The 114,901-nt window shown below is 70.8% G+C and carries 102 protein-coding genes, 1 tRNA gene, 1 pseudogene and 1 riboswitch (2 of these 105 cut by a window edge); of the genes and pseudogenes, 63 read left to right on the forward strand and 41 right to left on the reverse strand.

Features of this window, described 5'->3' with window-relative positions; all coding sequences use genetic code 11:
* Together F4553_RS42340 and F4553_RS40105 are read left to right on the forward strand one after the other, a co-directional pair.
* Positions 1-1,784: the 3' portion of a helicase HerA domain-containing protein gene (locus F4553_RS42340; protein WP_221469844.1), read on the forward strand. Its footprint begins 685 nt before the window's first position; the window shows 1,784 of its 2,469 coding nt (coding positions 686-2,469); the start codon falls outside the window, past its left edge; it ends in the stop codon at positions 1,782-1,784.
* The gene (locus F4553_RS40105; RefSeq protein WP_221469845.1) at positions 1,768-2,469 is read left to right on the forward strand and encodes an ATP-binding protein; all 702 of its coding nucleotides are present in this window, start codon (positions 1,768-1,770) and stop codon (positions 2,467-2,469) included. Before F4553_RS42340 ends, F4553_RS40105 begins: the two co-directional genes overlap by 17 nt.
* 2 nt (positions 2,470-2,471) lie before the next feature.
* Here the strand turns inward: F4553_RS40105 and F4553_RS10345 are convergent, their stop codons facing one another.
* The 3 genes from F4553_RS10345 to F4553_RS10355 form a co-directional block, all read right to left on the reverse strand.
* The gene (locus tag F4553_RS10345; protein WP_184834875.1) at positions 2,472-3,314 is read right to left on the reverse strand and encodes a hypothetical protein; all 843 of its coding nucleotides are present in this window, start codon (positions 3,312-3,314) and stop codon (positions 2,472-2,474) included.
* Positions 3,315-3,376: 62 nt separating this feature from the next.
* The gene (locus tag F4553_RS10350; RefSeq protein WP_184834877.1) at positions 3,377-4,117 is read right to left on the reverse strand and encodes a lycopene cyclase domain-containing protein; all 741 of its coding nucleotides are present in this window, start codon (positions 4,115-4,117) and stop codon (positions 3,377-3,379) included.
* Positions 4,114-5,091, reverse strand: coding sequence for a phytoene/squalene synthase family protein (locus F4553_RS10355; RefSeq protein WP_184834883.1), 978 nt, complete (start codon positions 5,089-5,091; stop codon positions 4,114-4,116). Before F4553_RS10355 ends, F4553_RS10350 begins: the two co-directional genes overlap by 4 nt.
* Positions 5,092-5,216: 125 nt before the next feature.
* Here F4553_RS10355 and F4553_RS10360 point away from each other — a divergent pair, with 125 nt between their 5' ends.
* Complete coding sequence (locus F4553_RS10360; RefSeq protein ID WP_184834885.1) at positions 5,217-6,587, forward strand: carotenoid oxygenase family protein; 1,371 nt, start codon at positions 5,217-5,219, stop codon at positions 6,585-6,587.
* Positions 6,584-7,393 carry a class I SAM-dependent methyltransferase gene (locus F4553_RS10365; RefSeq protein WP_184834887.1) on the forward strand — a complete coding sequence of 270 codons (810 nt, stop codon included), beginning with the start codon at positions 6,584-6,586 and terminating at the stop codon, positions 7,391-7,393. The genes F4553_RS10360 and F4553_RS10365 overlap by 4 nt, the downstream gene beginning before the upstream one ends.
* Here F4553_RS10365 and crtI read toward each other — a convergent pair.
* The 3 genes from crtI to F4553_RS10380 all read right to left on the reverse strand — a co-directional run bounded on the left by crtI (position 7,383) and on the right by F4553_RS10380 (position 10,437).
* Positions 7,383-8,864 carry a phytoene desaturase family protein gene (crtI, locus tag F4553_RS10370; protein ID WP_184834889.1) on the reverse strand — a complete coding sequence of 494 codons (1,482 nt, stop codon included), beginning with the start codon at positions 8,862-8,864 and terminating at the stop codon, positions 7,383-7,385. The two genes, F4553_RS10365 and crtI, sit on opposite strands and share 11 nt — an antisense overlap.
* 69 nt (positions 8,865-8,933) lie before the next feature.
* A complete protein-coding gene (locus F4553_RS10375; protein ID WP_184834891.1) occupies positions 8,934-9,725 on the reverse strand; it encodes an HAD family hydrolase in 792 nt (263 codons plus the stop codon).
* A gap of 19 nt (positions 9,726-9,744) precedes the next feature.
* The gene (locus tag F4553_RS10380; RefSeq protein ID WP_184834893.1) at positions 9,745-10,437 is read right to left on the reverse strand and encodes a B3/B4 domain-containing protein; all 693 of its coding nucleotides are present in this window, start codon (positions 10,435-10,437) and stop codon (positions 9,745-9,747) included.
* Between the two features lie 120 nt (positions 10,438-10,557).
* Between F4553_RS10380 and F4553_RS10385 the strand changes: the two genes are divergently transcribed.
* Positions 10,558-11,166, forward strand: coding sequence for a phosphoribosylanthranilate isomerase (locus F4553_RS10385; protein WP_184834894.1), 609 nt, complete (start codon positions 10,558-10,560; stop codon positions 11,164-11,166).
* Here the strand turns inward: F4553_RS10385 and trpC are convergent.
* The 7 genes from trpC to pdxR all read right to left on the reverse strand — a co-directional run bounded on the left by trpC (position 11,149) and on the right by pdxR (position 19,737).
* Positions 11,149-11,940: an indole-3-glycerol phosphate synthase TrpC gene (gene trpC, locus F4553_RS10390; RefSeq protein ID WP_184834896.1), complete on the reverse strand. Its 792-nt coding sequence runs from the start codon at positions 11,938-11,940 to the stop codon at positions 11,149-11,151. The genes F4553_RS10385 and trpC overlap by 18 nt on opposite strands.
* Positions 11,941-11,961: 21 nt before the next feature.
* Positions 11,962-12,975, reverse strand: a complete 1,014-nt coding sequence (trpD, locus tag F4553_RS10395; RefSeq protein ID WP_184834898.1) for an anthranilate phosphoribosyltransferase — start codon at positions 12,973-12,975, stop codon at positions 11,962-11,964.
* Positions 12,968-15,061: an oxidoreductase gene (locus F4553_RS10400; protein WP_312875152.1), complete on the reverse strand. Its 2,094-nt coding sequence runs from the start codon at positions 15,059-15,061 to the stop codon at positions 12,968-12,970. Before F4553_RS10400 ends, trpD begins: the two co-directional genes overlap by 8 nt.
* Positions 15,058-15,771, reverse strand: a complete 714-nt coding sequence (locus F4553_RS10405) for a YggS family pyridoxal phosphate-dependent enzyme (protein WP_184834901.1) — start codon at positions 15,769-15,771, stop codon at positions 15,058-15,060. Before F4553_RS10405 ends, F4553_RS10400 begins: the two co-directional genes overlap by 4 nt.
* 52 nt (positions 15,772-15,823) lie before the next feature.
* On the reverse strand, positions 15,824-16,414 hold the full coding sequence (gene pdxH / locus F4553_RS10410) for a pyridoxamine 5'-phosphate oxidase (RefSeq protein ID WP_184834903.1): 591 nt from the start codon (positions 16,412-16,414) through the stop codon (positions 15,824-15,826).
* A complete protein-coding gene (locus tag F4553_RS10415; RefSeq protein WP_184834905.1) occupies positions 16,411-17,694 on the reverse strand; it encodes a diaminopimelate decarboxylase in 1,284 nt (427 codons plus the stop codon). The genes pdxH and F4553_RS10415 overlap by 4 nt, the downstream gene beginning before the upstream one ends.
* Positions 17,695-18,264: 570 nt before the next feature.
* Complete coding sequence (gene pdxR / locus F4553_RS10420) at positions 18,265-19,737, reverse strand: MocR-like pyridoxine biosynthesis transcription factor PdxR (protein ID WP_184834907.1); 1,473 nt, start codon at positions 19,735-19,737, stop codon at positions 18,265-18,267.
* Between the two features lie 29 nt (positions 19,738-19,766).
* Here pdxR and F4553_RS10425 point away from each other — a divergent pair, with 29 nt between their 5' ends.
* On the forward strand, positions 19,767-20,378 hold the full coding sequence (locus F4553_RS10425) for a LysE family translocator (RefSeq protein WP_184834909.1): 612 nt from the start codon (positions 19,767-19,769) through the stop codon (positions 20,376-20,378).
* A gap of 8 nt (positions 20,379-20,386) precedes the next feature.
* Here F4553_RS10425 and F4553_RS10430 read toward each other — a convergent pair whose 3' ends face one another.
* A complete protein-coding gene (locus tag F4553_RS10430) occupies positions 20,387-23,188 on the reverse strand; it encodes an AfsR/SARP family transcriptional regulator (RefSeq protein ID WP_184834911.1) in 2,802 nt (933 codons plus the stop codon).
* A gap of 137 nt (positions 23,189-23,325) precedes the next feature.
* Here F4553_RS10430 and F4553_RS10435 point away from each other — a divergent pair, with 137 nt between their 5' ends.
* The 4 genes from F4553_RS10435 to F4553_RS10450 all read left to right on the forward strand — a co-directional run bounded on the left by F4553_RS10435 (position 23,326) and on the right by F4553_RS10450 (position 27,099).
* Positions 23,326-24,987 (forward strand): fatty acyl-AMP ligase, encoded by a 1,662-nt coding sequence (locus F4553_RS10435; RefSeq protein WP_184834913.1) that lies wholly within the window; start codon positions 23,326-23,328, stop codon positions 24,985-24,987.
* Positions 24,984-25,832, forward strand: a complete 849-nt coding sequence (locus F4553_RS10440; RefSeq protein WP_184834915.1) for a phosphopantetheine-binding protein — start codon at positions 24,984-24,986, stop codon at positions 25,830-25,832. The genes F4553_RS10435 and F4553_RS10440 overlap by 4 nt, the downstream gene beginning before the upstream one ends.
* A gap of 64 nt (positions 25,833-25,896) precedes the next feature.
* Entirely contained in the window at positions 25,897-26,514 is a 618-nt protein-coding gene (locus tag F4553_RS10445) for a hypothetical protein (RefSeq protein ID WP_184834917.1), read from the forward strand.
* A 66-nt stretch (positions 26,515-26,580) separates the two neighbouring features.
* Positions 26,581-27,099 carry a DUF4352 domain-containing protein gene (locus tag F4553_RS10450; protein WP_184834919.1) on the forward strand — a complete coding sequence of 173 codons (519 nt, stop codon included), beginning with the start codon at positions 26,581-26,583 and terminating at the stop codon, positions 27,097-27,099.
* A 24-nt stretch (positions 27,100-27,123) separates the two neighbouring features.
* On the opposite strand, the gene F4553_RS10455 is transcribed toward F4553_RS10450, so the two are convergent.
* Both F4553_RS10455 and F4553_RS10460 read right to left on the reverse strand, forming a co-directional pair.
* Positions 27,124-27,669: a response regulator gene (locus F4553_RS10455; protein ID WP_312875376.1), complete on the reverse strand. Its 546-nt coding sequence runs from the start codon at positions 27,667-27,669 to the stop codon at positions 27,124-27,126.
* Between the two features lie 5 nt (positions 27,670-27,674).
* Positions 27,675-32,063 (reverse strand): HAMP domain-containing protein, encoded by a 4,389-nt coding sequence (locus F4553_RS10460; RefSeq protein WP_184834921.1) that lies wholly within the window; start codon positions 32,061-32,063, stop codon positions 27,675-27,677.
* A gap of 138 nt (positions 32,064-32,201) precedes the next feature.
* On the opposite strand from F4553_RS10460, the gene F4553_RS42350 reads away from it, so the two are divergent.
* The 5 genes from F4553_RS42350 (at position 32,202) to F4553_RS10485 (ending at position 35,664) form a co-directional block, all read left to right on the forward strand.
* Complete coding sequence (locus F4553_RS42350) at positions 32,202-33,764, forward strand: PP2C family protein-serine/threonine phosphatase (protein ID WP_184834923.1); 1,563 nt, start codon at positions 32,202-32,204, stop codon at positions 33,762-33,764.
* 96 nt (positions 33,765-33,860) lie between these two features.
* Positions 33,861-34,190, forward strand: a complete 330-nt coding sequence (locus F4553_RS10470; protein WP_184834925.1) for an STAS domain-containing protein — start codon at positions 33,861-33,863, stop codon at positions 34,188-34,190.
* Between the two features lie 158 nt (positions 34,191-34,348).
* The gene (locus F4553_RS10475; RefSeq protein ID WP_184834927.1) at positions 34,349-34,753 is read left to right on the forward strand and encodes an ATP-binding protein; all 405 of its coding nucleotides are present in this window, start codon (positions 34,349-34,351) and stop codon (positions 34,751-34,753) included.
* A gap of 131 nt (positions 34,754-34,884) precedes the next feature.
* Positions 34,885-35,409, forward strand: a complete 525-nt coding sequence (locus F4553_RS10480; protein ID WP_184834929.1) for a hypothetical protein — start codon at positions 34,885-34,887, stop codon at positions 35,407-35,409.
* A gap of 72 nt (positions 35,410-35,481) precedes the next feature.
* The gene (locus tag F4553_RS10485) at positions 35,482-35,664 is read left to right on the forward strand and encodes a hypothetical protein (RefSeq protein WP_184834931.1); all 183 of its coding nucleotides are present in this window, start codon (positions 35,482-35,484) and stop codon (positions 35,662-35,664) included.
* Here F4553_RS10485 and F4553_RS10490 read toward each other — a convergent pair.
* On the reverse strand, positions 35,622-38,582 hold the full coding sequence (locus tag F4553_RS10490) for an AfsR/SARP family transcriptional regulator (protein ID WP_184834933.1): 2,961 nt from the start codon (positions 38,580-38,582) through the stop codon (positions 35,622-35,624). The two genes, F4553_RS10485 and F4553_RS10490, sit on opposite strands and share 43 nt — an antisense overlap.
* 138 nt (positions 38,583-38,720) lie before the next feature.
* Here F4553_RS10490 and F4553_RS10495 point away from each other — a divergent pair, with 138 nt between their 5' ends.
* The 3 genes from F4553_RS10495 to F4553_RS10505 all read left to right on the forward strand — a co-directional run bounded on the left by F4553_RS10495 (position 38,721) and on the right by F4553_RS10505 (position 41,324).
* Complete coding sequence (locus F4553_RS10495) at positions 38,721-39,320, forward strand: hypothetical protein (RefSeq protein WP_184834935.1); 600 nt, start codon at positions 38,721-38,723, stop codon at positions 39,318-39,320.
* Between the two features lie 170 nt (positions 39,321-39,490).
* On the forward strand, positions 39,491-40,447 hold the full coding sequence (locus F4553_RS10500; RefSeq protein ID WP_184834937.1) for a C45 family autoproteolytic acyltransferase/hydrolase: 957 nt from the start codon (positions 39,491-39,493) through the stop codon (positions 40,445-40,447).
* A gap of 112 nt (positions 40,448-40,559) precedes the next feature.
* Positions 40,560-41,324, forward strand: coding sequence for a hypothetical protein (locus F4553_RS10505; protein ID WP_184834939.1), 765 nt, complete (start codon positions 40,560-40,562; stop codon positions 41,322-41,324).
* A gap of 79 nt (positions 41,325-41,403) precedes the next feature.
* Here the strand turns inward: F4553_RS10505 and F4553_RS10510 are convergent, their stop codons facing one another.
* Positions 41,404-42,390 (reverse strand): ArsR/SmtB family transcription factor, encoded by a 987-nt coding sequence (locus tag F4553_RS10510; RefSeq protein WP_184834941.1) that lies wholly within the window; start codon positions 42,388-42,390, stop codon positions 41,404-41,406.
* Between the two features lie 162 nt (positions 42,391-42,552).
* Between F4553_RS10510 and F4553_RS10515 the strand changes: the two genes are divergently transcribed.
* On the forward strand, positions 42,553-42,774 hold the full coding sequence (locus F4553_RS10515; protein ID WP_184834943.1) for a response regulator transcription factor: 222 nt from the start codon (positions 42,553-42,555) through the stop codon (positions 42,772-42,774).
* On the opposite strand, the gene F4553_RS10520 is transcribed toward F4553_RS10515, so the two are convergent.
* Positions 42,771-43,223: a hypothetical protein gene (locus F4553_RS10520; RefSeq protein ID WP_184834945.1), complete on the reverse strand. Its 453-nt coding sequence runs from the start codon at positions 43,221-43,223 to the stop codon at positions 42,771-42,773. The genes F4553_RS10515 and F4553_RS10520 overlap by 4 nt on opposite strands.
* 190 nt (positions 43,224-43,413) lie before the next feature.
* Here F4553_RS10520 and F4553_RS10525 point away from each other — a divergent pair, with 190 nt between their 5' ends.
* From F4553_RS10525 to F4553_RS10535, 3 genes are all read left to right on the forward strand, one after another.
* Positions 43,414-44,979: a S1 family peptidase gene (locus F4553_RS10525; protein ID WP_184834947.1), complete on the forward strand. Its 1,566-nt coding sequence runs from the start codon at positions 43,414-43,416 to the stop codon at positions 44,977-44,979.
* Positions 44,980-45,118: 139 nt separating this feature from the next.
* A complete protein-coding gene (locus F4553_RS10530) occupies positions 45,119-46,495 on the forward strand; it encodes an outer membrane protein assembly factor BamB family protein (RefSeq protein WP_184834949.1) in 1,377 nt (458 codons plus the stop codon).
* Positions 46,496-46,532: 37 nt separating this feature from the next.
* A complete protein-coding gene (locus tag F4553_RS10535) occupies positions 46,533-47,075 on the forward strand; it encodes a GNAT family N-acetyltransferase (protein ID WP_184834951.1) in 543 nt (180 codons plus the stop codon).
* On the opposite strand, the gene F4553_RS10540 is transcribed toward F4553_RS10535, so the two are convergent.
* Positions 47,068-47,472 carry a DUF2177 family protein gene (locus F4553_RS10540; RefSeq protein WP_184834953.1) on the reverse strand — a complete coding sequence of 135 codons (405 nt, stop codon included), beginning with the start codon at positions 47,470-47,472 and terminating at the stop codon, positions 47,068-47,070. The two genes, F4553_RS10535 and F4553_RS10540, sit on opposite strands and share 8 nt — an antisense overlap.
* 201 nt (positions 47,473-47,673) lie before the next feature.
* On the opposite strand from F4553_RS10540, the gene F4553_RS10545 reads away from it, so the two are divergent.
* The 3 genes from F4553_RS10545 (at position 47,674) to F4553_RS10555 (ending at position 51,613) form a co-directional block, all read left to right on the forward strand.
* Entirely contained in the window at positions 47,674-48,513 is an 840-nt protein-coding gene (locus tag F4553_RS10545) for a SigB/SigF/SigG family RNA polymerase sigma factor (RefSeq protein ID WP_184834955.1), read from the forward strand.
* 143 nt (positions 48,514-48,656) lie between these two features.
* Entirely contained in the window at positions 48,657-50,330 is a 1,674-nt protein-coding gene (locus F4553_RS10550; RefSeq protein WP_184834957.1) for a GDSL-type esterase/lipase family protein, read from the forward strand.
* Between the two features lie 230 nt (positions 50,331-50,560).
* Positions 50,561-51,613 (forward strand): hypothetical protein, encoded by a 1,053-nt coding sequence (locus F4553_RS10555; RefSeq protein ID WP_184834959.1) that lies wholly within the window; start codon positions 50,561-50,563, stop codon positions 51,611-51,613.
* Here the strand turns inward: F4553_RS10555 and F4553_RS10560 are convergent.
* Complete coding sequence (locus F4553_RS10560; RefSeq protein ID WP_184834961.1) at positions 51,582-54,113, reverse strand: hypothetical protein; 2,532 nt, start codon at positions 54,111-54,113, stop codon at positions 51,582-51,584. The genes F4553_RS10555 and F4553_RS10560 overlap by 32 nt on opposite strands.
* A 325-nt stretch (positions 54,114-54,438) precedes the next feature.
* On the opposite strand from F4553_RS10560, the gene F4553_RS10565 reads away from it, so the two are divergent.
* The 3 genes from F4553_RS10565 (at position 54,439) to F4553_RS10575 (ending at position 56,225) form a co-directional block, all read left to right on the forward strand.
* Positions 54,439-54,723, forward strand: coding sequence for a hypothetical protein (locus F4553_RS10565; protein ID WP_184834962.1), 285 nt, complete (start codon positions 54,439-54,441; stop codon positions 54,721-54,723).
* A gap of 17 nt (positions 54,724-54,740) precedes the next feature.
* Entirely contained in the window at positions 54,741-55,187 is a 447-nt protein-coding gene (locus F4553_RS10570) for a PA14 domain-containing protein (protein WP_184834963.1), read from the forward strand.
* Between the two features lie 204 nt (positions 55,188-55,391).
* Positions 55,392-56,225, forward strand: a complete 834-nt coding sequence (locus tag F4553_RS10575) for an SDR family NAD(P)-dependent oxidoreductase (RefSeq protein WP_376776203.1) — start codon at positions 55,392-55,394, stop codon at positions 56,223-56,225.
* Between the two features lie 151 nt (positions 56,226-56,376).
* On the opposite strand, the gene F4553_RS10580 is transcribed toward F4553_RS10575, so the two are convergent.
* Entirely contained in the window at positions 56,377-56,826 is a 450-nt protein-coding gene (locus F4553_RS10580; RefSeq protein ID WP_184840578.1) for a VOC family protein, read from the reverse strand.
* Positions 56,827-56,958: 132 nt separating this feature from the next.
* Here F4553_RS10580 and F4553_RS10585 point away from each other — a divergent pair, with 132 nt between their 5' ends.
* The 8 genes from F4553_RS10585 to F4553_RS10620 all read left to right on the forward strand — a co-directional run bounded on the left by F4553_RS10585 (position 56,959) and on the right by F4553_RS10620 (position 74,209).
* Positions 56,959-57,459 carry a SigE family RNA polymerase sigma factor gene (locus F4553_RS10585; RefSeq protein WP_184834965.1) on the forward strand — a complete coding sequence of 167 codons (501 nt, stop codon included), beginning with the start codon at positions 56,959-56,961 and terminating at the stop codon, positions 57,457-57,459.
* The gene (locus tag F4553_RS10590) at positions 57,456-58,724 is read left to right on the forward strand and encodes a WD40 repeat domain-containing protein (RefSeq protein WP_184834966.1); all 1,269 of its coding nucleotides are present in this window, start codon (positions 57,456-57,458) and stop codon (positions 58,722-58,724) included. The genes F4553_RS10585 and F4553_RS10590 overlap by 4 nt, the downstream gene beginning before the upstream one ends.
* A gap of 243 nt (positions 58,725-58,967) precedes the next feature.
* Positions 58,968-62,531: a choice-of-anchor D domain-containing protein gene (locus F4553_RS10595; protein WP_184834967.1), complete on the forward strand. Its 3,564-nt coding sequence runs from the start codon at positions 58,968-58,970 to the stop codon at positions 62,529-62,531.
* Between the two features lie 94 nt (positions 62,532-62,625).
* Positions 62,626-62,705: riboswitch (S-adenosyl-L-homocysteine riboswitch) on the forward strand.
* Between the two features lie 12 nt (positions 62,706-62,717).
* Positions 62,718-63,563: an MOSC domain-containing protein gene (locus F4553_RS10600; RefSeq protein WP_184834968.1), complete on the forward strand. Its 846-nt coding sequence runs from the start codon at positions 62,718-62,720 to the stop codon at positions 63,561-63,563.
* 434 nt (positions 63,564-63,997) lie between these two features.
* Entirely contained in the window at positions 63,998-68,536 is a 4,539-nt protein-coding gene (locus F4553_RS10605; protein ID WP_184834970.1) for a LamG-like jellyroll fold domain-containing protein, read from the forward strand.
* Positions 68,537-68,733: 197 nt separating this feature from the next.
* Complete coding sequence (locus F4553_RS10610; RefSeq protein ID WP_184834972.1) at positions 68,734-72,591, forward strand: Pls/PosA family non-ribosomal peptide synthetase; 3,858 nt, start codon at positions 68,734-68,736, stop codon at positions 72,589-72,591.
* Positions 72,588-73,916, forward strand: coding sequence for a M1 family metallopeptidase (locus tag F4553_RS10615; protein ID WP_312875153.1), 1,329 nt, complete (start codon positions 72,588-72,590; stop codon positions 73,914-73,916). The genes F4553_RS10610 and F4553_RS10615 overlap by 4 nt, the downstream gene beginning before the upstream one ends.
* 74 nt (positions 73,917-73,990) lie before the next feature.
* Positions 73,991-74,209 (forward strand): hypothetical protein, encoded by a 219-nt coding sequence (locus tag F4553_RS10620; protein ID WP_221469848.1) that lies wholly within the window; start codon positions 73,991-73,993, stop codon positions 74,207-74,209.
* A gap of 55 nt (positions 74,210-74,264) precedes the next feature.
* On the opposite strand, the gene F4553_RS10625 is transcribed toward F4553_RS10620, so the two are convergent.
* Both F4553_RS10625 and F4553_RS10630 read right to left on the reverse strand, forming a co-directional pair.
* Positions 74,265-74,948 carry a hypothetical protein gene (locus tag F4553_RS10625; protein ID WP_184834976.1) on the reverse strand — a complete coding sequence of 228 codons (684 nt, stop codon included), beginning with the start codon at positions 74,946-74,948 and terminating at the stop codon, positions 74,265-74,267.
* Positions 74,949-75,020: 72 nt separating this feature from the next.
* Positions 75,021-75,632 carry a hypothetical protein gene (locus F4553_RS10630; RefSeq protein ID WP_184834978.1) on the reverse strand — a complete coding sequence of 204 codons (612 nt, stop codon included), beginning with the start codon at positions 75,630-75,632 and terminating at the stop codon, positions 75,021-75,023.
* A gap of 316 nt (positions 75,633-75,948) precedes the next feature.
* Between F4553_RS10630 and F4553_RS40890 the strand changes: the two genes are divergently transcribed.
* Positions 75,949-76,980, forward strand: coding sequence for a helix-turn-helix transcriptional regulator (locus F4553_RS40890; RefSeq protein ID WP_184834980.1), 1,032 nt, complete (start codon positions 75,949-75,951; stop codon positions 76,978-76,980).
* A complete protein-coding gene (locus F4553_RS10640) occupies positions 76,970-77,497 on the forward strand; it encodes a hypothetical protein (RefSeq protein ID WP_184834982.1) in 528 nt (175 codons plus the stop codon). The genes F4553_RS40890 and F4553_RS10640 overlap by 11 nt, the downstream gene beginning before the upstream one ends.
* 13 nt (positions 77,498-77,510) lie before the next feature.
* Here F4553_RS10640 and F4553_RS10645 read toward each other — a convergent pair whose 3' ends face one another.
* Positions 77,511-77,729, reverse strand: coding sequence for a three-helix bundle dimerization domain-containing protein (locus F4553_RS10645; protein WP_184834984.1), 219 nt, complete (start codon positions 77,727-77,729; stop codon positions 77,511-77,513).
* Positions 77,726-78,286, reverse strand: a complete 561-nt coding sequence (locus F4553_RS10650) for an HD domain-containing protein (RefSeq protein WP_184834986.1) — start codon at positions 78,284-78,286, stop codon at positions 77,726-77,728. Before F4553_RS10650 ends, F4553_RS10645 begins: the two co-directional genes overlap by 4 nt.
* A 190-nt stretch (positions 78,287-78,476) precedes the next feature.
* On the opposite strand from F4553_RS10650, the gene ppk2 reads away from it, so the two are divergent.
* The 6 genes from ppk2 to F4553_RS10680 all read left to right on the forward strand — a co-directional run bounded on the left by ppk2 (position 78,477) and on the right by F4553_RS10680 (position 84,747).
* The gene (gene ppk2 / locus F4553_RS10655) at positions 78,477-79,433 is read left to right on the forward strand and encodes a polyphosphate kinase 2 (RefSeq protein WP_184840580.1); all 957 of its coding nucleotides are present in this window, start codon (positions 78,477-78,479) and stop codon (positions 79,431-79,433) included.
* A 55-nt stretch (positions 79,434-79,488) separates the two neighbouring features.
* A tRNA-OTHER gene (locus F4553_RS10660) sits at positions 79,489-79,561 on the forward strand.
* 36 nt (positions 79,562-79,597) lie between these two features.
* Positions 79,598-80,731 (forward strand): leucine-rich repeat domain-containing protein, encoded by a 1,134-nt coding sequence (locus F4553_RS10665; protein ID WP_184834988.1) that lies wholly within the window; start codon positions 79,598-79,600, stop codon positions 80,729-80,731.
* A complete protein-coding gene (locus F4553_RS10670; protein ID WP_184834990.1) occupies positions 80,728-82,356 on the forward strand; it encodes an ankyrin repeat domain-containing protein in 1,629 nt (542 codons plus the stop codon). The genes F4553_RS10665 and F4553_RS10670 overlap by 4 nt, the downstream gene beginning before the upstream one ends.
* Positions 82,353-83,534 (forward strand): AAA family ATPase, encoded by a 1,182-nt coding sequence (locus F4553_RS10675; RefSeq protein ID WP_184834992.1) that lies wholly within the window; start codon positions 82,353-82,355, stop codon positions 83,532-83,534. Before F4553_RS10670 ends, F4553_RS10675 begins: the two co-directional genes overlap by 4 nt.
* Positions 83,524-84,747 carry a vWA domain-containing protein gene (locus F4553_RS10680; protein WP_312875154.1) on the forward strand — a complete coding sequence of 408 codons (1,224 nt, stop codon included), beginning with the start codon at positions 83,524-83,526 and terminating at the stop codon, positions 84,745-84,747. Before F4553_RS10675 ends, F4553_RS10680 begins: the two co-directional genes overlap by 11 nt.
* Positions 84,748-85,733: 986 nt before the next feature.
* Here the strand turns inward: F4553_RS10680 and F4553_RS10685 are convergent.
* Both F4553_RS10685 and F4553_RS10690 read right to left on the reverse strand, forming a co-directional pair.
* A complete protein-coding gene (locus F4553_RS10685) occupies positions 85,734-86,540 on the reverse strand; it encodes an SAM-dependent methyltransferase (protein WP_184834994.1) in 807 nt (268 codons plus the stop codon).
* 30 nt (positions 86,541-86,570) lie between these two features.
* Entirely contained in the window at positions 86,571-87,812 is a 1,242-nt protein-coding gene (locus tag F4553_RS10690) for an MFS transporter (RefSeq protein ID WP_184834996.1), read from the reverse strand.
* 84 nt (positions 87,813-87,896) lie between these two features.
* Here F4553_RS10690 and F4553_RS10695 point away from each other — a divergent pair, with 84 nt between their 5' ends.
* From F4553_RS10695 to F4553_RS10710, 4 genes are all read left to right on the forward strand, one after another.
* Complete coding sequence (locus tag F4553_RS10695; protein WP_184834998.1) at positions 87,897-88,472, forward strand: TetR/AcrR family transcriptional regulator; 576 nt, start codon at positions 87,897-87,899, stop codon at positions 88,470-88,472.
* A 119-nt stretch (positions 88,473-88,591) separates the two neighbouring features.
* Entirely contained in the window at positions 88,592-89,089 is a 498-nt protein-coding gene (locus F4553_RS10700; protein ID WP_184835000.1) for a hypothetical protein, read from the forward strand.
* 30 nt (positions 89,090-89,119) lie between these two features.
* A complete protein-coding gene (locus F4553_RS10705; protein ID WP_184835002.1) occupies positions 89,120-90,187 on the forward strand; it encodes a winged helix DNA-binding domain-containing protein in 1,068 nt (355 codons plus the stop codon).
* Positions 90,188-90,274: 87 nt separating this feature from the next.
* Positions 90,275-91,222 carry an MBL fold metallo-hydrolase gene (locus tag F4553_RS10710; protein WP_184835004.1) on the forward strand — a complete coding sequence of 316 codons (948 nt, stop codon included), beginning with the start codon at positions 90,275-90,277 and terminating at the stop codon, positions 91,220-91,222.
* 66 nt (positions 91,223-91,288) lie between these two features.
* Here F4553_RS10710 and F4553_RS10715 read toward each other — a convergent pair whose 3' ends face one another.
* Positions 91,289-91,840, reverse strand: a complete 552-nt coding sequence (locus F4553_RS10715) for an EF-hand domain-containing protein (protein WP_184835006.1) — start codon at positions 91,838-91,840, stop codon at positions 91,289-91,291.
* Positions 91,841-91,971: 131 nt separating this feature from the next.
* Here F4553_RS10715 and F4553_RS10720 point away from each other — a divergent pair, with 131 nt between their 5' ends.
* A complete protein-coding gene (locus F4553_RS10720) occupies positions 91,972-92,598 on the forward strand; it encodes a hypothetical protein (protein WP_184835008.1) in 627 nt (208 codons plus the stop codon).
* 9 nt (positions 92,599-92,607) lie between these two features.
* On the forward strand, positions 92,608-93,774 hold the full coding sequence (locus tag F4553_RS10725) for a PrsW family intramembrane metalloprotease (RefSeq protein ID WP_184835010.1): 1,167 nt from the start codon (positions 92,608-92,610) through the stop codon (positions 93,772-93,774).
* Positions 93,775-93,792: 18 nt separating this feature from the next.
* On the opposite strand, the gene F4553_RS10730 is transcribed toward F4553_RS10725, so the two are convergent.
* A complete protein-coding gene (locus F4553_RS10730) occupies positions 93,793-93,957 on the reverse strand; it encodes a hypothetical protein (RefSeq protein ID WP_184841282.1) in 165 nt (54 codons plus the stop codon).
* Positions 93,958-94,128: 171 nt separating this feature from the next.
* Here F4553_RS10730 and F4553_RS10735 point away from each other — a divergent pair, with 171 nt between their 5' ends.
* The gene (locus F4553_RS10735; protein ID WP_184835012.1) at positions 94,129-94,746 is read left to right on the forward strand and encodes an NAD(P)H-dependent oxidoreductase; all 618 of its coding nucleotides are present in this window, start codon (positions 94,129-94,131) and stop codon (positions 94,744-94,746) included.
* Positions 94,747-94,803: 57 nt separating this feature from the next.
* On the opposite strand, the gene F4553_RS10740 is transcribed toward F4553_RS10735, so the two are convergent.
* The 8 genes and pseudogenes from F4553_RS10740 to F4553_RS10780 all read right to left on the reverse strand — a co-directional run bounded on the left by F4553_RS10740 (position 94,804) and on the right by F4553_RS10780 (position 101,976).
* Positions 94,804-95,766 (reverse strand): CU044_5270 family protein, encoded by a 963-nt coding sequence (locus F4553_RS10740; protein WP_184835014.1) that lies wholly within the window; start codon positions 95,764-95,766, stop codon positions 94,804-94,806.
* Positions 95,763-96,314 (reverse strand): RNA polymerase sigma factor, encoded by a 552-nt coding sequence (locus tag F4553_RS10745; RefSeq protein ID WP_184835016.1) that lies wholly within the window; start codon positions 96,312-96,314, stop codon positions 95,763-95,765. The genes F4553_RS10740 and F4553_RS10745 overlap by 4 nt, the downstream gene beginning before the upstream one ends.
* 114 nt (positions 96,315-96,428) lie before the next feature.
* Entirely contained in the window at positions 96,429-97,037 is a 609-nt protein-coding gene (locus tag F4553_RS10750) for a TetR/AcrR family transcriptional regulator (RefSeq protein WP_221469849.1), read from the reverse strand.
* 727 nt (positions 97,038-97,764) lie between these two features.
* Positions 97,765-97,905: a hypothetical protein gene (locus F4553_RS10755; protein WP_184835020.1), complete on the reverse strand. Its 141-nt coding sequence runs from the start codon at positions 97,903-97,905 to the stop codon at positions 97,765-97,767.
* 141 nt (positions 97,906-98,046) lie between these two features.
* Complete coding sequence (locus F4553_RS10760; protein ID WP_184835022.1) at positions 98,047-98,826, reverse strand: YcaO-like family protein; 780 nt, start codon at positions 98,824-98,826, stop codon at positions 98,047-98,049.
* 52 nt (positions 98,827-98,878) lie between these two features.
* Positions 98,879-99,301, reverse strand: a pseudogene (locus tag F4553_RS42930) (YcaO-like family protein); the annotation flags it as partial.
* Between the two features lie 63 nt (positions 99,302-99,364).
* On the reverse strand, positions 99,365-100,726 hold the full coding sequence (locus tag F4553_RS10775) for a TfuA-like protein (RefSeq protein ID WP_184835026.1): 1,362 nt from the start codon (positions 100,724-100,726) through the stop codon (positions 99,365-99,367).
* Positions 100,723-101,976, reverse strand: a complete 1,254-nt coding sequence (locus F4553_RS10780; RefSeq protein WP_184835028.1) for a YcaO-like family protein — start codon at positions 101,974-101,976, stop codon at positions 100,723-100,725. The genes F4553_RS10775 and F4553_RS10780 overlap by 4 nt, the downstream gene beginning before the upstream one ends.
* A gap of 427 nt (positions 101,977-102,403) precedes the next feature.
* On the opposite strand from F4553_RS10780, the gene F4553_RS10785 reads away from it, so the two are divergent.
* The 3 genes from F4553_RS10785 to F4553_RS10795 all read left to right on the forward strand — a co-directional run bounded on the left by F4553_RS10785 (position 102,404) and on the right by F4553_RS10795 (position 104,392).
* Entirely contained in the window at positions 102,404-103,246 is an 843-nt protein-coding gene (locus F4553_RS10785) for a phytanoyl-CoA dioxygenase family protein (protein ID WP_184835030.1), read from the forward strand.
* 102 nt (positions 103,247-103,348) lie between these two features.
* Positions 103,349-103,882, forward strand: coding sequence for a hypothetical protein (locus tag F4553_RS10790; protein WP_184835032.1), 534 nt, complete (start codon positions 103,349-103,351; stop codon positions 103,880-103,882).
* Positions 103,883-103,957: 75 nt separating this feature from the next.
* Positions 103,958-104,392 carry a hypothetical protein gene (locus F4553_RS10795; protein ID WP_221469850.1) on the forward strand — a complete coding sequence of 145 codons (435 nt, stop codon included), beginning with the start codon at positions 103,958-103,960 and terminating at the stop codon, positions 104,390-104,392.
* Here the strand turns inward: F4553_RS10795 and F4553_RS10800 are convergent.
* Positions 104,389-104,808, reverse strand: a complete 420-nt coding sequence (locus F4553_RS10800; protein ID WP_184835034.1) for an RrF2 family transcriptional regulator — start codon at positions 104,806-104,808, stop codon at positions 104,389-104,391. The genes F4553_RS10795 and F4553_RS10800 overlap by 4 nt on opposite strands.
* Before the next feature lie 485 nt (positions 104,809-105,293).
* Between F4553_RS10800 and F4553_RS10805 the strand changes: the two genes are divergently transcribed.
* The 8 genes from F4553_RS10805 (at position 105,294) to F4553_RS10840 (ending at position 112,476) form a co-directional block, all read left to right on the forward strand.
* A complete protein-coding gene (locus tag F4553_RS10805) occupies positions 105,294-106,322 on the forward strand; it encodes a sulfate ABC transporter substrate-binding protein (protein ID WP_184835036.1) in 1,029 nt (342 codons plus the stop codon).
* A complete protein-coding gene (cysT, locus tag F4553_RS10810; protein WP_184835038.1) occupies positions 106,319-107,170 on the forward strand; it encodes a sulfate ABC transporter permease subunit CysT in 852 nt (283 codons plus the stop codon). The genes F4553_RS10805 and cysT overlap by 4 nt, the downstream gene beginning before the upstream one ends.
* Positions 107,163-107,990 carry a sulfate ABC transporter permease gene (locus tag F4553_RS10815; protein ID WP_184835040.1) on the forward strand — a complete coding sequence of 276 codons (828 nt, stop codon included), beginning with the start codon at positions 107,163-107,165 and terminating at the stop codon, positions 107,988-107,990. Before cysT ends, F4553_RS10815 begins: the two co-directional genes overlap by 8 nt.
* Entirely contained in the window at positions 107,987-108,955 is a 969-nt protein-coding gene (locus F4553_RS10820; RefSeq protein ID WP_184835042.1) for a sulfate/molybdate ABC transporter ATP-binding protein, read from the forward strand. The genes F4553_RS10815 and F4553_RS10820 overlap by 4 nt, the downstream gene beginning before the upstream one ends.
* A 266-nt stretch (positions 108,956-109,221) precedes the next feature.
* Positions 109,222-110,595, forward strand: coding sequence for a hypothetical protein (locus F4553_RS10825; protein ID WP_184835044.1), 1,374 nt, complete (start codon positions 109,222-109,224; stop codon positions 110,593-110,595).
* A 47-nt stretch (positions 110,596-110,642) separates the two neighbouring features.
* Positions 110,643-110,981 (forward strand): PadR family transcriptional regulator, encoded by a 339-nt coding sequence (locus F4553_RS10830; RefSeq protein WP_184835046.1) that lies wholly within the window; start codon positions 110,643-110,645, stop codon positions 110,979-110,981.
* A gap of 83 nt (positions 110,982-111,064) precedes the next feature.
* On the forward strand, positions 111,065-111,637 hold the full coding sequence (locus F4553_RS10835; RefSeq protein ID WP_184835048.1) for a hypothetical protein: 573 nt from the start codon (positions 111,065-111,067) through the stop codon (positions 111,635-111,637).
* A gap of 44 nt (positions 111,638-111,681) precedes the next feature.
* Entirely contained in the window at positions 111,682-112,476 is a 795-nt protein-coding gene (locus F4553_RS10840; protein ID WP_312875155.1) for a class I SAM-dependent methyltransferase, read from the forward strand.
* Positions 112,477-112,553: 77 nt separating this feature from the next.
* Here F4553_RS10840 and F4553_RS10845 read toward each other — a convergent pair whose 3' ends face one another.
* A complete protein-coding gene (locus F4553_RS10845; protein WP_184835050.1) occupies positions 112,554-113,567 on the reverse strand; it encodes an LLM class flavin-dependent oxidoreductase in 1,014 nt (337 codons plus the stop codon).
* A 51-nt stretch (positions 113,568-113,618) separates the two neighbouring features.
* A complete protein-coding gene (locus F4553_RS10850) occupies positions 113,619-114,542 on the reverse strand; it encodes a CE1 family esterase (RefSeq protein ID WP_184835051.1) in 924 nt (307 codons plus the stop codon).
* A gap of 104 nt (positions 114,543-114,646) precedes the next feature.
* Between F4553_RS10850 and F4553_RS10855 the strand changes: the two genes are divergently transcribed.
* On the forward strand, positions 114,647-114,901 hold the 5' portion of the coding sequence (locus F4553_RS10855; protein ID WP_184835053.1) for a DNA polymerase domain-containing protein. It continues 696 nt past the right edge of the window; 255 of the gene's 951 nt are visible here — the first part of the coding sequence; the start codon lies at positions 114,647-114,649; its stop codon lies beyond the right edge, outside the window.

Genomic DNA, 114,901 nt, shown 5'->3' on the forward strand with positions numbered 1-114,901 from the left:
CCCAGCTCCTCACGCTAACAGGCCCGTGCGTTCTCGCCGTCGATCAGATCGACCCGGTCTTCGCGCACGCCCGCCGCTCGACCACCAGCTTTCACCTGCGTGGAGCAGGGTCCGAGTCATCCGAAAAGATTCAACTCGCCGAGGATGTCGGCAATGGACTCATGAGCGCTCGAGAATTGTTGTCGCGCACGGTCATCGTCGTGGCGTGCCTACCTACCACTTGGACCCTAATTCGCAACCATGCGTTGGAGTCGACAACGGATCGTTTCCGCCAAGAGAGCCGACTGAGCAGAATCCCCTCACCAAGTGTGGGAGAGAACCTCATCCGCACCCGCTTCGCGCCTCGGTTCGCCGCCGCCGGCTTCAAGCCGCCCTTCCCCACCTGGCCCATCGCACCAGAAGCGTTCGACGACGCGCAGGACTACACCCCGCGTCTGCTATTGCAGCGTGTCGACCGGCACATTCGCGACTGCCTCAACGCCGACAAGGTGAGCATCCTGACGGATCTCAGCGACTCGGTCATCCCGCTGGAGAAGAAGGTCGCGGTCGTCTCGACCGAGCAGGCAGCCGCGTTCGAAGCCCGCCTGAGTGACCTGAAAAAGCAAGTACAGGTCGACAGCGCACTGGTCGCAGCCTCGGAGGACCGTGATCTACCGGAGATCCTGGTCGCTGGTCTCAGCGCCTATGTTCGCGAACAGGGCGGCGACACGGACCGCTACGACGTCAAGATCAGTCCGGGCGGTAGCACGACCGTGCACGCGATGCTGAAGGAGACGATCGACGAGGCGTCCGACGACTGTGTGTTCTGGTATTTCCGAGGACTTGCCAGCACACATCACGCTGCAGTGCGGCCACGCATCGAACGGGTCCGCCGTTTCGTCAGTCTCGATCCGGCAGCTCCGCAGCGCAAAGCCATCCTATTACGCAACGGGGATTGGCCACGTGGACCGGTGACCAAGTTGCGCGTCGACGAATTCCTGGCCGAGGGTGGCGTGCACCATGGAATTTCTGTTGATGATCTCAAGACGTTCAGCGCGCTCGGGACGATGCTGAGGGAGGCCGATCCGCTGCTGGACGCGTGGCTTGCCTCGGCTCGCCCGGCGAGCCGCACCACGCTCTTCACAGATGTCTTCGGCCCGCAGTCCGGAAGTGGAGACGTGGTCACCGACCCGCCGACCGACCCCGGCGGTCCCTCATCCGGACACCCACAGGAACAACCCGGCACGGACACGCTCAGCGACGAGGAGAGTCTCGCGATCGGGTCGTCGTTCAAGGACGGCTCACAGGTCCGGGTATCCCTGCTCTCGCTGCGAAAACACGCCGTCATCTTCGCCGGATCGGGTTCGGGAAAGACCGTGCTGATCCGGCGCTTGATCGAGGAGTGCGCTCTTCGCGGCGTGTCCACCATCGCCCTCGACCCCAACAACGACCTGGCCCGCCTCGGCGATCCATGGCCGGAGGCACCGGCCTCCTGGGGCATCGGTGACGAGCAACGGGCCAAGGACTACCTCAACGGCACCGACGTCGTCGTCTGGACGCCGCGCCGAGAGTCCGGGCGGCCGCTGAGCCTGCAGCCGTTGCCGGACTTCAGCGCCGTGATGGACGATCCCGACGAGTTCGAGCTGGCGCTCGACACCGCCGTCGCCGCACTGGCGCCCCGGGGCCCGGATGGGCGGCAACACCGCGAAGATGGACCGGGGCAAAGCTGTGTTACGAGAAGCGATGTCCTACTACGCCAGGCGAGGCGGGTCTCGACTGACCGGGTTCGTGGATCTGCTCGCTGAGCTGCCTGATGACGTGACATCGCTGAGCAAAGCCGCCGAACTCGCTCATGACATGGGCCAGACTCTCACCGCAGCGATGATCAATGATCCGCTCTTCGGCGGCTCAGGCGTACCCCTTGATCCGGGGATACTGCTGACACCCTCGCCCGGCCGACGAGCCCGGATCTCTGTGATCAGCCTCGTCGGCCTTCCCACCAACGAACAGCGCCAGAGCTTCGTCAACCAGCTCCAGATGGCGCTCTTCGCCTGGATCAAGCAGCATCCCGCCGGCGACAGACCGCTCGGCGGGTTGTTCGTGATGGACGAGGCTCAGACCCTCGCTCCGTCCGGCGCGATGACCGCCTGCACCGAAAGCACGCTGGCGCTGGCGAGCCAGGCTCGCAAGTACGGCCTAGGGATGATCTTTGCAACGCAGGCGCCGCGAGGCATCCACAATCGAATCGTCGGCAATGCGGCGACCCAGTTCTACGGCTTCCTCAACAGCCAAGCACAGATCGCGGCGGCAAAGGAGATGGCCAGTGCCAAGGCCAGCAATGTGCTGGACATCTCGCGGCTGAGCGCAGGCCAGTTCTACGCCGTCGGCGAGGGCCTGGCCTTTCAGAAGCTAGCGACGCCGATGTGCCTCAGCCATCATCCCAACAGCGCGTTGACGACCGAAGAAGTGCTCGAACGGGCCCGTGCTTAAGGTCAGAGGGCCGGTGGCGCGATCTCGTCGCGGCCGCGGCCGCGCAGGGAGACGACGGCGGCGACCAGCACGAGCAGCACCAGGAGCGCCGCACCGCCGATGATCAGCCCCATGCTGAGGATGCCGGCCGAGTCGATGCCCCCACCCGTCGACAGGATGCGGTCCGGACCGCCCGCACCGCCGCCCGGCACCACGGGGAAGTCCGACTCCACGGGCCCCTCGGTCGCCGACGCCGACGCCGCAGCGGACGGCGAGGCCGAGGCGGAGGCGCTCGCGGTCGCCTTGACGGAGGCCGAGGCGGACGGCTTTGCGGACGGCGTCGAGACCGGTGGCGAGGTCCTGGTGCAGGGGATGATGCCGTCCACCGTGACGGTGAGCGGAGCCGTGTTGTTGCCGGGCTTGGACTCGTGCTTGTAGACCGCGCGGACCTTGCCCGGAGTCGTGCACGCCTGGACGGTGAAGTCGAACGTGCCCCAGATCGGTCCCGGGTCGCTGCCCGGGCCCTTGCCGTCGGGGTGCAGCTCGCCCTCGACCTTGCAGGTCATGTGCTTGTGCGCCACCGCCACCTGGCACATGCCGGTCGTCACCCGCTGCTCCAGATCCGGGCCGAAGACCGTGCCGCCGGGCGCGACGATCTCGACGGCGACCGTGTCGGACTCGGTGGTGTTGGGGCCGTAGTTGTGGATCGCCACCTCGACGACGGCGACGGCGCCCAGGGGTGCGTGCCCGGTCCGGGTCTCCGGCGACAGATCGGCGGCGTAACCGTTCGCGGCCTGGGCTGCGAGGGGGAACGACAGCGCTGCGGCCCCGGCGAGCAGGGCGATGAATCCACGAACAGACCGCACGGCCCGATCCTCACGTTTCCACCGATAGAGATCAGGACGTTAGCACCCGCGTCCGAACCCGGCTATGCCACATGGACAGTGACGGATTCCGCGTTCACCTCCGGTTCGGACGGTTGCGGGCGGGCCGTCGCGAGCAGCACGACGGCGTTGACGACGACCACGTTGACCATCAGGAAGAACAGCGCCTCCTCGATCGGCACAGCGGCGACGTGCAGGCCGGTCGTGTGCCGGGTGCTGATCCACCATGAGCCCAGGCTGAGCGCCACCTGGTCCGCGATCCAGAACCACGCCGTCGGCACCGCCACGGCGAGCAGCCGCAGCCGCCGGGCCGCGCGCAGCCGCCGCCCGCCGAAGGCGGTCTGCGCCGCGAGCGCGGGCGCGAACCAGGCGAGGATCGCGGTCGCGTAGAACATCCTCGGCTCCACCACATGCACGACCACGGCCGCGCCGGCCACGAGCAGCCACGCCACCGCACCCAGCGCGGGACTCCCGGCCTCCCCATGGGTACGCCGCCAGCGCCCCACCAGCCACAACGCCCATCCGCCGGTGGTGATCGTCATCCCGACCATGAAGAGGTACTCCTCGTAGGGGACGAGGAGGAACCGTCCCAGCACCCCGTCGGGCGGGTAGCCCCAGACCCCGTTGCGGATCAGCCAGCTGTCCCACGGCGTGGTGTAGGCGAGGGCGACGGCGATCAGCCCCGCGATCACCAGCCGCGCCCGCGACGGCGACCCGGCGACGACGATCAGCCCGCACAGGGTGGTGGGCGCGACGAACCAGCAGAGGAAGGCGGCGTAGCTCATGGCGTACCCGCCATGGGGTTGATCGCCGGGGTTGCCCGTGCCCCGGCGAGCTCGGACCGGACCGCGGCCCGGCCGGCGAGGGCTGCCCCCGCCGCCACGGTGAGCCGGCGCGGCAGCGGGACGCTGACACGCCGGTCCAGGATGTCGTAGCCGGCCGCCTCGACCCGGCCGAGGATGTCGCCGTAGAGGCGGAAGGCGGTCCGCACGCAGGGGCGCGACGACGCGGCGAGCATCGCGATGCCGGGCTCGGCGAGCCGGTAGTGCTCGCGGGCGCGGGCGATCTCGAAGCGGAGCAGCTCGGCGACGGCGGCGGGGTGGCGCCGCGCGGCGAGGTCGGCCGCCGTGAGCCCGTGGGCGCGCAGGTCCTCGCGGGGCAGGTAGACACGCCCGCGGCCGAGGTCCTCGCCGACATCGCGGATGAAGTTGGTGAGCTGGAAGGCGAAGCCGAGCTGCCGGGCCGGTTCGCGGGCGGCGGCCGGATCGGCGGCCTCCAGCACGGGCAGGGTCATCGTGCCGATCACCGCCGCCGATCCCTCCATGTAGGAGAGGAGGTCGTCGTAGGTGTCGTAGCCGTCGCGCTCGGTGTCCATCGCCATCGACGCGAAGAAGCTGTCGAAGTCGGCGCGGGGGATGCCGAACGCGTGGATCGTGTGCACCACGGCGGTGAGGATCGGGTGGTGGCAGGGCTCCCCCGCGAGCGCGGCGGCGAAGTCGGCGGCGAAGCTGGTCAGCACCCGGCGCCGCTGCGCCGCGTCGGCCGAGACCGTGACGTCGTCGACGAGTTCGTCGGCGTATCGGGTGAGGGCGTAGAGGGCGTGGATGTGCCGTCGCTTCCAGCGGGGCAGCAGCATCGTCGCCAGGTAGTAGGTGCGGCCGTGGTGCGCGTGCAGCAGGCGGCAGCGCTCGTATGCCGCCGTCAGCGTCCAGTCGCTGCCGAGGGACGCGATGCCGGACGCCTGCGGGGAGGTGGGCATCCTCGCAGCGTGCATCGGTGGCAGCCGACGGGCCACCGGCTGTGCCGCCAGGCGGAACGAGGCCTTGGCCATGCCCGCGGGCGGCCATACGGTCGGGGCACGCGGTGGCAGCCTGGGAGGTTCGCATGGACCCGATCGACCGGCCCTACCTGCACGGGGCCTTCGCACCGGTGGATCGGGAGACGACGGCGCTGGACCTGCCGGTGCACGGCACGATCCCGGCGGAGCTCGACGGGCTCTTCGTCCGCAACGGCCCCAACATGCTGCGCCGGGCCCGGCGCGGTGAGGGCAACGTGCCCGACTTCACCGGCGAGGGGATGCTGCACGGCGTACGGCTGCGCGGCGGCCGGGCCGAGTGGTACCGCAGCCGCTTCATCCGGTCCCGATCGGCCCGTCGGGCCGCCCCCGGTCCCCGCCCGCCGGGGCCGCGGCACTCGCTGCGGGACGTGGTGAACACCAACGTGGTCGCCCACGGTGACCTGCTGCTGGGCCTGGTCGAGGCGGGCTGCACCCCGGTCCGGCTGTCGTCCACGCTGGAGACCGTCGAATACACCGATCTCGGCGGGACGCTGCCGCACGGGTATTCGGCGCACCCCCGGCGCGACCCGGTCACCGGCGAGCTGCACGCCATCGCCTACTCCCCGCTGCTGCCCTTCCTGGAGTACATCGTGCTCGACGGCGACGCCCGGGCCCGGACGGTGCAGCGGATCGAGGTGACGGGCCGGCCGCTCGTGCACGACATGGCGCTGACACCCCGGTTCGTCCTGTTCCTCGACAGCCCGGTCGTCTTCCGCATCATCGGCGCGATCACCGGGCAGGCGCCCTTCGCCTGGGATCCGCGCCGGGCCAACCGGATCGGGGTGCTGCCCCGCGACGGCGGCGGCGCGGTCCGGTGGTTCGAGGTCGCGCCCGGGTTCTCGTTCCACCTGGTCAACGCCTACGAGGACGGCGAGGCGATCGTGCTGCGCACCTGCCGTTACGAGCGGCTCTTCGAACCGGGGCAGGCCCGGCCCTTCGACCGCAGTTCAGTGCTCTGGGAGTACCGCGTCGACCTGCGCAGCGGCTCGGTGGCCGAGGAGCAGCTCGACGACCGGGACGAGGATATCCCCGGCATCGACGGCCGGCTCCAGGGCAGGGACCACCGGTGGGCGTACACCCTGGCGTTTCCCGACCCCAGCGGCGTGCGCGAGCCGGGCGCGCTGCTCAAGCGCGACCTGCGCGACGGCTCCGTCAGCGAGAGCGACCTCGGCCCCGCAACCGTCCCCGGGGAGGCGGTCTTCGTCGCGTCGGGGCCCGGCGAGGACGAGGGCTGGCTGCTCAGCTTCGTCTACGACCGCACGACCGACCGCAGCGAGCTGGTCATCCTCGACGCGCCGGAGTTCACGGCACCGCCGATCGCCCGCATCCGCCTGCCGATCCGCGTCCCGGTCGGCTTCCACGGCTCCTGGGTCCCCGACGCCTCGCTCGACGCCATCGACCGCGCCCTTTCCCGATGAGAAGCAAACCCGTGCCGACCGACCGCTACAGCGGCAGCCCCCTCAGCCACGCCCACCCCAGCGAGGCGACCCGCCTGCGCTCGCTGGAGCTGATGCTGGATCCGCTCACCGTCACCGCCCTCGAAGGGCTGCGCCCGCGCCCGGACTGGCGCTGCCTGGAGATCGGCGGCGGTGGCGGCTCGATCGCCCGCTGGCTCGCCAACCGCTGCCCGGCCGGTTCGGTGCTCGCCACCGACGTCGACGTCACCCTGCTCGACACCGGCGGCGCGCCCAACATCACCACGCAGGTGCTCGACCTGCTCACCGATCCGCTGCCCGAGGCGGCCTTCGACCTGATCCACGGGCGGGCGGTGCTGGTGCACCTCGGCGATCGGGACGCGATCATCGCCCGGCTGGCCCGCGCGCTGGTCCCGGGCGGCTGGCTGGTCGTCGACGATCCCTGCGTCTTCGGGCTGGAGAACTGCCCCTACCCGGCGATGCGACGGCTGGTGCAGGCCTTCGACGACTGCACCGCCCAGGTGATGGGCTCCGACATCCGCTCGCCCCGCCGGCTGCCGCTCGCCTTCGCCGCGGCAGGCCTCGTCGAGCTCGGCCTCATCCACACCCCGCTGCTGGTCGGTGGTGGCGGCAGCACCATGGAGGTCGCGCTCGTCTCCACGCTGGAGCGGATCAGGCCGATGATGCTCGCGCACGGCACGATCACCGAGCGGGAGTACGCCGAGGGCATGGCGCTCTTCGCCGATCCTTCCTTTCTCGACACCTCCTTCGCGCACCTCGCCGTCTGGGGGCGCGCACCTAGCCGGTGATCCGCTGTGCGGCGAGCCGCCCGGAGATCAGCACCATCGGCACCCCGACCCCCGGCACCGTGCCGCACCCGGCGAGCACCAGGTTGGCCACCCCCGGCAGCAGGTTCGGCGGGCGGAACGGGCCGGTCTGGCCGAAGCTGTGCGCGAAGGAGAAGGGCGTGCCGCTCACCAACCCGTCCCGCTGCCAGTCCAGCGGGGTGATGATCCGGCTCGTCCGCACGCTCGCCCCCAGACCGGCATAGCCGCGCTCCTCCAGCGTCGCCAGCAGCCGCTCCTGGTAGGCGGGGGCGAGGGTGGACCAATCCTGGCGGCCGACGGCGAGATTGGGGACGGGAGCCAGCACGTAGAAGGTCGAGCCGCCGTCGGGGGCGAGCGCCGGATCGGTCCGGGTCGGCTGGGTGACGAGCAGGGACGGGTCGCTCATCAGCTGGCCGTCATCGATCAGCTCGGTGAAGATCTGCCGCCAGGCGGTGCCGAAGTGCAGGTTGTGGTGCGCGGTGTGGTGGGAGGTTTCGCCACGCGTACCCAGATGGAGGAGAACGCACGACGGCGCCGCGCGCAGGCGCCCGGGCCGAGCCGGTCGCAGCCGCTCGGGCAGGAGGTCGTAGGCGGCGGGGAGGTCGGCGTTGACGACCACCGCGTCGGCGGGGATCCGCTCGCCGGTGCTCGTGACGACCGCGACCACTTGGTCACCGCGCAGCTCGAGGTGCTCGGCTCCGGTGCCGAGGCGCACGTCGACGCCGTGCTTCGCCGCCGCACCGGCCATCGCGACGCCGATGGAGTGCATGCCGCCCTCGGGGAAGTAGACGCCCGCGACGGTGTCCATGTAGCTGACGATCAGGTAGAGCGCGAGCGCCTGCTGCGGCGAGAGGCCGACGTAGAGGGCCTGGAAGGAGAAGATCCGGCGCAGCCGCTCGTCGGTGAAGAACTGGCCGACCTTGGGCGCCATCCGCCGGAAGCCGCCCATCGCGACGAGCCTGACGAGGTTGAGGCGCACCAGGTCGAGCGGGGAGTCGACGTTGCGGTCGATGAAGTCGCGCATCGAGGTGCGGTAGAGCGCCTCGGTGAAGGCGGCGAAGCGCAGGTAGCCCTGCGCTTCACGGGGCCCGCAGAGGCGCTCGACCTCGGCCGCCATCCGCTGCGGCTCGCAGTGGACGTCCAGTGTGGAGCCATCGGCGTAGTGCGCGCGGTAGGCCGGGTCGAGCCGGTGCAGGGTCAGCCACTCCTCGCGGCGCTCCCCCACCGCCGCGAGCGCGTCGTCGATCAGGTGCGGCATCGTCAGCACGGTCGGGCCGGTGTCGAAGCGGAACCCGTCGAGCTCCAACCGGCCCGCCCGGCCGCCGGGCCGGTCGGCGCGTTCGAGCACGGTGACCGATCGGCCCGCGCCGCGCAGGTGCAGGGCGGCCGAGAGCCCGCCGAGCCCGGCACCGATGACCACGACGTGGTCGGTCTTCCCCGCAACTGTCCGCACCCGTCCGAGCCTGCCCCCTCGGCGGAGCTGCGGCAACGCGCCGTGCTGTGGGACGGGACACGTGCTCGCTCAGGGCGTGTTCTCCAGCATGGCGGTCAGGTAGGCCGCGACCCCGCCGTCCGGCGTGCGGGTCGTCATCTCGTCGAGCACCGCCGGATGCGCCCACGCGACCGCGACGCCCTGCCCGGCCCACCGCAGCATCGGCAGGTCGTTGGGCATGTCACCGAAGGCGATCACGTCGCCGGGCGCCACGCCCAGCCGCGCCGCGACCCAGGCCAGCCCGCTCGCCTTGGTGACGTGCGGGGCCGACAGCTCCGCCAGCCCGTAGGTTCCGGAGTAGCTGGCGTTGAGCTGCCCGGCGACGGTCGCCCCGATCAGCTCGTGGTGGTCGGCGTCGGGCTCGCCCGGCCACCGGGCGACGAGCTTCGGCACCGGCAGGGAGACGAGCTCTGCCGTCGACACCTCGCGGATCTGCCGCCGCGGACCGTGGGCCGGCGCCGGGTAGCCGGCCTCGTGCACGAACTCGGCCTCGCGCTCGGCGCCGAAGCGCAGCCCGGGCAGCCGGGCCCGGAGCCGGTCGGTCTGCTCGGCGAGGGTGGCGGGCGGGATCAGCCACTCCGCCAGGGTCCGACCGGTCACCGGGTCGATCACGAGAGCGCCGTTGCCGCAGACCACCGGTGCATCCGTGGGCACCGCCGCGAGGACCGGGGCGAGGCCGCCGAGGCACCGGCCGGTGGCGACGACCACCGGGATGCCCATCGAGCCGAGCCGGGCGAGCAGCGCCGTCGTCCGCGACGGCACCCGCCCGGTGCCGTCGGTGAGGGTGCCGTCGAAATCGGTGGCGATCAGGCGGGGCAGCACCCGGCTCGGCCCGGGCCGCTCAGAAGTCGAAACGCGGCGCGGACTGGCTCAGCACGGTGGTCTTCGGCACCACCGACCAGGCCGCGTTGAGCTCGTCGGCGACCGTGGCGATGAGCTGCTGGACGTCGGAGAAGGCCGACTCGTGCAGGGCCTCGGAGACGATCAGGGCGGACCTCGTCGTGCTCCGGATGGCGGACAGGCCGCTCTGCCGGTTGGTCCAGCGCCGGGCGTGTGCCTGGCCGGCCTCGTCGGCGAAGATCACCTCGCGGGGCTCCGGGTTCTCCACCTCGCCGGAGAAGGTCAGGTAGGTCTCCTCGCCGGTCGCGTACCGCACCTCGATGTGCCCCTTGATCGAGGAGGTGTCGAACACCGCGATCGGGATGGCGTACGCCAGCGAGATCGCGTTGCAGATGTCGATCAGCGGATGGATCGGCGGCAGCGACCCCTCCTTCTTGAACCGGCGCAGCAGCGACTCCGAGGCGCACCGGTACTGCGTGGGCTTCAGGCCCATCTTGGCGAACGTCCGGCGCCAGGCCTGGATCTCGGGCAGCTCGCTCTCCGAGGCGGTGGCGAGGCGGGACTGCGCGATCGCGTTGAACCTGGCGATCGGCTCGTCCGTGGCCGCCTCGGCGGTGATCCCCTCGACGTGCAGCACGCCGGGCACGAGCTCCGGGAAGTCGGTCCAGATCTCATTCGAATGCTGAAAATACATCGCACGACCCTGCTGTCCTAGGTGGAAATATGTCATGCCCGTCGATGTAGCGGCATGTAACCGGCGCGTTCCAAAAGGGTACCAACCACGCCATGACGACCCGGGTATTAGGGTCAGCGCATGTTCGTGAAGGTGTGTGGTGTCCGTACCGAGGGCGACGTCGCGACGGCGGTCGACGCCGGCGCCGACGCGATCGGATTCGTGCTGACCGACAGCGTCCGGCGGGTCGAGCCCGGCGAGGCACGGCTGCTGGCCGCCGCGGTCCCGCCGGAGGTGCTCACCGTGGGAGTCGTCAGTGGAATCCCGGCGGCCGAGGCCGCGCGGCTGGCACTGGCGGCCGGGGTGGCGGCCCTGCAGCTGCACGGCGACTACCCGCGCTCGGCGTTCGAGGAGCTGGCCGGGCTGCCCTTCCGGCTGATCCGGGCCACCACCCTCGGCGCCGACACGGATGTCCGTGTCGGCGCCTACGGCGAGGAGCTGCTCCTGCTCGACTCCCCGGTCGCGGGCTCCGGCGAGCGCTGGGACCTGTCCCTGCTCGGTGCGGCCCGGCCGCAGGGGCGGTGGCTGCTCGCCGGTGGCCTGCGGCCGGACAACGTCGCCGAGGCCGTCACCGCCGCCCGGCCGTGGGGAGTCGACGTCTCCAGCGGGGTCGAGTCGACCCGGGGAGTGAAGGACCACGGCCTGATCCGCCTTTTCGTCGCGACCGCCCGCTCAGCCGCCGAGCAGTGACCTGGTCGCCGCCTCGACGTCCGGCTGACGCATCAGGCTCTCGCCGACGAGGAAGGTCGAGATGCCCACCTCGCCGAGGCGCACCAGGTCCTTGGTCTCGGCGATGCCGCTCTCACCGACGATCACCCGCCCGGCCGGGACCCTCGGCGCCAGCGACTCGCTGGTGGCGAGCGTGGTCTCGAACGTCTTCAGGTTGCGGTTGTTGATGCCGATCAGCCGCGACCGCAGCCGCAGCGCCCGCTCCAGCTCCGCCTCGTCGTGGACCTCGATGATCACGTCCATGCCGTGGTCGAACGCCGTCTGCTCCAGGTCGGCGGCGGTCGCGTCGTCGATCGCGGCCAGGATGAGCAGCACGCAGTCGGCTCCCCAGGCCCTCGCCTCGACCACCTGGTAGGGGTCGAAGAGGAAGTCCTTGCGCAGCACCGGCAGCGAGCACGCCGCTCGCGCCGCCGCCAGGTCCGCGGGCCCGCCCTGGAAGGACGGCGTGTCGGTCAGCACCGACAGGCAGACCGCTCCGCCCTCCTCGTACGCCCGGGCGTGGGCCGCCGGGTCGTAGTCCGGGCGGATCAGCCCCTTCGACGGGCTGGCCTTCTTGATCTCGGCGATCAGCGCGTAGCCGCCCTGGTCGAGCCGGCGCTCGATCGCGGCGAGGAACCCGCGCGGGGGTGAGGCCGCCCGGGCGTCTTCGGCCAGCGAGGCCAGCGGGCGATCCCGCTTCGCCGCGGCGATCTCCTCCCGCTTGTACCCCTCGATCTTGCTGAGGATATCCGCCATCTCACTCTCCGTTTCGCGAGGTCACGCGTTCGACACGGTGATCAGTCTATGGAGCGCGTTCCTGGCCCCGCCGGACTCGATCGACTCGACGGCGATCTTGATGCCCTCGGAGAGATCACCGGCCCGGCCCGCGACCACGAGCGCCGCGGCGGCGTTGAAGGACGCGATGTCCCGGTAGGGACTGTGCACATTGTCCAGGACACCGAGCAGCGCGGCCGCGTTGTGCTGCGAGTCGCCGCCCCGCAGCGCAGCCGGGGCGACCCGGGGCAGGCCCACCTCCTCCGGGGTCACCTCGAACGTCCTGATCATGCCGTTGTCCAGCTCGGCGATGGTCGTCGGGCCGGTGGTGCTGATCTCGTCCAGCCCGTCGGCGCCGTGCACCACGTAGGCGCGCAGCGAGCCGAGGTTGCGCAGCACCTCGGCGATCGGCTCGACCCACTCCCGGGCGTAGACCCCGACCAGGTGCCGCCGGACCCCGGCCGGGTTGGTCAGCGGGCCGAGCAGGTTGAAGATGGTGCGCGTGCCGAGCTCCACCCGGGTCTTGGCGACGTGCATGGTCGCCGGGTGGTGGCCGGGGGCGAACATGAAGCCGATCCCGGCCTCGGCGACGCAGCGGCCCACCTGCTCGGGATCCAGATCGATCCGCACGCCGAGGGCGGTGAGCACGTCGGCCGCGCCGCACCGGGACGACAGGGCCCGGTTCCCCTGCTTGGCGACGGTCACGCCGGCACCGGCGACGATGAAGGCCGCGCAGGTGGAGATGTTGTAGGAGCCCGAGCCGTCACCCCCGGTCCCCAGGATGTCCATCGCGTCCGGCGGTGCCTGGACGCCGCGCATCTTGGCCCGCATCGCGACCACCGCGCCGGTGATCTCGTCGATCGTCTCGCCCCGGACGCGCATCGCCATCACCAGCGCGCCCATCTGCGAGGGGGTCGCCTGACCGGCCATGATGTGCTCGAAGGCGAGCGCCGCCTCCTCGCGGGTCAGCGCCGCGCCGGTCGCCACCTTGGCGATCATGGGCTTCAACTCATCCATGGGACGCTCCTTGCGGTAACGGCTGGTCCCAGTCGAGCTCGACGTTCTCGCGCCGGTACGGGGTCCAGTCGGTGAGATCGGTGTCCAGGGTGCGGGCGAACAGGTGTCCGCTGTAGACGGCGGCCGCGATGATCCCGGGTCCCAGGCAGTCGCCCACCCGGACGACCCGACGGATCCCGGCCTCGGTCAGCGCCGTCGCGCCATGGGCCTGGAGTTCGTGGTAGAGCTCGTCGCGCGGCACGGAGCCGGTGACGAGCACGATCGCGTCGGCGGCGACCTCCGTCTCGCGCCCGGTGTAGGCGCAGGCGAGGTGGGCCACTCCCGGATCCGTCCCGCGCAGCCCGGTGGAGGTGCGCACCGCCGCGCAGAGCTCGATGATTCGGCGCTGAATCCGGCGCTGCTCGGTGGTGAACTGGGTGAACGCCGAGACCAGGCTCTCCGGCGTGACGAAGGTGACCTCGCAGCCCTTCGCGACCAGCAGCTCGGTGATCACCCCGGCCATGTAGTAGTGGTCGTCGTCGAAGACCACGACCCGGCCGGACGGCAGCCGACCGGCCATGATGTCGTCGGGGGTGAAGACCGGGATCGAGTCCAGCCCGGGGATCGGCGCGCTGTGGTGGCGGCCGATGCCGTCGGATCGCCACCGGGCGCCGGTGGCGATCGCGACCAGCGACATCTCGGCCTGCAGGACGTCGTCGGCGGTGATCTCGTTGCCCGGCAGCAGCTGGACGTTGCGCATCCGTTTGAGCTGCCCGAGCCGCCAGTCGCGGACCCGCCCCCAGGTGGCGAGGCCAGGCAGCAGGCTCTCCCGCCGGACCCGGCCGCCCAGCTCGCGGTCCCGCTCGGCGAGCAGCACGCTGTAACCCCGCTGGCCGAGCGCTCGGGCCGCCTCCAGGCCGGCCGGACCGGCCCCGATGATGAAGATCGTGTCGTCGGTGTCCTTGGAAGGGATGAACTCCGGGTGCCAGCCCCGGCGCCACTCCTCGCCCATGGTCGGGTTCTGGGTGCAGCGCATCGGCACGCTGGCCTTGTCCCCGGCGACGCAGATGTTGCAGCCGATGCATTCGCGGATGTCGTCGAACCGGCCCTCCTCGATCTTGCGGGGCAGGAAGGGGTCGGCGATCGAGGGCCGGGCCGCGCCGATGAAGTCCAGCGTCCCGCCCTTGATCATGGCGACCATCGTGTCCGGCGAGGTGAACCGGCCGACTCCGACGACCGGCTTGGTGGTCGCGGACTTCACGAACTTGACGTACTGCTCCTGGTAGCCCTCCGCGCTGAACCGCGCCGTCTGGCCGTCGTTGTCGAAGTTGCTGATGTTCACGTCCCACAGGTCGGGCAGCTCCGCCAGCATCTCGACCACGTCGCGGCCCTCGTCCTCGGAGGTGATGCCGTTCGGGCCGATCAGCTCGTCGACGCCGAACCGCACCGCGACCGCGCAGGTGTCGCCGACCGCCTCCTTCGCGTCCTCGATCAGCTCCCGCAGCAGCCGGACCCGGTTCTCCAGGCTCCCGCCGTACTCGTCGGTGCGCTGGTTGTATCGCCGCGACAGGAAGTGCACCGGCAGGGTCATGTCGTGCCCGGCGTAGACGTAGACGATGTCGAACCCGGCCCGCCTGGCGTTGATCGCGGCCGTGCGGTGCCAGCGCCGGGCGGCCCGGATGTCGCTCTTGTCCATCGCCCGCGCCGTGATCGGCTGGATGCCCCTGGTGAGGGCGAGGCTCGGCGCGAGCGGGATCGCCCGGCTCTCCAGGTTGCCGGTCCGGAAGCCGTTGTGCGCGAGCTCGATCGCGGCGAGGCTGCCGTGCTCGTGGATGAGATCGGTGGCCCGGGCCAGGTAGGGCACGTCCTTGTCGTCCCAGAGCCGCAGCTCGCGGGGGTGGTTGCCGGAGTAGTGCACGTCGCACTGCTCGGTGCAGACCACCCCCCAGCCGCCCTCGGCCTTGATGCCCCGCATCGCCGCCATCGAGCTGGGGTAACCGCGCCCCATGCCGTTGCAGTGCGGCACCTGGAAGAACCGGTTTTTCGCGACGACGGGGCCGATCCGCAGCGGCTCGAAGAGGATGTCGTAGCCGGCCGGCCGGGTCACCCGGCGGCCTTGAGGGGTGGCCGGTAGCCGAAGATCCCGGTGCCGACACGGACGTGCGTGGCACCGTACTCCACCGCCCGCGCGAAGTCCGCGCTCATCCCCATCGACAGCAGGGCGAGCCCGTTGCGGGCGGCGATCTCGCCCAGCAGGGTGAAGTGCGGCTCCGGCTGCTCGTCCACCGGCGGGATGCACATCAGACCGGCGATCTCCAGCCCGTACGCCTCCCGGCACTCGGCGAGGAAGCCGTCGGCGTCGTCGGGCAGGATGCCGGCCTTCTGCGGCTCCGCCCCGGTGTTCACCTGGACGAACAGCTTCGGCCGGCGGCCCTGCTTCGCGCACTCCTTGGCCAGCGCCGCGGCGATGACGGGCCGGTCCACCGACTGGATGGCGTCGAACAGCTCGACCGCCTCGCGGACCTTGTTGGTCTGCAGCGGGCCGAGCAGGTGCAGTTCCAGATCAGGGCATCCCTCCCGGAGCGAGGGCCACTTCGCCCTCGCCTCCTGGACCCTGTTCTCGCCGAAGACCCGCTGCCCGGCCTTGAGGGCCAGCTCCAGGGTTTCGACCGGCACCGTCTTCGAGACCGCGACGAGCGTCACGGACTCGAGCTCGCGCCCGGCTCGGCCGCAGGCGTCGGCGACGGTGGCACGCACGGCCTCCAATCCCGCTGTCGAATCGGCCGGGCGCACGGCGAGGTCGGTGGTGGTCTCCATGTGACTCCTGTCTGCTGTGGACTCTGCTGTGAACGGAGGTGGTGCGACGTGCTCAGGGATGGAGGAGGCCTCGGCTCCAGTCGCCCTCGGGCTTGTCCCGCCGGTAGACCAGCCGGTCGTGCAGCCGGAACGGCATGTCCGTCCAGAACTCCAGGTAGACCGGCCTGATCCGGAAGCCGGTCCAGTGCACCGGGCGCGGCACCTCGCCCGATCCGAAGCGTGCGGTCTCGCGGGCCACCGCCGCCTCGAGCTCGGCCCGGTCGGCCAGCGGCCGGGACTGCTGGCTGGCCCAGGCACCGATCCGGCTGTCGCGGGCGCGGGAGGCGAAGTACGCGTCGGCCTCGGCGTCGGTGACCCCCTCGACCGGGCCCCGGAACCGCACCTGCCGCCGCACGCTCTTCCAGTGCAGCACGCCCGCCGCCCGCATGTTGTCGGCGAGCTCGCCGCCCTTCGCCGACCGGGTGTTGGTGTAGAAGACGAAGCCGTCGATGTCGAAGTCCTTGAGCAGCACCATCCGGACGTTCGGCAGGCCGTCGGCGTCGACCGTCGCCACCGCCATGGCGTTGGGGTCGTTGACCTCGGTCGTGCCGGCCGCCGCCAGCCACTCGCCGAACAGCGCGAAGGGCTCGGCCTCGGGGGTCACTTGCTCAGCTCCTTCTTCACCGCGAGCAGGTTGCGCCACTTGTCGAGGTCGTCCCCGCGCGACGTGATGAGGTGCGCCGATCCGTCGGTGTTCACCAGCACCTCGGCGGCGGGCGGCACGTTGAGGAACTCCATGTGCTGGGTGGCGCAGTAGGCCCCGACGTCGAGCACCAGCATGTAGCTCTCGGCGTCGACGCCGGTCGGAACCCAGTAGTGCCCCGGCAGGATGTAGTCGTGCCGCAGGATGGTCCGGCCGCGCACGGCGGCGTAGACGCCGTCGGTGGTGTTGCGCGCGCAGATCTCCCGCATCTCCGCGTCGAGGAAGGCGACGTTGTGCCGCCGGTCCCGCAGCTGGGCCGAGGGCATCAGCATCCGGGACCCGTCGGTCACCACCAGGCTGAACACCGGGTTGGTGATGACGTCGCGCTTGACACCCATCAGCAGTACGCCGGTGTCGGCGAGCACGTCGCGGGCCGGCTCGAAGAGGAAGGCCACGTGCTCGGGTACGCCCATCCGGTCGGCGATATCCCGGATGGTCAGGAAATACCGGCCCCAGTCGAAGTGCTTCTCCGTCTCGTCCCAGGACTCGTAGACGAAGCCGTGGCCGCCGGCGAAGTTGATGGAGCGCGAGGTCGGGAAGTGGGTGTTGAAGATCTCGAACATGGTCTCGATGATCTTGCTCATCTCATCGAGGGAGTTGCCGCTGCCGCAGTAGACCTCGAAGCACTCCAGGTCCCGGTCGTACTCCTTCAGCAGGTCGGACAGGCGGCCCAGCTCGCCGTACTTGATGCCGGGCTTGCCGGAGTCGAGGCTGTCGATCCGAGCACTGATCGACGGCGCGTTGGTACGCAGCGCGTGCTCCACCTCGCTCAGGCTGCCCAGGAAGGTCGGGTAGCCCGTCGCCGACCAGAAGTCGATCTCCTCGTCGGCGACGTGGCCGGGTGACACGATGAACTTGTCGAACCCGAACTGACGCAGGATCCGGTACTCGCCGGGCACCTGGAGCAGCAGGCCGACGCCCGCCTCCTGGAGCGGCTGCAGGACATGCGGGTTCGAGTTGGGGAAGAACGGGACGAAGAGCTCGACCCGGTCGGCGAGCCCGGCCGCCTCTGCCGCGGACGTGATCCGGCCGACGTTTCGCAGCAGCTGGTCCTCGCTGTAGACGAAGACCGGCGTGCCCACGCTGTCGGCGATCAGTTTAAGGTCAACGCGGCTGACCCACGACTGGGGCAACATGTTGCCGATCATCACCGGGGCCGCGGTGTCAGTGTCGCCATCCATCGAAATGCCTCCCTCTATATCGATCACGAACAAAACATCGATCACGGACAAAATCGATCACAGACATCGATTATTGTGGATTTATCAGGTCATGGGCATGCGGAATCAGCGCACGCCAAGGGCACAGTCGGGTGTGATGTGTGGTGGTCGCGGGCGACGATGGCCGCTGGGTCGCGATGCGGTGCGCGGTTGGGTTCGGGCGGCTACCAGCCGCACTCGGCGAGTCGATGGGACTGAGGGGTGTCGTCGATGTCGATGCCGACCGCCGCTTCGCCGGGATCGCGCGGGACCTTCGCGATCACATCCGGTCGTCGAAGAACGACATCGCCGTCAGGGCCGCCGCAGCCCGCCGATCCGGACTGATCGCGGACCTCCGGCGAGCTGACACTTCCCGCCGTGAGACGGGCACCGGCGTTCCAGCCTGCTGAGCGGCATAACAGTTCCCCCGTGAAATCCACACCGGATTAGTTGCATCGACAGAATTGCATACCCATATGCAAAGTACAAGGCGTCCTGAGCTGCTAGAAGCCTCCAGACCAGCAACGCCCTGTTCACGGCATTCAAAATTTGTTAACAAAATTCGCGCAGGACCGCACCGAGCGCGGCGACGCCGCCGAGGAGGTCGCCCGGCGTGTTCCCGGCGTAGCCGAGGACCAGGCCCGGCCGGCTCGGCAGCTGGCGGTGCCAGGAGAGCGGCTGCACCTTCACCCCCCGCCCGAACGCGGCGGCCGCGAGCTCCGTGTCGGAGAAGTCGGCGTCGAAGGTCACCATGAGGTGTAGGCCCGCCGCCGCTCCGTGCACGGTGGCGCCGGGCAGGTGGGTCCGGATCGCGTCGATCATGGCATCACGGCGCTGGACGTGGCGGCGGCGCAGGAAGCGCAGCTGGCGTTCCAGATCGCCGGTCGACATCAGCTCGGCGAGCACCAGCTGCGGCAGGGTGGCGTTGCCGAGGTCCGCGTTGCGCTTCGCCGCCACCAGCGCGTCGCGGTACCGGGCCGGGGCGAGCAGCCAGCCCAGGCGCAGGGCCGGCGCGAGCAGCTTGGAGACGCTGCCGGCATAGCAGACCTGCTCGGGCATCATCGACCACAGGGCGGGCACGGGGGCCCGGTCATAGCGGTGCTCGGCGTCGTAGTCGTCCTCGATGACGAGGCCGCCCCACCGGATCAGCTGGCGGCGGCGGTCGCCGTCGAGCACGACCCCGGTCGGGAACTGGTGCGCCGGGGTGAGCATCACCGCGCCGACGCCGGTGGCGCTCAGGGCGTCGACCCTCAGCCCGGCCCCGTCGACCGGGACCGGAGGCGTCTGCACCCGCCAGTTGCGCAGGTGCTGGCGGGCGCCGAGCGACCCGGGGTCCTCCACGGCGATCGCGGTGATCCCGTCCTGGCGCAGCACCTGCGTGACGAGCCCGAGTGCCTGGGACACACCGGCGACGATGACGACCTCGGCCGGATCCACCCGGATTCCCCGGAACCGGGCCAGCCAGGTCGCGACCGCGTGCCGCAGCGCCGGGGTGCCGCGCGGGTCGGCGTAGCCGAGGTCGGTCGGCGAGAGGCGGCCGAACACGGCCCGCTCCGCGCGGAGCCAGGCCGTCCGCGGGAACGCCGCGAGGTCCGGCATGCCCGGGGTGAGGTCGAAGGGCACCGGCGCCTCGCGCAGCGCGTCGAAGATGTCGTCGCGGGGCGTCGCGGCGAACAGCTCCGCCGCGGGCGGCAGGGTGGCGCGGGCATCCGAGACCACTGTGGACACCGGCGCGGCGACGATCACCGTGCCGGCCCGGCCCCGGCCCGCGGCGTGCCCGTCGTCGATCAACCGCTGGTAGGCCTCGGTCACGACGCCACGGGACACGCCCAGCTCGGCGGCGAGGATCCGGCTGGCGGGCAGCTGTCCGCCCAGTGGGATCCGACCGTCGGAGATGGCGAGCCGCAGGCGCTCGGCGAGCCAGTCGGAGAGGTGACCGGCGGGCGCGTCGGCGACATTCAGCTGGAGGAAGTCGGACCCCGCGGATATGGACCGGTCAGCTTGGCCCGATTTGGCGCTACTCATCGGTCCATTCTGACAGCAGGATGGCTCCCATGAGCATCGCGTTTCTATTGACCAGCCTCATCGTCGTTCTCACGCCCGGCACCGGCGTGATCTACACGCTGGCGGCCGGCCTGTCCCGCGGTGTCAAGGCGAGCATCGTGGCCGCGGTCGGCTGCACCCTGGGGATCGTGCCGCACATGGCGCTGACGATCACCGGTCTCGCGGCCCTGCTGAACGCGAGCTCGACGGCGTTCCAGATCGTGAAGTACCTCGGCGTCGCCTACCTGCTCTACATGGCGTGGGCCACCCTGCAGGACAAGGAGGCGATCGTCGTCGACGAGCAGACCGCTCCCCTGTCGTCGATGAAGGTGATCGGCACCGGCATCCTGCTCAACCTGCTCAACCCGAAGCTGACCATCTTCTTCGTGGCGTTCCTGCCGCAGTTCGTGAAGGCGGGCGAGCCCGACACGCTGCTGCGGATGCTGGAGCTGAGCGGAGTGTTCATGCTGCTCACGTTCATCGTCTTCGTGGCGTACGGCGCGTTCGCCGGTGTGGTCCGCTCGCACGTCATCTCCCGTCCCCGGGTGATGAACTGGATCCGCCGGATCTTCGCCGGCTCGTTCGTCGCCCTCGGCGCGGCCCTCGCCTTCGCGGGCGGCTGACCGCCGGGTCACTCCTCGGCGAGGAGCAGCTCGACCTCGACGGCGGCGGCCATGCCGAGCCGCCGGTAGATCGCGAGCGCCTCCCGCAGCGACTCCGCGCTCCGCTGCGCCTCGCCGAGGCTGCCGAAGGCGACACCGAGGTGGTGCAGGTCGAGGGCCTCCATGGAGTAGGCGCGCAGTTCCCGGTGGATCATGAGCGCCTCGGTGAGCGAGCGGGCCGCCTCGGCGTGGTCCCCGGCGGCCTGGCACGCCTGGCCGAGGTAGCTCAGCGCGGTCGCCTCGCCCCAGCGGTCGCCGATCTCCCGGCGGATCGCCAGCGCCTCCAGGAAGCGCTCGCGGGCGGACTCCAGGTCTCCGGCGTGCAGGTCCTCCTCGCCCAGGTTGCAGATGGTGATCGCCTCGCCCCAGCGGTCACCGACCTGGCGCCGGATCTCCAGCGAGGCGAGCAGATAGCGCCGCGCCTCGGCCAACTGGTGCTGGTCGCCGCAGACCGCGCCGAGCCCGTTGAGGGCCTGCGCCTCGCCGTGCCGGTCGCCGATCTCCCGGCTGAGCCGCAGCGCCTGCTGATGGCAGCGGGTCGCCTCGGCGAACTGCTCCCGCTCCCGATAAGCCGTGCCCAGGCTGCTCAGCATCGTGAACTCCGCCCGCCGGTCGGCGCAGCCCCGGGCGCAGGCGAGGCCGATCGTGTGGGTGCCGATCCAGTCGTCCCAGTGCTTCTCCAGGTGGAACAGGCCCCACAGCAGGTTGGCCAGGCGCCAGCCGATCTCGTATTCGCGGTGCTCCCAGGCGAGCCGGACCGCCGCGACCAGGTTGCCCCGCTCCACCTCGAACCAGGCCAGCGCTTCGTCGTGGTCGCCGAACGCCGGCACCTCACCCGCCGCCGCTTCACCCCACCCGGGGGTACGCCGGCGGTGCGGCGCCACCAGCGCATCGGCTGCCGAGGCGGCGTGGAGGTCGTAACCGAGCAGCCGCCGCACCGCGAGCCGCCGGTCGGTGTCGGTGTCGTTCGCCTCGGCCTGCTCCATGGCATAGGCGCTGAGCAGGTCGTGGAAGGCGTACCGGCCGGTGGCGTGCTCACTGACGAGGTGTGCCCGGGACAGGTCGGTGAGCAGCTGCCGGGCCTGCCCGGCCGGGATCCCGGCGAGGCTCGCCGCGGCGGGCACCGTGATGTCCGGGCCCCGGTGCAGTCCCAGCAGCCGGAACAGCGCGGCGGCCCGGGTCGGCAGCCGCTGGTAGGACCAGGAGAAGACCGATCGGACCTGGCTGAACTGGTCGCCGCCGTCGACCGCGTCGAGGCGGCGTTGGGCGTCGGCGAGCTCGGCGGAGAAGGTGGCGAGCGGGAAGGTGGGGTGCGCGGCGGCCCGGGCCGCGATGATCGCCAGGGCCAGCGGCAGCTGGGCGCAGCGGGAGACGAGCTCGCCCACGGCGCCCGGCTCGGCCGCGACCCTCGCCTCGCCGAGGTGCCCGGCGAGCAGGCGGCCCGCCTCGTCGGTGGTGAGCAGGTCCAGGGTGATCGGCTGCGCGCCCTCGACCGCGACGAGGCCGGTGAGCTGGTTGCGGCTGGTGACGACGACGAGGCAGCCGCTGCTGCCGGGGAGCAGGGGCCGGACCTGGTCGACGTGGCGGGCGTTGTCGAGCACGATCAGCATCCGGCGCTCGGCGAGCAGGCTGCGATAGAGGCTGGCCTGGGCGTCGAGGCCGAGCGGGATCTGGTCGGCGGGGATCGCGAAGGCGTCGAGGAATCCCCGGATCGCCTCGGCAGGAGTGACCGGCTCCCGGGTCGGGTCGAAGCCGCGCAGGTTGACGAAGAGCTGGCCGTCGGGGAATCCCGGGGCGGCCCGGTGCGCCCACCGCACGGCGAGCGCGGTCTTGCCGATGCCGCCGGTGCCGTGGACGACGGCGATCACCACCGCGTCGCGGCCGGTGGCGTCGACGAGGCGGTCGAGCGCGGCGAGGGGCTCGTCCCGGCCGACGAAGTGCCGCACCGGGGCCGGGAGCTGCCGCAGGGCGGTCGGTCCGGCCGTCGCCGCCGGGACGGTGACGGCGGCGGGCGGCGCGGCGGCGACCGGCACGGCATTGCGCAGGATGCTTGCGTGCAGCTCCTGCAGTTGCGGACCGGGGTCGAGCCCGAGCTCGTCGTCGAGGCGACGGCGCAGCAGGTCGTAGGCGTGCAGCGCCTCGCTCTGGCGGCCCGAGCCGTGCAGGGCGCGCATCAGCAGGCCGACCATGAACTCGCGCAGCGGATGCTCGGCGACGAGCTCGATCAGCTCGGAGACGACCTGATGGTGGCGGCCCTGGCGCAACTCGAGGTCGAGGCAGTCCTCCACGATGGTGAGCCGCTGCTCGTTGAGGCGGGCGCTGCCGGCCTCGATGGCGCGGCCGGTGAGACCCGCGAGCGCGGGCCCCTGCCACAGTGCGAGCGCGTCGCGCAGCTTCGCCGCCGCGTCGGCGATCCGCCCCGCCGCCTGCTGCTGCTGGGCGTCGGCGACACCGGCCTCGAAGACCTGGGCGTCGAGCTGCCCCGTGTCGAGGCGGATCCGGTAGCCGGCGGGCTCGGCGGCGATGACGTGCTTCCAGTTCCCGCCGCCGGGGAGCCGCTGGCGCAGGGCGGAGATGCAGTTCTGCAGCTGCCGGGGCGCGGTGGCGGGCGGAGCGGTGTCCCACACCGCGTCGATGAGGTAGTCGCGGCCGACGAGCTGGTTGGGCGTGAGCAGCAGGACCGCGAGGATCCGGCTCTGCCGCCGGTCGAGCGCGCATGGCTGCCCGTCCTGCCCCAGAACGTGCAGCGCACCAAGAATCCGGTATCTCACCGACCCTCCCACCGCGCGGCGCCAGGACGCATTTATGCTATTAGATTGGTCGATCTCTTGATAGTCACCCGGTGCGTGAAACGGCGATGAAGAAAGCCGTGCGTTTCCGATGAACAGCCCCGGCCATGCTGCTCGACATGAAGACGGTGATAGATGCGATCGCCGCGACGGTCGACCGCGGCGGCACCCTGACGGTGGCGGGGATCGGCTCCCGGCCCGACACCGTCGCGTCCTGGGCGGAGCTGCACGACCGGGCTCGCCGCCTCGCCACCACCCTCGCCGGCCACGGCGTCGGCCCCGGCAGCCGGGTCGGCCTGCTCGGCGACACGAGCGTCGGCCTGATCACCGCGATGCAGGCCGTCTGGCTGCGCGGCGCGGCCTTCACCGTGCTGCCGACCCCCGGCCGCTCCGGCCGCCACGCCCACCTGGCGCACCTGCTCGCCGTCGCCGCCGACGCGGCCTACGACCTGGTCATCGTCGACGACGACCTGGCCGGGATCGCCGACGAGCTGCAGCCCGCCGTGGCGGTACGGTCGCTGCGGGAGCTGCTCGCGGTGCCCGCCCCGCCCGCCGAGGTCGTCCGGCCCGCTGCGGGGGAGCTGGCGGTGCTGCAGTACACGTCCGGGTCGACGCGGACGCCGCGCGGGGTGCCGGTGACGCACGGGAACCTCGCCGCCAACCTCGACGCGATCGAGGGTGCGCTCGGCCGCGACTGCCTCGACCCGGCGACCGCGTGCTGGCTGAGCTGGCTGCCGCTCTATCACGACATGGGGCTGATCGGCTTCCTGGCACTGCCGATGTCGCGGAGCTGCCCGCTCGTCCTGCAGTCCCCGACCACCTTCGCCATGCGCCCGGCCAGCTGGCTGGAACGCCTCGCCGGGCACCGAGCCACCAGCACCGGGGCGCCCAACTTCGCCTTCGGCCTGATGGCGCAGCTGCTGGAGTCCGCGGGTGACACCGATCTGAGCTCGGTGCGCCTCCTCTTCTCCGGCGGTGAGCCGATCGACCCGGCCACGATGGCGCGCTTCGCCGCCGCCGGGGAGCGGCACGGGCTCGACCCGCACGCCGTCGTGGGTGCCTACGGGCTCGCCGAGTCGACGCTGGCGGTCACCTTCGCGGCGCTCGGTGCCGGTGTCACCGTCGACGAGATCGACCGGGAGGCGCTGGAGCTCGACGGGGTGGCGGTTCCGGCGACCGCCGGGCGGACCTCGCGGCAGCTCGTCCGGCTCGGACGGCCCGTGCCCGGCACCTCGCTGCGGATCGTCGACGTGGCGACCGGCGATCCCGTCCCGCCGCGGATGGTCGGCGAGGTCGAGGTGAGCGGTGCCTCCGTGGTCGGCGGCTACTGGGGCGAGGCGAGCCGGGAGGGCGCCTGGCTGCGTACCGGCGACCTGGGTTATCTCGCCGACGGAGAGCTGGTCGTCTGCGGCCGTGCCAAGGACGTGCTCTTCGCGGCCGGGCGCAACGTCTACCCGCAGGATGTGGAGGCCGCCGCGACCGGGGTGCCCGGCGTGCGCCCCGGCGGAGCCGCCGCCTTCGGCATCCCCGCCGATCGGGGCGACCGGCTCGTCGTCGCCGTCGAGTCGCGGGGCACCGACAGCGACGCGCTGCGCCGAGCCGTCGCGATCGCCGTCGCGGGCGAGACCGGCATGGCCCCGGCCGACGTGGTGATGGTGCGGCTGGGCCGCCTCCCCAAGACCTCCTCCGGCAAGCTGCGCCGCGCCGAGACCCGGCGCCGCTACCTCGCCGGAGAACTGTCCGACGGCCTTTCCCCCCAACCAGAACGGAGTGTCCGATGACGACAGACACGGTGGCCGCCCCGCCGCGCGAGCGGGTCCGTACCGAGCTCGCGGCCCTGCTCGACGTGGACCTCTCGGCGGTGCCCGACCGCGCCTCGCTCCGCGACGGGCTCGCCCTGGACAGCCTGACGATGATGCGCGTCATCACCTGGCTGGAGGCGCGCGGCGTGCCGATCCTCGCCGAGGAGCTGCTCCCCGCGAGCGTCGGCGACCTGCTGGCCCGGGTGGAGAGCCGCGGTGACGGGCCCCGGCTGCGGATCGGCGGCCTGCCCGGCATCCCCGAGCACCTGCGGGCGACGCCACCGCACGACCCGCTCGTGCCGGTGCTGGAGACGCGCGCGCTGCGGCTGACGCCGATCGTCGGCGAGGACCTGGGCTTCCTCTACTCGCTCGCCGTCGAGCCGGAGACCGGTTTCCGCTGGCGCTATCGCGGCTCGATCCCGCCGCTGGAGCGGTTCCGGGCGGAGCTGTGGAACCAGGTCCTCCTGCAGTACGTGGTGCGCCGGGTCGCCGACGACGCCCCGGTCGGGCACGTGGTCGCCTACGGCGACGAGCTCAGCCTGCGGCACACCTATGTCGGGGCGGTCTTCCACCCGAGCAGCGCCGGCACCGGGCTGCCCGCGCAGGCGGTCTCGCTCTTCGTCCGGCACCTGTTCCACACGTTCCCGCTGAACAAGGTCTACATGGAGGTGCCGGGGATCAACTGGCCGCAGGTGCAGAGCGGCCAGGGCAGCCTCTTCCAGGTCGAGGGTGTGCTCCGCGACCACGACTACTACGCCGGGCGGCTGTGGGACAAGTACGTCTGCGCGATCTACCCCGACGGCCGCGCACCCGCGGCTTCCTGACCTCCGGCCGCCGCGGCAACGGCGGCCGGAGTCCATCCCCATCCACAGAGGAAGGAGACCTTCGATGAGTCTCAACTGTAACCGCCATCGCGCCGTGATGGCGATGGCCGCGGCCGGGGTGCTCACCGCGCTCGCGACCAGCACACCGGCCTTCGCCGCGCCGACCACCGAGACGAGCGAACCGCAGATCGTCGCCGGCGCCCCCAACGCGGTGGTCGTCAACACCGGCCTCACCTCGGCCATGGGCGACAAGGTCGTCGAGATGGCCTACCAGGAGCTCAACAGCGACCGCACGCTGGAGACCCCGATGGGCTCCAACTGCAACTACTACTCCAAGGTCTGGAACAAGCCCTGCCAGGCGTGGTGCGCCGACTTCACCAAGGTCGTGTGGAAGAACGCCGGTGTCTACGACTGGCAGCGCCTGGACTCCGAGGCGGGCACCACGGCCCGCTGGGCCCGCACCTACGGCCGGTGGCACGCGGGCACGGCCGGGATCATCCCGGGCGCCGCGGTGACCTACAACAGCTCGGGCGACCCGTTCGTCGACTCCGACCACGTCGGCACCTTCGTCGGCTGGGTCAACGGCCAGCCGAAGGTCGTCTCCGGCAACTTCAACAACCAGGTCTACAAGCACAACCTCAGCTACGGTACGCCGATCGCGGGCTGGGCCGACCCCTCGTAGTGACCGCCGGGGCGCGCTCCGCACCGGGCGCGCCCCGGTCTCCCGACCGTCTGGAGCTGATATCCGATGACCGCTTCGCCTCCCCGATTCGCCGCCGTCCTGATCGCGCTCGTGCTCGGCGGCTGCACCTCGACCGTCCAGCCCGACGCACCCGTTGCGCTCTCACCGGTGACCCGCCAGTCGGCGGACCCGGAGATCCCGGTCTCGGTGCTCGGCGTCGGCGACTCCTTCGGCGCCGATCTGCGCGGCGACGGCCATGCCACGATCACCGTCACCGAGGTGTCGGCGGTGCCCGCTGCGGCACCGGGGCGGGTACGCCTCGTCGTCACGGTCGCGATCCTGCTCGACAAGGCGGGCGACCCGATCACGGGCGGGCCGGAGAACTTCCGCTTCCGCGACGCGCCCGGCACCGTCCACAAGGCTCAAACCGGCGCACTCCGCCCGGCGCTGCCGTCGGTCAGCCTCACCACCACCGGGCAGCGCAGCGGCGGCAAGCTCTTCTTCGACATCCCGGCGGGGTCGGCGAAGGGCGGCTACCTCCAGCTCATGACCGGCAACCTCGTCCACGCCCTCTGGAAGGTCTGACCGGCACCGCGTGATCCGCGCCGGCTAGGGCGTGTCGGCGTCGCGGATCGCGGCCTGGAGCAGCTCCGTCGCGAGCTTGACGGCCTCGGTCGGCGGATTCTCGGCGAGCACCGCGAGCGTCTTGCCGACCGTCTCCTCCAGCTGCGCGAGCTGCCGCGCCAGTACGCCGATGTGCTCGGACTTGAGGTACATCTCCACCAGGATCGAGACCTTCGCCCGCAGCACCCACGGGTCGAACGGCTTCGTCATGTAATCGACGGCCCCGGCGGCGTACCCCCGCAGTGCCAGCCGGGCGTCCCGATCCGCCGCGGTGAGGAAGATGATCGGGATCTGCCGGGTGCGCTCCCGGCTCTTGATGTGCGCCGCCGTCTCGAAGCCGTCCATGCCGGGCATGTGCGCGTCGAGCAGGATCAGCGCGAAATCGCCCTTGAGGAGCTGCTTGAGAGCCGCGTCCCCGCTGTCCGCGGTGACCGCCTGCACGGGCAGGCCCTGCAGCATCGCCTCCAGCGCCACGAGGTTGTCGTGCCGGTCGTCGACGAGCAGGATCTTGGCCGGTTGGCCCGGCACGATCGGCGTCACTGCCCCACCTGCGGCGCCCGGTAGCTCATCCAGCTCGCCATGAGCCGCAGCAGCTCGTCGAGGTCGACCGGCTTGGTGATGTAGTCGCTGGCCCCGGCCGCCACCGCGGTGTCCCGGTCGCCGGGCATCGCCTTGGCGGTCAGGAAGATCACCGGCAGGTCGGCGAGGTGCGGGTTACGGCGGATGATGCGGGTGGTCTCGTACCCGTCCTGCTCCGGCATCATCGCGTCCATCAGGACGATGTCGATGTCCGGGTTCTCGGCGAGCAGGCGTACGCCGTCGGTGCCGTTGTCGGCGTAGAGCACCCGCAGCCCGTGCAGCTCCAGGGCGCTGGTCAGGGCGAAGACGTTGCGCACGTCGTCGTCGACGATGAGGACCTTCGCACCGTCGAGCCGGGCGCCGTTGACCGACTGCAGCCCGGCGGTGACCCGCCCGACGATCGGCTGCCGGGCCGGCGAGACGGGAGCGGGGTTGTCCGGCCGGGCGGCGAGGATCGGCGTCGACTGCGCCGTGGCCGGATCGTTGGTGAGCATCCCCGGCAGGTAGAGCGTGAAGACCGAGCCCTCGCCGGGGGTGGAGGCGACGGTGATGCTGCCGCCGAGGAGCCGGGCCAGCTCGCGGCTGATCGACAATCCGAGCCCCGTACCGCCGTATTTCCGGCTCGTCGTGCCGTCCGCCTGCTTGAACTCGTCGAAGATCAGGGCGAGCTTGCCGGCCGAGATGCCGATGCCGCTGTCGTGCACGGAGAACATCACGACGTGGCCGGCCTGGCGCAGCGCCGGGTCCTCGAAGTGGGTGCCGGGCGGTGCGAGCCGGATGTCGAGGCTGACCGAGCCGACATCGGTGAACTTCACCGCGTTGGCCATCAGGTTGCGCAGGATCTGCTGGAGGCGCTGGGCGTCGGTGAGCATCGAGGCGGGCAGCTCGTCGGCGATGCTCAGGTGCAGCAGCAGGTTCTTCTCCTCGGCCTGCGGCCGGAAGGCGCGCTCCACATAGTCGCTGATCTCCTGGAAGGAGACCTCGCCGAGCTCGACGTCCATCCGGCCGGCCTCGATCTTGGACAGGTCGAGGATGTCGTCGATCAGGGCCATCAGGTCGGACCCGGCGTTGTGGATGGTGCGGGCGAACTCGATCTGCTTCGCGGTGAGGTTGGCCTCGGTGTTGTCGGCGAGCAGGCGGGCGAGGAGCAGCAGGGAGTTCAGCGGCGTACGCAACTCGTGGCTCATGTTCGCCAGGAACTCGGACTTGTAGCGGGACGCGGCCGTGAGCTGCTGCGCCTTCTCCTCCAGACCGGTCCGGGCGAGCTCGATCTCCCGGTTCTTGATCTCGACGTTGCGGTTCTGCTCGGAGAGCAGCGACGCCTTCTCCTCCAGCTCGTTGTTGGCGCGCTGGAGCTCGGCCGACTGCTCGCGCAGCTCGTGCGCGAGGCGCTGGGACTGGTCGAGGAGCTCCTCGGTCCGCCGGTTGGCGAGGATCGTGTTGAGCGCGACGCCGATGGTGCTGACGAGCCGGTCGAGGAAGTCGACGTGCAGCTCGGAGAAGCCGGACACGGTGGCGAACTCGATGACGCCGAGCAGCCGGCCCTCGAAGATGACCGGCAGGATGATGAGATCGTTGGCGATCATCGTCGCGGTGCCGGACTGCACGGTGAGCCCGGTGTGCGAGCCCGCGACCCGGATGTTGCGCAGATCGGCTCCGGCCTGGCCGACCAGGCCGCTGCCGAGCGCGAAGGAGACATCGCCCTCGTGGTCGGTGAGGCCGTAGGAGGCCGCTCGGCGGACCCGGGCGATCTGCGTGGCACCGACCGGCTCCTCATGCAGGAAGAACGCGCCGACCTGCGCGTCGATCAGCGGCGCCACCTCCGAGATGATCATTTTGCAGACCTCGCTGAGGTCGCGCTGCCCCTGGAGCAGGCCGCTCGTCCGCGCGATGTTGGAGTCGAGCCAGCCCTGCTCGGCGTTCTTACGGGTCGTCGTCCCCAGCGTGACGATCATCTGGTTGATGTTGTCCTTGAGCTCGGCGACCTCGCCGAGCGCACCGACGTCGATGCGCTGGGTCAGGTCGCCGCGGGTCACGGCGGTGGAGACCTCGGCGATGGCGCGAAGCTGGGTGGTGAGGGTGGAGGCGAGCTGGTTGACGTTCTCGGTGAGGTCGCGCCAGGTGCCGGAGACGCCGCGCACCTGCGCCTGGCCGCCGAGCTTGCCCTCGGTGCCGACCTCGCGGGCGACACGCGTCACCTCGTCGGCGAAGCTGCTCAGCTGGTCGACCATCGTGTTGACGGTGGACTTCAGCTCCAGGATCTCGCCGTAGGCGTCGACGGTGATCTTCTGGCTCAGATCGCCCTGCGCCACGGCGGTCGTCACCTGAGCGATGTTGCGGACCTGCGAGGTGAGGTTGGACGCCATGAAGTTCACGTTGTCGGTGAGGTCACGCCACGTCCCCGCGACACCCCGCACCTGCGCCTGACCGCCGAGCTTGCCCTCGGTGCCGACCTCGCGGGCGACACGCGTCACCTCGTCGGCGAAGCTGCTCAGCTGGTCGACCATCGTGTTGACGACGTCCTTGAGCTCCAGGATCTCGCCCTGCGCCGCCACCGTGATCTTCTGCGACAGGTCGCCCTTGGCCACCGCCGTCGCGACCTGCGAGATGTTGCGCACCTGCGAGGTGAGGTTGGACGCCATGAAGTTCACGTTGTCGGTGAGGTCACGCCACGTCCCCGCGACACCCCGCACCTGCGCCTGACCGCCGAGCTTGCCCTCGGTGCCGACCTCGCGGGCCACCCGGGTGACCTCGTCGGCGAAGCTGCTCAGCTGGTCGACCATCGTGTTGACAGTGGACTTCAGCTCCAGGATCTCACCACGCGCGTCAACGGTGATCTTCTGCGACAGGTCGCCCTGCGCCACCGCCGTCGTCACCTGCGCGATGTTACGCACCTGAGCCGTCAAGTTCCCGGCGAGCTGATTCACATTCTCCGTCAGATCCCGCCACGTCCCCGACACACCCGAGACCTGCGCCTGACCACCCAGCTTCCCCTCAGAACCGACCTCGCGGGCCACCCGGGTCACCTCGTCGGCGAAGCTGCTCAGCTGGTCGACCATCGTGTTGACAGTGGACTTCAGCTCCAGGATCTCACCACGCGCGTCAACGGTGATCTTCTGCGACAGGTCGCCCTGCGCCACCGCCGTCGTCACCTGCGCGATGTTACGCACCTGAGCCGTCAAGTTCCCGGCAAGCTGATTCACATTCTCCGTCAGATCCCGCCACGTCCCCGACACACCCGAGACCTGCGCCTGACCACCGAGCTTGCCCTCGGAACCCACCTCGCGGGCCACCCGGGTCACCTCACCGGCGAAGCTGCTCAGCTGGTCGACCATCGTGTTGACGACATCCTTGAGCTCCAGGATCTCACCCTGCGCCGCCACCGTGATCTTCTGCGACAGGTCGCCCTTGGCCACCGCCGTCGCCACCTGCGAGATGTTGCGGACCTGCGAGGTGAGGTTGGACGCCATGTAGTTGACGGCCTCGGTGAGGTCCTTCCAGGTCCCGGCGACGTTGGGCACGTCGGCCTGCCCGCCGAGCTTGCCCTCGGTGCCGACCTCGCGGGCCACCCGGGTCACCTGCTCGGCGAAGACGCGCAGCGTCCGGGTCAGGGAGTTGATCGTGTCGGCGAGATCGGCCACCTCGCCCTGCGCCGAGATGTTGATCTTCTGGGAGAGGTCGCCCTCGGCGATCGCCGTCGTCACCTGTGAGATCGACCGCACCTGGTTGGTGAGGTTCGACGCCATGAAGTTGACGTTGTCGGTGAGGTCGCGCCAGGTCCCGGAGACGCCGCGGACATCGGCCTGCCCGCCGAGCTTGCCCTCGGTGCCGACCTCGCGGGCCACCCGGGTCACCTCGTCGGCGAAGCTGCTGAGCTGGTCCATCATCTTGTTGACCGTGCGGCCGATCGTCTGGAACTCGCCCCGCAGCGGGCGGCCGTCGATGTCGAGCGCCATGTGCTGGGAGAGGTCGCCCTCGGCGACCGCCACGATCACGCGGGCGAACTCCGTCGTGGGCCGGCCGAGGTCGTCGATGAGGTTGTTGATGGCCCGGATGCCCTCACCCCACGCCGCCTCGAAGGCCTCCTCGTCGAGCCGCTCGGTGACCCGGCCCTCCCGTCCGACGACCCGCGAGATGCGCAGCAGCTCACGGTTGCGCCTGCTCAGCAGCGACGTGACGTCGTTGAAGGCGTCGGCCACCTCCCCCTGCACGCCCGCGGCGCGCGGTAGGCGTACCTGGAAATCGCCCTGCCGGACCGCGTGCAGCGCGGCCAGCACCTCACGCCAGGCGGCCTCGTCATCCGACCGGACGGCGGTGCCGCCCTCGACGGCGTTCTCGACGGTCATCGGGCCCTCCGCACTGCTCGACAGCTATGACGGCGGGAGATCAACAGACTCCCCGCCAGACCTCATGATGGCCTATCGGGCAGGTGTCGACCAACATTCATCCGGGCAGCGCCGCCGGATGGGTGGCAGACTGCAGCGGTGCCAGGAGCAGATCACACCGCCTCGGAAGCCGCGATCGAGGCAGTTCTGGCCGCCTGTCCCCCGGCCACCGGGGCCGACTCGCCCGCCTACGTCGATCAGGTGTTGATGCTGCTCGGCGAGCATCTGCGGGCCGACGGCTGCGCCCTGCTCGTCGACCGCAACGACGGCACCGGGCTCGCCGTCGAGGCGTCCTGGGGGCAGCCGCTGCGCGAAGGCACCGCGGTCCGGGTCGCCCTCTCCATCGGCGCGCCGTGGCACGCGCAGCTCCTCGTCGGCACGCCGGACCCGCAGGGTTCGCGGCTCCTCACGGCCGTCGCGAGCCGCCTGCTCGGCCTCGCCCTGGACATGCAGCGGTTGTACGAGTCGGATCAGGCCCGCCAGCAGTCGCTGACCTTCCTGGTCGAGGTGAGCGACCTGCTGACCCAGTCCCTCGACCTCGCCCTCACCACGGCGCTGATCCCCCGCCTCGTCGTACCCAGGCTGGGCAGCTGGGCAGCCCTCTACCTCGGTGAACCCGGTGGTGAGCACCCCCTAGTCGCGGTCTCGCACGTCGACGAGAACGCCACGACCGACATGTTCGACCGCCGGCACGAGCTCGGCCGGTCGCTCGCCACGGCGCGGCTCGCCGCCGTCTTCGACGCTCCGCCGGGCTCGCCGCTGCCCGCCCCGCTGAGCGGTTTCGCGGTGCCGCTGCTCGCCAACGGGCAGCGGATCGGCGCCCTGGTGATCGGCCGCGAGCACCGGCCGCCACTGGAGGACATGATCCTCGCCGAGGAGCTCGCCCGGCGGGCCAGCGCCGCCATCACCAACGCCCGGCTGCACGAGGAGCGGCGGCGGATCGCGCACACCCTCCAGCAGTCCCTGCTCCCCAAGACGCTGCCCTGGATCCCGCGGGTGGACGTGGGCGCCTGCTACCTGCCCAGCGGAGTGGGGACCGAGGTCGGCGGCGACCTCTACGACGTGATGGCGATGCCCGACGGGCGGTGGCTCGCCTATGTCGGCGACGTCTCGGGCAAGGGGATCCAGGCCGCGGCGATGACCGGATTCGTGCGGGACGTGATCCGCATCCTGGTCGCGGACGGCAAACCCGTCCCCACCATCCTCTCGATCCTCAACACCACCCTGTTCGAGCGGGCCGAGCGATACATCACCCTCGCGCTGACGACGATCGACGCACCCGACCTCCGCAGCGGGGTCGCCGAGGTCACCGTCTACCTCGCCGGGCACGACGCGCCGCTGCTCCTGCACGCCGACGCCGAGGTCACCTCGGTCGGCGTCGGCGGCACCGCGCTCGGCCTCGTCGCGAGCACCTCCGCCACGGCGGTGCCGGTCTCCCTCTCCCCCGGCGACACCCTCGTCTTCCACACCGACGGCGTGACCGAGCGCCGGCGGGGTCGGGAGTTCCTCGGCCGCGACCGGGTCTGCGCCACGCTGAGCACGCTCGCCGGGCACCCCGCCGAGGTCATCGCCGAGCGGATCGCCTCGCTCGCGAAGAACTTCTCCGCCGAACCCGTACGGGACGACATCGCGGTCCTCGCCGTCCGCAACGCCGCCTCGTAGGGGCGCCACCGTCTCGCCACGCGGTCACCCGCCCCGGTAGGGTCTCAGGGCGAGCAGATGCCCGTCAGAGGCGCGGAAGGCGAGGGAACCATGCGGATGTCGACCCACGTCGACCACGACGGCACCGTGCGCCTGACGCTCGACGGCGAGATAGATCTGCAGGTCAAGGACGAGCTCGACACCACGCTCAACGACGTGCTCGCGTCCGACTCCCCCGGAGTCCTGATCGACGTGACGGCCGTCACCTTCCTCGACTCCTCGGGCATCGGCACACTGGTCCGGGGATACCGGCAGGCGGAGATCGCCGACAAGGGGTTCCGGATCACCGGCGCCCAGGGCATGGTGCTCCGCGTCCTGCAGGTGACCGGCGTCGCGGAGCTGCTCGCCGCCGGTCCGGCGGCCGCACGGTCCGCCGACGCTTCCTGAGCAGCACATCCGATCCGATTGATCGCGCTCCCAGCGGTAGGAGTTCGGCGGAGTGGGTAAGGGCGAGTAATGCGAAGCCTTCCGACCCCCCTGAACCGACGCGTCGAACCTGAGCAGAGCCGCGGCGGATGCCAGGGTCCACCGGGGGATGTGGCGGCATGCTGAGCGCATCGACGAAGCTGCCCATCAGCCCGGCGAGCGGTGCGGCGGCCCGCCGGTTCGTCATGGAGCGCCTCGACGAGTGGGGTTACCAGCAGTCCTACGACGACATTCTCATCGTCGCCGCCGAACTGGTGAGCAACGCCGTCCGGCACGGCGTCGCCCCGGTGCTGCTGCGGCTCGCCACCCAGGACGGCTGCCTGCACCTCGAGGTCGCCGACGGCAGCTCCGAGGAGCCGGTCCGGCACGAACGCCCGGGGGTCGACGGCGGTTTCGGCCTGATGCTCATCGAGCGCCTCTGCACCAGGTGGGGTGTCGAGCACGTCGGCAACGGCAAGTACGTCTGGTGCGACTGCCCCCTCAGCCGCTCCGCCGAAGCCGCGCCGGACGCCGAGCCGGCCTGACGTCTTCGGCGGCGTGGACCTCCCCGGCGGCGCAGCACTCGCATAGGCGCTGACCTGCACTACAACAGTTCTGCAACAGCACTTCGATAGAGATGTGCATCCGGATCTGTGAGGTTGGGGAGGAGATTGGGATGCGCAAGGTGCATGGACGGTTGGCCGCGCTGTCAGCCCTCGTCGTCGCGGCGACGGGGCTCACGATCGCAGGCGTGTCGGCGGTCGCGCAGGCGGGCTGCGACAAGGGTCGCGAGATCACCATCAATGACATCGCCGTTGCCGAGGGCACCGCGCCGGAGAGCGGGCCGGTCACCTGGTTCACCTTCAAGGTGCACAGTGCGGGCTGCGCCGAGGCGGGCGAGCTGTCGTTCTCGGTGCTGCACGAGACGACCGACGACAAGGATCTGCGGCTCAGCGACGGCAAGATCGCCTTCGACAAGGGCGACCTGTCCGGCAAGGAGATCTCGGTGCCGGTCTACGCCGACTCCGAAGACGAGCAGTGGGAGAAGTTCGTCGTGCTGCTGCACTCGCCGACCCGGGGCATCCGCTTCTGCAAGGATTTCGCGATCGCGCAGATCGCCAACGACGACGGCGACGCCAGGGGCAAGCCGATCGTGTTCCCGTCGATGGAGCCGCGCTGCGAGCTGCACAAATCACGCTGACCTGCGGTTAGAGCGGTCCCCGTGGGGGTAGAACTACCCCACAGGGACCGTTTCACCCATCCGGAGGCAGTCGTGACCAACCCCATCGAGGCCCAGCCCGATCCTTCGTTCGTCGAGGAGACGCCGGAGGAGTTCGCGGCGCAGCCCGATCCGGACTTCCGGCGCGTACCGGTCGAGGGTGTCGAGGAGGAGCCCGCCGACGAGCGGGCAGATCAGAAGTCGGCCGACCCCGAGCCGCTGGAGGACCCGGCCTGATCGTGGCGGTCGAGCTCCGCGATGAGCTGCTGCACGATGCCGAGCTCGTAGTCGTCCGGGATGCGCTCGCGCAGCTCCAGCGCTCGCCGCAGGTCGGCTCTCGCCCCGGCGGGGTCGCCCGCGGCGAGCCGCGCGCTGCCCAGGTCGGCGAGGGCGATCGACTGCAGGTGCTCGTCGTTGGTGCTGCGGCTGATCTGATACTCCTCCGCGAAGGTCGCCAGCGCCTCGTCGGTCCGTCCCGACCGGAGCTGCACGGTACCGATCTGGTGCAGGGTGCTCGACTGATAGAGCAGGTTGCCGGTCGTGCGCCGCAGCGCGAGCGCCTCGCCGAAGCAGGCCATCGCGGCCTCGTCATCGCCCCGGTAACCGTGCGTCTCGCCCATGCTGTGCCAGATCGCGCCCTCCAGGCGCACGTCGCCGTCCTGCCGCGCGAGCGCCAGTCCCTGCTCCAGGCAGGACAGACTGAGATCCAGTCGGCCGGTACGCGCGTGCAGGTGCCCCAGGTTGTTGAGCGCCAGCAGCACCCCCAACCGGTGGTTGTTCGCCGTGTGCACGGCGAGCGCCTGCTCGCACGCCTCCGTCGCCGCCTCGAACTGCCGCAGCTCCCCGAGCGTGGCGGCGATGTTGTTGTAGACGTGCCCCCGGCCCCGCTCGTCCCCGGTCGACGCCATCACCACGAGGGCTGCCCGCAGCTGGTCGAGTGCCTCGTCGTGCCGGTGCGCGGTGATGAGGGCGACCCCGAGCCCGGAGAGCATCATCCCCTCGGCGACCCGATCCCCGAGCCGGACGGCGGCCGCGTGCCCCCGTCGGTAGATCTCGACCCGGTCCCCGGCGTGCCCGCGTGACTCGAAATACCCCGCGATCAGGTAGCTGAGCTGCCACGTCACCGCGAGGTGCCCGTGCCGCTCGGCGTGCACGACGACGGCGACGAGATTGGCGTGCTCCCGGTCGAGGAAGGCGAGCACCGCGTCGGGGGTGCGGGCGAAGGGCGGTTCGAAGGCCGTGTCGGCGGCGGGCACCCGGTCGCGGGCCGGGTCGAGGATGCGGTTCGCTGCGTGGGCGATGGCGAGGTACCAGTCGAGGATGCGGGTGGTCGCCGCGGCCCGGTCGGCGGCGTCGGTCTCGGCGGCCTGCTCGACGGCGTAGATCCGGATCAGGTCGTGCATGCGGTAGCGGCCGCTGTGGACCTCGGTGATGAGGTGCGCCGAGGCGAGCTCGTCGAGGTCCCGCCTCGCCCGGCCGTGCGAGATCCCGGTCAGCGCCGCCGAGAGGTGGGTGGAGAAGGTCACACCGGGATGCAGGCCGAGCAGCCGGAACAGGGCCGCCGCCGAGCCGCTGAGCGAGTCGTGGACGGTGGCGAGGACGTTGCGGACACTGCGGGTGTCGCCGTCGATCGCGAGCACGTCGAGGCGGTCGTCGCCGGAGAGCTCCGCGACGAGGTCCGCGATGGGCTGGCGGGGCCGGGCCGCGAGCTTCGCCGCCGCGAGCCGCAGGGCCAGCGGGATCCCGCCGCACAATCGGGCGAGCTGCGCAGCCTCCGCGGTCTCCGCCGCCACCCGGGCCGGGCCGAGCACCCCGCGCAGCAGCGCCATCGCCTCGTCGGGGGCGAGCACGTCGAGCTCGACCTGGCGTACCTCGTGGTAGGCCGCGAGCGCCGCGAGCCGGCGGCGGCTCGTCACCACGAGCAGGCTGGTCGGGGTCGGCGGAACGAGCGGCAGCACGTGGTCGGCGGTCCCGGCGTCGTCGAGCACGAGCAGCATCCGGCGCGGCCCGATCAGCGAGCGGTAGAGCCCGAGCTGGTCGGCGACGTGCTGCGGCACCCGATCGGCCGGTACGCCGAGTCCGCGCAGCACGTAGGCGAGCGCCTCGGACGGCGGCAGCGACGCGTCCGGGTCCTCGCCGCGCAGGTCGAGGAAGAGCTGACCGTCCGGAAAGGACTCCTTGATCCGGCGGGTCCACTGTGCCGCGAAGGCGGTCTTGCCCATCCCGGCCGGACCGCAGATCACCACCACCCGGCTCTCCCCGCTCGGCCCGGCCAGCCACCCGTCGAGCTCGTCGAGGTGGGCCGCCCGACCGGCGAAGTGCCCCACCGGCGGCGGGAGCTGCGCCGGTGTCACCGCGATCGGCTCCGGCGGCGGCGGTGCGGCCACCGCGGCGAGGTCCAGATCGGGGTCGCCGCGCAGGATCGCCGTGTGCAGGCGCTGCAGCCGAACGTCGGGATCGACGCCGAGCTCGTCGGCGAGCCGCTCCCGCAGCAGGTGATAGCGCTCCAGTGCGTCGGCGCGACGGCCGGAGCGGTAGAGCGCCAGCATCAGCAGCCGCGCCAGCCCCTCCCGGCTCGGGTGCTCGGCGACGAGCCGCTCCAGCTCCGCGACGCCCTGCCCGTGCTCGCCGAGCCGCAGCCGCGCCTCCCACAGCTCCTCCTGCGCCGCGAGCCGCATCTCGTGCAGCCGGGTCACCTCGGCCGCCGCCCAGCCGTGCGGCGGCCCGTCGGCGAGCGCGTCACCGTGCCACAGCCCGAGTGCCTCCTGCAGACCGGCCGCGGCGTCGGCCCAGGCACCGGCGTCGAGGGCGGTGCGGGCGCGCAGCACCGCCGCGTCGAACCGGTGCGCGTCGACGCAGTCACGCGGGATCGCCAGCGTGTAGCCCGGCTCGCGGGTGAGCAGCAGATCGGGGAGTCCGGCCGCCTCCAGCGCCTGGCGTACCCGGGAGACGTGGCTGTGCAGCGTGCGCAGCGCGGTGCGCGGCGGATCCTCGCCCCAGAGCGCATCGACGAGCCGGTCCCTGGAGACGACGCTGCCGCCGGCGAGCGCGAGCAGGCCGACGAGCGTGCGCTGGCGGCCGCCGACCAGCTCGGCCGGGCCGCCGGGACCCGCGACCGTGACCGGTCCGAGGACCCGGAACCCGACCTGGCTCACGATTCTCGCCTCCACAACAGCAGCACAACAGCGGCACAACAGCAGGTCCACACAGTAGCCACGCGATCGACGTGATGCTCGTGCCACACCTGCCGGACATCCGACGCTCGCGACGCCCTACTGCCATGAGGAGTTTTGATGAAGTCCCTACGTGCCTGCGTGGCCGCGCTCGCGATCGCGACGCTCGGTGTGCTCGCCTCCCCCGCCGCTCCGGCTCAGGCCTACCCCAGCCCGGGTATCGAGTGCTACACGATCATCGACAGCAACGGGAACCCTCAGATCCACTGCATCGCGGTCGGCGCGCTGCAGGAGATCGACTGGTGCAAGGGCTGCCCGTGGGCGATCAGCTTCAAGGATGACATCGTCTTCCCGGAGACGTTCGACATCGATGTGATCCAGGGCGTCGAGAACCTCTCGCTCGCGGCGGCCGCGGCCGACCCCCGGGTCGCCGCCCGCTTCCACGACGCCGCGATCGCGGACTTCGCCTCGGCCGCCCGCGGGCTCGGCAAGCAGACCGCCAGCCCCGGCCCGGTCGGCGTCTACGACACCGCCCACCGCAAGTTCGTCGCCGACAACCAGTCCTGGCTCGCCGCGGCCGGCCAGGACCTCGCGGACGGCCTCGCGCTGCTCCAGAAGTCCTTCGGCAGCCGCGACAGTGCCGCGCTGGTGAAGGCCGCGACCGCCGAGTTCGACGAGGCGTTCAAGGAGATCTCCGGCAAGCAGGTCATCGGCGGCTGATCCGGTCCGGCCGTCCAGCGCAAGATCGCCGCAACTCTTGAAGAGTCGGTGTCATACGCGCGCGGCTCGATCGCATCGTTGCTGGCCCCCACCGCCCCGCGCGGTGGGGGCGCCATCGCGTGCGGCGGCGAGGTTGCGGGAAATGCCGAAAATCCGGCATTCTGCGGTGCATGCCACGGGACCTCACCTTCACCTGCATCGACATCGGCGGCGGCACCGACGGGACCTGGCGCGACCTGGCCCAGGCCGCATGGCCCGGTTGGGCCGACGCGCTCGTCGACGGCGCACTGGAGCCGGCCGGGCAGGCCGCCTCCCTCGCGATGTTCGACGAGCACATGCCCGAGCTGATCGGGGTGCGGGACCGGCTCGCCGCCGAGATCGACCGGCCGGGTGCCGCTGCGGTCCTCACGCACACCGGCCTCAGGTCGCCCTTCTCGGGCTGCTCGCAGGCGGCGGTCGACGGCGCACTCGTGCGCAACTACGACTTCAGCGCCGACATGTGCGACCGGCAGATCACCCGGTCGGATCTGCTGCGGCCGGTGATCGGCATGGGCGACGTGCCGTGCGGGATGCTCGACGGGATGAACGACGCCGGGCTCGCCGTCTCCCTCACCTTCGGCGGGCGGCCGGTGCACGGTCCGGGGTTCACCGTGCTGCTCGTGACCCGCTACCTGCTGGAGACCTGCTCCACCGTGGACGAGGCGTGGGAGCGGGTGCGGCGGCTGCCGATCGCCACGGCGCAGAACCTGACCTTCGTCGACCGGGAGCGGTCGGCCGCCGTCTTCCTCGGCCCGGACCGGGAACCGCTGCGGCTCGACGACGCCTGCGTCACCAACCACCAGGACCTCCCCGTCTCGGCGGAGCAGGAGGCGGAGTCGGCGACGCAACTCCGGCTCGCGACCCTGCTGGCCGCTCGGGACAGCGCCGGGGATGGCGAGGGCGCCGTCGACGCGGCGATCACAGCGCTGCTCACGCCGCCGCTCTACCAGACCCACGATTGGGGGACCCTCTACACGGCTGCCTACCGGCCGAGGCTCGGGAGGGTCGACTACCACTGGCCGGGTGATCGGCTGACGCAGTCGTTCGAGCACTTCACGACCGGCGCGGTGACGGTGGGACGCGGCTGAGGACATTTGCGGTGGGCGTACACATCGATGGTTGGTCTTGTTCATGATCCTGCCACGTGCCCGAGGGTCCTAAGCTGACGGCATACCTTCGACTGTGCGAAGTGGAGTGACGATGGCGCCGGAGATCCTGGTCGCACTGATCACCAGCACTGCCGGAATTGTGTTGTCCGTGGGCAGCGTGCCACTGAACTACCTCATCGCGCAGCGAGCGAAGCGTGAGCGCAAACAGGACGTCATGGCTCGCTATCACGATCCGCTTCTCTGGTCCGTCCACGACCTGCGAAGCCGTATTCGCACGATCCTCGAGGAGGGGTTCCTCTCCAAGCAGGTGGTCGACCCGGGTGACCCCGCAGTATCGGCCGGGGACGCCTTCATGTCTCGCTACTCGCGTCGGCACACACTGTTCGTCGTCGCGCAGTATCTGGGCTGGGTCGAAATTCTCCGCCGCGATGTCGGCTTTCTCGACCTCGGAGACCGCCAACGCAACCGCGATCTCATCGAACACCTGAGCATCATTCGACGGGTGCTGTTCGCAGCCGACCTCGATCCGGTCTTACACATACCCACAGGGCAGCAGTCGGCGATCGGCGAGATCATGATCGAGGCCGGCGGAAGCGAGACAGCGAACGGATGGCGTTGCATCGGGTTCGCCACCTTCTGCGCACGGCTCGACACTGACCCGGTCTTCTCGCAATGGTTCGATCGAGTCGTCGACGGGCTCGAAGCCTACGCAACCGGTCTCGTCCCGGGAGAGGAACGACTGGTGGAACTCAACCACCGCCTGACCGGGCTCATCGACTTCCTCGATCCCGATCTGACCCGTTTTCCGACACGTCACCAGGCCGAATCGACATACCGGCCGGCAGTCAACGCGTAGGTGTTGGAGTTCTTGTGCGTTTTCCATCGCCGGGGCAAAACGCACAAGAACTCCAACACGCCCGCACACCGCGGGAGCGTCAGCTCGCTTCGAGCAGTGACATGCCCAGCGGCGTGATCAGGTGCAGGGCCACGCCGGGGCCGCTCTGGTGGCTCGTGATCAGTCCCGATCCGCGCAGCACGGACAGGTGCTGGCTGACGGCGGACGGTGAGATGCCGAGCCGCTGGCCGATGCCCGTGGCGGTCGCCCCCAGCGCCACCTGGTCCAGGATCGCCGCCCGGGTGGCGCCGATGAGCGCGGCGAGCGGCATCTCCCGCCGCGGCCCGCCATAACCGGCGAACCGGTTGATGGGGTAGACGAGCACGGCGGGCAGGTCGGAGTCGGCGAGCACCATCGGCCGGTCCGGGCGCTTGAAGAACGACGGGATCAGGATCAGCCCGTTGCCGTCGAGGTGGACGTGGCGGTCGTCGGGGTAGGTGGCGATCCGGAGCACCCCGTCGGCGAAGCTGATCGTCGGGTGCAGGTCGCCGAGCATCGCGGCGACACCGCTGGTGATCATCGCGTCGCCGCGCGCGGTCCGGTCGGCGTCGACCGCGGTGAGGATCCGCGTCCACCAGGGCTGCAGGACCAGGTCATGGTAGGAGCGCATGCCCTCGCCGAGCGCGGCCAGGGAGCCGGGGCGCCCGGCGCGCAGGTCGGCGATGGCGGCCCGGTGCCGGGTCGGCGCGGATTCGAGCAGGGAGATCTCGCTGCTCAGCCGCTGTTTCGGGGTGGAGAGCACGGCGTCGATCCCGGCGTCGAGGCCGTCGACCGATTCGAGCGGGGTGAGGAAGTCGGGGAAGTAGCCCAGCGGCGGGTTGACGGCGAAGGCGAGGTCGGCCGGGCCGCGCAGCGCGCCGCCGGGCCGCATGGACGCGGTGAACTGCCGCCGCCACGCGTCGAGGAAGGGGTCACCGGTGCGCATCCGCAGGACGTGCATGCTGAGCGACAATTCCCACAGCGGATCCGCCGCGGCCGCGATGCGCGTCCGCATCAGGTCACCGCTGGTGAAGTGGATCTGCAGCACTGATCGCTCCGGACATAGCACCGTCTAGCCGACGGCGACAGGCTAACGCGCCGGGCCCTGCGACGCCGCCCCGGCTTCCTAGATCCACAGCCCTGAGCTGGGTGTTTCGGCCTCGGGTTAACCATATTGATCCACGGCCGGGCTGGTCGCCACGATGACGGCATGCAGCAGACGAGACCCTCGCCGCAGGAGACAGAGATCCTGCGGCTCATGAGATCCGGGCTGAGCTACGACAAGATCGCCGCCCGCCTGCACCTCTCCGAGAGCACGGTGGAGCGCAGGGTCCGCGACCTGATGCGGCGCAGCGGCGCGCGGTCGCCCTTCGCCCTGGGGGTCCTCTGCGTCCAGCTCGACTGGCTTCCCCCGCTGACGGTCGACGGCTAGGGTCGCGACGCCTGTGGCGACCAGGCGTGGAGCTGCGCCTCCAGCCAGGCCAGGTGGTCCTGCGATTGTGTGCGCCCCCGCTCGGTGAGGCAGACCAGCGCCTCGTCGTCGGCGTCGCGGGCGATCTGGGCGCAGACCGTCCAGCCGCTGTTGACCAGGCCCGCCAGGGCCCGCAGGTCCCGAAGATCACCCAGCGGGCCGTCGGACTGCCGGGCGGGGCAGACGGGGGTGCGCAGGCGCCGGACGGTGGCCGCGCCGGGCGTACGCCGGTGGTAATCGCTGACGACGGTGGCGAGGCTCTCCCGCCGGGCCGAGCACTCGGCCGACCGCACCGCGCAACCACCCGCGAGGTCGGCCTCGGAGCGATAGCGGCGGGCGACCCGGGCGAAGCGGTCGCTGAGCATCGTCTCGGCCGAGGCGATCATGGCGAGGTACGTCACCAGGTGCATGCACAACTCCGTGGATTCCTGGAGGGGTCCGGCGGCGGGCCGTCGAGCCTGCCGAACCGGGGTTACCCGTGCCGCCGATTCCCCAAACCTCCCCGATGGGCCATTTTTCTTAAATTCATGGTCTTCATTTGCGCAGTGGATCAGCCATAGACTGCTCGCGATATATTCCCTCCCCCCATCTGGAGAGACCATGCTCCGACGAATCGCCATTACCCTTGGCGCAGTCGTGCTCGGTGCGGCCGTGATCGGCGGTCCGGCCACCCCCGCCGCCGCCGACAACACCCTGCTGGCGGCCAGCCTCAACGCGACGATCGCCCTCAACAACTGCTCGGCCTCGCTGGTGCGCTACCCCAGCTCCGTCAGCACCGACCGGGCGCTCATGCTCACCAACGGCCACTGCTACGAGGGCGGCATGCCCGGTGCCGGGGTGGTGCTGCAGAACCGCTCCAGCACCCGCTCGGGCACCCTGCTCAACGCCAGCGGCACCAACCTCGGGACCGTCCGCGCGGACACCCTGCTCTACGCGACGATGACCGGCACCGACGTGGCGCTCTACCGGCTCAACACGACCTACGCGTCGATCCAGAGCAGCTACGGCGTGACCGCGCTGACGATCTCGGCGAGCCACCCGGTCAACGGCAGCACGATGTACATCCCGTCGAGCTACTGGAAGCAGATCTGGAACTGCTCGATCAACGGGTTCGTGCCGACGCTGCGCGAGGACGTCTGGACCTGGAAGGACTCGATCCGCTACAGCTCCGGCTGCAACACCACCCACGGCACCTCGGGCTCGCCCATCGTGGACCTGGCCAGCAACAACATCGTCGGCATCAACAACACCGGCAACGACAACGGCCAGATGTGCACGCTCAACAACCCGTGCGAGGTCGACGCCGACGGCACCACCCACGCATACCAGGGCCAGAGCTACGGGCAGGAGACCTACTGGTTCACCACCTGCCTCAACTCGTCGAACACGATCGACCTGACCATCGCCGGGTGCCTGCTCACCAAGCCCCCGGGCAGCGGCAACACGGTCACGGTCACGAACCCGGGCAACCAGACGGCGACGACCGGCGTGGCGAAGACCCTGCAGATCAGCGCGAGCTCCTCGGGCAGCGGCCAGACCCTCACCTACAGCGCGACCGGCCTGCCCAACGGCCTGTCGATCAACGCGAGCACCGGTCTCATCTCCGGCACCCCCACGACCGTCCAGACCACCACGACGACGGTCACGGTCAAGGACACGACCAACGCGACGGGTACGGCGACCTTCGGCTGGACCGTCACCGCGCCCAACCCGAACTGCTCCGGACAGGTGATCGCCAACCCCGGCTTCGAGTCCGGCACGTCGCCGTGGACCCAGAGCACCGGCGTCATCGACAGCAGCACCCCCCAGCCCCCGCACAGCGGGACCTGGAAGGCGTGGCTCAACGGTTACGGCACCACCAAGACGGAGACCCTGTCGCAGTCGGTGACGATCCCGGCCGGGTGCACGGCGACCCTGACCTACTGGCTGCACATCGACACGGCGGAGACGACGTCGAGCATCGCCTACGACAAGCTCGTCGTGGCGCTGGGCAGCACGACGGTGGCGAGCTACTCCAACCTCAACAAGAACACCGGCTACCTGCAGCGGACGGTCAACGTCTCGTCCTTCGCGGGCTCGACGGTGACGCTCAAGTTCACCGGTACGGAGGACTCGTCGCTGCAGACCTCGTTCGTCCTGGACGACCTGGCGCTGACGATCTCCTGATCGGCTGAGGGCTGATCCGACCAGCTCGACGTTCCGCAGCGGGGCGATCCAGCCTCGCTGCGGGACGCGGCCGGAGGATGTCCCCTGGAGTTGCGCGCGCCGATGTGGTGGGGTCAGGGCTCACGCTGAGGGGAGTGCGGTGCGGACATCGGAGCGCGAGATCTTCATCGACCTCGGGGAGCCCCGCGACCCGGACGAGGAGCCGGCCGACGGCCCCGCCCCGGCCCGGGCCGTGCGCCCCTGGCTGCTGGCCGCCTGCGTCGGGGCGCTGCTCGTGCTGCTGGGCGCTGCGGCACCGGTGCCGGCCTCGCCGTGGCGCTTCCCGCTGACCGTCCCGGTCGGGCCCGGCGTCTCGACGCGGGTCGTGGTCGCCGGGGACCTGATGCTCACCGTCGCCGGCTCGCACGCGGTGACGGCATGGAGCCTGCGCGACGGCGGACGCCGCTGGGTCCTGGATCGCGACGTCACGCAGATCGAGAACGCGATCGCGGTCGGCGGGCTGGTCGTCTTCTCCAGCTACCTGTCGGAGCCGGTCACCGCCGGTTCGTCGGGAGTGATGACCTACGCGGTGGACGCGGGGACCGGCACGGTGCGCTGGGAGGCGCCCGGCTACGCCTACTCCCTTACCACCGCGACCGACCGGCTGCTGCTCTTCGACGGCGACTCGGCCGCGGCCGTGGTCGACCCGCGCACCGGCGCTGTCCGCTGGCGCTACGGCAGCCGGTCGATCCAGGTCGCCTTCGAGCAGCCGGCCCTCGTCACCCGGGCGGGCCCGGGGGTGGAGGGCACCGAGGCCCTCACCATCGACGAGGCGGGACACCTGTCGTCGCTGGCGCTGGCGGACGGCTCGGTGCACCCGATCGGCACGCTGACGCCCGGTGCGACGATCATGGGCTTCGACGGGGACACCGTCTCCGTCGAGATCGGCAAGAACCTCGACGGCGATCCCAACAACCGCGACGAGGAGAGCTCGGTCGTCACCTATGACCGGCCCACGCTGCGCGAGCTGTGGCGGGTCGTCAACCGGACGCAGCAGGGCGGCCACCCGGTCCGCCGCTGCGGCAGGTGGATGTGCTCGCTCGACGGCGGGGTCGGCCGCGCGCTGGACCCCCGGACCGGCGAGGTCGTCTGGACCGCGGCCGCCTACCCCTACGGCGTCTGGCAGCGGGCCGGTGGTGACCTGCTGATCGGTGCCAAGCCGGAGAGCGGCGAGATGATGCTGATGAACCTCGCCGACGGCCGGGAGCGGATGCGGTTCGGGCTGTGGGCGTGGTCCGGCGACCTGGGCGGGGACCTCCTCGCCATGCTGCCTCCGCTGGCGGGCGGCCGGATCTGGCTCGGCTCGGTCTCCGGCACGGGCGAGCCGTCGGTCCGGCCGCTGTTCGCCTTCGGCCCGGTCGGGCTGCGCCTGGAGGACTGCACGCTCAGCGGCGGCTGGATCGTGTGCGTCAGCGGTGTCCAGGCGATCGTCGTGGATCTGCGCGCCGCCCTCCGCGCCTCGGCGGCGCGGACGTGAGGGCCCGCCGGGCGGCGAGCGCTCGTAGAGTGTGGCGATGGGAATCTCGACGCCGCTGACGAGCAGGCCGGCCACCCTCGACGACCTGCCGGCGCTGCGGCCGGTGATCGCGGCCGCGATCGGCGAGCTGCAGAAGGGCTTCCTCGACGAGGCCCAGATCCGCTCCAGCCAGGCGATCATGGGGCTGGACACGCAGCTCATCGAGGACGGGACCTACTACGTGGCCGAGATCGGCGGCCAGATCGCCGGGTGCGGCGGCTGGAGCCGCCGGGCCACGCTCTACGGCGGCGACCACAGCGCCGGACGGGACGCGGTGCTGCTCGATCCCGCGACGTCACCGGCCCGCATCCGGGCTATGTATACCAGCCCCGACTTCACCCGCCGGGGTGTCGGGAGGCTGATCCTGTCGCTCTGCGAGGAGGCGGCCGCGGCCGAGGGGTTCGGCCGGTTGGAGCTGATGGCGACGCTCGCCGGTGAGCCACTCTACCGGTCGGCGGGCTTCGAGGTGATCGAGCAGGTCACCGACGCGACGGGTGGCGCGCCGGTGCCGCTGCTCAAGATGGGCAAGACGCTCAGTTGAGCCACCGGTCGGCGACGGTGTAGGTCAGGAAGCTGACCGACGCCGTCAGCACCACGCCCCAGATCAGGTCCACGATGACGACCGGCAGCGTGAAGCCCTTCAGCGTCGCGAGGTTGGTGAGGTCATAGGTGGCGTAGGTGACGAGGCCCAGCAGGGCGCCGTAACCCAGCGCGTACTGCCACGACCCCTTCTCCAGGGCGGGCGCCACCACGAAGGCGACCACGCCGACGAGGTAGATGACGTAGAAGACGACCGCGGCGGCGAAGTTGGGTTTCGCCAGCAGCAGCGGGCCGATCTGGCTCTTGTAGAACTTGTTGGCGACGACGCTGAGCCACACGGCGTCGATGGCGGCGAAGAGCACGCCCGCGATCAGGAACCGGATCAGAAAATCCCGCATGGCTTCTCCCAGCCTCAAGTGTTGCTCGATGGTCCCACCTGTTCCCCCGCCGCCGCCGCTTCAATCACGGATGGCGCGGCACCAGCGGTGGCGAAAATAAATCCGGAGGGTAGGTTTGAGGCTCGAAAGGATGGGGAAGCAGATAACCGTTACGTCAGCCGGCACCCCCGCCGGCCGAGATCCACCCCCGAGGAGACCACGATGACCGCGCTTGTCGAGCAGCTAGTCGAGCAGGACCGCCAGTCCAGCCTCCCCGACGCTGAGGACGTGCTGCGCCGGGCTCTCGGCGGTGACCGTGACGTCGAGGCCTCGCTGCTGGAGCTGCTCGCGACGCTCCCGGCGACGCACCCGGACCGCGCGGCCGTCCGCCAGCAGCTCGTCGTGCTCTACATGCCGCTCGCCAAGCACTTCGCCCGCCGCATGTGCCAGCACGACGCGCTCCTCGAGGACCTCACGCAGGTCGCGATGATCGGCCTGATCAAGGCGGTCGACGGCTTCGACCACTCGCGCGGTGTCGCCTTCGCCGGCTACGCCTCCCCCACGATCATCGGCGAGCTCAAGCGCTACTTCCGCGACAAGGGCTGGAGCGTGCGGGTCCCCCGCCGGCTCCAGGAGCTCAAGGCAGAGGTCGCCAAGGCGAGCGAGGAGCTGGCGCAGCGCAACGGCGTGCGGCCCTCCTCGGCGCAGCTCGCGGTGCACATGGGCATCCCCGAGCGCGACGTCGCCGAGGCCCTGGAGGCCGCGACCGCGCAGTACGCCACGTCCCTGCAGACGCTGGTCGGCTCCTCCTCGGGCGAGGCGGTCGAGCTCGGCGAGCTGCTCGGCGACGTCGACCCGGCCCTGGAGGCGGTGGAGCTGCGGCTGATGCTGCGCTCGGCGATGGCGGGCCTGGCGCCGCGCGAGCAGAAGATCATCGCGCTGCGGTTCGTCGACAACCTGACCCAGAGTGAGATCGCCGAGGAGCTCGGCATCTCCCAGATGCACGTGTCGCGGCTGCTGACCCGGGTCCTCGCCGACCTGCGGACCACGCTGACGAAGTAAGACGTTCCTCCTCCCTGACGCCCGGAGTCTCCTCACGGACTCCGGGCGTCGCCATGTCTGCAACCATTGACAAATATCGTTATTGATCGAAAGATGACGACGTAACGACCCCTTTCACCGTCCCGAAATGTGGTGGTTTCGTCATGCGTACCCTGCTGCGCTCATTTCTTGTCGCGGTCCTCGCCGCCGGTGCACTCGCGGTCGCGAGTCCCGCGCAGGCCGCGTCGACCCCGGCCCGGATCATGCCGCTCGGAGACTCGATCACCTGGGGTGCCGGGTCGAGCACCACCTCCAGCTACCGGGCCGCGCTCTGGACCACGCTGGTTCGCCAGTTCGGCCACGGCATCGACTTCGTCGGCTCCGTCCAGTCCGGCAGCCTCCCCGACACCGACAACGAGGGCCACTCCGGCTGGCGCATCGACCAGATCGCGGCGAGCTTCAACGGCTGGGCCGCGACCTACCAGCCGACCGTCGTGACCCTGCACATCGGCACCAACGACATGAACCAGAACTACCAGGTGGCGACCGCACCTGATCGGCTCGGCGCACTCATCGACCAGATCACCACGCAGCTGCCGCAGGCCACGGTGCTCGTCGCCTCGATCGTGCCCGCCCTCGACGCGGCGATCCAGGCCCGGATCAACACCTTCAACGCCGCCGTCCCCGGTCTCGTCAGCGCGCGGGCCAACGCGGGCAAGAAGGTCCGCTTCGTCAACATGGCGACCCTCGGCAACGCCGACCTCGCCGACACGCTGCACCCCAACGACGCCGGATACGCCAAGATGGCCTCGATCTGGGCGAGCGCGCTCGCCGCCGTCCTCACCGACGGCCGCGACGCACCGGTCTTCACCAGCGGATTCGAGTCCGGCGCCGGCACCTTCCCCGGTGACACCGCCCCGACCTGGGCGGACACGGTCGCCGCGAGCATGAACGTCGGCGGCTACTGCTGCGCACTCACCGCGATGGAGGCGAGCCCGCGCCAGGAAACCGCGCACGGCGGCACGCGGGCGCTGATGTACTCCGGCAACGACACCAGCGCCACCCAGTCCTACGCATACGCCCAGCTCTTCGACGTGCATATCCCCGTGACGAGCCGCACCGAGCTCTCCTACTGGCTCTACCCCCAGCAGGCCAACGGCACCTACACCGCCGTCGACCTGCTCTTCACCGACGGCACGGCACTGCGCGACTCCGGCGTCGTCGACCAGTTCGGCGTCCGGGTGCACCCGGCGTTCCAGGGCCGGGGCGGTCGCCTCGCGCTCAACCAGTGGAACCGGGTCCGCGCCTCGCTCGCGGGTGTCACCGGCAAGATCATCGATCAGATCCGCGTCGGGTACGACCAACCGGCCGCCACCGGACCGTTCCGCGGCTACCTCGACGACGTGACGGTCGGCGAGCGCTTCACGGCTCCCCCGGGAGAGGACCTGGCACTGCGGCGGACCGTGACCGGCAGCGCAGCCTGTGTCGCGACGGAGCCGCTGACCGCAGCGGTCGACGGGACCACGGCGGGCAACAGCAAGTGGTGCTCCGGGGTGGTCCCGGCACAGCTCCAGGTCGACCTGGGCCGGGTCGCGACCGTGCGGCGCGTCGTCGTGCAGCACGCCGGGGCGGGCGGCGAGTCGCCGAGCCTCAACACCCCGGCGTTCACGATCGCGACCAGCACCGACGGGAGCACCTGGACGACGGCGGCCGCGGTGACCGGCAACGTGGACAGCGTGACCTTCCACCAGCTCGCGGCGGCGGTGAGCGCCAGGTACGTCCGGCTGACGATCCCCGGCGTCGCCCGCATCTTCGCCTTCGAGGTCTACGGCGTGTAGTGCCGTTGCAGCGGCGCATGACGACATCCATCTTTATGCATGATCGCGCTCTTTCCCGGAAGTAGGCCCTACCGACATGTCCTGAGGGGACCGTTTCCGGGAAAGAACACGATCTCGACCGTGCGCGGACGGCCGGCCGACTCGCACGACCGGCCCCGTGTTTGCCGCACAGCGTGGCCAAACTCCGGCGTTTGGCCACGCGGTGCAGCAAAACGTCACAGGGTGGAGGCATGGCTGGACGGATGCTGCGGTGGGGGCTCCCCCGCGACCCGCGGGCGGTGCCGCACCTGCTCGCGTTCGTCGTCACCGCCGTCGCCACCGTCCTGGTCGTCCGGGGCGCGCTCGCCGCGACGGGCTACCCGCAGATCGGCGGCGGCGGACTGCACGTCGCGCACGTGCTCTGGGGCGGCCTGCTGATGACCGTGGCGATCGGCACGCTGCTCTCCTTCGTCGGCCCCGTCGCCCGGCCGCTGGCCGCGATCGTCGGCGGCATCGGGTTCGGCCTGTTCATCGACGAGGTCGGCAAGTTCGTCACCGCCGACACGGACTACTTCTACCGCCCGGCCGTGGCGATCATGTATGTCGTCCTGGTCCTGCTCGTCCTCGGCATGCACTGGCTGCACGGACGCCGCCCGCTGCAGCCCGCCGAGTACCTCGCGAGCGCGCTGGACGAGGCGGTGGCCGGGGTCGCGGGCGGCCTCGACGACCAGCGGCGCGACGAGGCCCGGCAGCGGTTGGCGCTCGCGGGCGGCCTCCCGGGCTCGGCGGCCGTCGGTGACCTGCTCGATCAGATCCCGCACGACCCGAGCGAGCTGATCGATCCGACCCGGGCGGTGGCCCGGCGCCTGCGGTGGCTCAACCGGATCTGGACCGCGCCGATGGCGCTGAGCCTGACCAAGGGCCTGCTCGTCCTGCAGACCCTCGCCACCCTGGTCACTCTGCTCGTCCTCGGCCTCATCGCGCTGCTGGAGCCCGGCGAGCAGATCGCCGAGGCCGAGTCGTTCGCGACGGCCGCCTCGACCGCCGGCGCGACCGCCTCGGCGATCTGCGTGATCATCGGTACGCTGCGGCGCAAGCGGGAGCCGGCGTCGGCGCTCGCCTGGCTGCAGCGAGCGGTGCTGGTGGACCTGCTGGTGACGCGGGTGTTCGCCTTCGCGCTGGAGGAGTTCGCCGCGGTCCCGTCGGTGCTGCTGGACCTCGCGATGCTGACGGTCCTCGGTGTGGCGCAGGCCCGGGCGCAGGCATCCGCCGTCAGTCCGGCCGCACCACCCTCATCGTCCTGAGCCGCTCCGCCGGACTCATGCCCACCCGCAGCTCCAGCAGGCGTACGCGCTCCAGCGCCGCCCGCGCGCTCGGGAAGCTCGCCACGGTGAGCCAGTCGTCGATCCCGTGGGCCTCGCTGCGGCTGAAGCCCAGTCGCATCAGGGCCAGCGTGATGTCGATGTCGGCGACCATGCTCAGCGGCGGCGAGGGCGCGTCACCGAGATCGCTGAGGTCGAGGAACGACTCCTCGATCCGGGTGCAGCAGCGGTAGAGGCAGGTCAGGTTGGGCAGGTCGAACCAGTGCATGACCCGGGCCCGCTCGGTGAGCAGCAGCGAGTGGATCCCCCACTGCTCGATGAGGTGCGACAGGCCCTTGATGTCCTTGCGGTAGTCGTCGTCTCGGTCGCATTCGGGCAGGGTGAGCCCGTCGTCCCAGATCGTCGCGAGCTCGGTGGCGCAGTCGAGGTCGTGCTCGGTCCAGACCCTGTCCCAGTCCTTCTTCGGGGTCTTGCGCAGCCGCTTCTGATAGTCGGTGGAGGAGTTCTTCAGGAAGCGCCACAGGCCGGAGGTGGCGCCGACGCCCCGCCGCTGCGGGCCGTGGTAGATCCGCCGGAAGCGCGCACTGCCGAGCTTGCCGATGCCCTGGACCCACAGGTATAGATAGACGCAGAGGATGAGCACCGCGACGCCGATCAGACTGCTGAAGACCACGCCGAACTCGTCCAGCCATCGCCAGCCGCCGAAGATCGTGATCATGTCTTCGCGCTTCATGTTGATGGTCGCGTCCAGCACGGTGACGATACCGATCATCGCGGCGAAGATGCCGACGAGGAGGCTCGCCTTCTGCGTACCGTCGAGTTCGCGGACGCGCCGCTCGTCGAAGGCGCCCGCGATGGCCTTGAGCAGGTCGTCATAGGAGGTCTTGACCCGCTCGGCGCGGTAGACGGTCTCGTCGCCCAGCTTCGATACCCGGCCGAAGAGGCCGGTCTCGGTGAGCGCGGCCCGCAGCCCCGGCTCCTGGTCGATGGTGCGCTCGCCGATCCGCTGGTCATAGGACTCCTGGAGGGAGTCCGCCGCCGCACCGATGCCCGCCTGTGCCTGGTGCGACAGCGTGGCGATGTGCCGCAGATCGGCGACCGCCTGCTGGAGCACCTGGTGCAGCATGTCGACGGCGCTGTGCGCGCGCTCGAACGGCGCTCCCCACCGGATCATGAGGTGGGTGGAGAGGGCGTCCCACAGGAACGCGCCCCGCTCCACCACCGCGTTGTAGACGCGCAGGTGGTTGCCCCAGATCTCCAGGTCGCGCTGGCGCAGGTGCAGCAGGTTGCCGGCCTGCGCCTCCAGGTCCGTCAACTCATTGATCACCTTGGCGGTACCGAGCTCCACCCGAGCGCGGCGCATCGCCAGACCGTTGCCGCCGTTCTCCTCGGCGGGAAACGCGGTCGAGCCGTTGAGCAGCATGTCCGGACCACCGGCGAGCAGCAGGTATTTCGGCACGCTGCGGGACGAGGCCGATCGGCCGTCGGCGCCGGGCTCGGTGCACACCCGCCGCAGGATCAGCAGGTTGCCGTTGAGCACGCTGCGGGTCAGGGCATGGTCGCGAGCGTCGGCGACGCCCAGCAGCTCCTCGGTCCGCTCGCTGGTCCACTCGATCCAGGCCCCCGGCCCGCCCTTCTCGCGCAGCGCGAGGTAGCCCATCGGGTCGGCGGGCGGGGCCGTCGGCGCGGCCACCCAGAAGACCGGCAGGGTGTATTCACGTTCGAAGACATCCATGTGTACGCCGAACAGGTGCCGGGCGAGCAGCGCCTCCGCCTCGGCGGCGATCGCGATGAACGCGTCGCGGTAGACCGTGGCCCGGCCGGTGATCGGCTGGTCACTGGGTTCGACTCCGTTCGGGCGCATCAGGACGCTGCGCGGTGGCGAGCTCCACACGGAGACGGTGGCCTGGCAGCGCAGCTGGTCGAAGAGGGCCGAGAAGCGGAGGTCGATCATGACCCAGAAACCGACCGCGGGCGGTGCCATCCCGGTGATCGCTGCGAACCGGTCCGCGTCGATGAAGAGCTGGTGCCGCAGCGACATCAGCGAGGTGTCGGTCTCCGTCCCGACCGGTGCGGAGAGCTGAGCGGTCAGCAGCTCGGCCTCGAGCTGCGCGATGAGGCTGTCCGCCGGACCGCTTCGGTAGCGGTGGCCGGTCCCGGTCGCCTCGCCGTCGGCACGGCCGGTGCCGTCGGGCGCGCTGCCCCGGCGCAGCCAGGCCCGGCCGGGGGAATCGTCGAGGACCCGGTGCAGGAGGGCACCGTACTTGACGGCGCGGTCCTGGTCCGTGTCACCCGCGTCGGTCGGGTCGTCCAGGTCGTTCGTGTTGTCCGCAGCCGTCGCCTCGTCGCGCTGAGGGGGGTAGCGGATGCCGAGCAACTGGACGTCGCGCCTCGTCAGCAACCATGCCGAGGTCGTCGCGAGGACCAGTTGGCCGAGCTGGCTGAGATCCGGAAGCTCCTGAGAGGGGGCGCTGTCGGTCACGGCTCACTCCGATGAAGATCTTCGATTGTGGCGCGGTCCGCTCGTGGCGAGCCGCGAATACATCATTGTTCTTGGATCTGACGGACACGGTGTACCGGATCAGCCGGCCGCCATCGGATGTCCAACGGACCCAGGGTTCGGCAATGGGGCGCGGATGATGCCGGACACCGCTTTCCATTCGCTTTCAATCCGGTATCAGTCCGTCCGAATGCGCGTCCGTGAACCCCGCTTCACCTGGCGTTATCAATCTTACTATCCAATGTAGAGGGTCATACATGCGACTCATCGCCTTTTCTCGTAACCGTTGCCTGATCCAATGGGCGGCATGACAGTTTCACCATTCGGGGGCCGAGGGGTCGCGGCGGCAGCGGCCCGATCGCTGCTCGCGTTCTCCGTCCTCGCAGCAGCCGTCGCCCTCACCGCATCCCCCGCCGCCGCCGTCGCGGATGTGCAGGTCAACGTCAACTTCGACGCGCCGATCAGCACTCTCACGCCCGACGCGTTCGGCGCCACGATCACCGGTTACGGCAACCAGAGCTACATCACCAACAACGCCACACCCCGCACACGGCGACCGGTCTCACGGTCACGCCGGGCACGCTCAGCCTGACCCTCCCGGCCCGGTCCGTGAGCACCATCGTGATCGAGCCCGGCGCCGGCCTGCAGGCCGGCTACTTCACCAACACCACCCTCACCGGTACGCCGGTCCACCGCATCGACACCACGGTGAACTTCAACTGGGGCGCCGGCGCCCCCATCGCCGGGGTGGGCGTGGACAACTTCAGCGTCCGGTGGACCGGTGCGGTGCAGATCCCGACCGCCGGGTCCTGGACGTTCACCACGACCAGCGACGACGGCGTCCGCCTGTGGATCGACGACACCCAGGTCGTCAATGCCTGGACCAACCACTCGACCCAGGACGACGCGGGCGCCCTGACCCTCACCGCGGGCTGGCACCGGGTCCGGATGGAGTTCTACGACAGCGGTTACGATGCCGTGGCGAAGCTGTCGTGGACCGGCCCCGGCCAGGCCAAGCAGATCATCCCGGCGGTCCGCCTGCGGCAGAGCATCTGACCGTCCTCGGCTGACCACCGTCGGCGCGTCGCGAGCCCGTCTCCTCGCGGCGCGCCGATCCCGGTCGCTCCTCGCCTCGTGCCGACCGACGTTGTCGGAACGGATCCGGCCCGGCGGAATGCCGTGGGATCATGCGGAAGGCGGCGGCGTCCGCCCCCGACAGGTCCCGGGCCGACGGCCCGCCGGCACGAGATGGTGGTCTGGATGGCTCAGCGAGGCGACGGCGCGGTGCTGGTGACGGGCACCTCCAGCGGGATCGGCGCGGCGACGGCGATCGCCGCGGCGCAGGCCGGTTACACCGTGGTCGCGACGCTGCGGGACCCGACCCGGGCGGGCAGGCTGCGTGACGCCGCGGAGGCCGCTGGGGTCCCGCTCGACATCCGCCCGCTCGACGTGACCGACGACGCCTCCGTGATGAACTGCGTCGCCGACACCGTCGCTGCCCACGGCGGGCTGCACGCCGTGATCAACAATGCCGGTGCCGGGCACGTCGGCACGCTGGAGATCGACCCGTTGGAGCTGACCCGCGCCGTCTTCGAGGTCAACTTCTTCGGCGTGCTGCGGGTCAGCCGGGCAGCCATGCCGCACCTGCGGTCCGGCGGCGGCCGGCTCATCACCGTCTCCAGCGTCGGCGGGGTCGTGGGCCAGCCCTTCAACGAGGCCTACTGCGCGGCGAAGTTCGCCGTCGAGGGGTTCATGGAGAGCCTCGCCCCGGTCGCCGCGGTGACCGGGGTCGCGGTGAGCATCGTCGAGCCGGGCGCGGTCGCCAGCGACTTCGTCGCCGCCATCGACCTCACCGGTGACCACGGGCCCTACCAGGAGCTCTTCGACGCCTATCGGCGGCGGACCGAGGGCGCTTTCGCCCAGGCCCAGTCATCACAGGACGTGGCGGCGGTCATGGTGCAGGTCCTCACCGCACCCCACCCCGCCCTCCGCTACCAGACCTCTGCCGCAGCCTCGCAGTTCGCCGCCGTCAAGCTCGCCGACCTCGACGGCAGCGCCGTGGTCGGCCTCACCTCGACCTGGCTGTCGGCATAGATCGACGTTGACGGGTCTCACCTCGTCGTCGCACTCGACCGACTCACAGGCATCGGGACTCGGGACTCGGGAAAACGCTCGTTTCGCGATCCCCTTCTCGGTGTCGTCCATCGAGGACGGCGACGAGGTCGCGAGGAACATGCGCCCGAGATCAGGCGACGCAGAATTCGTTGCCCTCCGGGTCGGCCATGGTGACCCAGGTGTGCGGACCCTGCCTGCCGTCCCACAACTTCGTGGCGCCCCGGGCGATCAGCGTGGCGACGACCTCGTCGCGGTCGGCATCGCCGAGACGAAGGTCGAGATGCATCCGGTTGTGCCGCCGCTCAGGCATCGACGGACCAGTCGTCGGGTCGCCCGGTCTCCCCTCCGGCCCCTCCTGGAACAGCATCCGCTGCCCGTCGGGGCGGTTGATGGCGGCGCCGCCCTTCCACACGAGGACCCCCTTGTAGGTCATGGTCTGGTCCTCGGTCGCGAAGCCCTCGTCGACCATCTTGCGGATGAACTCCTCGTTGCTGGGCTCGACCTCCCAGCCCAGCGTCTCGGCCCACCACTCGGCCAGCTCGTGCGGCCGCTCGGCGTCCACGGTCACCTGAAACCTCATCGGCGTATCCATGCTTCCAGGCTAGGGAAGACCACCGACAGTTTCTCGCCGAACCGCCCGACCGGCGGAGCGAGCGGTAACCTACCCACCCGCCGCGGGGACCGGCGGCGTGTAGGTGCGTGGGAGGTAACGGTGACCGACGCACACGAATCGTTCCGGGAATACGTCCAGGGTCGCCTGCCGGGGCTGTCCCGGATCGCCTATCTGCTGACGGGCGACGCGCACCTCGCCGAGGAGCTGGTGCAGCAGACGCTGATCAGCGTCGCGGCGCGCTGGGAGCGGGTCGTCGCCGGCGGTGACCCGGAGCCCTACATCCGGCGCACCCTCTATCACCAGCACATCTCGTCCTGGCGGCGGCGCCGGCACGACGCGCTGCCGGTGGCCGAGGTGCCCGAGCGGCCCGGCCGCGACCACATCGGCGACATCGCCACCGCCGTGACGATGCGCCAGGCGCTGGCGCAGCTCGCGCCCCGGCAGCGGGCCGTGCTGGTGCTGCGGTTCTACGAAGACCTCACCGAGGTGCAGACCGCAGCCGTGCTGAGCTGCTCGGTCAGCACCGTGAAGAGCCAGACCCGCGATGCGCTCGCCCGCATGCGGACCATCGTCCCCGACCTGGCGGAGGCACTGTCATGAAGACCTTTCTCGCCGAGCTCGCCGAGGAGGCGCCGGTGGCCCGGGCCAGCGTCGACGTGATGTGGCACGCGGGCCGCCGTCGACGCCGCCGCACCAGGGCGCTCACGGTCGCCGCGGCCGTCGCCGCGCTCGCGGCGGCGATCGCGCCCGTCGCGCTTCCCGGCACGGCACCGCGGCCGCGACCCGCCGACGGCGAACTGCCCGCCCTCCCCCGTTCCGTGAGCGTGCCCTACCTCTGGCACCGCACTCTCGGCGAGGCGCCCAACGGCCCGGCTCTGGCGGTGCTGGGGCCGATGCGCAAGATCCTGACCAACGTCGGCGACGACCCGCTCGACCTGCCGGGGCAGCTCGCGCGGACCGGGGCGACCGTCGTGATCGGACAGGACGGCTCCTACCGGCTGATCCACGGCGCCGCCGGCCCCGTCGTGCTCTCACCGGACGGTCGCCATCTCGCCGAGTCCGCCTCGGTGGAGGAGGGCGTGACCCCGCTGCTGCGCCTGATCGACCTCACCTCCGGCACGGCCCGCGAGGTCCCGGGCGACCTGGTGCTCGCCTGGTGGCCCGACAGCAGCCGTCTGCTCGCCCGCGACAGCCTCGGCGCCCTGATCAGCATCGATACCGCCACCCTCGTCGAGCGGACGATCGCCCTGCCGGGCGGGATCGTGGGTGCGGCGGTCTCTCCGGACGGCACCCGCATCGCCTATGAGGTGGATCCGCAGCCCGGCACGCCGGGCTGGCATGCCCTGATCGTGAGCGATGTCCGGGGTCTGCCGGAGGCCCGGTGGGAGCTCAGCGACAGCCAGCGACTGGCCGGTCCGGCGGCGTGGGCGCCGGACGGCCGGTCGGTGGCGCTGCTGGACGGGATCGACGACGAAGATCGGTCGGTGCTGCGGTGGGACATCGCCGACGGCCGGGCCACGAGCCTGGGCTCGATGCGGGGGAGGCCGCCGCAGCAGGTTGTCGGGTGGCGCGGAGGTCGCCCGGTCCTCACCGTCGGCGACGGGAGGACCGAGAACGTCAGCGTCGGCCTGCTTCGCGCCGACGGCACGCTGGAGACCCTCATGACCACCGACGGGAGCTCCCTGCAACTGCCGCAGCAACTCGTGAACCGGGATGTGCCCAGCGGTCCCCCGCTGGACCCGCCGACCTTCGAACCCGCGACCTGGTTCTGCTGGGTCGTGGGCACGGCAGCCCTGATCATCGCCGCCCTGGCGACCGTGCTCATCAGGTTGCGGCGGCGACGGCGACAGCTCGGAGCCCATTGACCAGCATCACGATGCGCGTCAGCGTCCGGTCCGCAGTGTCATGGTCTTGCGTGGCAACGCTTCGAATCAAGCAATGAAGTGTCTATATATTGCATACGTGTGTCAGCGGGGTTACGGTCCCTGTAGCACCGTCCTCCCTGTCCCGGCGCGCGGCTCATCGATCACCATCACCGCACGGACCTCCCCGCTCAGGGGTTCGCGCGGCGATGAGTCGCGCCCGCCTCCGTCGAGAGTGAGCAACCCATGCCCCGTTCCACCCGAACCGACGGCCGAGGTCTCCGCCTCGGCGCCCTGCTCGTCGGCAGCGTCCTGGCCGCCGCGAGCCTCGTCGCCCTCACCGCCGGCCCGGCGGCGGCAGCCGCGACCGGAGGCGTCGGCGCGGCCCTGCCCTACGTCCAGGTGCAGGCGGAGAACGCCGCCACCAACGGCACCGTCATCGGCCCGTCGGCCGTCTACAACACGCTGGCGTCCGAAGCGTCCTACCGCAAGGCGGTGACGCTACAGGGCAACGGGAAGTACGTCGAGTTCACGACGCCGACCCCGACCAACTCGATCGTCTTCCGCTACAGCATCCCCGACTCCGGCGGCGGCTCGGTCTACACCGCTCCCCTGTCGCTCTACATCAACGGCACCCGGTCGACCAACTTCACGCTGACCAACGCCTACAGCTGGTATTACGGCGGGTACCCGTTCACCAACTCGCCGGGCAGCAACCCGCACCACTTCTACGACGACGTCAACCGCCTGTTCACCCAGACCTACCCGGCCGGGACGAAGTTCAAGCTGCAGGTGGACTCGGACTCCACCGCCTCGTCCTACACGATCGACTTCGCCGACTTCGAGAACGTCGCCGGTCCGCTGTCGCAGCCGGCCGGTTCGATCTCGCTGACCAGCCGGGGCGGCGACCCGACGGGCGTCGCGGACTCCACCGCCGCCCTGAACTCGGCGATCAGCGCCGCGGGCGGCGGCGGCACGGTCTGGATCCCGCCGGGCACCTTCAAGATCCTGGGCCACATCGCGGTCAACAACATCACCATCAAGGGTGCCGGCATGTGGCACTCGCGTACGCAGGGCGACCGGATCGGCTTCTACGGCAACTACGCGCCGACGCCGAGCAGCGGCGTACACCTCGCGGATTTTGCGATCTTCGGCAACGTGCAGGAGCGCAACGACGGCGACCAGGTCAACGGCATCGGCGGCGCGATGAGCAACTCCACCGTCGACCGGGTCTGGATCGAGCACACCAAGGTCGGCGCCTGGATGGACGGGCCCTTCACCAACCTCGTCTTCAACACGATGCGCCTGCGCAACTACACCGCCGACGCGATCAACTTCCACAACGGTGTCACCAACTCGCGCGTCACCAACTCCGACGTGCGCAACGCCGGCGACGACGGCCTCGCCATGTGGGCCGAGCAGAACGCCGACGTCAACAACTCGTTCGACCACAACACCGTGCAGTACCCGATCCTCGCCAACGGCATCGCGATCTACGGCGGGCACGACAACTTCGTCACCGACAACCGGGTCATCGACTCGGGCCTGACCCAGGGCGGCGGCATCCACGTGGCGCAGCGGTTCGCCTCGACGACGCTGGGCCGCACCGACGTGCTGCGCAACACGATCATCCGGTCCGGCAGCCTCGACCCCAACTGGCAGTTCGGCGTCGGCGCGCTGTGGTTCGACGCCCGCGACGGCGGCATGACCGGCCTGACCAACGTCGACAACATCCTGATCCAGCAGAGCCCGTTCTCGGCGATCCACTTCGTCTCCGGCTCCAACATCACCAACGTGAAGATCAACAACGCGACGATCCAGAACACCGGCACCTGGGTGGTCCAGGAGCAGGTCGGCGGCTCGGCGACGATCACCAACAGCACCGCCACCGGCACGCAGGCACCGGCCGCCGTCTACAACTGCGGCGTCGGATTCACCCTCACCGACGGCGGCGGCAACTCGGGCATCTTCGGCTCGACCGGGTGCAGCAACATCACCAACCCCGCGTTCCCGCCCTACCTGCCCGACAACGGCTCGGCGATCTCGGTGAGCCCGAGCGCGGTCGGCTTCGGCTCCGTCGCGACCGGCACGACGAGCGCGGCGCAGGCCGTCACCGTCACCAACTCGGGCAGCGCGGCGGCACCGGTCACCTCGATCACCACCTCGGGCGACTTCAGCCAGACCAACACCTGCGGCAGCAGCATCCCGGCCGGGTCGTCCTGCACCGTCAGCGTCCGGTTCGCCCCGACGGCAGCCGGTGCGCGCAGCGGCAACCTCGTCGTGACCGCCGCCGGTGTGACGAGCACCGTCCCGCTCTCCGGTACGGGCGTCGCACCCGGACCGATCCTCAACGCCAACCCGACCAGCCTCACCTTCCCGGCCACGGTCGTCGGCAGCCCGGCGGCGACGCAGACCGTCACGGTCACCAACTCCGGCACCACGTCGGCGACCGTCTCCGGGGTCACCGCGAGCGGCGACTTCAGCCAGACCAACACCTGCTCGACCCTCGCGGTCGGCGCGTCCTGCACGGTCACGGTCGGGTTCACCCCCACCGCGTCGGGGTCGCGCACCGGCGCCGTCACCCTCACCAGCAACGCCAACAACAGCCCCACCACGATCGCGCTCACCGGCAGCGGGATCGGCACCAACACCAACATCGCGCTCGGCAAACCCGCCACGGCCAGCAGCCAGGTCAACGGCACCCAGGCCCCGGCGACGGTGACCGACGGCGACGCCAACACCTACTGGGAGAGCGTCAACGGCGCCTTCCCGCAGTGGGTGCAGGTCGACCTCGGCTCGGCGACGAGCATCGGCAGGGTGGCCCTGAAGCTGCCCCCGCCGACGGCCTGGGCCACCCGGCAGCAGACGCTCTCGGTGCAGACCAGCACCAACGGCACGTCGTTCGGCAGCGTCGCGTCCGGGAGCTACACGTTCAACCCGGCCACCGGCAACACGGTGTCGATCACGTTCACCGCGACGAGCGCCCGCTACGTCCGGATCAACATCACCGCCAACACCGGCTGGGCGGCGGGTCAGCTCTCGGAGCTCGAGGTCTACCCGAGCGGCTCCACCCCGCCCAACTCGGCGACGCTGAGCACCAACCCGGGCTCGCTCACCTTCGCCACCCAGGCGCTCAACACGACGAGCTCGCCGCAGACCGTGACGGTGACCAACACCGGCACGGCGGCAGCGGCGATCGCAGGCGTCGCGGTCAGCGGCGAGTTCCTGCAGACCAACACCTGCGGCAGCTCGCTCGCGGCCGGTGCCTCCTGCACGGTGAGCGTCAGCTTCCGGCCGACCGCCTCCGGTGTGCGGACCGGCTCGCTGACGATCACCAGCAACGCCACGAACAGCCCGACCACCGTCGGCCTCTCCGGCACCGGTGCGGGCACGACCAGCACCAACCTGGCGGCGGGCAAGCCGACCAGCGAGTCCAGCCACGCCGACGTCTACGGCTCCGGCAATGTGACAGACGGCAACCAGGGCTCCTACTGGGAGAGCGCCAACAACGCGTTCCCGCAGTGGGTGCAGGTCGATCTCGGCTCGGCACAGAGCGCCAGCCGCGTGGTGTTGCAGCTGCCCGCGGGGTGGGGTGCGCGTACCCAGACGCTCTCGGTTCTGGGCAGCACCAACGGGACCACCTGGACCACGCTGAAGGCCTCGCAGGGCTGCGCCTTCGCGCCGGGGAGCAACAACACGGTGACGATCACCTTCACCGCGTCGACCCAGCGCTACTTCCGGCTGAACTTCACGGCCAACACGGCCTGGCCGGCGGGGCAGATCTCGGAGTTCCAGGTCTGGAACATCTGACACGTCGATGGATGATGCGGTGCCGCCGGGCTGACCGGCGGCACCGCATTTCTCTTTGACAGCGGCTCGGTGGCCGGGTGACACTGGCCGGGTCAGAGCCGAGGGGCGCTGCGACGGACCCCGGTCCGCCACGCTCGGCTCGCCTTCCCTTCGGGACAAGGGCGCCTCCTATCGGAGGTGTCGTCGATGTCCCCCATCGTTGTCGAGCTGGTCACCTACCCCGTCAAGGGCTGCGCGGGAATCTCGCTGCCCACGGCGGTGCTGACCCCGGCCGGCCTCGCCCACGATCGAAGCTTCATGGTCATCGGCACCGACGGCGGCTTCCGCAGCCAGCGCCGGGACCCGCTGCTGGCGATCATCCAACCCTCGGTCAGCGCGGACGGCACCCGGCTCGACCTGAGCATGCCGGGCCTGGAACCGGTCGGCATCGACGTCGACAGCACCGGCCCGCGCCGGGACGTGGAGCTCTTCGGCGCGCCCTTCCAGGGCATCGACCAGGGTGACACGGTCGCCGAGTGGCTCTCGGCGGCCCTGGGCGCGCCGAGCCGCCTGGTCCGGGTGCCGCCGGAGCACGCGCGGGTCACCGGCGGCCTCACCCCCGGCACCGCCGGGTACGCCGACGGGGCCGCCGTCCTGATGCTCTCCCTGTCGTCGCTGGACCTGCTCAACCAGCGGATCACCGACAGCGGCGGTCGACCGGTGCCGATGGGCCGATTCCGCCCCAACATCATCGTCGGCGGCTGGGACGAGCCGCACACCGAGGACGGCGTCGAGCGGGTCACCATCGGCGGTGGCGAGCTGGCCCACGGCAAGGTGGCGATCCGGTGTGCCGTCACCCTGGTCGACCAGGGAAGCGGTGTGCCATCGGGGCCGGAGCCGCTGCGTACGCTCGCCGATTACCGCCGGATGGAGGGCGGCGGGGTGGGGTTCGGCACCACGTTCGCCGTACTGCGGACCGGCGGGCTCGCGGTCGGCGACGACGTGATCGTCACCCGGCGGCTCGACCGAGTCGTTGCCGCGCAACGATCCTGACACTTGTTGCAGGTTTCGCGGCGTGTCCAGCATTAAAATTCAGGGGGGTGCGTCGGGACATAGCGGCGATCAACCGATGACGGACAGGCCCGCAGCCATGGCGATCACGCTGCGTATCGCGGTCCTTACTCAGTCGCCGCAGATGACGTCGGCGAGGCGCCTAGCGGACGAGGTTGCCCGGCCGTTCGGCCATCGATAACGAACGGTGGCCAGGGAAGTTGCTGGTTGTGGCCCGTTGGCCATCGACACGTCAGAAACCCGCCCAGGAAGTTGTCAGGAATCCGACCAACACCCGATTTCCGACCGGGAGTAAGGAGTGCCATTATCCGTCCGCATCGCGGTCACACCTTCGCCGGATCGGGGCGGGAAATATGCGTAAACGTCAGGCTCACCGGAGGATTCTCTCCGCGGCGGCATGTCTGTCGCTCTGCTTGATGCTGAGCATCGGCTCAGTCTTCACGAGCGCCAAACCGGCCCTGGCCGACACCTTCAGCGACCCGTCGTTCACGACCGAGGTCGTCGCGACGGTGGCGCCATACACCCTGGTGGGCCTGGAGTACGCCCCCGACGGCCGCCTGTTCGTGTGGCAGAAGAACGGCATCGTCCGGGTGATCAAGAACGGCGTCCTGCTGCCGACCCCCTTCATCAACCTCTCGTCGAAGGTCAACACCTACGACGATCGAGGTTTCTGGGGGCTCACCTTCGACCCGGACTTCCTCACCAACGGCTACATCTACATGTCCTATGTGTACGAGAACACCGCCGAGACCAACGACTCCTCGCCGCGGACCTCGCGGCTGACCCGGGTGACCGCCAACCCCGCCAACCCCGATGTCGCCCTCCCCGGCAGCGAGATCATCCTCCTGGGCTCGGTGAGCACCGCGCCGTGCAGCTCCAACCCTGTGGGCTCCGACTGCATCCCGGCCGACGGCCCCGCGCACACGATCGGCGAGATCCTCTTCGCGCCCGACGGCAAGATGCTCGTCGGCAACGGCGACGGGTCCTCGGCCGCCTTCGCCGACCCGGCGGCCCTGCAGGCGCAGAACCTCGACAGCTACAGCGGCAAGATCCTGCGGCTCAACAAGGACGGCAGCGCACCGACGGACAACCCGTTCTACAACGGGTCCAACTCGATCCGGTCCAAGGTCTGGCTCTACGGCGTCCGCAACCCGTTCCGCTTCTCGCTCCAGCCGGTGACCGGCGACATCTGGTTCGGCGACGTCGGCTGGAACACCTGGGAGGAGATCGACCGGGGCGTACGCGGCGGCAACTACGGCTGGCCGTGCTACGAGGGTGCGGGCACTGTCTCGGCCTACGCGTCCAAGCCCGCCTGCACCTCCCTCGTCGCTAGCACGGTGAAGGCGCCCTACAACACCTACAACCACAGCATCGGCACCGCCGCGATCGGCGGCCCGTTCTACACGGCGACCGTCTACCCCACGCAGTACCGGGGCAACTACTTCTACGCCGACTACTCCGGCAACTACATCAAGCGGATCACGTTCGACGCGAGCGGCAACCCGACCGGCATCCAGCCCTTCGCCACCAACGTCGAGGCGCCCGTGTCGATCACGCTCGGCCCGGACGGCCAGCTCTACTACCTCTCCTTCACCACCGGCGAGATCCGGCGCATCCGCTACAACGGGCCGTCCGCAGCCGCGACCGCCACCCCGACCGCGGGCTATTCGCCGCTGACCGTGGCATTCTCCAGCGCGGGCAGTGTCAATCCCGGCGGCGGCGCGCTGACCTACCTCTGGGACTTCGGCGACGGCGCGACCTCGACGGCGGCGAACCCGTCGCACACCTACACCGCGCCCGGCATCGCCTCCTTCAACGCGGTGCTCACGGTGACCAACGCGGGCGGCGCCAGCTCCACCTCGACCGTGAAGGTCACCGTAGGCAGCGGGCCGCCGGTCCCGGTGATCAGCGCACCCGCGACCGGCCTCGCCGTGCAGCCCGGTGACACCGTCTCCTTCCAGGGATCGGCGGGCGACCCCGAGGACGGCACGCTCGCACCGGCCTCCCTGAGCTGGACGGTCCTGCTGCACCACAACACCCACGTGCACACCTTCGTCGGCGGCTCCGGCACGTCGGGCAGCTTCGTCGCCGAAGACCACGGCCCGGTGGGGACCTTCTCCTACGAGATCATCCTGACCGCGACCGACAGCAGCGGGCTGAAGACCAGCACCAGCGTCAACGTGGCGGTCGGCAGCGACACCATCGCGCCGTCAGTGCCCGCGTCGCTGACCGCCACCCCCTCCGGCCTGAACATGGGCGTCGGTTGGGCCGCCTCGACGGACAACTCGGCGGTCGCCGGCTACCGGGTGCAGCGCTGCCAGGGCTCCGGGTGCAGCACGTTCGCCCAGGTCGGCGCACCGGACACGACCAGCTTCATCGACACCGGGCTCGCCCCGCTGACGACATACAGCTACCGGGTCGCGGCGGTCGACGCCACCGGCAACGTCAGCGCCTACTCCGCGGCGGTCACGGCGACCACCGGCGCCGACGCCCGCCCGCCGGGCCTCGTCGCCGGCTACGCCTTCGACGCCGGCTCCGGCACCACGGCGGCTGACATCTCCGGCAACGGCAACACCGGCACGATCACCGGTGCGACGTGGGCGACCGGAAAATACGGCGGCGCGCTCAGCTTCAACGGCACGAGCGACGTGGTCCGCGTACCCACCTCCGCGTCTTTGAACGTGGGAGCGGCCATGACGCTGGCCGCCTGGATCCAGCCGACGGCCGCGCAGAGCGGCTGGAAGACGATCATGCAGCGGGAGACCGACGCCTACTTCCTCAACGCGAGCAACTCCACCGGCGCGCTCTTCCCCTCGGGCGGCGCGACTGTCGGCAGCAGCACCCAATGGCTCAGCGGCTCCACCGCGAGCCCGGTCGGCGCCTGGACCCACGTGGCGCTGACCTATGACGGCTCGCTGCTGCGGCTCTACGTCAACGGTGTCCAGGTCAACTCCAAGGCCGCGACCGGCGCCGTGCAGTCGTCGAGCAGTCCGCTGTGGATCGGCGGCAACAACCCCTACGGCGAGTATTTCCGCGGTCTGATCGACGAGGCCGAGGTCTACAACCGGGCGCTCACCGTCGCGGAGATCCAGACGGTGATGACCGACCCGCTGCTGCCGCCGGTCGCCGACACGACCGCACCGAGCACCCCGACCGGGCTCACCGCCACCTCCGGCGGCGGTAGCCAGATCAACCTGGCCTGGACCGCGTCGACCGACAACGTCGGCGTCTCCGGCTACCAGATCGAGCGCTGCACCGGTGCGAGCTGCTCGAACTTCGCCCAGGTGGGCACGGCGAGCAGCGCGAGCTTCGGCGACACCGGGCTCGCGGCCACCACGAGCTACACCTATCGGGTACGCGCGGTGGACGCCTCCAGCAACCTCAGCGGCTACTCCGCGACGGCGACGGCGGCGACCACGGCCACCGCCGACACGACGGCTCCGACCGCGCCGGGCGGGATCACCGCGACCCCGGTCGGCACCACCCAGATCGATCTCTCGTGGGTGGCGGCGACCGACAACGTCGGCGTCACCGGCTACCGGATCGAGCGCTGCAGCGGCGCGAGCTGCACCACCTTCGCCCAGGTCGGCACGACCACCACCGCGACGGCCTTCAGCAACACGGGCCTGACCGCGGCGACGACCTACCGGTTCCGGGTGCGGGCGGTCGACGCCGCCGGCAACCTGGGCGCCTACTCGGCGATCGTGTCGAAGGCGACCGGTGCCACCGACACCACGAAGCCGTCGACCCCGGCCGGGCTCACCGTCTCGTCGACGACCCCGAGCCAGGTCGGCCTCTCCTGGACGGCGGCGACCGACAACGTCGGAGTCACCGGTTACCGGGTCGAGCGGTGCCAGGGCGCGAGCTGCACCACCTACGCCGAGATCGCGGCGCCGACCGTCACCTCCTTCACCGACACCGGCCTCACCGCGAGCACCGCCTACCGCTACCGGGTGCGGGCGGTGGACGCGGCGGGCAACCTGAGCTCCTACTCGTCGGTCGTCACCGCGACGACCACCGCCACGCCCGACATGACGGCGCCGACGACCCCGAGCGGGCTCACCGCGACGCCGTCGGGCCAGCAGGTCGCCCTGGCCTGGACGGCATCGACCGATGCCGTCGGGGTCACCGGCTACCGGGTCGAGCGGTGCCAGGGCGACGGGTGCAGCGCCTTCATCCAGGTCGCCGCGCCCACCGGGACCAGCTTCACCGACCCGGGCCTGACGGCGTCGACGAGCTACAGCTACCGGGTGCGGGCCACCGACGCCGCGGGCAACCTGAGCCTCTACTCGGGTACGGCGACCGCCGTCACCGGGGCCGGTTCGGGACTGCCGAGCGGGCTGGTGGCGGCCTACGGGTTCAACGCCGGCTCCGGGACCACGGCGATCGACTCGTCGGGCAACGGGAACACCGGCACGATCACCGGGGCGACGTGGGGCACCGGCAAGTACGGCGGCGCGCTGAACTTCAACGGCACGAACGCCATCGTCGGCGTACCCTCCGCTGCGTCCTTGAACGTGGGTGCGGCCATGACGCTGGCCGCCTGGATCCAGCCGACGGCCGCCCAGAGCGGCTGGAAGACGATCATGCAGCGGGAGGCGGACTCCTACTTCCTCAATGCGAGCAACTCGGCCGGGCCGCTCTTCCCGTCCGGTGGCGGCACGTTCGGCACGAACACCCAGTGGGTGAGCGGCAGCGCGGCGAGCCCGCTCAACTCCTGGACCCACGTGGCGCTCACCTATGACGGCACGACGCTGCGGCTCTATGTCAACGGGGCGCAGGTCGCGACGAAGTCCGTCTCCGGTGCGGTGCAGTCGTCGACGAGCCCGCTGTCGATCGGCGGCAACAACCCCTACGGCGAGTATTTCAAGGGGCTGATCGACGAGGCCCAGGTCTACAACCGGGCCCTGACGGCCGCCGAGGTCACGACGGCGATGAACACCGCGATCAGCTGACGCGTTCGCCGGAAGGGACCGGGAGTTCTACTGGGCCCTCGAGCTGGAGTGATGCCCCTTTAGCACCAACTCTTGAAGAGTTGGTGCTAAAGGGGCACGCGTGACCCCGAGCGTTCGCCTCGCCATCATCCGCGCGTCACCGCAGCATGCGGCCCGGTTGCTAGGCTGAAAGCGATGATCGGGATCAGGGAAGTGCCGTGGAGCTAACCGCCGTCTACACCGCCGGTGCCGCACCGGCGGAGCGGACGCTGATCGAGATCCTCGCCGGTACGACCGCGCACCACGGCCACGCCGCCGCGATCGACGACGGGACCCGGGTCCTCACCTACCGACGGCTCGCCGAGGAGATCGAAGCCCGCCGCAGGCAGCTCGCCGCAGCCGGGATCGGTGTCGGCGACCGGGTGGGGATCAGGATCGCCTCCGGGACCGCCGAGCTCTACATCGCAGTCCTCGCCGTGCTCAGTGCCGGTGCCGCTTACGTGCCGGTGGATGCCGACGATCCCGACGAGCGGGCCGAGCTGGTCTTCGCCGAGGCCGAGGCCTGCGCCGTGCTCGGCGACGGCGGCACGCTCACCCCGCTCACGGCCCCACACGGGGTGGTCGGCGCGCCCGGACCCGACGACGACGCGTGGATCATCTTCACCTCCGGGTCCACCGGCAAGCCGAAGGGCGTCGCGGTCACCCACCGGTCCGCCGCGGCCTTCGTCGACGCCGAGGCGCTGCTCTTCCTCGCCGACGAGCCGATCGGTACGCAGGACCGGGTGCTCGCCGGACTCTCGGTCGCCTTCGACGCCTCCTGCGAGGAGATGTGGCTCGCCTGGCGGCACGGCGCCTGCCTGGTTCCCGCACCCCGATCGCTGGTGCGGACCGGGGTCGACCTCGGTCCGTGGCTGGTCGAGCAGCGGATCACCATCGTCTCCACCGTGCCGACGCTCGCCGGGCTCTGGCCGACCGAGGCCCTCGAAGAGGTGCGACTGCTGATCTTCGGCGGCGAGGCGTGCCCGCCCGAGCTCGCCGAGCGGATGGCGGTCGAGGGGCGCGAAGTCTGGAACACCTACGGCCCGACCGAGGCGACGGTCGTCGCCTGCGCCGCGCAGCTCAACCCCGATGAGCCGGTCCGGATCGGGCTGCCGCTCGCGGGCTGGGAACTCGCGGTCGTCGACGACTCCGGACAACCGGTGCCGATGGGCGGCAGCGGCGAGCTCGTCATCGGCGGGGTCGGGCTCGCCCGCTACCTCGACAAGGACAGGGACGCCGAGAAGTACCCGGCACTGCCCGCTCTGGGCTGGGGCCGGGCCTATCGCAGCGGCGACCTCGTGCGGGCCGACCCCGAGGGCCTCACCTTCCTCGGGCGCGGCGACGAGCAGGTCAAGCTCGGCGGGCGGCGGATCGAGCTCGGCGAGGTCGACGCCGCGCTGCAGGCCCTGCCGGGCGTGATCGGCGGGGCCAGCGCCATCCAGCGCACCAGGGCGGGCAACCAGATCCTCGTCGGCTATGTGGTGGTCGGCGCCGACGCGGCCTTCGACCACGACGCGTCGGTGCTGCGCCTGCGCGAGCAGCTGCCCGCCGCGCTGGTGCCGCTCGTCGCGGTGGTCGAGGGGCTTCCCACGCGTACCTCGGGGAAGATCGATCGGGCCGCGCTGCCGTGGCCGCTCACGACCGGCCCGGGACCCGCGGCCGGCGTCGTCCTGACCCCGACGCAGGCCTGGCTGGCCGAGGAGTGGGCGGAGATCCTCGGCGTCGTCGTCGAGGACCCGGCGGCGGACTTCTTCAACAACGGCGGCGGCAGCCTCACCGCCGCGCAGCTCACGGCCCGGATCCGCACCCGGCATCCGCAGGTCTCCGTGCTCGACGTCTATCAGAATCCCAAGCTCGGCGAGCTCGCGGCGCTGCTCGACGCCTATGAGGGCGTGCGGCCGACCCGGCGCGAGATCACCGCGACGCCACCCGCGGCCGGGATCGCGCAGAGCCTGCTCACGGTGCCGCTGCTCACCGTCGTCGGGCTCCGCTGGACGACCGCCCTCGCCGCGCTGAGCACCCTCGCCGCCGCGACCGGCCTGCTCCCCTGGGCCCCGAGCGTCTCCTGGTGGTGGCTGGGCGCGGCGTGGCTGGTCCTCTTCAGCCCGGCCGGGCGGATCGCCATCGCCGCCGGTGGGGCCCGGTTGCTGCTGCGCCGGGTGCGGCCGGGGCGCTACCCGCGCGGCGGCTCGACGCACCTGCGGCTGTGGGCGGCGCAGCAGCTCGCCGACGTGAGCGGGGTCGCTTCGGTCTCCGGCGCCTCCTGGACCACCGCCTATGCCCGCGCGCTCGGGGTGAAGGTCGGCCGCGACGTCGACCTGCACTCGGCGCCGCCCATCACCGGCCTGCTCAAGCTCGGCAAGGGCGCCGCGATCGAGCCCGAGGTCGACCTCGCGGGCCACTGGCTCGACGGCGACGTGCTCATCATCGGCAAGATCCGGATCGGCGCGGGCGCACACGTCGGCGCCCGCAGCACGCTGCTGCCCGGCGCCCGGATCGGCAAGAACGCCGACATCGCCGCCGGCTCCGTCGTGGACGGCACGGTCCCCGCAGGCCAGCGCTGGTCCGGCTCGCCCGCCGAGCGGCTCGGCGGCCCGCCGCAGGCCTGGCCCACCGCGCGCACCGAGCGGTCCAACCGCTGGTCGCTCGCCTACGGTCTCACCTCGGCGCTGCTCGGCCTGTTGCCGCTGGTCGCGGCCCTGCCCGGCATCGCGCTGATCGGCTCGGCCGTCGCCGGTGCGGCCTCCCCCGGCGCCGCGGTGGTCGCGGCGCTCCCGGCCGTCCCGCTCGCCGCCCTCACCTACCTCATCGGGTACGCCGTCCTCGTGCTCGCCTGCGTCCGCGCCCTCGGCATCGGGCTCCGCGAGGGCTACCACCCCGTGCACGGACGGATCGCCTGGCAGGCCTGGGCCACCGAGCGCCTGATGGAGACGGCCCGGACCGCGCTCTACCCGATCTACGCCAGCCTCTTCACCCCGGTCTGGCTGCGCCTGCTCGGCGCGAAGGTCGGCCACGACGTCGAGGCCTCGACCGTGCTCGCCATCCCGGCGATGACGACGATCTCCGACGGCGCGTTCCTCGCCGACGACACGATGATCGCCGTCTACCAGCTCAACGGCGGCTGGCTGCACCTCGCCCCGGCGAGCATCGGCAAGCAGGCGTTCCTCGGCAATTCCGGGATGGCGGCGCCGGGCCACGCGGTCCCCAACCGGGGACTGGTCGGGGTGCTCTCGGCGGCGCCGCGGCGGTCCAAGAAGGGCTCGTCCTGGCTGGGGATGCCGCCGATGCCGCTGCGCCGGGTCAAGCAGGAGGGCGACGCCGCGCGGACCTTCCGGCCGACCGCCCGGCTCAAGGTCATCCGTTCGCTGATCGAGCTGTGCCGTATCGTCCCGGTGATGGCGAGCGCGACCCTGGCGATCGGTGTCCTGGCGACGCTGCTGACCCTGTGGCAGGAGCTGGGGCTGCTCGTCGCCGCCCTGCTCAGCGGCGTCGTCCTGCTCGCCGCCGGCCTCCTCGCCGCGCTGACCGCCACCGCCGCGAAGTGGCTGCTGGTGGGGCGCTTCCGCACCCGGGACCGGCCACTGTGGAGCCCCTTCGTCTGGCGCAACGAGCTCGCCGACACCTTCGTCGAAGTCCTCGCCGTGCCGTGGCTGATCGGCTCCGTGCTCGGCACGCCGCTGCTCGCCGCCTGGCTGCGCAGCATGGGCGCGCGGATCGGCCGGGGCGCGTGGTCGGAGACCTACTGGCTGCCCGAGTCCGACCTGGTGCGGCTCGGTGACGGCGTCACGGTCAACCGGGGCTGCGTCGTGCAGACCCACCTCTTCCACGACCGCGTCATGACGATGGACACCGTGCGGATGGGCGACTTCTCGACGCTCGGCCCGCACGGGATCGTGCTGCCCGGCGCCGAGATCGGCGAGCGCACCACCATCGGGCCGGGCTCGCTCGTCATGCGCGGCGACGCCCTGCCCGACGACACCCGCTGGCTCGGCAACCCGATCTCCGTATGGCCGGCCCAGCGCGGACGGCGCGGGTGAACCCCGGTTCGGAGCCTCGGCCGGGCGCGGAGCATTCGACCGACCCCTACCTGCCCGGGCACGGCAACGGCGGCTACCGGGTGCGCCGCTACGAACTGGAGCTGGACTACCGGATCGGGCCCAACCGGCTCGGCGGCCGGGCCGTGATCAGCGCCGTCGCCGAGCACGGGCTGACGCGTTTCTCCCTCGACCTCGCCGACCTGCGGGTCGCCGCCGTCCTCGTCGACGGGGCGCCCGCGAAATACCAGCACCGCAACGGCAAGCTCGCGATCCGGCCGGGTGCCGCGATCGCCGCTGGGAGCGGCTTCCGGGTGGAGGTGCGCTATGGCGGCAGGCCACGGCCGGTCCGCGGGCGGTGGGGTGACATCGGCTGGGACGAGCTCACCGACGGGGCTCTCGTCGCGAGCCAGCCGATCGGCGCGCCGTCCTGGTTCCCGTGCAACGACCACCCCGCCGACAAGGCCAGCTATCGGATCACGCTGACCACGGCCTCCGCCTACGCCGTGGTGGTCACCGGTGACCTGCTGTCCCGGCACCGGACGCCGGGCGGGACGACCTGGGTCTTCGAGCGGGCCGAACCCACCGCCACCTACCTGATGAGTGTCCAGATCGGACGGTATGTCGACCTCGACCTGGGCGGCACCGAGGTGCCCCAGCGAGCCGCCGTCCCGCCCCGGCTGACCCGGCTCGCCCAGCACGACCTCGGCCGCCACGACCTGATCATGCAGACCCTGCAGCGGTTCTTCGGCCCCTACCCCTTCACGGAGTACGTGCTGGTCGTCGCCGATGACGACCTCGACGACCCGATCGAGGCGCAGGGGATCTCGGTCTTCGGCGCCAACCACCTCGACGGACGGCGTACCCACGAGCGGCTCGTCGTGCACGAGCTGGCGCACCAGTGGTTCGGCAACAGCCTCACCATCGCCGACTGGCGGCACATCTGGCTCAACGAGGGCTTCGCCACCTATGCGGAGTGGCTCTGGTCGGAGGCGACCGGCGGCCCGACCGCCGACGACCTGGCGCGGACCTGGCACACCCGGCTCTCGCTGCTGCCCGCCGATTTCGTCCTCGCCGATCCGGGGGTCGCGCGGATGTTCGACGAGCGGGTCTACAAGCGCGGCGGGCTGGTCCTGCACGCGCTGCGCCGCCAGATCGGCGACAAGCCGTTCTTCGCGATCCTGCGCTCCTGGGCGGCCGAGAACCGCCACGCCACGGTCACCACCAGCGCTTTCATCGCACTGGCCGAACGCAACGCCCTCGCCGACCTGACGGACTTCTTCCGCGCGTGGCTCTGGGAGCCCCCGCTCCCCCACCCTGAATTTTAATGCTGGACACGCCGGGAAATCTGCAATAAATGTCAGGATCGACCCGGACCGACAGCCGACGTAGGCTGAGTCTCGTGGGTGATTTCCTCGCGATCCTGGCGATCCTGGCGGCTTTCGCCGGGGTCCTCGGCCTGCTGGCCTGGCTCGCCTCGCTGGCTCGGCGGCGCAGGGTCGGCGGCTCGGTGCTGGGCGTGGTCGACGAGGCCTTCCGCCCGACGTCGCACGAGACCCGCATCGAGATCCAGGTGCAGAACGAGCGGATGATAGCCGCGCCGTCCCCGGGCGACCGATAGGTCCCTGAGCCACGCTGCGGGCGGGACCGGGTCGACCGGTCCCGCCCGGCCGGCGTCACGCCGTGACCGCGTTGGCGACCGCCTGGGCGACGATGTCGCCGTAGTCGGTGGGAGCCCAGCCCCGCTCGTCGAACTCCAGCCAGATGAGCAGGTTGCGGGCCGCCACCAGGATCCCGTCGATCGGCACGTCCAGCACGTCGCTCCTGGTCGGGACCCGGTAGGCGGTGAAGTTGCCGCCGGTGAAGCTGTCGCCGCACTGGCCCGCGTGGCGGGCGATCACCGTCGTCGCGGCGACCACGGCCGGATCGAGCAGGACGATGGATTCCCGGATCTCCTGCGGTTCGATGACGGTGCCCTCCGGCACCGGCCGATGCCCGCGGATGAACCCGGACACGACCGTCGAGGCGTGCTCGCGGGCGAGGGTCGCGTACGCCTGGGCCGGCGTCCCGGCAACCCACGGGAAGGGCTTGTCGCACGCCGCCGCGGTGGTCGGCGCGGTATCGGTGCACCCGGCCGGATCGAGCGCCGCGGCCTGGAATCCGGCCATGTGGCTGGTGGTGTGCGGCCACACCTGATCGACCTGGAGCACCGCCTGCGCGGGCACCTCGATCTCGGTCGCGCAGCTCGCAGCGGCCGGTGCGGCCGGCTGCTGCGGGCGGTGCGAGCAGCCGCCGGCGGTCAGGACGACACCGCATGCGACGGCGACGGCCGCGGCACGGGCGAAGGAAAGCGGGAACATGTCTACCTCACAGGGACAGGCGGCTCGGTGGTACGCCGGACCGGCGTACCACCGAGCCTGCGGGGGGCGTGACTAGCAGGCGATCTGCTTGGCCTTGTACTCGAACGTGGTGGAGCCGTAGGTCGAGGAGCAGTTCGCGGCGCCCTCGGCCAGCACCGTGTAGGAGACGGCGTTGCCCGAGAACAGGCTGAGCACGGTGCCGGTCGAGTTGCACTTGCCGCCCGAGAACGAGCCGGTGTACTTCTTGTTGCCGCGGAACACCGCGTAGTGGCCGGGGCCGAGGTGCCAGTGGATCGTCACCGAGGTGGTGACGGTGTGGCTGCCGGACGTCGCCAGCTCCAGGCCGACCTTGCCCTCGAACGAGGCGAAGATGACATCGGCGCTGACGCCGCCGCCGGTGGTGAACGTGAGCCCGGCGGTAATGGTGCTCACCTTCGTCACGTTCGTCTCGTAGTCGACGGTGGCACCGGTGGGCACGGTCCAGTACATGGAGTGCGTGACGGTGCGGACGTAGCTCGACGAGCTGAAGCTCAGGCCCGTCTCACCCGGATCGCACACGATCGCCTGCGTCGACGCACCGTCCGATGCGGACGCCGGGGCCGCGACGGCGACGAGTGCCCCGATGAACATGGTCGCGACCAGGCCGCTCCTGGCGATGCGGCGAAGCATTCCGTTGTGCTGCATAGCTTCACTCCCGGATCTGAGGTGGTGGAACGGGGCACCGGCGACACCGCCGACTCGCCCCGCGGATCGCTGCCGTGTAGCGGCGACTGAGTCAAACCATCGGCGGCGGCGCCCGGCACGGGAAGGCGCCGGCGCCGACATTGCGGGTTCCTCTACACGCGACGCACACCACCGGGCCACGCCGGATCCAGCGGCACTTCAGCGCTCCAGCCTGCGGTGATGCGGAATTCCGAAGTGGCGCGACACATTTTGATCACGGTGATTCCGCTCAGCGCCGCGCCGGTGTTGGCTTGGGCGGCAAGCGAAAGGAGGAAACATGCACAACGTCATCAACGCCGAGGCGGCACCGGTGAAGTGGGGCGTCTCCAGCGACGCCGTCCTGGTGTTCCGAGCACTGCGGATGAGCGGGTCCCAACCGCTGCAGTCGCTCGCCCACGACATCGGCATGACCGGGCGCCGGACCGCCGCGGCCATCGACGAGCTGCGCGACATCCAGGCGGTGGCGCTGGCGCACGGCCGCTGGTCCGCGTCGGATCCGGCGGCGGTGTCCGCGGTCGTCCTCGGCCGCCGGACCGCGGCGCTCGCCCGCCGGTCGTCACCGGCGATCGCGTCGGCGACGGTGCTGGCGACCGGCGACTCGTCCGACCGCCACACCCTGCGGCATCTCAACCGCGATGCCACGCGCCACCGGCTGGGCGAGCTCGTCGGTGTGGCGCGGCACGAACACCTCGTCATGAGCCCGGAGCTGGTGTTCGACGCCGCGGCCATGGCGGCGGCGTCCAGCAGTGAGGCGACCCTGATCTCGCGCCGCGTCCACATCCGGGCGATGTACCGGCCCGGCGCCTCGCACGACACCGGGCCGCCGCCACCGCCGCAGGCCGAGCACCGGACCACCGCTGATCTGCGACTCAAGCTCTTCGTGGTGGACCGGCGGGTGGCCCTGTTCCCGGTGGACCCGGGCGAGCTCGACCGCGGCTATCTGGAGGCGACCGACCCGGCCCTGGTCGAGGCGCTGGTCGCGGCATTTGAACGGTCCTGGTCATGCGCGGACGATCCCTGGGAGACAGTCGTGCCCGAACTAGCACTATCACCTCGAGAGCAGGTGCTGGTCGGCCTGCTGCGCAGCGGCCATACCGATGCGTCGGCGGCGCGCGAGATGCGGCTGAGCGAGCGCTCCGTCACCAACATCGTCCGGTCGCTGATGGACCGGCTCGGCGTCGAGAACCGGTTCCAGCTCGGACTCGCGCTCGGCGGGCTCCGGATCACCCAGGTGCCGGAGGGAACCAAATTGTTGATCGACACATTCAAGCGGCAGCAGACAGAGAGTGAGAGCGATGATGATGCGTAAATCTTTGGTGGGAATCGCCGCGTTGATGCTCGGCGTTCTGGGCGCGGCACCGGCGGCGGCCGCGTCGATGCCGCCGGGCGGCGGTGGCGGTAGCGGCGGCGGCGGTAGCGGCGGCGGCGGCATCGGCGGCCCCTGCCTCTACTCCACCTGGAGCGGGTCCTCGGCCACGCAGCCCGACGACGGGCAGGCGGCACCCTACGTCATCCACCTGACCGCGAACCTGGCCTGCGCCTCGGCGCGGATCCTGGTCTACAGCTCGACGGCCGTCTACGCCTCCGCCCATGTCCTCACCGGGCCGGGTGCGGCGAGCGCGGCGGTGAACTACGCCCCGACCTGGGGCGTCACGGGACTGTGCCTCGGCACCGTCACCGGCACCGGCACCGTCTACCGGGTGACCTGCTTCCGGGTCGCCGCGGGCGCTCCGCTACCCGTGTTGACCGCGGTGTCGGCCGGCGACCCGATGTTCACCGTGCCGTTCTACGTGCACGACGACCCGCACTGCTACACCTGCGTGTAGGCCGAGGTCCGCCTCACCGCACGGCGTGGGCCGACTGCTCCTCGATCGAGATCCGGGCGAGGCGCTCGACGAAGACAGCCACGAAGGTGCGGATCCGCGCCGTGTCGAACTGGTGGTAGAGGCCGCGCACCCGGCTCTCCAGCTCCGCTCCGGCGATCCGGGCGGCCGGGTAGCGGCGCTCCAGGCGGCCGACGATCGCCGCGATCTGGGCCTCCTCCGGCTCCGGCGTCATCGCAGCACCAACCGGTGCTCCACGCGCTCCACGGCAGCCGTCAGGTACGAGGCCCGCACCTGGTGCGCTCGCGCCTGGGCGGAGCCGTCGCCGTGCCGGGCGAGCATCTCGGCCATCCGGTCCGCCATCGACATCGGCTGCCCGGCCGGTCCGGTCGTCTGGTCGGCGTAGGTGAGAGCGTCGGCCACCGGCGACACCTCCACCGCGAACTCCACCAGCTCCGAGGCGAGCCCGACCTGCTCGGCGACGTAGATCGCGCCGGAGTGGTGCGCGACGAGAGCGCAGAGGCGCAGCGGCCAGTCGTGCGCGGCGAGGTACTGAGCGCCGTCGAGCGGGTGGAAACCGCTCTCGTGCAGGGCCGGGCTGTAGCCGATGTCGTGCAGCCAGGCCGCCGCGATCAGCACCTCCCGGTCGGCGGGGTGGACCGCCTCGGCGATCTCCTCGGCACGAGCCGCCACGCCTTGCGTGTGCTGCCAGCGGGTGCCGACGCCGGCCAGCAGCACCTGCGCGAGGGACTGGGCCACCCGCGCCTGCCCATCGATGTTGATCACGGCCATGACCTCCACGCTAATCACAGATCACGGCCGCGACGAGGGCTGACGCAGGACGTGGCCAGCTGTTCATGCCCCGTTCACCGGGTACGCGGCGGACGGCGTACCCGGATGGCACCGGTTCTTGGGGTGATCTTCACCTCGCGGACACCTGCCTCGGGGTGCGGGTGGCCTGGCGGTGATCTATACCGGAGGCATGCCGCAGCCCGAGGAGATCGACCCGTTCCAGCTCTCGTCCAGCGCGCCGGTGTCGGAGTCGCTGCTGCGCACGCTGGGCGACTACCGGGTGCAGGACGATGACGACGACGACCCGGTGCTGGTCCGCACGGACGGCAGCCCGGTCGACACCTGGCGCGAGGACTACCCCTATCCGGAGCGGATGAGCCGGATCGACTACGAGCGCGACAAGCGGCTGCTCCAGATCGAGCTGCTGAAGCTGCAGAACTGGGTCAAGGCGACCGGCGAGCGGCTGGTGATCCTCTTCGAGGGGCGCGACGCGGCGGGCAAGGGCGGCACGATCAAGCGGTTCATGGAGCACCTCAATCCGCGCGGCGCCCAGGTGGTGGCCCTGGAGAAGCCCACCGAGCGCGAGAGTACGCAGTGGTATTTCCAGCGCTACGTCAAACACCTCCCGTCGGCGGGGGAGATCGTCCTGTTCGACCGCTCCTGGTACAACCGGGCCGGCGTCGAGCGGGTGATGGGGTTCTGCAGCCGCCCGGAGTACCTGGAGTTCATGCGGCAGGCACCCGAGCTGGAGCGGATGCTGGTGCGGTCCGGCGTGCGGCTGGTGAAATTCTGGTTCTCGGTCTCCCAGCACGAGCAGCGGACCCGCTTCGCGATCCGGCAGGTCGACCCGGTGCGGCAGTGGAAGCTGTCCCCGATGGACATGGCCTCGCTGGACATGTGGGAGGAGTACACGGAGGCGAAGGAGGCGATGTTCTTCTACACCGACACCGCCGACGCGCCCTGGACCGTGGTGAAGAGCAACGACAAGAAGCGGGCGCGGGTCGAGGCGATGCGCCACGTCCTGCACCGCTTCCCCTACGACAACAAGGACACAGAGGTCGTCGGTACGCCGGATCCGCTGGTGGTGGGCTCGGCGGCGCTCGCCCTCGAACACGATTCCGCCGAGCGGGTCTTCCCCCGCCTCTGAGGACCCGGACCGGATTCCGTTTCTGTCGCAGTGATCGAGTAAGCTCCCGCGCGGCGGAGCCGTAGCGCAGAGGTCGTCGCGCCTTGGCATCGAGCTGGAGGACGCCGGTTCGAATCCGGTCGGCTCCGCCCTCGACATTGCACCGGCGGACCGGGGAGGGTCAGATGCCTGAGCGCGAGCCCACCCCGGTGCGCTGCCCCGCGATCAGCCACCCCGAGACGGGCCTCGCCGACCCGGCCGACTTCGACGCGCTGCTGGCCCGCCTCGACGACGCGGCCCCGGTTTGCTCCACTGAGGACTTCCCGCGCGGCACGCTCCAGCCCGACGGGCGGGTCGACCTGTGCAAGCAGGGCGTCGGACCGCTCCAGGTCGGCCGGGTGGTGCAGACCGCCGTCCGCTCCGCGCACCCGGTGCACCTGCTGCTCGGCACCAACGGGCTCGGCGCCGAGGGGGCCAGGGCCGTCGCCGACGCGCTCACGCCGGGACACCGGGTGCAGACGGTCTACCTGGGCTGCAACCGGATCGACGCGGCCGGGGTGCAGGCGCTCGCCGACCGGATCGCCGACGACCAGGGCGTCCGCGCACTGTGGCTCAAGCGCAACCCGATCGGCGACGACGGCGTGGCCCGGCTCTGCTCCGCGCTCATCGGCAACACCGCGCTGCGGACGCTCGACCTCGTCAACACCGGCCTTAGCGTCCACGGGCTCCGGCTGCTCGCGGCGACGCTCGCCGCCCGCGAGACGAAGCTCGAAAGGCTCTTCCTCGGCGGCAACGGCCTCGGCCCGGCCGCGGTCTCCGCGCTGAGTGAGATCATCACTACCGGTGGGGTACGCGAGCTCTACCTCGCCGCCAACCACCTGGGCGACACCGGGGCGATCGCCCTCGGCGAAGCCGCCGCGGCGCACCCGATGACGCTGGGGCTCGGCGGCAACGGCATCACCCCCGCCGGTGCGGCGGGCCTCGCCGGGCTGATGAGCCGGTGGGTCGCCCTGGACCTGGCCCGGCCGCCATCGGAGCGCGCCCTCGGCGCCACCTCCAATGTGGTCGGTGACGACGGCGCCGCCGCACTCGCCGAGGCGCTGCCCGGCAGCGATCTCCGGCGGCTCGACCTGCGATACACCGCGATCACCGGACGCGGCGTGAAGCTGCTGCTCACGGCCTCGGAGGCGAGCCGGCTCGACTATCTCGGGCTCAGCGGCGGCGTGCCGCGCCGGTTGAAGCGGCTCGCCACGAGCACGCTCGGTCCGGCCGCACCCGCGCACCCCGACATCCGGGCGATCGCGAGCGTCTACCGATGAGCGGTGATCTGATGGAGCTCTCGACGTGGCGGCGGATCCGGCGGTACGCCGTGCCCAGCACCGTGATCGACGCCTGCACCCGGGCCCGGGAGGCGGGCGACTGGCGCGCCGCCTGTGCGGCCGGGCAGATCGAGGTCGCCTTCGACATCGCCGCCGTGCGGGACACGTTCGGTCCCCAGACCGGCGGCCGCATCGAGGCGGAGCTGCTCCACTTCGCTCCCGACCTGCTGCGGTGGCACCTGCCCCGGGCACTCGGCGGGCGCACCAGCCTCGCCACCGGCGCCACGATCCGGCTGCTGACGGTCGGGTCGGCGGCGCTCACCGTCACGCTCCCGGTCTCGGTCGACGGATCGCAGCGGCTCCGGCTCGACGTGATCAGCGCCGGCACGGTCTCCGATGGTCCGGAGTTCGACCTCCCGGCGTACCTGTGGGATGTGCGTCGCGGCGATGAGCTGCGCGCGGCCTGGGGCGGAACGGCTGCGCGCATGCCCCGGTTCGGGCCGGACGCGACGCCGCTGCCGGAGGCGGAGTGGGGCCACGGCGACGACGCGCCGGACCTCGCCGAGCGGATACTGGCGCTGAGCGGTGCCGGGGACCTGGTCGCGGCCTGGGCCGAGGCCGGGATCACGCTCGACGCCGAGATCGCCGACATCCAGCGGTGGAACCAGCCGCAGCTCGAGCTGCTCGGCGTGCCGCTGGACCCCCGCGCGGTCGCCGCCGAGGCCCGGCGCCTCGCCGAGACCTACGACGCGAAGACTGTTGTGATCGAGTTCGACTACCGCACCCGCGTCGTGATCGATCTCAAGCGCAAGCGCATGAAGGCCCGGCTCGTCAGCTGGGAAGAGTGGCGCAAGATCGGCTCGGACGGCACCCTGCGCCGGATCAGCCCCTCGGTCCACCGCCGCTCCCCCGACCTGGACCTGCTGTGGCACGGGCTGATCAGCACCGGCGACCTGCACCCGCTGGTCCGGGCGGCGCTCTTCCCGCACGCCACCGCCGCCCCGCTGCTCGTCGACGCGCCGGCCGAGCCGACCCGGGTCCGCTGCCGGGGCGAGTGGCACCGCATCGGCCACGAGCACGGGCGGCTGCAGGTCCTCGACCACACGGCCGAGGAGGCGCAGCGCGAGCGGGTCATGCGCAGCCTCGGCGGCGCGGTGACCGGCTGCTTCGCCGTCGAGCAGGCCTGGACCGGCCAGACCGGGCGCCTGCCCAAGGCGCTGCGCGCGCAGCGGCGCGACCTCTGGCAGCGGATGCTGCACGGCGGCACCCAGACCGTCGTCGACCTGCTCGACGCCGGGATGAACCCGCACATCCGCGACGGCCGGGGCATGACGCTGCTGCACATGCTGCTCGCCTTCGACCACGAGGTGCTCCTCCCCCGGCTGCTCGACGCGGGCCTGGACATCAACACCCCCGACAAGGAGCAGCGGACCCCGCTGCACATGGCGGTGGTCTTCGGCTGGTCCGGCGGGCCGATCCGGGCCATCCTCGACGCGGGCGGCGACCCGCACCGAGGCGACCAGGAGCAGATGTCGGTGATCGACTTCATCGACGACGCTCTGGAATATCGCGACCGCAACGAGGACTTCACCGAGGCGATCACCTATCTGAAGGAGCGGGCGTGACCGGGGACCGGCTCGCCGCAGCCGACGACCTCATCGGCCGGCTGCGCGCCACCAGGACCGAGCCCGCGACCGACCCGCACGTCGAGGCGCTCGCCCTCGCCGTCTCCGCCAACCTGCCGGTGCTGCTCTGGGGCGAGCCCGGCATCGGCAAGTCGGCGACCCTCCAGCAGCTCGCCGACGGGCTCGGTGCGCCGATGGAGACCGTCATCGCCAGCGTGCACGAGCCGTCCGACTTCGCCGGGCTGCCGATCGTCGGCGACGACCCCGCCACGCAGGGCGTTCCGATGGCGCCACCGGACTGGGCCGTGCGCCTCAGCCGGGGCGGCCACGGCCTGCTCTTCTTCGACGAGCTCTCCTCGGCGCCGCCCGCCGTGCAGGCGGCGCTGCTGCGGGTCGTCCTCGAACGCCGTGTCGGCAGCCTCACCCTGCCGCCCGCCATCCGCATCGTCGCCGCCGCGAACCCGCCCGCGAGCGCCGCCGACGGCTGGCACCTCAGCCCGCCGCTCGCCAACCGCTTCGTCCACCTGCACTGGACGCACAACCCGCGCACGGTCGCCCGTGGGCTCTCCGGCACCTGGCCCGCGGTCACCGTGCCGCAGATCGACCTGGCACGCTCCGCCACCGCGCTCGCCAAGGCGCGGGGCGCCATCGCCGGGTTCCTGACCGCCCGGCCCGGTCTCACCCACCACCTGCCCGCCGACGCGGAGAGCCGGGGCGGGGCGTGGCCGTCCCCGCGTACCTGGGAGATGGTGACCCGCCTGCTCGTCTTCCACCTCTGCGCCGGGACCGGCCGGGACGCGCTCACCAGCGCCGTCATCGGTGCGGTCGGCGACGGTGCGGGGCTGGAGTTCACCACCTACCTGGAAGAGCTGGACCTGCCCGATCCCGAACGGGTCCTCGCCAACCCGGCCGCGTTCGCGCTGCCCGATCGGGGCGACCGGCAGCTCGCCTTCCTCACCTCGATCATCGCCGCCATCCAGGCCGACCCGACCCGGCCGCGCTGGGACGCGGGCTGGACCGTGCTCGCCAAGGCGGTCGACGCCGGTGTCCCCGACGTCGCCGCCCGGGCCGCCACCGACCTCGCCGCGATGCGCCGCCCCGAGTGGCCCGTGCCCGCCGCGATCGACGCGTTCGTCGAGGTCCTGAGCCTGTCCGGCATCCTGTCGCGTGCCGGCTGAACCCGCGCCTCCGGTTTCGTCGGCTCCCGCAGCACCGGCTCCGGTGCTGGACCGGGCGAAGCTGCTCGCGGCCCGGCTCCGAGCCGCCAGCGACCGGCCCTACCTCGCCTCCGCGCTCTACAGCCTGACCGTCGTGCCCTCGCCGAGCGTCCCGACGATGGGCGTCGACCGGTACTGGCGCTGCTACGTCAACCCCGCCTTCGTCGACGCCCACCCCGTGGCGGAGCTCGCCGGAGTCTGGATCCACGAGGTCGCCCACCTGCTGCGCGACCACCACGGCCGGGCCGACCGGCTGGCGCACACCGACCGGCAGGACCATCACCGGGTCAACATCGCCCAGGACTGCGAGATCAACGACGACCTGCTCAGCGACCGGCTCTCGCTGCCCGCCGGGCGGGTCGAACCGAAGGACTACCAGCTGCCCAACGGCCAGCTCTTCGAGCAGTACCTCCCGCACATCCCGGCCGGCACACACCACGTCAACTGCGGATCCGGTGCCCATGGGCGGCCGATGCCCTGGGACCTGCCCGCCGCCGGACAGGTCGGCGAGGTCGAGGCCGCCGCGATCCGCCGCCAGACCGCGCAGGCGATCCGCAGCCACACCCGGTCGCGCGGCACCGTCCCGGCCGGCTGGCGGCGCTGGGCCGACGAACTCCTCGAACCCACCGTCGACTGGCGCACGGCGCTCACCGGTGCGGTTCGGGAAGCCGCTGCCTGGGCCTCCGGTGCCGCCGACTACACCTATCACCGGCCGTCGCGGCGGGGCGCGGCACTGCGCGGGGTCATCCTGCCCAGCCTGCGGCGACCGCTGCCCCGGGTGGCGATCGTCGTGGACACGTCGGGGTCGATGTCCGACGATGCGCTCGCGGCGGTGCTCGCCGAGGTCGGCGGGGTGCTGCGGGCGGTGGGAGTGGGCAACAACCGGGTCAGTGTGCTCGCCTGCGACGCGGACGTGCACGCGACCCGGCGGGTGTCGACCGTGGGTGAGGTGGTGCTCGCCGGGGGCGGCGGCACGGACATGCGGGTGGGGATCGAGGCAGCGCTCGCCACGGCGCAGCGGCCGAACATCGTGATCGTGCTGACGGACGGATATACGCCCTGGCCGGAGGCGAGCCTGGGACAGGTGCGGGTGATCGCTGGATTGGTCGGGGAGGACGCGCCGGTGCCGCCGCCGTGGATCGAGTCCATCGCGATCCCGGCAGCACTGGGGTAGCACGGCGCTCGCGCCTCCGGTTGCTCCCGCACGTCGCTGCGCGCGGCACTGCGCGGGTGCGCGGGTGCGCGGGCTGCACGGACCACCGCGCGGGTCGCGCGCCACCGCGCGGCACGGACCACCGCGTGGGCTGCACGGCACGGCGAGGTGCGGCGCGGGCTCCTCGGCCGGTGCGGCGCGGGCGGACTGTTCACGGCACGGCACGAAGCGGCACGAGGCGGGCTGCTCGGAGGGCGCGGCCAGCGGCGGACCGTTCGCGGCACAGCGCGGGGCGGGCTGCTCGATACGACGAGGGCTGCTCGGCTGCGATGATCGCGCTACTTCCCGGAAACAACGCGAATCATGACGCTCGGAAGGGCAAAATCCCGGAACCAGCGCGATCTCGCTGTCCACACCGCGCTGCCACGCTTCAGCGTTCACCGCGCTGGCGGGAAGCAACCGACGTGGTAATCAACGCATGATCGCGTTGAAAGTCGGAAACTGCCCCCTCCGCCGGCCAAGATCGTGCTAATTCCGAGAAACGACCCCTACCGGGTCGATGGGAAGGGCCAGCTTCCCGGAAACAACGCGATCATGCCCGAGGAAACGCCAGCCCAGAAGCGCCAGGCCCCCCGAAGCACACGCACGCACATCAGCCCCGCCCACTCACTCGCAAACCCTCCGCGCAGCTCAAGATCGCGCTACTTCCGGGAAACAACCCCCTCAACGCCACCCGGAAGGGCCAGCTTCCCGGAAACAACGCGATCATGCTCGAGGAAACGCCAGCCCAGAAGCACCAGGCCCCCCGAAGCACACGCACGCACATCAGCCCCGCCCACTCACTCGCAAACCCTCCGCGCAGCTCAAGATCGCGCTACTTCCGGGAAACAACCCCCTCAACGCCACCCGGAAGGGCCAGCTTCCGGGAAACAACGCGATCATCGCCGCGCACCGCTGAACGCGGACCGCCCGAGCCGCACACCGAACCGGCGCACAGGAAGCCACACCTACATCTTGCGGCCCACTCCGCCGTAGCCGGAGTACACCACCGCCGGGATCGGCGGCTGTTCCGGATCCGGGCGCCAGTCCTCCAGCGCCACCAGCCCCGGTTCGATGAGCGGGAAGCAGTCGAAGAGCGCCCCGATCTCGCTCCCGCTACGCAGAGCCATCGGGTTGCCGCTGCGGGCGTAGAGCGTGGCGATGTGGTCGGTGTCCTCCGTCGTGCCATCCCGGCTCGCGTGGGAGATCGCCAGGTAGCTGCCCGACGCGACGGTCTTGCCGATCTCGGTTATCATCCCCTGTGGATCGTCGTCATCGGTGATGAAGTGCAGCACGCTGAAGAGCAGCACCGCCACCGGCTCGGTGAAGTCGATCAGGTAGCGCAGGTCGCGGTGGTGCAGGACCTGTCGCATGTTGCGTACGTCGGCGTGCACGACGGTCGCGTGCGGGTTGCCGACGAGCATGACCCTGCTGTAGAGCACCGCCATGTCGTCGGAGTCGACATACACCACCCGCGCCTCGGGGTCGATGCGCTGCGCGATCTCGTGGACGCTGCCCGCGGTCGGCAGGCCGGAGCCGAGGTCGATGAACTGCCGGACGCCGCTGGCGACGAGGTGCCGCACGACCCGTTCGAGGAAGGCGCGGTTGAGCCGCGCCATCGTCGGCACGTCCGGGAAGGAGGCCATGACGTGCCGGGCCATCTCCCGGTCGACCGGGTAGTTGTGACTGCCACCGAGGTAGTAGTCGTATATCCGGGCGACGTTGGGTCGATCCGTATCCAGGCCGTCCGGCGCCCAGTCATTCCAGCTCTCCACTCGATCATCCTGTCAGTGCAGCGACGATTGTCAACGAATGACCGCCAAACGCCTCGCCCGAGCCGTCCAGGCGGTCCCCAGCAGCACGATCGCGGCGAGCAGCATGACGCCCAGCCCGTACTCGCGGGCGGTGGCGAGGACACCGCCGCCGTGGACGACGAGGTACCCGGCGATCACCGCGGGCAGACCCATCGCGAGGTAGGAGACGACGTAGATCGCGGAGAGCACGCCCGCTCGCTCGTGCGCGGCGGCGAGCGGCAGCACGGTCCGCAGCGCACCCTGGAAGGCCGCGCCGAACCCGACGCCGGCCGCGATCGCGCCGAGGAAGAAGACCCAGATCGAGGTGGTGGCGATCGCGACGAGCGTGAGCCCCACGCCCGCGAAGAGCGCGGAGACGCCGATCATCATCAGCGGCTGGGCCGCCACGGCACGCAGCAGCAGGACGCCGACGGCGCCGCTGCCCGCCAGCGTGAAGAGCGCCAGCCCGCCGAGCACGAACGAGTGCGAGCCGGTGAGCAGCCGCATCAGCGTCGGTCCGAGCGAACCGTAAAACCCCGCGAGGGCCCAGACCGCGACGATCGCGGGGGCTGCGAGCAGCAAGGGCCGACGGGCATTCGGGGGTACGCCCACCCGCGGCCGCAGCGATCCGAGCGCTCCCGCCACGCGCGTCACGGTCTCCGGCATCAGCGCCACGCCGAGGGCCTGCACCGTGAACACACCGAAGAGCACCAGGTAGACAAGGCGAGCGGGGTCCGGCAGGAACTGCACCAGCAGGCCGGATCCGAGCGCCCCGACCGCCGTACCCGTCATGGGTGCGACCGCGTTGGCGACCGCCCCCTTGACCCGGTCGAGGTCGAGCAGCCCGGCGCCGAGCGCTCCGACGGCGGCGCCCGTCGACAGCCCCTGGATCACCCGCGCGAGCAGCAGCTCCGAGACCCCGCCCGCGGTGGCGAAGACGAGCATCGTCGCGGCCTGGACGATCACGGCGGCGAGCAGCACCGGCCGCCGACCGACGTGGTCCGACAGCGAACCGAAGATCAGCAGCGCGACGAGCACGGCGAGCGCGTAGACGCCGAAGACCACGGTGACGGTGATCGGCGAGAATCCCCATTCGGCCTGGTAGAGGGCGTAGAGCGGAGTCGGCGCGCTGGATCCGGCGAGCAGGAAGACGATGATCGAGATCTGGAGGTAGAAGGCGGCTCGGGGCGAGAGCCGACCCGCGCGGGCCGCCGTGGCCGGTGCGGCGGGGCGGGGTGCGGTCAGGGTGGTCATGGGAGCGCCTTTCACAGCGAACTAGTGAACAGACAGGTCTGTCTAGCCCTGACACTAGACAGACCTGTCTGGTATCGTCAAGTCATGTCCCCGAAGATCACCGACCGCTCACCGGCACGGGAGCGGCTGCTCGCCGCCGCCGACGAGCTCTTCTACTCCGAAGGCGTGAACACCGTCGGCATCGACAAGGTGATCGAGCGCGCCGGGGTCGCCAAGGCTTCCCTCTACAACGCCTTCGGCAGCAAGGACGAGCTGATCCGCGCCTATCTGGCCCGGCGGCACGAGGCCCGGCAGGCGCGGCTCGCCCGCAAGCTGGCGCTCTACGACACCCCGCGCGAGAAGCTGCTCGGCGTCTTCGACGCGCTGAGCGACCTCGTCGCCGAGACCGGGTTCCGCGGCTGCGCGTTCCTCAACGCCAGCGCCGAGGCCCAGCCGGGCAGCGCGGTGGAGGAGGTGAGCGACTCGTCGCGGGCCTGGGTGCGGTCGCTCTTCCGCGATCTGGGACGCGAGGCGGGTGCGGCCGACCCGGACCAGCTCGCCCGGCAGCTCGTGCTCCTCTACGACGGCGCGACTGTCGGCGCCAAGATGGACCGCGACGCAGGCGCGGCGACCGTGGCGAAGTCCGTCGCCGCCATGATGATCGACAACGCCATCGCCTGAACGCCGTGCAGCACAGCGTGGCCTTCTCGCTGTGCGAGGCCACGCTTTGCTGCAAAACGTGATGGCGGCGCACGCTGCTGCTATACCGTCGGGGAAAGTCACGAGAGGGGCTGGGACCGATGAGTGCGCTGCTGAACTCCCTGACCGAGGCCGAGCTCGCGCTGGTCCGCGAGACCGAGCCGGACCGGCTCGCCATGCTCGACGAGGACGACCTGGTGGAGCTGCACACCCGCATCCGCCGCGCCCGCACCAAGTACGTCGGCCTCTACCGCCGCGAGGCGAGCGCCAAGGTCGCCGAGTACGGCGGCCGAGGCAAGTCCCGCCCGAAGAACCAGCGCAACGCCGCGAAGGCCGAGGTCTTCGAGGAGGCCCTGGCCCGGGTCAGCCGCAGCCTCTCGGTCGCCGCCCGGCGCAGCGCCACGGAGCTGAAGGCCGAGCGCATCGCCGCCGCGCGGGCCGAGCGCAACACCACGCCACCCCGGACCACCAGGCCGAAGGCCGCCCCCGCCAAGGCGCAGCGGGCGAGCACCCGCCCCGACTCCCCGGCGCTGCGCAAGCGGCACGCGTCGACCCGGGCCGTCGGCGCGCGCCGCCAGGTGCGCAAGGACAGCAAATAGAACGTCAGACCCGCTCGATAGGCTCCGCCGGTGAGTGAGATCGCCGCTCGGCGGATGCACCGCCAGCACCTGTGGGGACCGGCGCTCGCCTCGATCGACGACGTCGTGCGGGACTTCGGTGCGATGCAGGCGCAGGAGTTCCTCCCCGCCAAGTGGTCGATCGCCCAGCGCGCGGCGGGCATCACCGATTCCGATGTGGATGCCGCATTCGCCGCCGGGACGCTGCTGCGGACCCACGTGCTCCGGCCGACCTGGCACTTCGTGCACACCGCCGACATCCGGTGGATCCTGGCGGCGAGCGCGCCCCGGGTGCACGCGGTCAACGGCTACTACTACCGCAAGACCGGCGTCGACGACGAGGCCGCCGCCCGTGGCCGCGCGGTCTTCGCCCGGGTTCTCGCCGACGGGCGGCAGCTCACCCGCGCGGAGCTCGCCGGGCACCTCGCCGCCGCCGGGATGCCGCTGACGGGCGTGCCGCTGGCTTACATGATCATTCATGCCGAGCTGGAGGGCATGCTGGTCAGCGGGGCGATGCGGGGCAAGCAGCACACCTACGCGCTGCTGGATTCGCGGACCTCCGCCGCGCCCCCGCCGGATCGCGAGGAGGCGCTCGCTATGCTGACCCGGCGCTACTTCGCCTGCCACGGACCGGCGACGATCAAGGACTACTGCACCTGGGCGTCGCTCACCGCCGGCGAGGCCCGCCGCAGCGTGGCGAGCCTGGGCACCGAGGTCCGCACCGAGGTGGTCGGCGAGCGCACCTACCTCTTCGTGCCCGGCGCTTCGCCGCCCGCGGCCCCACCCGCGAGCCCGGTCATCGACCTGCTGCAGGACTACGACGAATACGTCTTCGGCTATCTCGACAGCCGCGATGTGATGCTGCGGCGGGGCGGACCGGAGCTGCCGATGCCGAGCCGCCCCCGCGCACTGCTGCTCGACGGCGTCGCGCTCGGTTTCTGGCAGCACACCGCGACGAAATCGGCCGTCGAGGTCAGCACCGTGCTCCCCCGCAGGCTCACCGCGCCGGAGTCGGCCGCGATGCAGCGGGCGGCCGACCGATTCGGCGCCTTCCTCGGCCTGCCCGCCGCCTGGCACTGAAGCCGATGGGAGGGGGATGAGCCGCCCGGCTCGCAGCCACACCATGGCCGGCCGACACGATCAGCCCCGGCGGTAGTCTCTGCATCCATGACCTACCCTCAGGGCCTGCACGCCATCGCGCCCGAGACATTCGCATACCTGCAGCCGCCCGGCACGTGGGGCTGGAACAACTGCGGACTGGTCGTCGACGGCTCGCAGGCACTGCTCGTCGACACGGCGTACACCCTGGGACTGACGCGCGAGCTGCTCGGCTCGGTCGCGGCCGCGCTGCCGGGAGTGGAGATCGGCACGCTGGTCTTCACCCACGGCAACGGGGACCACTGCAACGGCAACCAGCTGCTCGCCGGGGCGGAGATGATCTGTTCGGCGGCGACCGCCGACGAGCTGCCGCACGAGATCAGCCCCGCGCAGATGACGGCGATGATGCAGCTGCCGGCACAGACGCCGGTCGGCGGCTACATGCGGCGGTACTTCGCCGACTTCGACTGGTCCGGCATCGAGCCGACGCCGCCGACGCGGACCTTCGCGGGCCGGCTGACCATCCCGGTCGGCGCGCGCGAGGTGGAGCTGATCGAGGCGGGCCCGGCGCACACGGACGGAGACGTCTTCGTGCACGTGCCGGACGCGGGCGTCGTCTTCACCGGTGACCTGCTCTTCATCGGCGACCACCCGGTGATGTGGTCCGGGCCGGTGGAGGGCTGGGTCGGGGCGTGCGACCAGTTGCTCGGCACCGGCGCGACGATCTTCGTGCCCGGCCACGGACCGGTGGCCGATCGGGCCGGGGTGGCCGCGTTCCGCGGCTACCTGGAGCAGGTCGGGGTGTGGGCGGAGAAGCAGATCGCGGCCGGTGTGGCCTACGACGTGGCGGCGAGGACGTTTCCGGTGGACGGCTTCGAGCGGTGGGGCCTGCGGGAACGGCTCATCGTGACGATGGGCTCGATCTATGCGGGACACGGACTGCCCTCAGCCGAGCGGCCCGCGCTGATCGGCGGCATGTCGGTCTGGGGCCAGGAGCTCGCGGCGGCCGAATCCTGAGGAGACCGTGAATGGCGTGTGCTGCCACGGCGGCACACGCCATTCACGGTCTCTACATTCGAGCGGTCAGATCCGGCCGAACAGGCCGTTGCCGGGGTCGCGATCGTCGGGCGAGGTGTAGAACTGGCGAGCCGCCCGGAGCAGCTCATCCACGGTGAGTGACCCGCTGCCGTCGCGGTCCAGACCGGCGAAGGCCTCGTCGATCTCGTCGGCCGGGGTGCCGAAGGCGAGCTGCATGGCGCGGAACTCACCGGCCTGCAGCGACCCGTCGCCGTCGGTGTCGGCGAGCTCCATGACCGCCTTCACCGCCGGGTGGAAGATCCGGTCGTAGCCCTCCTCGTCCTGAACGAATGCCCAGGTCATGCCGATGTGGTATTCGCGGGCGTCGAGCTTGTCGTCGGCGTTGCGGTCGCAGGCGGTGACGAGGACCGTCCAGACCTCGCCGAAGGCGCCGAGCAGCTCCGCTCCGCGCTCGGAGGAGGTCGGCTCACCGACGGCCGACAGCACCCGCTCACCGAGGTCGATGATGTCCTCGCGCTCGATGAAGCCGGTCCCGTTGCGGTCGAGGTGGCCGAACGCGCGGTCGTGCTTGCGGGACAGCAGGGTCTTCTCGGTCATGGGGGCAGTCCTCTCGTGACGCTGTGCGACAGCTCCACCTAAGCAGTTGCGCGCGCCCGATGCGCAACTGCCCCGATGGCGCATCGCCGGAAGTAGCTCACATCACCCATCAACTCGAATATCATTCGCAAATGGTACAAACAAGTGCCGTTCGGCAACCCGACGGCTGGGTGCCGGTCGAGCGGCGATGGCTCGGCCTGGACCGCCGTACGCTCGCACCGGCGCTGGTCGTCCTCGGCCTGGCGCTCGTCCTGCACTTCGTGCTGCCCGCCGTCAACAGGGCGGTGCCCTACACCGACAAGGCCCGGGCCGGTGACGTTCTCGCCCTCGCCCGCGGGGTCCGGTTCGTGCCCGCCACCGGCTGGAACATCGCCGCCGGGACCCGCGCCGACGACCCACCCGCGGGCGGCGCCTTCCCGCCCACCGCGGTGGTGGAGGACGGCGGCTTGCGTTTCGCGGTAACCACCGGCTCCTTCGACGGCGACTCCACCGCCCTGCTCGAACAGATCAAGAAGACGTCGGCGGAGCTCAACGGCGAGCACGGGCTGCACGTCACCTCGGCACCGGTGCCGATCCAGACCGCGAGCGGCCTCAACGGAGTGATCGCCCAGTACAGCGGCAGCTCCTCCGACGGTGCGCTCGCGGCGTTCGTCGTCGACGGAGTCGGGATCGAGGCCGTCATCACCGGGCCGCCGAACGCCGGGCGAGCGCAGACCGAGCAAGCCGCCCGGATGATCCTGTCCATCAGCCACTCGTGAGGTGACCCCGTGACCGCAGTCCCGGTCGAACTGCTCGACGACACCCGCACCGCGGCTCTGCGTACCTCCGGATGGGGTCGGGGTTTTCGGTTCTTCCAACCCCGCAACCTGGCGTTCTGGGTGTACGCCGTGCTGGTCGGCGCCGGTGTGCTGGCGTGGCTGACCGACATCACCGACGAGGCCGGCGTCTACGGCCCGATCATCGCCGTCAGCACCGTCGTGTTCGCGGTCTACGGCGCGATCTTCTGGTGGTTCACCCAGCGCATCGACCGTTACGCGCGCCAGAACCCACAACTGATGGTCCTGGCCTTCCTGTGGGGCGCGTTCGCCGCCACCTGGACCATGGCGCAACCCGCCAACGAGGCAGCTCTCGCCCTGTGGGGCAAGGGATTCGGGCAGACCTTCAGCGCCAACTGGGCCGCCGGACTGACCGCGCCCTTCACCGAGGAGCTCGCCAAGGGCAGCGGCCTGCTCCTGCTGATCGCGCTCGCCCCGCGGCTGATCGTCACCGCGTTCGACGGCTTCATCCTCGGCGCGTTCCTGGGGCTGGGCTTCCAGATCCTCGAGGACATCTCCTACGCGATGAACTCCGCGGCCGGCGCCTTCGGCACCGATCAGCTCGGCAGCGCCACGCTCACCATCATCACCCGCATCGTCGTCGGCGTCGCCGCGCACATCCTCTACAGCGCCGTGTTCGGGGCGGGCCTGGTCTACTTCCTCGGCCGCCCCGCCGAACCGCGCCGCCGAGGCTTCGGCCTGGCCCTGATGCTCTCCGCGATGGTGCTGCACGGCGTCTGGGACGCCCAGGGCGCGCTCTTCCGGGCCGGTGGGCTGCTGACCTTCGCGGTGTGGTTCGCGCTGATCGCCGTCGCGCTCGTCCTCGTCGTCCACGTGTTCAACACGACGGTCCCGCGCGAGCGGGGCTTCATGCGCGATGTCATGGCCCCCGAGGTCGCCCGGGGCGTCATCACCGACGCCGAACTCGACGCGCTGGCCGGTGACCGCAAGGCGCGCAAGGCGTACCGCAGGGCGGGCGCGAACCACCGGGAACGGTCCCGTGCCCGCCATGTCCTCGACGCCGCCAACGACCTGGCGGCACAGCTCGCCGCAGCCGGCGGCGCCGAGACGCCCGACGTGGCCTTCGCCCGCCAAGAGGTCAGGCGGCTGCGGGGCTGAGCCGCTCCCCGGAACGCGTCAGGCGGGAGCGGGGATGCTGGTGGGGTCGTCGGGGCCGGGCATGGGCTCGACCGGCGGCTCCGGGAGGGTCTCCGGCGTGTCCGGCAGGAGCTCGCCCGGGTCGTCCGGGACCGGCTCGGTCGGATCGATCGGCGGGTAGATGTCGGGATCCAGCTCTGGCATGACCATCTTCTGAATCTGCCCAGTGAGCAGCCACTTCAACCCCCCTTGACGGCGTCGTCCGCGTGCATCAAACTGAATCGCAACTCACCGAATGTAGATTCGGCGAATACTGCGCCATGGAACATGCCGACCGCCTGATGCGGACATCAGCCCCCACCCCGAGGAAGCGCCATGAAGGTCAAGGTCGTTCTCAGCCACCCCTACGACGGCAGCTACTGCTACGCGCTCACGCAATCCGTGCTGGCCGGCCTGGCCCGGGGCAACCACGAGGTCGACTTCCTGCACCTGGAGGAGGACGGCTTCAACCCGGTCATGTCCGCCGAGGACCTGCGCGGATACGCCACCGGCACCGCCATCGACCCCAAGGTCCACGACTACCAGCAGCGCACCAGGGACGCCGACTACCTCGTCTTCATCTTCCCGATCTGGTGGGAACTGATGCCCGCGGTGCTCAAGGGCTACTTCGACAAGGTCTACCTCAAGGGCTTCGCCTACGAGGAGGGCAGGGGCGGGCGGTTCACCACGCCGCTCACCCGCACCAAGGGCGTCACGATCATCACGACGATGACGATGCCCGGCTTCCTCTACCGGATCTGGTTCGGCAACGCGATCCAGCGCGCGATGATCCGCGGCACGTTCCACAAGATCGGCATGCACCGCAAGACGCTGACCTGGATCAACTTCGACAACGTCAAGTCGGTGAGCCAGGACAGGCGCGTCGGGTGGCTCAGCGGCATCGAGAACCGCTTCGCCGGACTCGACGAGATCGTGGCCAGGACCAGCAGGTAGGCACACCGGCGAGGGGCCGCAACAGATCTGCTGCGGCCCCTCGTCGGATCAGTCGGCTCAGTGCAGATCGGCGGCGTCCGGCAGGTCCGCGTCCGACCAGCCGGCCGCCAGCAGCGCCGTGTAGCTGCTGCGGACTCCGTCGGTCCATCGTTCCTCGGCGAGCGCGGTCCCGGTCGCCGGGTCGATGATCAGGCGCGTCTGGCCCAGCGCGCCGCCGTCGCCCCGGTGGCTGATCGCCACGGCCACGCCGGTCCGGCCGGTCGCGTCGGTGACGCGGCCGAGGGCGGTGATTCCGGGTACGCCCGCCAGCATCCGGTACGCGGCGGACCGGATCTCGGGGCCGACGGGCAGGTTCAGCACCAGCGCGCTGGCGCAGTAGAAGAGGAACTCGGACTGGTCGCCGTCCAGGTGGCCGGTGCGCGCGTACCAGGCGAGAAGTGCGGTTCTGAGCTGGTCGGGCCGGGCGGGCAGGGCGGCGAGGGTCCGCGCGGACCGGCCCTCGCCCGCGAGCAGGAAGTTGTTCGCGGCCGTGTGTCCCCGCATGGCGCGCGGGGTCCACGTGCCGCCGGCCGGGTCCCGGAAGTAGGCGGTGCTGGCGAGTCGGTCCACGGTGGCGAGCCACTGCTCGACGACGAGGGCCGGGCGGTCCCGACCGCCCTCCTCATGGCGCAGCACCCAGTAGCGGCCGCTGCGATGGGCGGCCGTGGCGCTCGACTCGGCCGCGACCAGGAGCCAGTCCGCGGCGGATGTCGGCGCGGCGACAGCGGAGGTCCCGGGGCCGGTGCCGGACCGCGGCGGAGCGGTGCCCGGCCGGACGGCCACGGTGACGCCGACCGCCGCGACGGCGGCCAGCGCACCGCCCGCGAGGACCAGGCGCCGCGTGGGCAGGTGCCGGGCGGCCTCCCGGCTGTCCCGGGGGTACGCGGTGATCGTGGACGGATCGACCGGCGGAGTGTCGGGGTCGAGGCGGGCCGGGCGGGCCTCGGTCAGCGCCCGGAGCGTGTCGCGGTGGGTGCTCATCGGCTGTACTCCTTGCTGGTGAGGGTGATGGCGGCGGGGCGGGGCCGGGTCGGCCGAGATGACGGGGCGAGGGCCTGCTGCAGTCGCTTGCGGGCCCGGTGCAGGCGGACGGCGTAGGCGGCGGTGGAGCAGCCGACGACGCGGGCCGCCTCGCGGGCGGTCAGCCCGTGCCAGGCGACGAGGGTGAGCAGTTCCCGGTCGTCCTCGCCGAGCCGGGCGAGCGCGGCCAGCATCGCCGCCTTCTCGGTCACCCCGTCGGCGACGTCGCGGTGCGCCGGCTGCGCCCAGGTACGCAATTCGGCCGCGAGCGCGGTCTGCCGGACTTCGGCGTCGTAGCGGCGGCGGACCACGTTGCGGGCCACCCCCAGCAGCCACGGCAGCGGCGTGGCGGGCACCTCGTCGAACTTGCGCCAGGCGATCAGGAAGGTCTCGCCGGCCACGTCGTCGGCGAGGCTGCGGCCGGCCCGGCTGACGGCGTAGGCGTAGACCTGGGGATGATGTTCGTAGTAGATGGCGGTGAATCGCCGATCGGCGTCCGCTGGGTTCACTGGCTTGCGCTCCCTCGGTGTCAGGTGTGTCGTCACCGGGTAATCCGCGCACGGCGCATTTTCTTACCGCCGAATCCCAGCCCGCCCACCGGGCGAGGGCGTCGCGGCGCCGCCTCAGGCCGCGGTCGGGCCGGCCAACCCGTGCAGCAGCAGATCGGTGAGCATGTCGACGATGGCGTCGTCGGACACCTGGGGACCCTGCTCGCCCGAGGTGAGCACCGCGTAGCCGAACATCGCCAGCATCGCGCCCATCGCACCGGCGACGAGCTGCGGATCGCCGGGCAGCCGGTGACCGCGCTTCGCCAGGAAGTCCAGGTGGTCCCGCAACATCGCCGTGTCGCCGACGAGCCGGTGCCACGCCTCGCTCGTGCCCAGGTCCGTCGCGATCGAGGACTGGTAGAGCGCCACCATCACCGGCAGGTGGTCCCGGAAGACCTGCCAGGCGACGGCGATGTGCGCCCGCAGCTGGGCGCGGTCGGTCAGATCGTGGTCGGGATGGCCCTCGGCGCCCATCGCCGCGCCGGCCTGGCCGTGCATGTCGCTCAGCAGCGCCTGAAGGAGCTCCTCCTTGCTGGCGAAGTGGTCGTAGAAGGAACCGGTCGCCCGGCCGGCGGCGGCCGTGATGTCAGTGATCTTGGTCGTCAGGTAACCCCGCGTGGCGAAGAGTGTGCGCGCGGCCGCCTTCAGCGCGGCCTCCGTCTCGGCAGCCTTGACCTTTCGCACGCCCACACAGACCGTCCCACAAGCTCGGCGCCAGTCGCACCAGCATACGTTGAATCGCGGTTCGGCGAACGAGGCCGTGGCGCACGCCGAGATCCGCTCTCGATCTTCAACAACAACCCCTCGGGGGTACGCGGACAGCACCACCGGCGTACCCCCGGATGCATTCACCCAGCCCAGCCCCGAACCCTGCCGGATGTCACCACGGACATTGACCAACCCGCGCCCTTTGGTGGTAGCCTGGCTTTCCAGAGAGCGCTCTCCGACATGAGCGTTCCCGATCGACCGCACCACCCACAGGCCACGGCAGGCGCAGGTCGCCGCCGTCATATGCCCGGGCGCCCGGCACATCCTGGAGAGCGCTCTCTCGCCCTCGCCGGGCGCCCGGTCCTCTCCCACGTCATGCAGCAAGGCGTGGCCTCCCAGCGTCAGGAGGCCACGCCTTGCTGCATAACGTGCCGGGTTCCGGGGTCGCGATGCCCGTTTGCACGACCCCGGTCACCCGGCACCAACCTCCCGGCCGCGCCGCCCATAGGCGCGAGAGAGGCGTTGCGGAGCGCCGAGCACCCGTCAACACGACGAGTTGCCGACGGAGCCCGACGCTCCGACCACGCCGCCACCGTGCATAGGTTGGGTAGACCTGGCGGCGGCGCGGGCATGGACGGTCAGCCGTCACGCCACCTGAATATGCGGTTCAGGCGGGGTGTTGACCGACCCGCTGACGCGGGACTCAGGCGAGCGGCGCGAGCAGCGCGGCGGTCTCCGCCTCGGTCAGCTCGGCGTCGAACGACGGGGTGAGGGTGACGCGCAGGGTCGTGCCGTTGGCAGCGATCACTGCGACGGGAGCCTCGAACTCGAGCTCGGTCTTCATGGTGTACTTCCCTTCTTCGATCCGACAAGAGCGCACCGGGTGATCCCGGCACATCACTGGCGGAACATCGGCGACCGGCGACCTCCGCCGATCGAGCTGGCCTGCGGTCACCGTGGGAAGACGGCGCCGCAGCTGATGACGTCACAGGGGTGGCCGCAGCCGGCGGGCCCGCGGGCCGGGCCGGTAGACGGCCGGATCGATGCAGTGGTCCAGGTCCGGTACGACGACGCGGACCACCGACATGCCCCCCGCCACCGCACCGCCGAGCTCGACGCGGATCACCCGGTCGATGCCGACCTCGCGCAGGCAGGCCAGTTCATGGGCGAGGTCCTCGTCGAATGTCGGGCTGCTGCGCGTCGGCACGGAGTCGAAGCTGCGCGGCGTCTCGGCCTTGACGATCGCGGACCACGCCGCCTCGCGGTTCTGCGGATCGGTGGCCCGGGCGTAGTCGTCGCGGCGGATGTCGTCGCGGGACCCGGTGATCACCGTGAGCCGGCTCTGCACCGCCTCGGTGAGCGCCCGCAGCAGCGCGATCTCGCGGCGGGGATGACAGCCCTGGCCGCGTGCCCCGGCCACGGCGGCGAGCGCGACGCGCGGATCCTCCGTGATCTCGGCGACGAAGCACGGCAGGGCGACGTCGGCGGTGATCTCCCAGACCGCGACGGCGATGCCGGCCCGCTCCAGCAGCGACAGCACCTCCTCGCAGGCGGGGTCCGCGATCGTCGCCGGGTCGATCCGGGCCGCCTCCTGCTCCGCCGGCGGCGTCCGCAGCCACAGCGCCTCGGCGTCGCGCTCGACGACCTCGCAGAGCGCGTGGCTCGTCGCCTCCAGCAGGTGGTTGCCGGAGGCGAGGCCGTTGGTGGTCACGGGGAAGGGCGACAGCCGCCGCGCCTGCGAGCCGCCGGTGAAGTCGGTGTGCACGATGTCGAAGGGGAGCCAGGGCCGGCTCGGCGCGGGCGATGTCGCAGCCCTCGATCCAGAGCAGCCGGAGATCGGGATCGAGCGGCTCGCCGTCCCGGGTCCGCAGCAGCGCGGCGTCGACCAGCGGCCGGGCGGCGTGCAGCTCCCGCCATGAGCCCAGGACCAGCGGCGCGACCACGCGCTCGGCATGGTAGGACTCGACCGACTCCATGATCGCCGAGACCCGCGCGGCGTCGGCGGTGAGCCCCTTGCCCTGCGAGACCGACAGGCCGCGCGCGTTGGGCCGGATCGCCACGAAGACGGGTACGCCGATGTGGTCCAGCCCCGTCACGTCCGCCACCCGGGTGATCCCCATCGCCGACAGGTGCGGCGTGATCCGGCGCAGTGTCTCCGCCGGGGAGACCGCGCGATCCGTACCGTCGCGATAGGTCTTCGAACCGGCCTCGATCAGTGCGTCCATGACAATCACCTCCATCGACAGCGGTGTGAATCCGCCGGAGCCCGGTTCTGGGGGAGGTCGGGCTCCGGCGGTGGTCTGTTACTCCCCCGGCGGGGCGAGCGTCCGGAAGTGGTATTCGCGCCGGACCGCCCGCAGGAAACCGCGTTGATCCGTGAAGCCGACCTCTCGCCAGTGGAGCTCCAGCGACGCGGGCAGCGGCTTGCCGATCGAGTCGAAATACCAGCGCAGCTGATGTGCGGTGGTCTCGTCGTCGGTGGCGGCGATGGGCTGGTCCAGCCCGTGCTCGGCGAGGAACTCCCGCTTGGCGACGATCGCGGCGACCAGCGGTGCGTAGGTGCCGTCGACCCGGAGCTGGTCCACGACGGCGGCGGGCAGGCGCTCGGCGATCTCGTCGATCACACCGTGCACCCGCTGCTCGGTGCCGACGAGCGCGGCGAAGTGCTCGACGGAGGTGTCGTTCGCCGCGAGCCAGGCCCGGATCTCGTCGGTGCCCATCAGGTCCCGGGCCCGGCGGAACCGCTCGGCGGCCTGCGCGAGATTGACCGGGGTGGCCGCGTGACCGCCGTCGACGACGGTCCGCAGCGCTGCCCGCTCCCAGACGTGCCGGTAGCCCGCCGGGTCCAGCCGCAGCTCCTCCAGGATCTCCAGCGCGGTGACCGAGGCCGGTCCCCCGGCCCGCGTATCCGGGTCCGCCTGCGCGGCGGCACCGCTGAGCTCACCGGCGGACTGGCGGGACTGCTCGAAGAAGCTGGTGTGCTCGAACCGGAAGGGCACCGCCGCCGCGGTGGCCGACGCCTGCGCCGCCATCAGGCGGAGCATCTCCTGCGCGTCGAGGGCCTTCTGGTTGATCCGGTTGGCGGGGAGCCACTCCCTCAGCGCGGCGAGCTCGTCGGCGGGCAGTCCCGCCTCGGCTCCGGCGGCGAGGAGTTGCGGATAGCCGCGGGTCGGGTAGTAGGCCTGCTTGGCGAGGCCGACGAGCGCGGTCGCGGTCGCGTCGCCCACCACGCCGTCGCGGGTCGCGAGCGCCAGGGTGGGGCGGATGTTGACCATCGCCTCGTTGGCCGCGCGGTAACCGTCCGCCGCATCGGCGTGCGCCACCGCGACCTCGTCGTCGTCGTTGATCGCCCCGCTGCGGTACGCCTCGAAGATCGTCCCGACACCGCGCATGCCGAAGTCGGCGAGTTCGGCGGCGCGGAGCGCTCCCATGCTGGCACTGCCGTAGACGGCGACGCCGCGGCTCATCGCCCAGAGGATCTCCTTGTGCCAGACGGCGGGCACGTCCTGGAAGCGGCCGTCGACGATGCCGATGGCGGCCGGCCGGCGCGCTGCCGAGCGCAGCACGTCGCCCTGGCTGACCGGCGGCAGGAAGAGCGCGTCGGGCAGCAGTTCCTTGGCCTTGGTCAGGCTCAGGGTGGGTCCGAGGAAGATGTGGATCGTCATGACGCCTCCCGAAGCCGCCGGGCGCGGGGTCCCGGCTGGTATGTCGCGGGGTCCACACAGTGCTCCAGGCCGGGGATGACGACCCGCACGACGGAGATGCCGAACGGCGCCCCGCCCAGGTCGACACGGACGACCCGATCGATGCCGACCGCGCGCAGCCTCTCCAGCTCGTGTGCGAGGTCATCGGCGAAGGTGGCGTTGCTGCGGGTCGCCGCGTCGGTGAAGCGCCGGGGCGTCTCGCCCTTGGCGCACGCGGTCCAGGCGGCCTCGCGGTTCTGCGGATCGGTGGCGCGGAGGTACTCCGCGCGGAAGATGTCGTCGCGGGAGCCGGAGATCACCGTCAGCCGGGTCTGCACCGCCTCGGTCAGTGCCCGCAGCAGCGCGATCTCGCGGCGCGGATGGCAGCCCTGCCCACGGGCACCGGCCACGGCGGCGAGCGCGACGCGGGGATCCTCGGCGATGTCGGTGAGGAAGCAGGGCAGGCCGACGTCGGTCGTCATCTCCCAGATGCCGACCGCGATGCCCGCGCGGGCCAGCAGGGACAGCACGTGCTCGCAGGCGGGATCGGTGACCGTCGCCGGGTCGACCCGGGCCGCCTCGCGCTCCTGCCGTGTCGTGAGCCGCCACAGCGCCTCGGCGTCCCGCTCGACGACCTCGCAGAGCGCGTGGCTCGTCGCCTCCAGCAGGTGGTTGCCCGAGGCGAGTCCGTTGGAGGTGACCGGGAACGGCGCACCGGCGAGCGACGGCGTGGTGTAGTCGTTGTGGACCACGTCGAACGGGAGCCAGACCGGCTCGTCGCGCGCGAGGTCGTGGCCCTCGATCCACAGCAGCCGCACGTCCCGGCCGAGCGGCTCGCCGGTGGCCGTACGCAGTTCGTCGGCGTCGACGAGCGGACGCTCGGTGTGGAGCTCCCGCCACGAGCCGAGGAGCAAGGGGGCCGCGATCCGCTCCGCATGGTAAGTCTCAACCGACTCCATGATGGCCGAGACCTTCGCCGCCTCGGTGGTGAGGCCCTTCCCCTGCGCCACCGTGAGGCCGCGCGAGTTGGGCCGGACGGCCATGAAGACGGGTACGCCGAGGTGGTCCAGCCCGGTGACGTCGGCGACACGGCTGATCCCCATCGCGGGCAGGTGCGGAGTGATCCGTTCGAGAGTCTCCGCAGGTGAGATCGCCCGATCGGTGCCGTCGCGGTAGGCCTTGACGACATCGGGACCGGATTCGGCAATTCTTGTCAGGACAATCACCCCCATCGACAGAAGCCGATTCTGGTGGGATCCGTCTCGAAGGACAAGACGCCGATCGCGACTTGTTAACGGCGCGGCGACTGGATCGCTGATTAGTCAGTTGCAAAAAGCAACTATCCTTGCAGCCCAGGCGGCGTACCGAAACGCCGCGGATGATCTCGGCAATATATATAACAATTTGTCTACGTATGATCATCTAGCTGGGCGCTACTCGATCGCCCCCGGCGAGCATCCCCAGCGACGAGGTCGTTACTCACCGGTATTCACCCTGCTCACGGCCGGTTCGGCGACGCACAAAACGGCAATACCGCTGTTAGCATCCTGGCAGTATCTGCGCGCGCTGCCGTTGGAAGCGCGACACCCAACTAGCGAAATGCGGTCCGCCCGGGTGGATCACGCGCCCCGGAGCCGGACGGCCCGCGAGGGAGAAACCATGGCTTCTGCGTTCAAGGTCGACGTAGACGCGTTCTGGGAGAACGGCTACACGATCGTCCGCGACGTCTATCCGAAGGCGGAGATCCAGCGCCTGCGCGAGGCGGCTTTCGCCGGCCGCGAGCGCGGACCGGGCGACCTGCTCTCCAACCCCAGCATGCGCAGCGTCCTCGTCGACGGCAACTTCGCCGAGATCGCCCGACGGATCCTCGGCAGCGATGACATCTGGTACACGGGCGACAGCTCGGTCACGATCAACTCCGGTCAGCGCGGCTTCCACAAGGACAACACCGACCGGCAGGACCCCAACGGTCCCGACTGGCGGGGCCGCTACACCATCCTGCGGTTCGGGATCTACCTCCAGGACCACTGGAAGCACACCGGCGGCCTCAACCTGCGGTCCGGCTCGCACAACACGACCGACCACTCCGTCGGCAAGAACGTCTACGTCCGCACCCGCGTCGGCGACGTCGCTGTCTGGAGCCTGCGCACGACGCACAGCGGCAACGGCGTCCTGCTGAAGTTCCCCCGCAGCGTGCACCCGGAGCCCAAGCAGATCCCGAAGATCCCGAAGTGGCGGATCGCCAAGGCCGACGGCGACCGGCTCGCCGTCTTCGCCGCGATCGGGCTCAACGACGCCCACCACGACCGCTATGTGGAGTACCTGAAGACCCGCACCTACATGGTGAACTCGTTCCGGGCGTCGAAGTACGACGACGAGACGCTCGCCCTCGCCGCGAAGGTCGGGCTCAACGTCCGCGACATCGGCAAGGAGATCGAGGGCGACGACACGGTCGGCCAGAACGTCGACTGGAAGCCGATCCCCTACACGGTTCACGCCTGATCGCATCCACCGCCGGGGTCGTGACGACGGCTCCGGCGGCGGGACGGCCGATGTCGCACGCGGCGGCTAGGGTTCGGTGCACGCTACCGAACAGGAGTCCCGATGACGGAGTTCCTCCGCGACGCCGCGGCCACCGCTGCGATCTTCGGCTTCTTCGGCTCGGCCTGGTTCGGCTGGGCCCAGGAGAAGCCGCCACCGGCCTGGCGCAGGTGGCTCATCACCGGCTCTGTCCTGTCGATCCTCAGCTTCATCGCGGGCGGCCTGCTCACCTGGCGCCACTGGAGCGACGGCACGGTCTTCGACGAGACCGTCGGGCGCACCTTCGGCATCATCGTCGGCATCGAGTTCGCCCTCGCCGGGCTCGGCGCGGCGGTCCTGGGCCTGACCGGCCGGCGCGACTACGTCCCGGTCTGGATCGCCCTCGTGGTCGGGGTGCACCTCTTCCCCGTCGCCGTGGTGCTGCACTACCCGTTCATCCACGTCATCGCGGCTCTCGCCACCGTCGCCGCGCTCGCCGCGATCCCGATCGCCCGTGCCAGGTCGCTGCCGGTGAGCGCCGTCAACGGGCTCGGTATCGGCAGCGCGCTCCTGCTCGGCGCCCTCGTCTCGCTCGGCTACGCGCTGTTCGGGTTCTGACCGCTGGGGCATGCTCGGTTTGCGGCATGCTCGGGATCGTGACCGGCCCGCCGTCGCTGGCTTAGGCTGACCGGCATGGACGGCGACCTCGATCTGCGCACCGATGCCGGGCAGCCCGCCACGGCATCCGACCGGCCCGTGGCCCGCTTCGTCTGGCACTTCGCCGAGATGGTGCTCGCGATGCTCGCCGGGATGCTGCTGCTCGGTCCGATCTGGATGCTCGTCTGGCCGCACCTGCACATGCACGCCGAGCTGCATGTGCTGGTGATGGCGACGAACATGGCGATCGGCATGGCGGCCTGGATGCGCTTGCGGGGCCACGGCTGGGCGGCGGTCGCGCAGATGTCGGCCGCGATGTATGTGCCGTTCCTACTGCTGTTCGGCCCCTTCTGGGCCGGGCAGATCTCCGCGTCGACCCTCTCGACCGCCGGGCACATCCTGATGATCCCGTGCATGCTCGCCGTGATGCTGTTGCGCCGCAGCGACTACACCCACCGGCACCAGCCCTAGCCTCGATCGCCGGTCAGGTCGGCGAGGGTGACGCCGTCCCAGACCCGCATCGTCGCGGTGTCCGCCGCCGTCCAGAGCTCCTGCAGCCGCAGGGCGAGGCCGTCGGGGCTCTCGTTGCGCTGGCGCAGCGGCGGCCCGCTGCCGGGCGCACCGTCGAGCGCCCGGACCACGTCGCCGAGCGTGATCTCCGAAGGCGCCCTGGTCAGGGTGAAGCCGCCGTCGGTCCCCCGCTGGGAGTGGACGAGCTCGCTGCGGCGCAGGTCGGAGAGCACGTCGTAGAGGTAGGAGAGCGGGATGTGGTGTGTCTCGGCGAGCAGCTGCGCCTTGACACTGGCCGGGGCGTGGGCCGCGAGGGTGGCGAGGGCCCGGACCGCATAGTCGGTGCGTACGGGGATCGGGCCGACCTGGCGAATCACCAAACCCCACAATCCCGAGCATCCATACTTTGCCTACTGACTTAATAGGTTTTGATTTTGCACGGGACTGTCGTCGGCGCAAACCAGCCGAACGGCTGAGCCCCGACGCACTTCTGTCGCCGAGATCGAGACATCCATAGCTGACCATGTAGCACGCGCGCCCATGCACCGAGGCCGAGGGGCATCCCCGTCGCGACTTACATCGCCCACTGTCGATGCATCCTTGGTGGACAAAACGGTCAAATGATATGTGTCCCGCGTCACCGTCCCAGAAACCCTTGAAAGTCTAGTGGTTTAGTGGGATATTCATCGCCGACCGGTTGCGCATACCCGGCCAGCAGGCATCGAAGCCCTGTGCCCCATGCGGAACAGCGTCGGCTCGGCTCCACAGTTCAACCGCATAGATTCATAAATATCAATATCATCGGGTGTTTCCCGGGGAGATTGGCGCGCACCAGGCGCGCATGAGGAGGACACGGTCCCGCATGAAGATCCGGATCAGAGCAGCAGTTGCGCTACTCGCCGCAGCCGGCCTCGCGCTGTCGGCTTGCAGCTCAGGCGATGACACCACGGCACCGGAGAGCACGACGACCCTTTCCATCGTCGGTTTCGCGGTCCCCGAGGCGGCCAACAAGGCGATCGCCGCCGCGTGGAACAAGACGCCCGAGGGCAAGGGCGTGAAGTTCCAGACCTCCTACGGAGCGTCCGGTGACCAGAGCCGCGCCGTGGTCAACGGGTTGAAGGCGGACTACGTCCACTTCTCGGTCTCCAGCGATGTCACCCGCCTCGTCGACGCCAAGCTGGTCGACCCGTCGTGGAACACCGGCCCCACCAAGGGCATCGTGTCGTCGTCGGTCGTCGTCCTCGCCGTCCGCAAGGGCAACCCGAAGGGCATCAAGGGCTGGGACGACCTCATCAAGCCCGGCATCGGCATCGTGACCCCCAACCCGGCCTCCTCGGGCGCCGCCCGCTGGAACGCGCTGGCGGCCTGGGGCCACATCACCGCCAACGGCGGCACCGACGCCCAGGCGACCGACTTCGTCACCAAGCTCTTCGCGAACGTCGTCTCGCTGCCGGGCAGCGGCCGTGACGCCACCACCAGCTTCCTCGGCGGCACCGGCGATGTCCTGCTCGCCTACGAGAACGAGGCGATCCTGGCGACCCAGGCCGGCGAGAAGTTCGACTGGATCCTGCCGGACACCACGATCCTCATCGAGAACCCGGGCGCGATCCTGACCAAGGCCGACCCCAAGGCCAAGGACTGGCTGAACTTCGTCCTCTCCAAGGACGGCCAGCGCCAGTTCGCCCTCAAGGGCTTCCGCCCGATCATCGAGGGTGTCGACACCACCGGCATCGAGGGTGTCCCGGACGCCGCGAACCCCTTCCCCGCCCCGAAGAAGCTGCTGACCGTCTCGAAGGACTTCGAGAGCTGGTCGGCGCTGTCGAAGAAGTTCTTCGCGGAGAAGGACGGCATCATAGTCAAGATCATCGCCGCATCGGGCAAGGCGAAGTGACCTCGACAATCATCACCCCGGACCGCCCGGCGGCTTCACGCCGCCGGGCGGTCCGGCCCGGTCGTCCGCTCACCAAGGTCTCCGGGCTGGGCCTGGGAATAGCCATGATGTGGTTCAGCCTGCTGGTGCTGATCCCGCTCACGGCGGTCGTCGTCACCGCGGGCAGCGGCGGGTGGACGAACTTCCGGGATGCGATCACCAGCCCGCAGACCGCTGCCGCGATCATCCTCACCGTCGTCGCCGCCGCCCTGGTGACACTGGTCAACATCGTGATGGGCACGCTGATCGCCTGGGTGCTGGTCCGGGACAGGTTCTTCGGCAAGCGCGTGCTCGAGGTCCTCATCGACATCCCCTTCGCGCTGCCGACGATCGTGGCCGGCCTCGTGCTGCTGTCGCTCTACGGGCACACCAGCCCGCTGGGGGTCGACGTCGCCAACACCCGGATCGCGGTCGTCGTCGCGTTCCTCTTCGTCACCCTGCCCTTCGTCGTCCGCACGGTGCAGCCGGTCCTCGCCGAGCTCGACCGCGACGCCGAGGAGGCCGCGATGTCGCTGGGGGCGAGCCGCTTCACCGTCTTCCGCCGGATCATCCTGCCGAGCCTGACGCCCGCCATCGCCGCCGGTGCCGCGCTCTCCTTCGCCCGCGGCATGAGCGAGTACGGCGCGCTGGTGCTCTTCTCCGGCAACCTGCCCAATTACACGGAGGTCGCCTCCGTTCGCATCCTCAGCAGCATCGAGAACGACAACCCCGAGGGCGCCGCAGCGGTGGCGGCGGTGCTGCTGCTGGTCTCGTTCGCGGTGATCGTGCTGCTCGACGTCACGCAGCGAAGGATGGTCCGCCGTGGCTGAGCGCGCCCGAAGCCGTACCCGTCGGGGGCCTGTCGCTCTTGCCCTTCGGCTGATCGTCACGATCTATCTGTTCTTCCTGGTGGCGTGGCCGGTCTACCTCGTCGGCAAGAATGCCCTCGCCAACGGCTGGGACAACATCGCCGGCATCCTGGAGGACCCGGACATCGTCCACGCGCTGGAGCTCACCGTCCAGGTGGCGATCATCGCGGTCATCATCAACACGGTCTTCGGCGTCGGCATCTCGCTGCTGCTGGTCCGCTACCGGTTCTGGGGCAAGCGGCTGCTCAGCGCCATGCTCGACGTGCCGCTGTCGGTCTCGCCGATCGTGGTCGGCCTGGCCCTGGTGCTCGTCTACGGCGGGCGCATCGGCTGGTTCGGCCCGACGCTGGAGAAGGCCGGCTTCCAGGTCATCTTCGCCACCCCCGGCATCGTGCTCGCCACCGTCTTCGTGGCGCTGCCACTGGTGATCCGCGAGGTCGTGCCGGTGCTGGAGGAGGTCGGCGACGAGCAGGAACAGGCGGCTCGCAGCCTCGGGGCGAACGCCGCACAGACGTTCCTGCGCATCACGCTGCCCTCGATCAAGTGGGGCGTCATCTACGGTGTCGTGCTCAGCCTGGCCCGGTCGCTGGGCGAGTTCGGCGCGGTCAAGATTGTCTCGGGCAACGTGCTCGGGCAGACCCGCACGGCCACGCTGGTGGTGGAGGAGAAGTACCTCAACTTCGACAAGGGCGGCGCTTACGCCACCGCCTTCCTCCTGGCCCTCGTCGCCGTCGCCTGCATCATCATCGTCTCCATCCTCCGGCCGAAGGAAGACCGTTGAGCATCGAAGTCGTGAACGTGAACAAGCGCTTCGGGGATTTCGTCGCGCTCGACAACGTCTCCGTGAGCATCCCAGCGGGCCGGCTCACCGCGCTGCTGGGCCCCTCGGGCGGCGGCAAATCCACGCTGCTGCGCATCATCGCCGGGCTGGAGAGCGCCGACAGCGGAAAGGTGGAGATCGAGGGCGTCGACGCCACGAACCTGCCGCCGCAGAAGCGCAACGTCGGCTTCGTCTTCCAGCACTACGCCGCCTTCAAGCACCTCTCGGTGCACCGCAACGTGGCGTTCGGCCTGGAGATCCGCAAGCGGCCCAAGGACGAGATCCGCGAGCGGGTCAAGGAGCTGCTCGACCTGGTGCACCTGAGCCAGTTCGCCGACCGGCTGCCCTCGCAGCTCTCCGGCGGGCAGCGCCAGCGCATGGCCCTGGCCCGGGCGCTGGCGGTCCAGCCGACCGTGCTGCTGCTCGACGAGCCCTTCGGCGCACTCGACGCGAAGGTACGCAAGGAGCTGCGCGACTGGCTGCGCCGCCTGCACGACGAGGTCAGCGTCACGACGGTCTTCGTGACCCACGACCAGGAGGAGGCCCTGGAAGTCGCCGACGAGATCGTGGTCATCAACGAGGGCCGGGTGGAGCAGATCGGCTCGCCGGACGACCTCTACGACCGGCCCGCCAACGACTTCGTCATGCGCTTCCTCGGCCCGACGACGCAGCTCGGCGACCGCCTCGTCCGGCCGCACGACCTGCACATCCACACCGGCGCGGCGACCGCGGACGACGTGACCGGGCGGGTCACCCGCATCACCCGGATCGGCTTCGAGATCCGGGTCGAGGTCGCCGCAGCGGACCAGATCGTGACCGTGACCCTGACCCGCAACGAGTTCCTGTCGCTCGGCATCACCACCGGCGCGACGGTCCAGGTGCGCGTCGCGCCCGAGGTCCACTCGGTGGTCGGACAGCCCGCCTAGCGGACGGCGGAGGCGTCGCCCGGCGGTCGTTCACGTCGCGGGGGCGCCCTGATCAGCGCAGCTCCCCCGTGTAGCCGCGCCGATCAGGGTGCCTCGGCCGCCGGTCGGTGTGACCGACGAACAGGACAACAATCGCGAAAACCTGTATATACCGCAAGCCATTTCGCCTCAGGCTAAAGGCGCAGGTAGCGCGTCGACACCCGGAAACCGTTGGGGCACTTTGCCTCCGTAGCGTAGAGTCACTGCTATCGATACGGGGAGTGAGTGTGGAATCTGCGTACCGGATCAGGCTCTGCGATGTCACCAGCGCGCGTTGGCGCAGCTCCGAGAGCACCGAACAGGCCCGGCCGTCGACCGAGTTCGACCTGACCAGCCAGTTCCAGAGCTTCTACGACTCCTTCGAGGGCCAACTGCCGAAACTGCTCGCGCAGCGGCTCTTCGACGCGGGCGACGTGGCGATGCTGCTCGAGTCCGGCACGGTCGAGCAGGCCGGGGAGTTCAGCCGGGTCGAGGTCGTGCTCTTCGGGCTGCCCTTCCCCGCCAACCAGATCGTGGCGACCGTCGTGCTCGACTTCCCGCTGCACGAGCTCACCGACGGCGAGGAGTCCTACCTCCGCAAGCTGCTCCAGGCGTGCACCGGATCGCGGCTGCTGATCACCGGCCGTCCCGTCACCGCGATCGTCGACGAGCTCGCCGCCGAGATCGGCGCGGTGCCCGAGGAGGGCGCCGACCCGGCCGAGGACGAGAGCAAGGGCGCCCGCGAGCACCACGCGCTCGTCTTCGTCAACGGCAACGGCTCCCCCGCACCGGAGTACCCGGTGATCGCCGGCATCCTCTACGGCATCCAGCCGCCCTATCAGCCGGAGTTCATCCAGCTCAGCCGACCCAAGTCGCTCAACCGCACCGGCGGGACCTATGCGGCCGTCTCGCCGCTGTCGAGCTTCCTCTACGGCCAGCAGAGCGAGGCCGAGAACAGCGTGCTGCTCACCACGGTCCAGGCGGTCGGCACGGCGGCCCGGTTCCAGCGGATCTGGCACGACGCCTACTACCACGTGCAGCAGTTCCAGGCGCACCGGCAGTCGGGGCGCACGGGCGAGCAGACCCGGGAGGACCTGGAGACGCTCGCCGACGAGGTCGGCAACCTCGAGCTCGACCTCGCCTTCAGCGTGGAGACGACGGCCAACCTCGGACTCGGCAGCACCACCGCGCGGATCGACGACTTCCACCACACCCTCTACGAGGTGATGCAGATCCGGTCGCGGGCGCGGACCGTCGGGCAGATGTTCGTGCGCCTGGGCAGCAGCCTGAAGTCCGAGCTCACCGCGATCGAGAGCCGGGAGAAGAAGATCGAGGACGCCCGCAAGAAGGTGGAGGACGCCCGGCAGTTCCGGTTCGCGCTCACCCTCGGCCTGCTGAGCTTCTTCTTCGCGCCGCTCGGGCTGCTGTTCGCCTTCTTCGGCGTCAACGCCACGCAGGTCGGGTCGGACTACTCCATGTTCGACCTGCACCACTACTGGTTGGTCTACACCTTCGTACTCGTGATCATGCTCGCACCGACGCCGGTGGTCCTCCACATCGGCGTTCGGCGCTGGCGTTCCCGCAGGCAGCCCACTCAACCGGAACCGAGCACCCGTACCTAGCGGATATCGAGTTGGACCGTCGGCGACCCTATGTAAGAATTATACCTATGAGTGGACCGAAGCTCAGGGTGACGCCTGACGTCGCCCGCCTCCTTCAGGAGTTCCTGCAGGAGCCCACGCAACCTCGGTACGGCTACGACCTGATGGCCTCGACGGGCTTCCCCAGCGGGAAGATCTATCCGATGTTCGCGAAGCTCGTCGCGGCCGAATGGCTCGTGAAGGAGCGCGAAAACATCGACCCGGCGGCGGAGGGTCGTCCGGTGCGACACTTCTACCGCATCAACCCCGACATGATCGCTGTCGTTCGTCAGGAGTTGGCAGCCCTGTCCCAGTACATCGCACCGCGCCCCGCAACAGCCCTGCGACCAGGATTCGGTCACGCGTGAAATACATCTTGATAGCGCTCTCGGTTGTGGTCGGTTCGGTGATCGCGGGAGTGGTCCGAGTGTTCGTCAAGGCGTTCGAGGACATGGCGAGCGAGGAGATCCGGACCCGGGCGAAAGCCCTACCCCGCTTCCTGCTGCATCTGGCAGCCCAGCGGATCCCGGCACACCTGCGGGCCGAGACGCTGGAGGAGTGGCACGGGGAGCTCCACCAGTTCGCGGTCGCGGCGGAAGGGCTGCCGCTCAAGAGCCTCTGCCAGAGCCTTCGCTTCGCCGTGGGCATTCTGAGCTCCGCCCGGAAGATCGGGCGAGACCTCTCCGGATATCGCTCGATCTGGATGCGATTCGGTGAAAGGATCCGGCGCGTCGCCACTCGATCGGCATTCCGGCCTAAGGAGAGGATCGAGAGCGGTCGCAAGGCGGACATCAGGCGATTCCAATCGGCGCTCGCCATCGGCGTGTTGAGTTTCATCGTCGCGCCGGTGGGCCTGCTCGTCGCCTACTTCGGCATGAATGCCTCGCAGGTCGATCCGGACTACTCGATATTCGACCTGCACCGCCACTGGCCGGTCTACGTCGTCGCACTCGCACTCATGCTCGCTCCGTCATTGATGATCGCCGGCGACAGCGTTCGACGCTGGCGCGCCCGCCCCAAGTAGCCTTCCGACATCCGGTCGCATACAGCAGCCGTATCCTCATTCGGGTGACGCAGGATGTATGGGTGCTCGGCGATGCCTACGAGGCCTATGTGGGCAGGTGGAGCCGCCGGGTAGCGGTCGCGTTCCTGGAGTGGCTGGACGTGCCCGCCGATCGGCACTGGCTCGACGTCGGCTGCGGCACCGGCGCGCTGACGGCGACGATCCTCGCCCGGGCCGACCCGGCCGGTGTCGTCGGGCTCGACCCGGCCGACGGCTTCCTGGAGACCGCGCGCGGCCAGGTCACCGACCCCCGCGCCAGCTTCATGTGGGGTGACGCGCAGTGCCTGCCGATGCCCGACCACCTCTTCGACGCCGTCGTCAGCGGGCTCGCGATCAACTTCGTGCCGGAGCCCGGGCTCGCCGCCGCCGAGATGGCCCGGGTCACCGCACCCGGCGGCGCCGTCGCAGCCTATGTCTGGGACTACGGCGAGGGCATGCTGATGATGCGGCACTTCTGGGATGCGGCGGTGGAGCTCGATCCGGCCGCCGCCGCGGTGGTGGAGGGCAGCCGCTTCCCGCTCTGCCACCCCGACCCCCTGCGCGAACTGTGGCTGGGCGCCGGGCTCGCGGAGGTCACGGTCGAGGCGATCGTGGTGGAGACCCGGTTCGCCGACTTTGACGACTACTGGGGGCCGTTCCTCGGTGGACAGGGGCCTGCCCCGGCGTACGCGATGGCGTTGCCGGAAGAGCGCCGCACGGCGCTGCGCGAGCGCATCCGCGCCGGCCTGCCGATCGCCGAGGACGGAGGCATCCCCCTCACCGCCCGCGCCTGGGCCGTCCGCGGGACCACACCCGACTAATTCGCGTTGATCAAGGGAAGACTCGCCATCCGGGGTGTCCGATTCGCGGCGAGTCTTCCCTTGATCAACGCGAAATTTCAGTGGGGGCGGGTGAGGGTGGGGGCGACCTGGTCGGCGATTAGCTCGTAGGAGCGGATTCTCGCGTTGATGTCGTAGACGAGGGTGGTGAGCATCAGCTCGTCTGCGGCGGTGCGCTTGAGGAGGTCGTTGAGCTGGCGGGTCACCGTCTCGGGGCTGCCCAGCGCCTGGCCCTCACGTCGCTGCAGTGCGAACTCGCGCTCCATCGGGGTGTACGGGTACGCGGCCGCCTCCTCCGGCGTCGGCATCTGCCCCGGACGGCCCTGGCGCAGCCGCAGGAACGCCAGCACCGCCGGACCCGACAGCCACTCGGCCTCGGCATCCGTCTCGGCGCAGACGGCGCTCACGGCGACCATCGCGTAAGGCTCGGCGAGCCACTGCGACGGCTGGAACGAACTCCGGTAGACCGCCAGCGCCGCGTCGGTGCCGCCGGAACTGAAATGGTGGGCGTAGGAGAAGGGCAGTCCGAGCTGCCCGGCGAGCCGGGCGCTGAAGTCGCTCGATCCCAGCAGCCAGATCCCCGGTGTGTCGCCGCGCCCCGGAACGGCGACGACCCGGGCATGCTCCGAGGTCGACGTGAAGTAGTCGACGAGGCGGGCCAGCTCCTGCGGGAAGTCCTGCGCCGAGAGCGCGTCCACGCTGCGCCGCAGTGCCAGCGCCGTGACCTGGTCGGTGCCGGGTGCACGGCCGATGCCGAGGTCGATGCGGTCCGGGTGCAGCGCGACGAGGGTGCCGAACTGCTCCGCGACGACGAGCGGCGCGTGGTTGGGCAGCATCACCCCGCCCGACCCGAGCCGGATCGTCGAGGTCGAGGCGGCGAGGTGGGCGAGCAGCACCGCGGGCGCGGAGCTGGCGATGCCCGGCATGTTGTGGTGCTCGGCGACCCAGAACCGTCGATATCCCAGCTGCTCGACGCGCTGCGCGAGCGCGGTGGTGTGCCGCAGGGCGGCGCCGTTGGCGGTGCCGGTGGCGACGGGAGCGAGGTCGAGGACGGAGAGAGGGAAGGCTGTCACGCCTGACAGCAACCGCCGAGCACCCGCAATGCTTCCATCAGGCGGGGAAGATCACACCGCCGGGCGGGGATGGGCGGCGAAGAACCGCCAGATCACCGCGGTGGCGTCCAGCGCGTCCGACGGCGGATCGAGGCCGAGCAGCTTCTCCACCGCGGTCTTCGGTCTCGACCCCGGCCACTGGTGACCCGCACCCGCGACCAGCACCAGCTCGACCTCCCGGCCGTTCGCGCACTGCGACGACGAGGTGGTGACCTCGCCGTCGACGGTCACCACGGGCTCGCCGCACTCGCCGATCGCCCGCCACCCGGCGAGCACCTCCGGCACGGGCGGGCCGTCGATCTTGGCGACACCCGCGCCGGGGCTGCCGTCGAAGGCGACGTTGGCGTCGGCGCCACCGTGGACGTGGAGGACCGACACGGGTGCCGGCGGTGCGCAGTCGCCCAGTTGCGTACCCGCCACGGGTGCGATCGCGGCGAAGAGCCGCGAGTCGCACGCGAGCCGGTAGGAGAGCAGAGCTCCGTTGGACATGCCGGTGGCGTAGACCCGGGCCGGGTCGATCGGGGTGAGCCGGCCCACGGCCGCGACCACCGCCTCGACGAAGGCCACGTCGTCGACCGCCTGGCGGCCGGGTTGGCCGCAGCAGCCCGCGCCGACGGCCCAGGCCCGATTCAATCCATCCGGGTACGCCACCACGAACCCGCCCCGGTCCGCCTCCTCGTCCCAGCCGTATGCCTCCTGCGCCTGCGCACCGGTGCCGAAGCCGCCGTGCAGCATCACGACGAGCGGGACTGCGCTGCCGGACGGCAGGGATCGCGGTGCGTAGAGGCCGAAGGTGCGCTCGCGATCGTCGACGGTGATGCTGTGGCTGGAGGAGCCCCTGGCGAGCCGGTCGGCCGGGGCGGCATCGTGGCGCGGCTGGCAGGCGGTCAGCGACACGGCGACCGCCAGCACGGCGACACCGGCGAGGGCTCTCATGGGGGTCAGTGTGACCCGCGATTGTTCGGATCCGGTAAGGGCGGCGTCGCGGTCGCGTACGGAGGAGCCCGGCGGATGTCGGACCGTGCCCATAAGGTGGTCGTATGGGCACTGGTGAGACTCGTGACGGCGTGGAGCTGACCAACCTGGATCAGCCGCTCTTCGACGGGGCCGAGGCGACCAAGCGCGACCTCGTGGACTATCTCGACGCCGTGCACGACCGGATCATCCCGGCGCTGGCGGACCGGCCGCTCTCGGTGATGCGGGTGCGCCCCGGCCAGGACGCGTTCATGCAGAAGAACGTGCCGAAATACACCCCGGACTTCGTCAGGACGGTGCAGGTGTGGGCCGAGACCTCC

Source organism: Allocatelliglobosispora scoriae (assembly GCF_014204945.1).
Classification (GTDB): Bacteria; Actinomycetota; Actinomycetes; order Mycobacteriales; family Micromonosporaceae; genus Allocatelliglobosispora; species Allocatelliglobosispora scoriae.

Excerpts from the sequence above, each read along its gene's own strand:
- F4553_RS10350 (WP_184834877.1), bottom strand. The coding sequence starts at position 4,117 with ATGAGCTACGCCGCCTTCCTCTGCTGGTTCGTCGCGCCCACCACCCTG.
- F4553_RS10355 (WP_184834883.1), bottom strand. The coding sequence starts at position 5,091 with ATGCCCACCTCCCCGCAGGCGTCCGGCATCGCGTCCCTCGGCAGCGAC.
- F4553_RS10360 (WP_184834885.1), top strand. The coding sequence starts at position 5,217 with ATGGACCCGATCGACCGGCCCTACCTGCACGGGGCCTTCGCACCGGTG.
- F4553_RS10365 (WP_184834887.1), top strand. The coding sequence starts at position 6,584 with ATGAGAAGCAAACCCGTGCCGACCGACCGCTACAGCGGCAGCCCCCTC.
- F4553_RS10380 (WP_184834893.1), bottom strand. The coding sequence starts at position 10,437 with ATGTATTTTCAGCATTCGAATGAGATCTGGACCGACTTCCCGGAGCTC.
- F4553_RS10385 (WP_184834894.1), top strand. The coding sequence starts at position 10,558 with ATGTTCGTGAAGGTGTGTGGTGTCCGTACCGAGGGCGACGTCGCGACG.
- trpC (WP_184834896.1), bottom strand. The coding sequence starts at position 11,940 with ATGGCGGATATCCTCAGCAAGATCGAGGGGTACAAGCGGGAGGAGATC.
- trpD (WP_184834898.1), bottom strand. The coding sequence starts at position 12,975 with ATGGATGAGTTGAAGCCCATGATCGCCAAGGTGGCGACCGGCGCGGCG.
- F4553_RS10405 (WP_184834901.1), bottom strand. The coding sequence starts at position 15,771 with ATGGAGACCACCACCGACCTCGCCGTGCGCCCGGCCGATTCGACAGCG.
- F4553_RS10415 (WP_184834905.1), bottom strand. The coding sequence starts at position 17,694 with ATGGATGGCGACACTGACACCGCGGCCCCGGTGATGATCGGCAACATG.
- pdxR (WP_184834907.1), bottom strand. The coding sequence starts at position 19,737 with ATGAGTAGCGCCAAATCGGGCCAAGCTGACCGGTCCATATCCGCGGGG.
- F4553_RS10425 (WP_184834909.1), top strand. The coding sequence starts at position 19,767 with ATGAGCATCGCGTTTCTATTGACCAGCCTCATCGTCGTTCTCACGCCC.
- F4553_RS10435 (WP_184834913.1), top strand. The coding sequence starts at position 23,326 with ATGAAGACGGTGATAGATGCGATCGCCGCGACGGTCGACCGCGGCGGC.
- F4553_RS10440 (WP_184834915.1), top strand. The coding sequence starts at position 24,984 with ATGACGACAGACACGGTGGCCGCCCCGCCGCGCGAGCGGGTCCGTACC.
- F4553_RS10445 (WP_184834917.1), top strand. The coding sequence starts at position 25,897 with ATGAGTCTCAACTGTAACCGCCATCGCGCCGTGATGGCGATGGCCGCG.
- F4553_RS10450 (WP_184834919.1), top strand. The coding sequence starts at position 26,581 with ATGACCGCTTCGCCTCCCCGATTCGCCGCCGTCCTGATCGCGCTCGTG.
- F4553_RS10460 (WP_184834921.1), bottom strand. The coding sequence starts at position 32,063 with ATGACCGTCGAGAACGCCGTCGAGGGCGGCACCGCCGTCCGGTCGGAT.
- F4553_RS10470 (WP_184834925.1), top strand. The coding sequence starts at position 33,861 with ATGTCGACCCACGTCGACCACGACGGCACCGTGCGCCTGACGCTCGAC.
- F4553_RS10475 (WP_184834927.1), top strand. The coding sequence starts at position 34,349 with ATGCTGAGCGCATCGACGAAGCTGCCCATCAGCCCGGCGAGCGGTGCG.
- F4553_RS10480 (WP_184834929.1), top strand. The coding sequence starts at position 34,885 with ATGCGCAAGGTGCATGGACGGTTGGCCGCGCTGTCAGCCCTCGTCGTC.
- F4553_RS10495 (WP_184834935.1), top strand. The coding sequence starts at position 38,721 with ATGAAGTCCCTACGTGCCTGCGTGGCCGCGCTCGCGATCGCGACGCTC.
- F4553_RS10500 (WP_184834937.1), top strand. The coding sequence starts at position 39,491 with ATGCCACGGGACCTCACCTTCACCTGCATCGACATCGGCGGCGGCACC.
- F4553_RS10505 (WP_184834939.1), top strand. The coding sequence starts at position 40,560 with ATGGCGCCGGAGATCCTGGTCGCACTGATCACCAGCACTGCCGGAATT.
- F4553_RS10515 (WP_184834943.1), top strand. The coding sequence starts at position 42,553 with ATGCAGCAGACGAGACCCTCGCCGCAGGAGACAGAGATCCTGCGGCTC.
- F4553_RS10520 (WP_184834945.1), bottom strand. The coding sequence starts at position 43,223 with ATGCACCTGGTGACGTACCTCGCCATGATCGCCTCGGCCGAGACGATG.
- F4553_RS10525 (WP_184834947.1), top strand. The coding sequence starts at position 43,414 with ATGCTCCGACGAATCGCCATTACCCTTGGCGCAGTCGTGCTCGGTGCG.
- F4553_RS10535 (WP_184834951.1), top strand. The coding sequence starts at position 46,533 with ATGGGAATCTCGACGCCGCTGACGAGCAGGCCGGCCACCCTCGACGAC.
- F4553_RS10540 (WP_184834953.1), bottom strand. The coding sequence starts at position 47,472 with ATGCGGGATTTTCTGATCCGGTTCCTGATCGCGGGCGTGCTCTTCGCC.
- F4553_RS10545 (WP_184834955.1), top strand. The coding sequence starts at position 47,674 with ATGACCGCGCTTGTCGAGCAGCTAGTCGAGCAGGACCGCCAGTCCAGC.
- F4553_RS10550 (WP_184834957.1), top strand. The coding sequence starts at position 48,657 with ATGCGTACCCTGCTGCGCTCATTTCTTGTCGCGGTCCTCGCCGCCGGT.
- F4553_RS10555 (WP_184834959.1), top strand. The coding sequence starts at position 50,561 with ATGGCTGGACGGATGCTGCGGTGGGGGCTCCCCCGCGACCCGCGGGCG.
- F4553_RS10565 (WP_184834962.1), top strand. The coding sequence starts at position 54,439 with ATGACAGTTTCACCATTCGGGGGCCGAGGGGTCGCGGCGGCAGCGGCC.
- F4553_RS10575 (WP_376776203.1), top strand. The coding sequence starts at position 55,392 with ATGGCTCAGCGAGGCGACGGCGCGGTGCTGGTGACGGGCACCTCCAGC.
- F4553_RS10580 (WP_184840578.1), bottom strand. The coding sequence starts at position 56,826 with ATGAGGTTTCAGGTGACCGTGGACGCCGAGCGGCCGCACGAGCTGGCC.
- F4553_RS10590 (WP_184834966.1), top strand. The coding sequence starts at position 57,456 with ATGAAGACCTTTCTCGCCGAGCTCGCCGAGGAGGCGCCGGTGGCCCGG.
- F4553_RS10595 (WP_184834967.1), top strand. The coding sequence starts at position 58,968 with ATGCCCCGTTCCACCCGAACCGACGGCCGAGGTCTCCGCCTCGGCGCC.
- F4553_RS10600 (WP_184834968.1), top strand. The coding sequence starts at position 62,718 with ATGTCCCCCATCGTTGTCGAGCTGGTCACCTACCCCGTCAAGGGCTGC.
- F4553_RS10605 (WP_184834970.1), top strand. The coding sequence starts at position 63,998 with ATGCTGAGCATCGGCTCAGTCTTCACGAGCGCCAAACCGGCCCTGGCC.
- F4553_RS10625 (WP_184834976.1), bottom strand. The coding sequence starts at position 74,948 with ATGTTCCCGCTTTCCTTCGCCCGTGCCGCGGCCGTCGCCGTCGCATGC.
- F4553_RS10630 (WP_184834978.1), bottom strand. The coding sequence starts at position 75,632 with ATGCAGCACAACGGAATGCTTCGCCGCATCGCCAGGAGCGGCCTGGTC.
- F4553_RS40890 (WP_184834980.1), top strand. The coding sequence starts at position 75,949 with ATGCACAACGTCATCAACGCCGAGGCGGCACCGGTGAAGTGGGGCGTC.
- F4553_RS10640 (WP_184834982.1), top strand. The coding sequence starts at position 76,970 with ATGATGCGTAAATCTTTGGTGGGAATCGCCGCGTTGATGCTCGGCGTT.
- F4553_RS10645 (WP_184834984.1), bottom strand. The coding sequence starts at position 77,729 with ATGACGCCGGAGCCGGAGGAGGCCCAGATCGCGGCGATCGTCGGCCGC.
- F4553_RS10650 (WP_184834986.1), bottom strand. The coding sequence starts at position 78,286 with ATGGCCGTGATCAACATCGATGGGCAGGCGCGGGTGGCCCAGTCCCTC.
- ppk2 (WP_184840580.1), top strand. The coding sequence starts at position 78,477 with ATGCCGCAGCCCGAGGAGATCGACCCGTTCCAGCTCTCGTCCAGCGCG.
- F4553_RS10665 (WP_184834988.1), top strand. The coding sequence starts at position 79,598 with ATGCCTGAGCGCGAGCCCACCCCGGTGCGCTGCCCCGCGATCAGCCAC.
- F4553_RS10670 (WP_184834990.1), top strand. The coding sequence starts at position 80,728 with ATGAGCGGTGATCTGATGGAGCTCTCGACGTGGCGGCGGATCCGGCGG.
- F4553_RS10690 (WP_184834996.1), bottom strand. The coding sequence starts at position 87,812 with ATGACCACCCTGACCGCACCCCGCCCCGCCGCACCGGCCACGGCGGCC.
- F4553_RS10695 (WP_184834998.1), top strand. The coding sequence starts at position 87,897 with ATGTCCCCGAAGATCACCGACCGCTCACCGGCACGGGAGCGGCTGCTC.
- F4553_RS10700 (WP_184835000.1), top strand. The coding sequence starts at position 88,592 with ATGAGTGCGCTGCTGAACTCCCTGACCGAGGCCGAGCTCGCGCTGGTC.
- F4553_RS10710 (WP_184835004.1), top strand. The coding sequence starts at position 90,275 with ATGACCTACCCTCAGGGCCTGCACGCCATCGCGCCCGAGACATTCGCA.
- F4553_RS10715 (WP_184835006.1), bottom strand. The coding sequence starts at position 91,840 with ATGACCGAGAAGACCCTGCTGTCCCGCAAGCACGACCGCGCGTTCGGC.
- F4553_RS10720 (WP_184835008.1), top strand. The coding sequence starts at position 91,972 with ATGGTACAAACAAGTGCCGTTCGGCAACCCGACGGCTGGGTGCCGGTC.
- F4553_RS10730 (WP_184841282.1), bottom strand. The coding sequence starts at position 93,957 with ATGCCAGAGCTGGATCCCGACATCTACCCGCCGATCGATCCGACCGAG.
- F4553_RS10735 (WP_184835012.1), top strand. The coding sequence starts at position 94,129 with ATGAAGGTCAAGGTCGTTCTCAGCCACCCCTACGACGGCAGCTACTGC.
- F4553_RS10740 (WP_184835014.1), bottom strand. The coding sequence starts at position 95,766 with ATGAGCACCCACCGCGACACGCTCCGGGCGCTGACCGAGGCCCGCCCG.
- F4553_RS10755 (WP_184835020.1), bottom strand. The coding sequence starts at position 97,905 with ATGAAGACCGAGCTCGAGTTCGAGGCTCCCGTCGCAGTGATCGCTGCC.
- F4553_RS10775 (WP_184835026.1), bottom strand. The coding sequence starts at position 100,726 with ATGACGATCCACATCTTCCTCGGACCCACCCTGAGCCTGACCAAGGCC.
- F4553_RS10780 (WP_184835028.1), bottom strand. The coding sequence starts at position 101,976 with ATGGGGGTGATTGTCCTGACAAGAATTGCCGAATCCGGTCCCGATGTC.
- F4553_RS10785 (WP_184835030.1), top strand. The coding sequence starts at position 102,404 with ATGGCTTCTGCGTTCAAGGTCGACGTAGACGCGTTCTGGGAGAACGGC.
- F4553_RS10790 (WP_184835032.1), top strand. The coding sequence starts at position 103,349 with ATGACGGAGTTCCTCCGCGACGCCGCGGCCACCGCTGCGATCTTCGGC.
- F4553_RS10795 (WP_221469850.1), top strand. The coding sequence starts at position 103,958 with ATGGACGGCGACCTCGATCTGCGCACCGATGCCGGGCAGCCCGCCACG.
- F4553_RS10805 (WP_184835036.1), top strand. The coding sequence starts at position 105,294 with ATGAAGATCCGGATCAGAGCAGCAGTTGCGCTACTCGCCGCAGCCGGC.
- F4553_RS10830 (WP_184835046.1), top strand. The coding sequence starts at position 110,643 with ATGAGTGGACCGAAGCTCAGGGTGACGCCTGACGTCGCCCGCCTCCTT.
- F4553_RS10835 (WP_184835048.1), top strand. The coding sequence starts at position 111,065 with ATGGCGAGCGAGGAGATCCGGACCCGGGCGAAAGCCCTACCCCGCTTC.
- F4553_RS10850 (WP_184835051.1), bottom strand. The coding sequence starts at position 114,542 with ATGAGAGCCCTCGCCGGTGTCGCCGTGCTGGCGGTCGCCGTGTCGCTG.